Consider the following 94,421-nt stretch of genomic DNA (forward strand, 5'->3'; position numbering starts at 1 on the left):
ATCGACTACGTGAACGAGGATGTGTTCGAGCGGATCAAGGAGATCAGCAAGGGCGAAGGGGCCGATGGCGTCATCGATTGCGTCGGCATGGAGGCGAGTGCCGGCCACGGCATCGCCAGCCTCGTCAACACGATCCAGGAGAAGCTCACCTCCACCGAGCGTCCCTACGCACTCATGGAGGCGATCAAGGCCGTGCGTCCCTGCGGCATCGTCTCCGTGCCCGGCGTCTATGGCGGGCCAATCCCGGTCAACATGGGCATGATCGTGCAGAAGGGCCTGACCATGAAGAGCGGGCAGACCCACGTGAAGCGCTACCTGGAGCCGCTGACGAAGCTCATCCAGGCGGGCAGGATCGACATGACGTCGATGATCACCCATCGCTCCACCAACCTCGCCGACGGCCCCGACCTCTACAAGACGTTCCGGGACAAGAAGGACGGCTGCGTGAAGGTGGTGTTCCACCCGAACTGACGCCCCGATGCGGGCGGGCTCGGAGCGGGGTCGCACCCCGGTCCGAGACGCCCCATCGGGAGGGCGCCCGGGAACGCCCCGCCCTCCCCGTGCTTGTCCCGTTCGGCGGGCACGCGTAAGACATCGGCATGGCGTTCAAGGCGAAATCGGCATCCGAGACGAAAGCCGCGGATCTGGCGGCTGCCCTCGTCCGGATCGCGGATCGCGGGAGCGCACCCCTCCTGATCGGCGTGGACGAATTGCGGAAGGGCAATCCGCGCCTGACGCCGCTGGCCATCGGCCAGATGTTCCGCAAGCACCACGACATCCTGGAGGCGGCGCTCGCAGAGCGCGGCTACGCCCTAGGCGGTTATGTCGACCAGGGGCCGGGCCTTGGAATGGCCTTCGAAATCGACGCCGCGTGATACGGTCTCCGCTTGATCGGACCTGAGCCCGTATCGGGCGGCCCGCGCGGCGCTCGAGCGAAGGCCAACTCCGCCATCCCGAAGGGATCGATCGGAGTTGGTGTGAGGTGGAATGCTTGGAACGCGCTCCGCTACACGCCCTTGAGTCCACCGAGATCCAGCGGCAGGGAGCGCAGGCGCCGGCCGGTGGCCGCGAAGACGGCGTTGGAGATGGCCGGCGCGATCACCGGCACGCCGGGCTCGCCAATGCCCGTGGGCGCGACCGTGGACGCCATGATGTGAACCTCGACCACCGGCATCTCGCTCATCCGGGTCGGCTCGTAGGTGTCGAAGTTCGTCTCCTGCACCACCCCGTCCTTGAGGGTGATCTTGTTGCGCAGGACCGACGAGAGCGCAAAGCCCACGGCACCCTCGACCTGGGCGCGGATGATGTCCGGATTGACGGCGATGCCGACATCGACGGCGGCGACGATGCGGTTGACCTTCACCTTGGCGGCGTCGGCGGTCACGTCGGCCACCATGGCGACGTAGGAGCCGAAGGATTCGTGAGCCGCGACGCCGAAACCGTGGCCCTTGCCCGAGGGCCGGCTCGACCAGCCGGCCTTCTCGGCGGCGAGTGCCAGGACACCGGAGAGGCGCGGGGCGCTCTTGAGCATCCCGAGCCGGTAGGCGACGGGGTCGGCCCCGGCGGCGTGGGCGAGTTCGTCGACGAACACCTCCATGGCCTGGGCCGTGTGGGTGTGGCCGACGGAGCGCCACCACAGCACCGGCACGCCCTCGCGGGCGTTGTGGACCTCGAAGCGATAGGCCGGCAGGGCGTAGGGCGTGTCCGACGCGCCTTCGATGGAGGTGGAATCGACGCCGTTCTTCACCAGCATCGCCTCGAAGGGCGAGCCGATCATGATCGACTTGCCGATCATGCGGTGCTCCCAGCCGACCACGGCGCCGGCGGCGTCGAGGCCGGCCCGGAGCTTGTGCACCACCATCGGACGATAGTAGCCGCCGGCCATGTCGTCCTCGCGGGTCCAGACGAGGTGGACCGGAGCCTTGCCCCCCGTGGCCTTCACGATGGCGGCGGTCTCGGCGAAGTAGTCGGCGCCCGGCGTGGCACGCCGGCCGAACGAGCCGCCGGCCCACTGCGTGTGGAGGCGGACCTTGTCGGTGGTCACCCCGAGGGTGGCGGCGACGACGGCCTGCTCGATGGTCTGGATCTGGCAGCCGGCGAAGACGTCGTAGGTGCCGTCGGGCGCCCGTTCGATGGTGGCGTTGAGGGGCTCCATGGAGGCGTGGGCGAGGTAGGGGAATGTGAATTCCGCCTCCAGCACTTTCGCTGCCTTGGCGATGGCGCCGCCGGCGTCGCCGCGCTCGGAGGCGACGATCCCGGGGCTCTTCAGGCGCTCGCGGTACTCGGCCAGGATCGTGTCGGACGAACGGGTCTCGGCGCCCGAATCGTCCCAGGTCACGTCGAGGACCTCGCGGCCCTTCATGGCCGACCACGTGTCCCGGGCGATCACCGCGACGCCGGTGGGGATCGTCACCACGTCGAGGACGCCCGGCATGGCGCGCGCCGCCTTGCTGTTCACCGTCGCCACCACGCCGCCGAAGCGCGGCGCGTGCAGCACTATGGCCGTGACCTGACCGGGGCGGCGGATATCCAGGGAATAGGTGGCGCTGCCGTCGGTCTTGGCCTTGGAATCGAGGCGCGGGACCTTGGTGCCGATGAGCGTCCACTGCTCCGGACGCTTGAGCGTCGGCTCCTGCGGCACGGGCTGCGCTGCGGCGGCCTCGGCGAGTTCGCCGAAGCGGGCCTGCCGGTTCGAGGCGGCGTGGCGCACCACGCCGTTCGCCACGGTGATCTCGGCGGACGGAACTTTCCAGCGTTCCGCGGCGGCGGCCACCAGCATGGCGCGGGCGGCGGCGCCCGCCCGGCGCAGCTGGAGCCAGGAATTGGCGATGGCGGTGGAGCCGCCCGTGCCCTGCACGGGGCCCATCAGCATGTTGTTGTAGAGGGCGGCATCCGCCGGAGCGAAAGCCGTGCGCACGGTGGCCCAGTCGGCGTCGAGCTCGTCGGCCAGGATGGTGGCGAGCCCCGTGGTGTTGCCCTGGCCCATGTCGAGGTGCTTGATCATCACCGTGACGGTGTCGTCGGCGGCGATGCGCACGAAGGCGTTGGGTTTGGCCGGACCGCCGGTGAGGTCGGGCCCACCCGCCGCGCGGGCCTGACGCGGGCCGCCGAGGGTGAAGCCGAGCAGGATCGCGCCCGTCGCGACGGTGGCCCCGCCGAGGAAGGCGCGGCGGGAGGGGGCGGTCTCCAGGGCCTGACGGACCTTCAGCATGGCGGACTCCAGTTTTGGCGGGTCTTCAGTTCGGGCCGGCGGAAGAACGCAGGGATTCAGGCGAGGCTGCGCGCCGCCTCGTGGATCGCCGCGCGGATGCGCTGGTAGGTACCGCAGCGGCAGACGTTGCCGTCCATGGCCCCGTCGATATCGGCATCCGTCGGCTTCGCGTTGCCCGACAGGAGGCCGATGGCCGACATCATCTGGCCGGACTGGCAGTAGCCGCACTGGACCACGTCGAGGCCGCGCCACGCCGTGCGCACCGCCTCGGCGACGCGTCCCGACACGCCCTCGATGGTGGTGACCTTGGCCTCGCCGAGATCGCCGATCCGGGTCTGGCAGGCGCGCACGGGCTGGCCGTCGAGGTGGACCGTGCAGGCGCCGCACTGCGCGATGCCGCAGCCGTACTTGGTGCCGGTCTTGTCGAGATGGTCGCGCAGCACCCAGAGGAGCGGGGTCTCGGGATCGGCCTCGACGCTGTGGGCGACGCCGTTGACGGTCAGCTTCACCATGGGTCGTGCTCCGGGCTCGCGATCTGGAACGATGCTAGACTGTCGAATACGTTATCCGTGTGCGCCAACACACGTCGATCAACAGCCGAGGCCCGGCGGCGCGCCGTACGGATTCGGGACAATGCGAGCGATCGCGGGAGGCCGATCTTAACATATCCGGGGCATTTTGGACCCCGTCGCGTTCCGACACGCTTAGCGCCCCTCGGTCGCGGCACCCCTTCGCGCAAACCTCAAGACGGTAATGCCCGACCTGACAGCGGAGATGATTCAGCGCGGGCGCGGCCCGTCCGCCCCGGAGGCGGTCCGCCGCCGCGAGGTCGCGCGGGAGATGCGCTCGGCCCGGGAGAAGCTGACCTCGACGAGCGGGCTGGAACGCGCGTTCGATTACGAACTCATCCGCGTCTACGCCCAGTACCGGGCCGGCGCCGTCATCCCCCTGGCGCTCCTCGGTATCGCCATCGCGGGGACCTCCGCCCTGTGGGTGCCGCCCCCCGTCGCGGCCCTGTGGGGCGCGTGCCTGCTGGCGGCCGTCACCCTGTCGATGTTCGCGACCCGGCGCTTCCTGGCCCAGGATCCGGACGCGGCCTCCGTGACCGTGTGGCGACGCTACTTCATGGTGTGCGAGGTCGTGCAGAGCGCGTCCTGGGCCCTGATGATCCTGGTGGGCACCACGCCGGGCGCGCGCACCTTCGTGCTGTTCGGCCTCGTCATCGTCGCGGCGGTGGTGACCATGCTGGCCGCGACCCTGCCGGCGGCGGCTGTCGCCGCCCTCGTCCCCCTCAACGTCGCCGCCCTCGCCCTGCTCGCGTTCTCGCACGACATGGACACGGCGATGCTGGTGGCCATGGTGGTGGGCGCGCAGGTGTTCTTCATGGGGCTGGCCCAGCGTGTCTACGCCTCCACCGTGGGCGCCCTGAAATCCCAGGCGGAGAAGGACGCGATCTTCGGCGAACTCGAACAGGCCAAGGCCAATTCCGACGAGGCCCGCCGCCGGGCGGAGGAGGCCAACCTCGCCAAGAGCCGGTTCCTCGCCACCATGAGCCATGAGCTGCGCACGCCGCTCAACGCCATCCTGGGCTTCTCCGAGGTGATGAAGAACGAGGTGTTCGGCGCCCACGTGGCGCCGTCCTACAAGGAATACGCCGCCGACATCCACGACAGCGGCCTGCACCTCCTCAACCTCATCAACGAGATTCTCGACCTGTCGCGCATCGAGGCCGGGCGCTACGAACTCAACGAGGAGGCGATTCAGCTCGGCCATGCCGTGGACGAGTGCCGCCACATGGTCGGCCTGCGCGCGCGGAGCAAGGGCCAGACCTTCCACGAGTTCATCGACGACAGCCTGCCGCGCCTGTGGGCGGACGAGCGGGCCCTGCGCCAGATCATCCTCAACCTTCTGTCGAACGCGGTGAAGTTCACCCCGCCGGGTGGCGAGATCACCATCAAGGTCGGCTGGACCTCGTCCGGCGGGCAGTATGTCAGCGTGAAGGACAGCGGCCCGGGCATCCCGGAGGACGAACTCGGCACGGTGATGTCGTCGTTCGGGCGCGGATCGCTGGCCATCAAGACCGCCGAGCAGGGCTCCGGCCTCGGCCTGCCGATCGTCAAGGGCCTCGTCGACCTGCACGGCGGCAACTTCCAGCTGAAATCGAAGCCGCGCGAGGGCACCGAGGTGGTGGTCACCTTCCCGGCGACCCGCGTCATGGACACCCTGCCGGCCCTCGACCTTCCGAGCGAGGCCCTTCCCGACAGGGACGCGCCAGGCAACGCCGCCGCGCCGATGCCCGAGGCCAAGCGCGGCCGCTCGGCGGCGCGGGCGGCCTGACACGGGGCGGACGACGCCCGTCCCCAGAAGCCGTGTGCCCGACGGGCGCGGGGGCGACCCCTTCCCCAAGGCGATTCCCTGGCCCAAGGCGATTCCCTTGACCAAGGCGATCCCCTTCCCAAGCGCCGTTCCTGGTCCGTATGTTGCTTATCCGTGGGACGTGGGCGCGGCGATCGTCCCCGTCGATTCGGGTCGGCGGCGGGTCGCGGGACGGGGGACGATGAGCCAGACATTCCCGACCGCTTCGCCCCCACCGGCCGGCATCCCGACGCCCCTCGACGCGACCTATCGCCGGATCACCTGGCGGCTGCTGCCGTTCCTGATGGGCCTGTGGATCCTGTCCTGGATCGACCGGGTCAACATCGGCTTCGCCAAGCTGCAGATGCTCGCCGACCTCAAGTTCAGCGAGACCGTCTACGGCATCGGCGCGGGCATCTTCTTCCTCGGCTACTTCCTCTGCGAGGTGCCGAGCAATCTGCTGCTCGAATACATCGGCGCCCGCCGGACCATCGCACGCATCACCTTCCTGTGGGGCGCCTGCTGCGTGGCGATGATGTTCGTCACGACGCCGGCCGGGTTCTACGTGCTGCGCTTCCTGCTGGGCGTGTTCGAGGCCGGCTTCTATCCCGGCGTGATCCTCTTCCTGACCTACTGGTACCCCACCGAGCGGCGCGCGCGGGTGTTCGGCCTGTTCATGTCGGCCTCGGCGCTCGCCGGCGTCATCGGCGGACCGCTCGCCGGCGCGATCATGACCGGCATGGACGGGGTGAACGGCTGGTCCGGCTGGCAATGGGTCTTCCTGCTGGAAGGCATCCCGTCGATCCTCGCCGGCATCGTCACCCTGTACTACCTCACCGACCGGCCCGCGAAGGCCACCTGGCTCACGGCCGAACAGAGGGCCCTGGTCGAGGCCGACCTCGCCCGCGACGCGGCGGCGCTCGGCCCGCGCGAGCATCGTATCCTCGCCTGCCTCAGGGATGCCCGCGTCTGGCAGTGCATCGCGATCTTCTTCTGCATCGTCACCGCCAACTCGGCGCTCACCTTCTTCGGGCCGAGCGTGGTGCGGGAGGCCGGCTTCACCGATCCGCTCACCATCGGCTGGATCATGTCGGGCGCCTATCTCTGCGGCGGCGCCGGGATGATCCTCAACGGCCTCCATTCCGACCGCTCCGGCGAGTCGCGGCTGCATTGCGGCGTGCCGGCCCTCGTCGGCGCGGTGGCCATCGCGGTTCTCGGCTTCCTCGTGCCCGTGAGCCCCGGGCTCTCCATCGTCGCCCTGACGGTGGCCATCGTCGGCACCATGAGCGCGATTCCCGTGTTCTGGCAGATCCCCGGCCGGTTCCTCGCGGGTTCGGCCGCCGCCGCCGGCATCGCGCTGATCAACTCGGTGGCGAACCTCGCGGGGTTCGGCGCCCCCGCCGCCATGGGATACCTGCGCGAGCACACCGGCTCGGTCGCCACCGGTCTCTGGATCGTGGCCCTCGTCGAGTGCGCCGCCCTCGTCCTCATCCTCGCCTTCGTCCCGCCCGAGACGCCCGCCTCGCGGCACCGCGCCGTGGCGGCCTGAACAGGGCGCCACGTCCCAAGGAGTTCTTCATGGATCGACAAGAATCGGATCGACAAGAATCGGATCGGCGAGAGCTGGATCGGCGAGAGCCGGACCGACAGGCCTTGACGCGCCGCAGCCTCGTCGGCGTCGGGATCGGCGGCGCCGCCCTGGCCGTCGCGCCCGGTGCCCTGGCTCAGGCCGGGCCACCCTCGGCGAGCCCGTCCCAGCCCGGCGCGCTGACCACGGCGCCGGTGGTCCAGGCCGGCCTCGGGCCGCGCCTGACCCTGCATGCCATCGACAATTTCCACGGCACCCCCGGTGCGGGCATGGTCTGCGACCTCTCCATCCGCGAGGGCGATACCTACCGGCCGATCAAGACCGTCACCACGGGCGCCAACGGCCGCCCGGCCGAGCCGCTCCTCCTGGAGGACGCCCTGAAGGTCGGCCACTACGAGTTACTCATGCACTTCGAGGAGTACTTCGCCAGGACCGGCGCCACCCTGCCGAGCCCGAACTTCCTCGGCCTCGTGCCCGTGCGCTTCGTCATCCGCGACGCGAGCCAGCGCTACCACCTGCCGGTGCTGTTCACGCCGTGGGGCTATTCCTACTACCGCGGCAGCTGACGCGCCTCCGATCCCTTCCCCGAAATCTTCCTCGAAGCAGCGAGCCCCCATGGCCGGCATCACCACACACGTTCTCGACGCGGATCGCGGGCGCCCGGCCCCGGGGGTGCGCATCGACTTCTCGATGATGGAGGGCGGCGCGTGGCGCCTCGTCAAATCCGTCGTCACCAACGCGGACGGCCGCACCGACAAGCCGATCCTGCCCGGCGACGAGGCCAAGGCGGGCCAGTACCAGCTCGAATTTCACATCGACGCCTATCTCAAGGCCAAGCCCGGCGTGACGGAGTCCGACATCTTCGTGGACAACCCGGTGGTGCGCTTCTCGGTCTCCGACGTGAAGCAGCACTATCACGTGCCGATGCTGTGCACGCCCGGCAACTGCACGACCTATCGGGGAAGCTGAGACCCAATGACGGATCTCGCCACCCTGAACCGCCTCGACCGCGACGCCTTCGTCGCCCTGCTGGGCGGCGTGTTCGAGCATGCCGCCTGGGTCGCCGAGGGCGCGTTTCCGGCCCGGCCCTTCGCGAGCGTCGCGGACTTGCACGCGGCGATGATGGGTGTGGTGCGGGCGGCCTCGCACGGGGAGCGCCGCGCCTTCCTCAACGGGCACCCGGAACTCGCCGGCCCGGAGGCGCGGGCGCGCAGCATGACGGCAGATTCGGCGAGCGAGCAGGGCAGCGCCGCCCTCGACCGCATGCCCCAGGCCGAGGCGGACGCCTTCGACCGCCTGAACGCGGCCTACCGCGAAAAATTCGGGTTCCCGTTCATCATCGCCGTGCGCGGCCGCGACCGGGCCGAAATCCTTACGATTTTCGAAGCGCGTGTGCTTCGGGATCAGGCGGAGGAGGAGGCGACCGCCGTTGAGGAGATCGCCCTGATCACGCGGATGCGCCTCGACCGCCTGCTCGCCTGAGCTCTACCCCTCCGAGCGCTCCGACACGCCGGCCTGGGCGAAGGTCGCCATGTCGCGGTGGCAGGCGAGCGCGCCCTTGAGGAGACCGACGGCGAGCGCCGCGCCGGACCCCTCTCCGAGGCGCATGCCGAGCGCCAGGAGCGGCACGAGGCCGAGGCGCTCCAGCACGTCGGCATGGGCGCCCTCGGCCGAGACGTGGCCGGCGAGGCAATGGTCGAGGAGCGACGGGTCGAGGGCGTGCAGGATCGCGGCGGCGGCGGTCGCGACGTAGCCGTCGAGGACCACCGGCACCCGCTGCAGGCGCGCGGCGAGGATCGCCCCCGCGATGGCGGCGATCTCACGGCCGCCGAGGCGGGCGAGCACCTCCAGGGGGTCGTCGAGGTGGCCGGCATGGTGGGCGAGCGCCGCCTCCACCGCCGCGACCTTGCGGGCGAGGCCCGCCTCGTCCACCCCCGTGCCGCGCCCGACCCAGTGGGCCGCCGGGCCGCTGTAGAGGGCGGCGTAGATCGCCGCCGCGACGGTGGTGTTGCCGATGCCCATCTCGCCGACGGCGAGGCAATCGGTGCCGGCGGCCACCGCCTCCATGCCGAACGCCATGGTGGCGACGCAGGCCTTCTCGTCGAAGGCTGGGCCGGTCGTGATGTCGCCGGTGGGAAGATCGATGGCGAGATCGAACACCTTGAAGCCGAGGCCGTAGGCGGCGCAGATCTGGTTGATCGCCCCGCCACCGGCGGCGAAGTTCTCGAGCATCTGCCGGTTGACTTCCGCCGGATAGGCCGAGACCCCCCGCGCCGCAACGCCGTGACTGCCGGCGAAGACGCAGACCAGGGGCCGGTCGAGGCTCGGCTGCCCCTTGCCCTGCCAGGCCGCGAGCCAAGCGACGAGGTGTTCGAGACGCCCGAGGGAGCCGGCGGGCTTCGTCAGGGTCGCGTCGCGCTCGGCCACCATGGCGACCGCGTCCCGGTCCGGCCCCGGAAGGGACTCGAGGAGGCGGCGGATGTCGGCGAACGGGGTCTCTTCGGTCATGGCGCGCGAATCCGGTGGCGAACGCCGCGCCGGGATGGCGGGCCGCCTGTCGCCGGAGCTATAACGAGAGCCGGGATGGCGGTGAAGGCGGGGCGGTGTGGCGATGGACTCCGAGCGTCCGGACGAGCCGGCCTTTCCCGGCGCGCTTCTCGCCTACGATGGGGCCGCGTGCCTGCGGTTCTACTCGCGCCTGCCCGTGCCGGCCCTGCCCGGCGAGGGCGACCCGCACGCCCCCCCGGATTTCACCCGCGTGCCCCGGATGCTGCCGCTCGCCGGCCTCGCCCTGGCGCTGCCCGGCGCCCTCGTGCTGCTGGCCGCCTGGGGACTCGGCCTCGGGCCGTTCCTCGCCGCGACCCTGGCGGTGGCGACGGGCGCAGGGATCACTGGCGCCCTGCACGAGGACGGCCTCGCCGACGTCGCCGACGGGTTCGGCGGCGGCACCACCCGCGAGCGGCGCCTGGAGATCATGCGCGACAGCCGCATCGGCGCCTATGGCGGCGTCGCCCTGATGCTGGCCCTGGCGCTCCGCATCGGGGCGCTCGCCACCCTCCTCGACCGGATCGACGCCGGCGCGGCCGTCGCCCTGGTCCTCGCCGCCGCCCTGTCGCGCACCGCCGCCCTCGCCCCGATGGTGCTGCTCGATCCCGCCCGCCGCGACGGCGCCGCTGCCGCCGTGGGCCGCCCGGGACGGCCGGCCCTGATGGTGGCGGGCACCCTCGCCCTCGCCCTCGCTCTCCTGGCCGCGCTCTTTGGCCTGCCCTTCGGCGGAATCGTCCTGATGGTCGTGCTCTCCGGCCTCGGCGCCCTGGCGGTGACGGCGCTCGCCCGGCGCCGGATCGGCGGCCAGACCGGGGACGTCATCGGTGCGTGCCAGCAGGTGGCCGAGATCGCCGCCCTCCTCGGACTCATCGCGGTGGTGCCGGTCTGATCCGGTTCGGGCTTGATCCCCCGGCACCCCGGCTGGCATGAACGCCGGGATGATCCAGGCCGCCCCGAAGCCCTCGAGTCCGAAACCCTCGAGCCCCTGCAACAAGACCTGCATCCTCGATGCGGTCTCGGGCCTGTGCGAGGGCTGCGGGCGCACGCGCAACGAGATCGCCCTGTGGGGCTCGATGACGGAGCCCCAGCGGCAGGCGGTGATGGCGGGTCTGCCCGAGCGCCTGCACCGGGCGTTTCCGCAACGGATTGCTCCGTGAGCGTCCCCGGTCTGGCGCTCGCCGCCCTCGGCCTCGTGCTGGCGCTGCTGATCTTCTCGCACGACAGCCAGACGATCGTCGGCCTGGAGCCGGACCAGCTCGCGAGCCTCGCCATCAGCGGCAGCCTGCTCGCCGTCATCGCCGCCGGGTTCTGGCACCAGTTCCGCGGCAACCTCGGAGCCAACGTGCGGGCGGCGCTGATCTGGGGCGCCCTCGCCCTCGCCCTGGTCGCCGGTTACGCCTACCGCGACGAGGCCCGGACCGTGGGCGCGCGGCTGATGGGCGCCGTGCGGCCGGGCAGCGCCGTGGTGGGGGACGACGGCAGCGTGACCATCACCCGCCGGGCCGGCGGCGACTTCTACGTCCGCGCCGAGGTCAACGGCCAGCCCCACGGCTTCCAGTTCGACACGGGCGCGAGCGCCGTGGTGCTCACGGCCGAGACGGCGGCGGCCCTCGGCATCCGGCCGGCGGAATCGGAGTTCGGGGTGCGGGTCTCCACCGCCAACGGAGCCACCGTGGCGGCCCCGGCCTTCCTCGACTCGATCCGCGTCGGCACCCTCGTCGAGCGCCGCGTCCCGGCCCTGGTGAGTCGGCCCGGCGCCCTGCGCGACAACCTGCTCGGCATGAGCTTCCTCGACCGCCTTTCCGGCTTCGAGGTGCGCGGCGACCGGCTGATCCTGCGCGGACCCTAAGCAGCCTCTTCGTTTGCGAGCGCCCGCTCGGCCTCCGCCCGCACCACCAGGGCGACGGCCTCCCGCAGGGTCTCGACGCCAGCCTCCGGGTCGAGGCCGCGGGTCGAGAGGTGGCGGCGATAGGCCCGGGCCCCCGGGCGCCCGTTGAACAGGCCGAGCATGTGCCGGGTCACCCCGTGCAGGCGCACGCCCTCCTGCAGGAAATCGGCGAGGACCGGCACGAACGCTTCCACGGCCGCAAAGGCGTCGGCCACGGGGGCCGCCTCCCCGAACAGCACCGGATCGACGTCGAGGAGGATCGCAGGGTCGCTGTAGGCGGCGCGCCCGATCATCACGCCGTCGACATGGGTGAGCTGCGCCTTCGCGTCCGCGACCGTCGCGATGCCGCCGTTGATGGCGATGGGCAGCCCTGGATAAGCGCGCTTCAGCCGCGCCACCCGGTCGTAGTCGAGGGGCGGCACGTCGCGGTTCTCCTTCGGCGACAGGCCCTGGAGCCACGCCTTGCGGGCATGGACGACGAGCCCGTCGACCCCGGCCGCGATCACGGCCTGCGTCAGCGCGTCGAGGGCGATCTCGGTGTCCTGGTCATCGACGCCGATGCGGCACTTCACCGTGACGGGCACACCCACGGCGGCCTTCATGGCGGCGACGCAGTCGGCCACCAAGGCGGGCTCGCGCATGAGGCAGGCGCCGAAGCGCCCGTCCTGCACCCGGTCCGACGGGCACCCGACATTGAGGTTGACCTCGTCGTAGCCGAAGTCCTCGGCGATCCGCGCGGCCTGCGCCAGATCGGCCGGGTTCGACCCGCCGAGTTGCACCGACACGGGATGCTCCGCTGGCGCGAAGGCGAGGAGCCGGTCGCGCGGGCCGTGAATCACGGCGCCGGTGGTGACCATCTCGGTATAGAGCCGGGCGCGCCGCGACAGGGTGCGGTGGAACGCCCGGCAGTACCGGTCGGTCCAGTCCATCATGGGGGCAATGGAGAAGCGCAGGTCGTCGGGCGTCATCGCGCCGACATAGCGGTGGAGCGCGAAAGCTTCAACGCGGCGGGCGGTCAGTGATCGTGCTTACAGTCCGGCCCGTGCACGTGGACGGGGGCGTGATCATGAGCGTGGCCGTGGGAATGCCCATGATCATGCGTGTGTTCGTGGGCGTGGTCATGCGAATGGGCGGGGCCATGATCCGCGTGCGCATGGTCGTGATCCGCATGGCCATGATCCGCATGGGAAGGCCCGTGATCGTGCGAATGATCGTGCCCACACTGGCTGTGATCGTGGGCCTCGCGCTCCGGCTTGAACGCCCGGGTGACAGGGGTGCCGGTGCAGCCCTGGCCGCGCACGAGTTCGGCGGCCGAGGCCGGGACGTAGAGCACCTCGGCGGCGATCTCGGCCGGGACGTGACTGCCGCCGAGCTGCCAGGCGAGGCGCAGGAGGCGGGCCGGGTTGGTGGCACGCACCTCCAGCAGGGATTCGCCCGCCGCCTCCACGAGGACGAGGCGTCCGTCCTCCAGCCGCAGGGCGTCGCCGTCCTCGAGGGACGCCGCCTTGACCAGCGCCGGGGTGAAGCCGAGGCCGCCCTGTCCCGTCAGGGTCGCGGGCAGCGCCTGGCGAGCGGCATGGTCGAGGGTGACGCGATCGACCACGGCGTCGGCGCGGACGGCGGCTTTGCGGATCAGGGTGGTGGCGCGCAGCATGGAATCCTCGGTGTCGGACGGCCCGTCTCGGATCGCACTCCTAGCGGGTTTCGGCCGCGAACGGAAAGCCGGCGAAAACTCGGCCGTGATGCCCCTATGGCGGGAACCTTAGCCGTACTGCGTGCATTCCTTGTGCGGAATAGCTAAGCTCGAACCTCGCTTCGGACCGGCTCAAGACCGGACACCACCCACGCCTACGGGAGTCTCGCATCATGAAGAAGCTCATCGCCGCCACCCTCGCCGGAGCCCTCGCCCTGTCGCTCGGCGCCTGCAACACCCCCGAGGATCGCGCGCTCGGCGGCGCCGGTCTCGGTGCCCTGGCCGGTGCGGCCATCGGCGGCGCGGCGACCGGCCGGGCCGGCGGCGCGCTGGCGGGTGCGGCCATCGGCGGCGCCGGCGGCGCCATCGTGGGCGCCTCCACCGCCCCGCGCTGCCCCTACGGCACCTACCGCGACGCCTACGGCGACGTGTACTGCCGCTGAGCCTTTCTTACAGGATGCCGCGCCTTCGCGCGCGGCGGACCACGCGGTTCGGGAAGGGCCGGGGCACACGCCTCGGCCCTTTCTTCTGTTTGGGCGTGCCCCCTCGCATCGCGAAACCCCTCCGGTATAAGGGCGCCTCGCGACACCTCACTGCCGGCCGCCCGATGCCCCCGCTCCCCGTCCCTGCCCTGCCGCGCCCGGCCGCGAGATTCGCCCCGAGGTCCACCCCGAGATCTGCCCCGAGATTCGCTCGATGAGCATCGGGATCTGGGGCAAACTCGGGGGTGCGGGCCTCGGCCTCGCCGTCGGCGGGCCCATCGGCGGCCTCGTCGGCGGGGTCGCGGGCCATTTCCTCGTCGATCGCGAGGGCGCCCTGTTCGGGACCACGCCCCGCGACGTGGTGTTCACCACCGGCCTCGTGGCGCTCGCCGCCAAGATGGCGAAATCCGACGGCGTGGTGACGCCCTCCGAGATCGAGGCGTTCGCCCAAGTCGTGCAGGTGGGCGAGCGCGAGCGCGCCGGGGTTCAGCGCCTGTTCGATCTCGCCAAGGGCACGTCCAACGGCTTCGAGGCCTATGCCCGGCAGCTCGCCACCACCTTCCACGACGAGCCCGGCCTGTTGGAGGACGTCCTCGACGGCCTGTTCCATATCGCCAAGGCCGACGGGGCGATCCACGAGGCCGAGGAGCGCTACCTGCGTGCCGTGGCCGAGACCTTCGGCTTCGACGAGCCGGCCTTCCGGCGCATCGCCGCCCGCCACGTCAGCCTCTCGGACGATCCCTACGCCGTGCTCGGCCTCGACCACGATGTCGACGACGCCGCCCTCAAGGCGGCCCACCGCGCCCTGGTGATCGAGAACCATCCCGACCGGGCCATGGCGCGCGGCCTGCCGCCAGAGGCCGTGACCATCGCCACCCGGCGGCTGGCCGCCATCAACGCGGCCTACGACCGGATCGCCGCCGAGCGAGGTTTGCGATGAAGCCGAATCCCGAGAGCCCGCTCGCCACCTCCGTCCACCCCTCGCCCAACCATGGCGAGCGCCGGAGCGGCCCCGTCGACCTTCTGATCCTGCACTACACCGGCATGGAGAGCGCGGCGGCCGCCCTCCAGCGCCTCGCCAACCCCGTGGCGGAGGTCTCGGCCCATTACGTGGTGCTGGAGGACGGGCGCGTGGTGCAGATGGTGCCCGAGGGCCGCCGGGCCTGGCACGCGGGCCGGGGCTCCTGGGCCGGAATCACCGACATCAATTCCCGGTCGCTCGGCATCGAGATCGTCAACGGCGGCCATGCCGGCGGCCTGCCGGCCTATCCGGAGGCGCAGATCGCCTCGGTGATCGCCCTCTGCGGTGATCTCACCGGACGCTGGAGCATCCCCGCCCATCGGGTGCTCGCCCATTCCGACATCGCGCCCGAGCGCAAGGAGGACCCCGGCGAGCATTTTTCGTGGGACGCTCTGGCGCGGGCCGGGATCGGCCATTGGGTGGTGCCGACGCCGATCCGCGACGGGCGCTTCTTTTCGCAGGGGGATTCGGGCCAGCCCATCGAGGCGCTTCAGGCGATGTTCGCCCTCTACGGCTACGACCTGCCCGTGACCGGCGCCTTCGACCCCCGGACGAAGGCCGTGGTCACGGCGTTCCAGCGCCACTTCCGCCCCGCCCGGGTGGACGGGGTGGCGGATGCGTCCACCATCACGACCCTGCGCGACCTCATCGCCGCCCTGCCGGGCCGGGGCTGAGCCGCGAAACCACCCGAGAGAAGGCCTCATGCTGTCCCGCTCCCCGACCGCCGGCCTGCTCGGCCTCGTTCTGCTCGCCCAGGCGGCCCAGGCGGAGCCGGCAGGCACGTGCCAGGACGGCCCGGATTTCGGCCAGCCCGCCAGCCTCGCCACGGTGATCGGCCCTGAGCGCGTCCCCTTCGTGAAATCCACGTGGCAGGACAAGGCCTGCCCGTCGGCGCGGGCGGCCTGCCGCGAGGCGGCCTATCTGGTGGCTGGCAACCGGGTGCTGGTGAACGGCACCCTGCGGGATTTCGCCTGCGCCACCTATCGCGGTGCCAAGGGCGCGACGCGCAGCGGCTGGATCGCGCGAAGCGCCCTGAACATCGAACCACCCGCGAATCCGGCCCTCGCCGACTGGGTCGGCACCTGGGTGAGCGGACCGGAACAGACCATCACCATCGTGGCCAAGGGCGACAGTCTCGTCCTCGTCGGCGAGGCCACCTACGGGACGCAGGACCCGGAACGCGTGCGGCGCGGCGCCGTCAACACCGGTCAGTTCCAGGCGACGGCGCGGCCGACGGGATCGAGCCTCGGCTTCACCGAAGCGGAAGCGGGCGGCCAGACCCGTCCCTTCGGATCATCCGACGACTTCGCCTGTCAGGTCCGCCTTCGCCTCGTGCCACCGTTCCTGCAGGCGGAGAGCAATCAATCCTGCGGCGGCATGAACGTGACCTTCACGGGACTCTACGGCCGGAAGGGTTGAGGGCGACGCCCCCTCCCCCTCAGGCGTGGTGCGCCTCGGCTTTCTCCGCCTCCGAAGGCGCGCCCCGCGTGCGCCACAGGCTGTAGCTGACGCCGGCCACCAGCAGCACCACGGTGACGGCCAGCGACACCCAGGCCGGAACGTGGACGAGGTCGAACGTGTCGGCGACCACGATCTTGGTGCCGATGAAGATCAGGATGAAGGCGAGCGCCGTCTTGAGGTAGGCGAAGCGGTCCACCATGGCGGCGAGGGCGAAGTAGAGCGCGCGCAGGCCCAGGATGGCGAAGATGTTCGAGGTGTAGACCACGAAGGTGTCGGTGGTGATGGCGAAGATCGCCGGCACGCTGTCGACGGCGAAGATCACGTCGGCGCCGTTGACGAGGATGAGCGCCAGGGCCATCGGCGTCAGCCACAGGGCGAGCTTGCCGGTCTTCGGATCGGGTTTGCGCACCACGAAGCGCTGGCCGTGCAGCTCGGGCGTGATGCGCAAGGCCTTCTGGAGGTAGCGCACCGCCCGGTTCTCGTTGATGTCGCCGGGCTCCTCCTCCTTCGAGAACAGCATCTTGAGGCCGGCGAAGATGAGGAACGCGGCGAAGATCGACAGCACCCAGGCGGCCTGATGCACCAGGGCGGCACCGAGCCCGATCATCAGCCCGCGCAGGAGCACGGCGGCGAGGATGCCCCAGACCAGCACCCGGTGCTGGGCGGCGCGGGGAATGCCGAGGGCCGTGAGGATGACGGCGATGACGAAGACGTTGTCCATGGACAGCGACTTCTCGACCACGAGGCCGGCCACGTATTCCTGACCCGCCTGGGCCCCAAGATACCACCACACCCAACCGCCGAAGACGAGGCCGAGGCTGAAGTAGAACGCCGTGAGGAGCAGGCTCTCCTTCACGCCGATCTCGTGGTTCTTGTCCTTGTGCAGGAGCCCGAGGTCGAAGGCGAGGAGGCCCGCGATCAGGGCGTGGAAACCGAGCCACATCCAGACCGGCTTGCCGAGCCATTCATAGGTGAGAAGTTCCATGCGCGGACCGTCGATGCTTCTTGAGGAGAGAAAGCACCGGCTCCGACATCACGGAACGCATCACAGAGCATCCCGCCAGAGGGGCCCGCAGCCGATGGGCCCGAGTTGGGGCCAGGGGGGTCGCGAATCAAGGGTGGCGCTTGACAGGGGCACCCGCGCGACGGCCATGCCGGGGGTACGAAGCTCGGAGGATCGCGCGGAGTTCGGATGACGGGACATCACGACAACGGCCCGGCGGTGATCGGCGGTGGGCCGGCCGGGCTGATGGCGGCGGAGGTGCTGGCGCGGGCCGGCCACGCCGTGACCGTCTACGACCGGATGCCGTCGCCATCGCGAAAACTCCTCATCGCCGGGCGCGGCGGGCTCAACCTCACGCATTCCGAGGCGCTGCCCGAATTCCTCGGCCGCTATCATCCGCAGGATGGAACGCTCGCCCGGGCCATCGAGAGCTTTCCGCCCGAGGCCCTGCGGGCGTGGTGCGCCGATCTCGGCCAGCCGACCTTCGTCGGGTCGAGCGGCCGGGTGTTCCCCGAGAGCTTCAAGGCCTCGCCCCTGCTGCGGGCCTGGCTCGCGCGCCTCGATGGCCTCGGTGTAAAAATCCGCACCCGGCACCGCTTCGTCGGTTGGTCGGAGGCGGGCGCGGTCCTGTTCGAGACGCCGGAGGGCCGGGTCGAGGCCCGTCCCGCCGCCCTGCTCCTGGCGCTCGGGGGCGCGAGCTGGCCGCGCCTCGGCTCGGACGGCGCCTGGGTGCCGGTGCTGGAGGGCGAGGGCATCCCGGTGACGCCGCTCGAGGCCTCCAATGTCGGCTTCTCCGTCGATTGGTCGCCGGTGTTCTCCGAGCGCTTCGCCGGCCAGCCCCTCAAGCGCATTGCCCTCGCGGTGGGCGATCGGCGCGTTCGCGGCGAGGCAATGATCACCGCCGAGGGGATCGAGGGCGGCGCGCTCTACGCCGCGTCCCACGCGATCCGGGCGGCCCTCGCCGGTGGGCCGGGGATCGCCATCACGGTCGACCTGCGCCCCGACCTCCCGGAGGCCGCCCTGACCCAGGCCCTGAACCGGTCGAGATCCGGCGAGTCCCTCGCCAACCGCCTGCGCAAGGCCGCCGGGCTCTCGCCCGTGGCGGCGGGGTTCCTGCGCGAGGCGGCGGGACGCGCGCTTCCCGGCGAGGGAACGGCCCTCGCCGCCCTCATCAAGGCCGCGCCCCTGCGCCTCCTGGCCCCGCGCCCCATTGCGCGGGCGATCTCGTCCGCCGGCGGGGTGCCGTTCGGGCAGATCGACGACCGCTTCATGCTGAGCGCCCGCCCCGGCACGTTCGTCGCCGGCGAGATGCTCGACTGGGACGCCCCCACGGGCGGCTACCTGCTCCAGGGCGCCTTCGCCAGCGGCCGGGCGGCGGCGGAGGGGATGCGCGCCTGGATGGCGCGCCGCTGATGTGAGGTCCGGCGGACGACCGCCGCGCCGCGGTCGTGGCGGCGCGCCGCGATGCGTCGGACTCCTCGCGGCGCGAAGTGGGCTCAGAGGCGGCCGCAGACGGCCACCAGCCCCTGGCTCTCGGACGGGCACGATGCACCCGTGCCTCGGCTCATGGTGGCGCTGCCCGTGGGCAGGCAATAGGCCGAGACCAGGGTCTCGCCGGTCTCGCAGGTCACGGCGCAGCCGCCGGTCGGGCAGGATTCGGGGCGCAGCACCCGGAACGGCGACGGCGCGGCCGTGGCCGCCAGACCCGTCACGCCGGCCGGTCCCTGGGGACCCGCCGCGCCTCGGGCGCCCACTTCCCCCTTCACGCCCGCCTCGCCCTTGGGACCAGCGTCACCCTTGGGACCAGCGTCACCCTTGGGCCCCGTATCGCCCTTAAGACCCGTGTCACCCTTGGGACCCGTTTCCCCCTTGGCGCCGGCCTCTCCCTTGGGACCAGCGACGCCTTGCGGACCGGGCGGGCCCTGCAGGCCGGCGACGCCCTGCGGCCCGGTGGCGCCCTCTTCGCCCTTGGCACCGGCCTCGCCCTTCGGGCCGGGCTGGCCGACGGGGCCGCAATTGGACACCACGGCCTCGCGCTCATCCTCGCCCGCCTTCAGGGTCGCGACGCAATTGTGCGGCATGTGGGGCAGGCGGAAGACGAAGCGGCCGCGGCTGTCGGCGATGACGGAGATGTCGTCGTCGAGGATCACGGTGAGGCCGGGTTTGCGCACGCTGCCGGAGATGCGCAGATCCCCGTTCTCGAAGCGCGCGTCGTAGACCTGGATCGGCTGGACCGGTGCCTGCGCCCGGCGGGGCCTGGCCTGCTGCGCCTCGGCCGAAACGGTCCCGGCACACACGAACAGGCCCGACAGGACCACGAGGAAGCGATCGAGGCGCATGCATTCTCTCCCGGCTGATCCCGCGTCTCGTGCGCGGCGGTCACGAGTGCTGCCCTGCCCGCCCCCCAGGGTCAAGCTACGTAGTCGACCGCAGTTGGGATCCAGGCTTCGCCGCATCGGGCCGCCCGCCCGCATGCATCCACAGGCCAAGCCTCTGGCGATAGGGACGGAACGCCGGGAGGTCGCAGGCCGATCGCGCAGCCGCCGGAAATCGGTTGAATATGTTCCTGTTTTGTTCTTATCATCCGGTCATGGAGCCGCCCGGATGACGCCAAGCCCCCCCGCCCGCCGACCGGACGCAGCCCCCCGCGAGTGCGGCGATGCCAGTTCGCGGCTCGCAGCCCTGCGCACGCGCATCGCGATCCACGACTCGCAGACCACCTCGCGAAAGACCCTGTCGTTCGGGGTCCACGCCGTCGATGGGGGCCTGCCCGGCGGCGGCCTCGGCCTCGGCCACCTGCACGAGGTCGCCCCCGAGGCCGAGGGCGACGAGCCGGCGGCCCTGGGTTTCGCCCTCGCCCTCGTCGCCCGGCGCCTCGCCGAGGTCGCGGGCGACGCCCTCCTCGTCATCGCGAGGGGGCATCCGATGCCCTACGGCCACGGGCTCGCCGGCCTCGGACTCGACCCCGGGCGGCTGCTCCTGTTCGAGGCGGGCAGCGACAGCGACGCCTATCGCGCCCTGGAGGAAGCCCTGCGCACCGGGGGCTTGGCCGCGGTGGCCGGCCTCGTCGATGCCGGCCTGCCCCTGACCCAGAGCCGGCGCCTGCATCTGGCCAGGGGACGGACGGACGGGCTGCTCCTCGTCCTGCGCCCGGCGGGGGCGGAGAGCCCCAACGTGGCCGCGACCCGCTGGCGGATCGCCGCCGGCAAGGCTCTGCGTGACCGGTTCGGCTGCATCGAGCGGCCGTGCTGGCGGGTGCGGCTCGACCGCTGCCGCAACGGACGGACGGGAGATTGGCTTCTGGAGTGGGATCATGCCGCGCATCGTTTCGGTCTGGCTGGAGCATTGGCCGGTCACCCGCCTCAGGCGGGCGGCGCGGGCTCTCTCGGCGGACGGCCCTGAAGATACGACTCCCCTCGTGGTCGCCGCCGGGGAGGCGACGGGCCTGCGCCTCACCGCCGTCGATGCCCGTGCCCGGGCGCTGGGCCTGCGCCCCGGCGAGCCCCTGGCCCGAGCCCGCGCCCGGCTGAGCACGCCGCTGTCCGTCCATCCGGCCGATCCGGAGGCCGACGCGGCGGCCCTCGACCGCCTCTGCCTTTGGGCCAAGCGCTATACGCCGAACGTGGCGGCCTTCGGCGAGGCCGAGGGACGCGACGGATTGTTCCTCGACGTCGCGGGATCGAGCCACCTGTTCGGCGGCGAGGCCGGGCTGATGGCCGACCTCGCCCGGCGGCTCTCCGCCAACGGCGTGCCGGCGCGCATGGCGCTCGCCGGCACGCCCGGCTGCGCCTTCGCGCTGGCCCGCCACGGCGCCGGCGGCCTCGTGCCGGCCGGCGGCGAGGCGGCCGCCCTGCGCGACCGGCCCGTCCTCGCCCTGCGCATCGAACCGGAGATGGCCGCCACCCTGGGACGCCTCGGCCTGCGCCGGATCGGCGAACTGATCGACGCCCCCCGCGCGCCCCTGGCCCGGCGCTTCGGCGAGGGGCTGATCCGGCGCCTCGACCAGGCGCTCGGGCACCGGCCCGAACCCCTGGTGCCTCTGGACGAACCGGCGGCGCTCGGTGCCGTGCGCGGGTTCCTCGACCCCATCGGCCATCAGGCCATCATCGTCGCGACAGTGGCGCGCCTCATGGAGACCCTGGCCCCGCGCCTGGAGGCGGCCGGCCTCGGCGCACGCGCGCTCCGCCTCACCCTGCACCGGGTCGACGGCGTGATCCGCACCCTCGCCCTCGCGTTGAGCGAGCCGACCCGCTGCCCGGTGCAGGTGGGGCGCCTCCTCGATCTCCGCCTCGACCGCCTCGGCTCCGCCCTCGATGCGGGCTTCGGCTTCGAGACCGTGCGCCTCGACGTGGTGGGAACCGGCCCCGTCGCCGCCCGGCAGGTGGATTTCTCGAGCCGCGGCAGGGGGGCGAGCGCGTCCGGACTCGCCGACGCCCTGCGCCAGCGCCTGGGGCGCGGCATTCTGCACCTCGCACCGCACGCGAGCCACGTGCCCGAGCGGGCCGAGGCCGTCGAACCGTGGCGGGTGACCCGCGTCGCCCTGCGTCGGCCGGAGCGAGCCACGGGTCTGCCCCGCCCCCTCGTCCTCCTCATCCGCAGCGAGGCAGCCGAGGACGTGCTGGCCCCCGACGGCCCGCCCCAGCGCTTCCGTTGGCGCCGGCGCCTGCACCGGGTCGCCCACGCGGACGGCCCCGAGCGCATCGCCGGGGAGTGGTGGTCGGGCAGCGCCCCCACCCGCGACTATTACGTGGTCGAGGATGAGGCCGGACGGCGACTCTGGATCTACCGGCAGGCGCCTTCTCCGGCGCAAACCGTTGCCCCGTCGAACACTCTTGCCCCGTTGCAAACTCCTCCCCAGACCCAGGCGGCGGGCTGGTTCATCCACGGGATGTTCGCGTGAAGCTTCCCCTCCGGGCGGGGGCATGACGCCGCCCTACGCCGAGCTTGCCGTGACCACGAACTTCTCCTTCCTGCGCGGGGCTTCCCACCCGGAGGAGATGGTGGCGACGGCGGCCGCGTTCGGGTTCGCCGCCATCGGCATCGCCGACCGCAACACGGTCTCGGGCGTGGTGCGCGCCTATGCGGAGGGCCTGCGCCGGGCCAAGGCCGGGGAGCCCTCCGTCCGCACCCTGGTCGGCGTGCGCCTCGTGACGGAATGCGGGTTCGAGGCGGTCACCTATCCCATGGACCGGGCGGCCTATGGCCGCCTCTGCCGCCTCCTCACCCTCGGCAACCGTCGCTCGGAGAAGGGCGCCTGCCGGTTCTCCTTCGCCGAAATGCTGGCGGCGAGCGAGGGCCAGATCCTCATCGTGATGCCGCCGGAGGACCTGGACCAGGCCTTCGCCGACCACCTCGCGGCCCTCGCCGAGGCCGCGCCCGGGCGGACGTTCCTCGCCGGGAGCCATCATCATCGCGGCGACGAGCGCCGCCGCCTCGGCCGCCTCGCCGAATGGGGGAACCGCCTCGGCGCGCCCCTGGTGGCGGTGTCGGACGCCCTCTACCACGCCCCTGGCCGGCGCCCCCTGCAGGACATCCTCGCCTGCATCCGCGCCGGCTGCACCCTGCGCGAGGCCGGCTATCGGCTGGAGGCCAACGCCGAACGCCATCTCAAGCCGCCCGACACGATGGCGCGGCTGTTTGCCGACCACCCGGACGCACTGGCCCGGACGGTGGAGATCGCGCAGGCCTGCGGCTTCTCCCTCGACCAGCTGCGCTACGAGTACCCCGACGAGCCGGTGCCACCGGGCCGGACCGCGCAGGGCTATCTCGCCGACAAGGTCCACGAGCGCGCCCGGTGGCGCTACCCGGACGGCATCCCCGAGGCCATCGCGAACACCATCGCGGAGGAACTCCGCCTCATCGCGAAGATGGATTACGCGCGCTACTTCCTCACCCTGTTCGACATCGTCGAGTTCGCCCGCGACAAGGGCATCCTGTGCCAGGGCCGGGGGTCGGCCGCCAATTCCGTGGTGTGCTACTGCCTCGGCATCACGGCGGTGGACCCCACCGAGATCCGCCTGCTGTTCGCGCGGTTCATCTCGGAGAACCGGGCCGAGCCGCCCGACATCGACGTCGATTTCGAGCACGAGCGCCGCGAGGAGGTGATCCAGCACCTCTACGACCGCTACGGCCGCGACCGCGCCGCCATCTGCGCCACGGTGATCCACTACCGGCCGCGAAGCGCCATCCGCGAGGTCGGCAAGGTACTGGGCCTCACCCCCGACATCACCGGCCTCATGGCCGACACCGTCTGGGGCTCCTGGGGCGCCGACCTGCCCGACACCCACGTCGAACAAGCCGGCCTCGACCCGAGGAACCCGGCGATCCGGCAGGCCTTGGACCTCGCCCACGCCCTCATCGGCTTCCCGCGCCACCTGTCCCAGCATGTCGGCGGGTTCGTGCTCACGCGCGGGCGCCTCGACGAGACCGTGCCGGTGGGCAACGCCGCCATGGCGGACCGGACCTTCATCGAGTGGGACAAGGACGACATCGACGTGCTCGGCCTGATGAAGGTCGATGTGCTGGCGCTCGGCATGCTGAGCTGCCTGCGCCGGGGCGTGGAGTTCCTGCGGCACGATTACGGGCATGACTACCCGACGCTCGCCGATCTTCCGGCGAAGGATAACGCCGTCTACGAGATGTTGAGCCGGGCCGATTCCGTCGGCGTGTTCCAGGTCGAGAGCCGGGCGCAGATGTCGATGCTGCCGCGCCTGAAGCCGCAGGAGTTCTACGATCTCGTGGTGCAGGTCGCCATCGTCCGCCCCGGCCCGATTCAGGGCGACATGGTGCATCCGTACCTGCGCCGGCGGCAGGGGTTGGAGCCTGTCGTCTACCCGTCCCCGGCCCCCGAGCATGGAGATGCCGACGAGCTGGAGAGCGTCCTGAAGCGGACCTACGGCGTGCCCCTGTTCCAGGAACACGCCATGCAGATCGCCATCACGGCGGCCGGGTTCCTGCCGTCCGAGGCCGACGGCCTGCGCCGGGCCATGGCGACCTTTCGGCACAACGGCGAGATCGTGAACTTCCGCACCAAGTTCGTCGAGGGCATGGTGGCGCGCGGCTACCCGCGGGACTTCACCGAGCGCTGCTTCAAGCAGATCGAGGGGTTTTCCACCTACGGCTTTCCCGAGAGCCACGCGGCGAGCTTCGCGCTGCTCGTCTACGCCTCGGCCTGGATGAAGTGCCGCCACCCCGACGTCTTCCTCGCCGCGATCCTCAACGCGCAGCCCATGGGGTTCTACCAGCCGGCCCAGCTCGTGCGCGACGCCCGCGCCCACGGCGTCGAGGTGCGCGGCGTCGACGTGAACGCCAGCGACTGGGACTGCACCCTGGAGCCGGCCTCCGAGCCTCCGCCCCCGGGGGTTCCCCGGCGCCTCGCCGTCCGGATCGGCCTGCGCCAGGTGAGCGGCGCGCCGGAGGCGGCCATGCGCCGCCTCGTGGCCCTGCGCGGAAACGGCTACGCCAGCATCGAGGGCCTGCAGGCGGCGCTCGCCCTGCCGCGCAACGCCCTCGAGCGCCTCGCCGAAGCCGACGCCTTCCGCTCCCTCGACCTCGACCGGCGCGCGGCCCTGTGGGCGGTGCGGACGCTGGAGGGCACATCGAGCCGCAAGGCCGCGTCGCGCCAGGGCACCGACCGGCGCGCCCATCTCCTGGAAGCGCCGATGCCGCTCTTCGCCTTCCACGCCGATGACGGGCTGTTCCGCGCCGAGCCCGCCGTGGCCCTTCCCACGATGGAGGCTTCCGAGCATGTGGCGGCGGATTACGTCTCCACGGGGCTCTCGCTGAAGGGCCATCCGGTGGCGTTCTTCCGGGCGCGGCTCGCCCGGATCGGCGCGATTCCCGCCCGCGACCACCACGACGCGACGCGCGTCCCCAACAACGCCCGCGTCACCGTGGCGGGCCTCGTGCTCACCCGCCAGCGCCCCGGCACGGCGCGCGGCACAGTATTCCTGACCCTCGAGGACGAGACCGGCATCGCCAACGTCATCGTGTGGGCCAAGGTGTTCGAGGCTCACCGGGCAATCGCCATGGGCGCCCGCTTCCTCGCCGTGCGCGGACGGGTGCAGCGCCAGGGCCTCGTGGTCCATCTCCTGGCCGAACGGTTCCGCGATCTCACCGCCGAGCTGCGCACCTTGCGCGAGGGCGGCCTGCGCCTGCCCCCCGAGACCACGGATTTTTCGGCCCCAGCCGACCGGCGCGTCTATCGCAGCCGGGACTTTCATTGAAACGCCGGTCGGCTTGTACGACTCTGCCCCGAAACGTATATCCGATGACGATACACACGGAGGGCGACATGCGCGTTCAATTCGCGAAATGGGGCAACAGCCTCGCCCTGCGCATCCCGGCGGTGGCCCTGGCCGATATCGGCGCCCGCGAGGGCATGGCCGCCGACCTCGTCATTGCTGACGGCAAACTCGTGGTGACGCCGATCCCGACCCCACCGCACTACACGTTCGAGGCACTCCTGGCCGGCATCACGCAGGACAACCAGCATGACGGACTCTTCGAGGGCCCACCGGCCGGGGATGAAATCTGGTGACCCGTACTGTCCCGACCTCCACGACATCGTGTTCGTGGATTTCTCGCCCCAGGCCGGCACCGAGCAGGCCTATGCCCGCCCGGCCCTCATCCTGACGCCGCGCGCCTACAATTCCATGACGGGACGCTGTTTCGCCTGTCCCATCACCAGTCGCGTCAAGGGCTACCCCTACGAGGTCGCCCTGCCCCCGGACCTCAAGACCCGGGGCGTGATCATCACCGACCAGGGCAAGGCCCTGTCGTGGTCGGCGCGGGGGGCGCGCTTCGTCGAGACCGCCCCCGAAGCCGTGACCGAGGAGGTGAAGGCGAAGCTGAAGGCATTCCTGCAGATCGTGTAAGAGGGGCTTCGCTCCTTACCTCGAGTCATCGCATGCTGCGCCCCGCCCTCGCCCTCCTGCTTCTCACCACCGTGGCGTCCCACGCCGACGAGTGCGACGGCCTCGCCGCTCGGGTGGCATCCGCCATTGGCGGCAAGGCCGGGCGGCGGCAGGGGCCGGACGTTGAGATCCGGGTGCCGGGCGGCATCCGGATCGACCTCACCTGCCGGGCCGACCCCATCGTCCAGGCGGCCTCCGGCGACCCGACCCCCTCGGCGGCCTATTTCCAGGACCTCGCCGTCGCCGGGCAGATCGTGGTGGGCGTCTCCGCCGATTCCGTGCAGGCGGCCCTCGCCACGGCCCATGCCACGGCATTCCGCGAGGGCAAAAAATCCTTCATCCAGCAGAACGGCTGGTCGGCGAGCTGCTACACCGACCGGACCGGATCGATCCGCACCCTGTGCTCCGTCGGGCGCATCCCGTCGGAATGAAGAAACGGGCCGGAACCCGCTCCCATCTTAAAGATCAATACTCGATCACGTCTTCCAGGGCGTAGTGCTTCACCGTCTTGCGGTTGGCGATGAGCTCGTCGATGGACGGTTCGCCCTTCATGGCGCGGCCGATGGCGAGCTTCGTCGCCTCGTAGTTGGTGCGGTAGAGGTCCTTGCGGTCGAGGTTGTCATCCTCGGCGCAGCGCGGATCGAGCCAGATCATGATGATCATGCACAGGTCGTCGAGGCCGTCCTTGGGGAGCATACCCTCGATGACGCAGTCGATGATGGCGTCGCCCGTGGCGGCCTGGACCACGCCGCCGAGGAGCTCGACGTACTCGGCCGTGTGGATGGTGGCCTTGGTGGTCATCATCGTGGCCGGGCGCACCAGCTGGTTGAGGTCGCGCACCACGAACATGCGGGTGTGGCCCTGGACCTGGCCCATCATGCCGGCGAACGCCTGGCCGGCGGGCCCACGGGTGGAGCCGATGAGCACCTCCGGCATGGCGTCGGTGTACTGCCCCTCGGCGGCGAGCACGGTGGCCTCGCCGGTGCGGAACCAGATCTCGGACATGGGTCTCTTCCCTGACATGATATCCCGGCGACGGGCCGGGCGGGTCGAGGCGCACAAACACCACCGGGCGGCGCGGCGTCAATCGCCGGTGCGCGCTGGCCTCCCCAAGCGGGATCGGTCATGCAGCACGGGCGGAACGTCACCGCGAACAGCAGGGATAACGAGCCGATGAGCGCAGGGTCACACGACCGGGACTGGAGCCTGTCGGTCGCGGCGGCGGAGCACGGCGTCCGGGTCGAGATCGGCCTGCCCGATGTGGCCGGTCAGCCCTTCACCGCGATCCTCACCCTCGACCGGGACGAGGCCCGTACCCTCGCCCGCGCGCTCCTCGCCGCCGCGGGCGACGCCATCGAGCGAACATTCTCGACACCGTCCGAGTTCTAGAGCATTTTCCGCCGAAGTGGTTGCCGGTTCGGCGCTAGAAAATGCGATACACAACAAAGGGATAGAGTGTTTTCTGCGATCCAAGAATCACAGAAAACACTCTAAACGTCCGAGTCCCGTCCCTTAGAGCCCGACGCGGTTGCGGCCCGGCAGGCGCGGAACCTTGGTGCCGCGCGGCTCGATGGGGCCGGCGCAGGAATACGTGAACTCGGTCTGGAGGTCGGTGAACACCGTCTCGCCGGTGATCTTGCAATCCTCCCGCACGGTCTCGTCGAGGTAGGTGCGCGCCGCCTCGCGGAACCGCTTGGCGCGGGTGAGGGCCGGGTCGCCGCCGTCGAGGCGGTCGTCGATCCCGCAGCCGGTGATCTCCCGCAGGGAATTGGAGACGATGAGCATCTTGCGGATACGGCGCTGGTCGTAGACCTCGTAGGGGTCCTTGCAGCCGATGGTCACCACCTGCGGGGTCAGGCTGACATAGGTCTTCGACACGTAGGCGAAGCCTGTGCAGCCCGAGGCCAGGAGGCCGAGGGCGGTGACGGCCAGGATCACCGGCATCTTGGAGACAGGCATCCTGGAGACGGGCATGGGGCTGGTCGGCCGGTACACGATCGAGACGCCCCTACGCTCAAGTCTCTCGGACCAATGTGTCCGCTTGGCATTGAAGCGCAGGCGCCGCCACGGTCAAGCCTCACCGGGCCACACTCCCGCGCGTTTCGGTGGCGCCGGCCTCAGGCCAGGGCGCGCAGGCCCGCACGGATGCGCTCCGGCTCGCCCTCGGGCATCCGGCCCTCGACGGCCGCGTGCGCCCCATCCCACAGGGGCAGGGCCTTCGCGAGGAGCGCCAGGCCGGTGGGGGTGAGGGTGAGGCGGCGGCCACGCCGATCCTTCGGATCGGGGGACACCGCGACGAGGCCGCGCCGCTCCAGGGGCTTCAAGGCCGCCGTCAGGGTGGTGCGATCCATGGCAAGCAGGGCCGCCACGGCGCCGAGCCCCGCCGGCTCGGGCCGATTGAGGGCCATCATCAGGGAGAACTGCCCATGGGTGAGGCCGATGGTCCGCATCACCTCGTCGAAGTGCCGCGCCAGGGCCCGGGCGGCGCGCTGAACGTGGAGACACAGGCAGGTGTCGCGCACCGTCAGGGTCGCGGCGAACGGCACCAGGAGAGCGGCTTCAGGCTTTGACATGCTCGATTTACGTTGATATCAACGTAAATGTCAAGGCGAATCGCGGCGCGTCAGGGCCGCGACCGATCAGGGAGAGACGTCAGCATGCCCGCACGGGACGGACAGTTCATCTGGTACGAACTCATGACCACCGACGTCGCGGCGGCGGAGGCGTTCTACCGCCACGTGGTCGGCTGGGATGCGAGCCCGGCGGGCATCGAAGGCGTGGCCTACACCCGGTTCAGCACCGGCCCGACGCCGGTGGCCGGTCTGATGACCTTGCCCGAGGGAGCCGGTGGCCGGCCGGGATGGATCGGCTCCATCGCGGTCGTGGATGTCGATGCCTCCGCCGCGGCGGTGAAACGGGCCGGTGGCGCCATCCACTGCCCGCCGACGGAGATTCCCGGCATCGGCCGCTTCGCCGGGGTCGCCGACCCGCACGGCGCCGCCTTCCTGCTGTTCGCAGCCGGACCGTCCTCGGACGAGGATTGCGCCCCGCCGCCGGCCGGCTCCACGGCACCCGGCCATGTCGGCTGGCGCGAGCTGCACGCGGGCGACCGCGAGACGGCCTTCGCCTTCTACGCCGGCCTGTTCGGCTGGACGCCGAAGGAGGCCATCGATCTCGGACCGATGGGCGTCTACCAGCTCTTCGCCACGGGCGACGGGCCGGCGGTCGGCGGCCTGATGACCAAGCCGCCGCAGGTGCAAGGACCGCCGGCCTGGCTGTACTACTTCACGGTTCCGGGGATCGACGCGGGAGCCGCGCGCATCACGGAGGCCGGCGGACAGGTGCTCAACGGGCCGCATCAGGTGCCGGGCGGTGCCTGGATCCTGCACGGGCTCGATCCGCAGGGCGCACTGTTCGCCCTGACGGCGGCCGAGCGGTAGGCGACCGCACCCCGCGGGCGGGGCAAAGGCGCCAAGACCGCCGCCCTGCGCCAAGACCGCCGCCCCGCGATATCCGAAAAACTACTCGGCCGCCGCCGCGAGGTAGCGCGCCGGGTCGTAGTTGAGGATCGGACCGAGCCAGCGCTCCACCTCGCGCAGGTCCATGCCCTTGCGGGCGGCGTAATCCTCGACCTGATCGCGCTCGACCTTGGCGACGCCGAAATAGTGCGATTCCGGGTGGGCGATGTAGAGGCCCGACACCGACGAGCCCGGCCACATGGCGTAGGATTCGGTGAGCTTCACGCCGATGCGCGGCTCGGCCTTCAGCAGGTCGAACAGCGTCACCTTCTCGGTGTGGTCGGGCTGGGACGGATAGCCGGGGGCCGGGCGGATGCCGGCGTACTCTTCGCGGACCAGGTCCTCGGGGGCGGTGGTCTCATCGGCGGCGTACCCCCAGAACTCCTTGCGCACGCGCTCGTGCATGCGCTCGGCGAGCGCCTCGGCGATGCGGTCGGCGAGCGCCTTCACCAGGATCGAGCGGTAATCGTCGTTGGCCCGCTCGAAGCGCTCGGCGATGCGGACTTCCTCCAAGCCGGCCGTGACCACGAAGCCGCCGACGTAATCGGCGACGCCAGAGCCTTCCGGTGCCACGAAGTCGGACAGGCAGGTGTTGGCGCGCCCGTCGCGCTTCGACAATTGCTGGCGCAGGCCGTGGAAGGTCGCGAGCTTTTCCGAACGGCTCTCGCCGGTGTAGAGCCTGATGTCGTCGCCGATGGCATTCGCCGGCCAGAAACCGATGATCGCCTTCGGGTTGAACCAGCGCTCGGCGACGATCTGGGCCAGCATCTCCTGCGCGTCTCCGAACAGGGCTTTGGCCGCCGGTCCCTGGTTCGGGTCCTCGAAGATCGCCGGGTAGCGGCCCTTGAACTCGTAGGTCTGCAGGAACGGCGTCCAGTCGATGTAGGGCACGAGGTCGGCGACCTCGTAGGACGCGAAGACGCGCGCGCCCGTGAAGGTCGGCTTTGTCGGCGCGTAGCCCGACCAGTCGATCTTGAACGGGTTGGCGCGGGCCTTGGCCAGCGGCAGGCGCTGCTTGTCGAGCTCCGAGCGGGCGTGGGCGTCGGAGACCTTCTTGTACTCGGCCCGGATGGTCTCGATGGTCGAGTCCCGCGTCTCCTTCGAGAGCAGGCTCGACACCACGCCGACGGCCCGGCTCGCATCGGTGACGTAGACCGTCTGGCCCCGGTTGTAGGACGGGTGGATCTTCACCGCCGTATGGACGCGGCTCGTCGTGGCGCCACCGATGAGGAGCGGCACCGAAAAGCCCTCGCGCTCCATCTCGGCGGCGACGTGCACCATCTCGTCGAGCGACGGCGTGATGAGGCCGGACAGGCCGACGATGTCGACGTTCTCGCGCTTGGCGACGTCGAGGATCTTGGCGGCCGAGACCATCACGCCGAGATCGATGATCTCGTAGTTGTTGCAGGCGAGTACGACGCCGACGATGTTCTTGCCGATGTCGTGGACGTCGCCCTTCACCGTCGCCATCAGGATCTTGCCCGCGGCCTGACGCTTGCCGTCGCCGCCATTGGCGAGCTTCTCCGCCTCCATGAACGGCTCGAGGTGGGCGACCGCCTGCTTCATCACGCGGGCGGACTTCACCACCTGCGGCAGGAACATCTTGCCCGAGCCGAACAGGTCCCCGACCACGTTCATGCCGGCCATGAGCGGGCCTTCGATGACGTGGAGGGGGCGGACGGACTGGAGCCGCGCCTCCTCCGTATCGACGAGGATGTACTCGGTGATGCCGTTGACCAGCGCGTGCTCGATGCGCTTCTCGACGGAGGCCTCGCGCCAGGACAGGTCGGCGGCCTTGGCCTGAACGCCGCCGCCGGACTTGAAGCGCGCGGCCACCTCCAGCAGCCGGTCGGTGGAATCCTCGCGCCGGTTGAGGACGACGTCCTCGCACAGCTCGCGGAGTTCGGCCGGCAGCTCGTCGTAGATGGCGAGCTGGCCGGCGTTGACGATGCCCATGTCCATGCCGACCTGGATGGCGTGGTAGAGGAACACCGCGTGCATCGCCTCGCGCACGGGCTCGTTGCCGCGGAAGGCGAAGGAGAGGTTCGAGATGCCGCCCGAGATGTGGGCGTGGGGCAGGGTCTCGCGGATGATCCGCGTCGCCTCGATGAAGGCGACGCCGTAGCCGTTATGCTCCTCGATGCCGGTGGCGACGGCAAAGACGTTCGGGTCGAAGATGATGTCTTCGGGCGGGAAGCCGATCTCCTCGGTCAGGACCCGGTACGCCTTGGTGCAGATCTCCACCTTGCGCTCCAGGGTGTCGGCCTGGCCCTGCTCGTCGAAGGCCATGACCACCACCGCCGCGCCGTAGGAGCGGCAGACCTTCGCATCGGCGATGAACTTCTCGACGCCCTCCTTCATGGAGATCGAGTTCACGATCGCCTTGCCCTGGACGCATTTCAGGCCGGCCTCGATGACGTGGAATTTCGAGGAATCGATCATCACCGGCACCCGGGCGATGTCGGGTTCGGCGGCCACGAGGTTGAGGAACTCCACCATGGCCTTCTCGGAATCGAGCAGGCCCTCGTCCATGTTGATGTCGATGATGCTCGCACCGGCCGCCACCTGGTCGCGGGCGACGTCCAGCGCCGCCGCGTAGTCGCCGGCGGTGACGAGCTTGCGGAATTTCGCCGAGCCGGTGACGTTGGTGCGCTCGCCCACGTTCACGAAGGGGATCTCCTTCGTCAGCGTGAAGGGCTCCAGGCCCGACAGGCGCATCAGGCGGGGCACCTCGGGAATCGCGCGGGGCTTCACGCCCGCGACGGCCTCCGCAATGGCGCGGATGTGATCCGGCGTGGTGCCGCAGCAGCCGCCCACCATGTTGACGAGGCCGGAGGTGGCGAACTCGCCCACCAGCTTGCCCATGGCCTCCGGGCTCTCGTCGTAGAGGCCGAATTCGTTGGGGAGACCCGCGTTCGGGTAGGCGCAGACCAGGGTGTCGGCGATGCGCGACAGCTCCGAGATGTGGCCGCGCATCTCCTTGGCGCCGAGGGCGCAGTTGAGGCCGATGGTGAGCGGGGCGGAATGGCGCAGCGCGTTCCAGAACGCCTCCGGGGTCTGGCCCGACAGGGTGCGGCCCGACAGGTCGGTGATGGTGCCCGAGATCATGATCGGCAGGGTGACGCCGCGCTCGTCGAACACGGCCCAGGCCGCCGCCACCGCCGCCTTGGCGTTGAGCGTGTCGAAGATCGTCTCGATGAGGATGAGTTCGGCGCCGCCATCCATCAGGCCGCGCACCTGCTCGACATAGGCCTGTTTCACCTCGTCGAAGGTCACCGCCCGGTAGCCCGGATTGTTGACGTCGGGCGAGATCGACAGGGTCCGGTTCGTCGGGCCGATGGCGCCGGCGACGAAGCGGCGGCGGCCATCCTGCACCTCGGCGAGCTGGGCGGCCTCGCGGGCGAGGCGCGCGCCCTGCACGTTCAATTCGTGGATGATCGATTCCATGCCGTAATCGGCCTGGGCGATGGTCGTCCCCGAGAACGTGTTGGTCTCGCACAGGTCGGCGCCGGCCAGGAAGTAGTCGAGGTGGATCTGCCGGATTGCGTCGGGCTGCGTCAGGATCAGGAGGTCGTTGTTGCCCTTCTGATCGTGGGAATGGTCCATGAACCGCGCCCCGCGAAAGTCGGCCTCGCCGTAGCCGAGGCGCTGGATCACGGTGCCCATCGCCCCGTCGAGGACGAGGATTTTTTCCTGGGCACGCGCGCGGAGTGCGGCTTCGATCTCTTTTCCGTCGACGGGGCGCAGGTCGGTCATGTCGTATCCTTGGAGACGCGGGGTCCCATCAAATCACCTCATCCTGAGGTGCCGGAGCGAAGCGGAGGCCGCGAAGGCGGCGTCCCGTTCGCGCAGTGGTGTCTCGCCCCCTCCTTCGAGGCCCGCTGACGCGGGCAACTCAAGATGAGGTCCGAGAAAGTCGGACGCTCGGCCTCAGGCCGCCTTGGCTGCTTCCACCTTGGCCGCTTCCACCTTGGCCGCTTCCACCTTCGGGGCCTGCGCGCGCAGGCCGAGCAGATGGCAGATGGCGTAGACGAGGTCGGAGCGGTTCATCGAGTAGAAGTGGAAGTCGTTGATCCCCTGATCGACGAGATCGAGGACCTGTTCGGCCGCCACCGCCGCCGCCACGAGGCGGCGGGTGTCGGGGTCGTTCTCGAGGCCTTCGAAGCGGGCGGCGAGCCAGTACGGCACCGAGGCGCCGGTGCGGCGGGCGAAGTTGGCCGATTGCTTGAAGTTCTGGACGGGCAGGATGCCGGGGATGATCGGGATGTCGATGCCGGCGGCGCGGACCTTGTCGACGTAGCGCAGGTAGATGTCGTTCTCGAAGAAGAACTGTGTGATCGCCTGATCGGCCCCGGCATCGACCTTGGCCTTCAGGGCGTCGATGTCGGCATCGAGGGAGGCGGCCTCCGGGTGCTTCTCGGGGTAGGCCGAGACCGAGACCTTGAAGTCGCCGATGCGCTTGATGCCAGCGACCAGATCCGAGGTCTGGGCGTAGCCGCCGGGGTGAGGACGGTAGGCATTGCCGACGCCGTCGGCCGGATCGCCGCGCAGGGCCACGATGTGGCGCACGCCGGCATCCCAGTAGGACTGCACGACGGCGTCGATCTCGTCGCGGGTGGCGTCGACGCAGGTGAGGTGGGCGGCGGGCTTGAGGCCGGTCTCGCGGACCATGCGCGCGACGGTGTTGTGCGTGCGCTCACGCGTCGAGCCGCCGGCGCCGTAGGTCACCGAAACGAACTTCGGCTGGAGTGGCGCGAGACGCTCGATGGACTTCCACAGGATCTGCTCCATCTCGTCGGTCTTCGGCGGGAAGAACTCGATGGAGACGCGGATGGGGCGGTAGCCGTCGCGGCTGGCGCGGTGTTGGGAAGCGGTGGGCATCGGGGACGTCCTCAATGTCGGTCGGTTCAGACGATGTCTATGACGGGCCATGTCGACGGGCCACGTCGATGATGGGAGAAAGCGGCGGTCAGGCGACGGCCAGTTCCAGTCCGGCATCGGCGGCATCCGTCCCGAGCCAGAGGGTGACGGTGAGCTGGTGATCGGCCTCCGCCGCCGGGGGGGCGAGGTCGCGGGTGGTGACGGTGGCGAGCCCCGCATCGTTGAGCCAGCCCGTGACCTGCTCGGGCGCGAAGCCGAGGCGGCGATGGGCCTGGGTCTCGCGCAGGAACTCGAGGCTGTGCGGTGCGAAGTCGACCACGAGGAGGCGCCCACCCGGCGCCACCAGGCGGGCGGCCTCGCGCAGCGCCCGCGCCGGATCGTCGAGGTAGTGCAGCACCTGATGCACCAGCACGAGATCGAAGGTGCCCCGGCCGAAGGGTGGCGCGTGGATGTCGCCCTGGCGCAGGTCCACCCGCGACAGGCCGGCCCGCTCCAGATTGGCCCGGGCGACGGACAGCATGGCGTGGCTGGAATCGAGGCCCGTGGCGCGGGTGGCGCGGCCGGCGAGCAGCCCGAGCATCCGGCCGGTGCCCGTGCCGAGGTCAATGAGGTTGCGGATCGGCCGGTTGCCGAGCGCGTCGAGGACGGCCGCCTCGACGGTGGCCTCCGGCACGTGGAGGGAGCGCAGGTGGTCCCATTTCGGGGCGAGCCGGGCGAAGAAGGTCTGAGCGGCCTCGGCGCGCTGGGCGCGCACGGCCTCGCGCCGCGCCCGGTCCTCCGAGAGCGGCGGACTCCGCGCATCGAGACCGACGATGAGCGGATCGACGAGGCCGGCCCGGCCGTCGACGAGGCGGAAGAACGCCCACGCCCCCTCGCGGTGGCGCTCGACGAGGCCGGCCTCCACCAGGAGCTTGAGGTGGCGCGAGATGCGCGGCTGCGACTGGCCGAGGATGTCGGTCAGGTCGGAGACCGAAAGCTCGCCTTCCGCCAGCAGGGCGAGGATGCGTAGGCGCGTCTCCTCGGCCGCGGCGCGCAGCACGCCGAGGGCGTGCGCGAACGGCACCGATAGCTCTGCTGGGGAGGCCGCAATAGACATAAAGATATGTTTATGTGCAATTCGAGCCCCTGACAAGAGGGCTCGTTGCGGGACGCGAATTCAGACTCAGTCCGCACGCCCGTTCCAGAGCCACGCCGCGCCCCTGACGCCGGAGGCGTCGCCGTGCAGGCTCGGACGGATGGGAGTGTCGAAGCGGTCGGAGAATACATGGGGGGCTGTGAGGTCCGCGAGGCCCTCGAACAGTTCGGGCAGGCGCGAGAGGCCGCCGCCGATGACGATAGTGTCGGGATCGAGGATGTTGACCACGTGGGCGAGCGCCCGGCCGAGGCGATCGCGGTAGCGCACGAAGGTTTTCTCTGAGATCGCGTCGCCCATGCGCATCGCCGCCACGACGGCCTCGGCGGTGAGGGCGTTTCCGGTATGGCGAGCGTGGTCGGCGGCCAGCCCCGGCCCCGACAGCCAGGTTTCGATGCAGCCGGTTCGGCCGCAATAGCAGTCCGGACCCGGACGCTCGTCGTCCCGGGCCGCCGGCAGCGGATTGTGTCCCCACTCGCCGGCGATGCGGTCCCGGCCCGACAGGGCACGGCCGTCGAGGGCGATGCCGGAGCCGACGCCCGTGCCGAGGATGATCGCCCAGACCACGGAGGCGCCGGCCCCCGCCCCGTCGACGGCCTCGGACACGGCGAGACAGTTGGCGTCGTTCTCGATCCGCACGGGTCGGCCGAGGGCGTGGGCGAGGTCGTCGGCGAAGGGTCGGCCGTTGAGCCAGGTCGAATTGGCGTTCTTGACGAGGCCCGTGGCCGGCGCGATGGCGCCCGGCATGCCCACGCCGACGCTGCGGGCGGGTCCGGCGCGGGCTTCGAGGTTGGCGACGAGGGCGGCGATGGCCGCGAGGGTGCCGGCGTAATCCTCGCGCGGCGTGGCGACACGGGCATCCGCCCGCGTCGCCCCGGTTTCATCGAGGACGATCCCGGCGATCTTGGTGCCGCCGAGATCGATTCCGAGCCGCAAGGGTTTCGGTCAGCGGGCGGGCGCGGGGACGGGCGCCGAGGCCGCCGACGGCGTGGTGATCGGGTCCATATTGGGCGCGTGATCCGAGATGTCCGTGCCGATGGAGACGGGGTGTTCCATCACTTGGCGCAGCTTCTCCCGGTCGAGTTCGCCCTCCCAGCGGCTGACCACGACGGTGGCGACACCGTTGCCGATGAGGTTGGTGATGGCCCGGCATTCCGACATGAACTTGTCGACGCCGAGGATCAGCGTCATGGCGGCCACCGGCACCGGGTTGTTGGGGATGGCCGAGAGCGTCGCCGCCAGGGTGATGAAGCCGGCGCCGGTGACGCCGGAGGCGCCTTTCGAGGTCAGCATGGCGACGAGGATGATGGTGGCGTACTGGCCGAACGACAGGTCCGCCCCCACGGCCTGGGCGAGGAACAGGCTCGCCAGGGTCATGTAGATGTTGGTGCCGTCGAGGTTGAACGAGTAGCCCGTCGGGATCACGAGGCCGACCACGGAATCCGAGGCGCCGAGCCGGCGCATCTTCGTCATCATGTGCGGCAGCACCGTCTCGGAGGACGAGGTGCCGAGCACGATGAGGAGCTCGTCCTTGATGTAGGCGAGGAAGCGGAAGATCGAGAAGCCGGCGACGCGGGCGATGCCGCCGAGCACGACGACGACGAACAGGAACGCCGTGACGTAGAAGGTGCCCACCAGCCAGGCGAGGTCGACCACCTTGCCGATGCCGTACTGGCCGATGGTGAAGGCCATGGCGCCGAAGGCGCCGATGGGCGCCAGCTTCACCACGAGGCCGATGATGCGGAAGAAGATCTGCCCCATCGTGTCGATGGCGTGGGTGATGACCTCGCCGCGCTTGCCCATGCCGGTGACGACGACGCCGGTCAGGATCGAGATCAGCAGGACCTGGAGCAGATCGCCGGTGGCGAAGGCGTCGAAGAAGCTCTTCGGGATCAGCGCCATGATGTGGCCGGTCACCGAATCGTCGGCGGCCATCTTGGCGTACTTCTCCACCGACTTGCCGTCGAGCTTCGTCACGTCGGCGTTGAAGCCGGCGCCGGGCTTGACCACCTCGCCGACGAGGACGCCGATGAGGAGCGCGATGGTGGAGACCACCTCGAAGTAGACCAGGGCCTTCAGGCCGACGCGGCCGACCTTCTTCAGGTCGCCGATGGAGGCGATGCCGTGCACGATGGTGCAGAAGATGATCGGCGCGATCATCATCTTGATCAGGGCGATGAAGGCGTCACCGAGCCACTTGACCGACTTGCCCCATTCCGGATGCAGGTAGCCGAGGAGGATGCCGAGCGCGATGGCGATCAGCACCTGGATGTAGAGAACCTTGTACCAGGGTTCGGCCACCCGAGGGGCCTCGGCCGCCGTGCCGTGAGTCGTTGCCTGGGCCATGGTTCCCTCGCCCGTGCACCGGTTCCGCGCACGCTTTCGTGTTTCTTGCGTGCGAGGCTAGCGAAGTTGCGCGCACCACTCAATCGCGCAGGCGGGGATGAAAGTGACATTCTCGCACGTGCGACCGCGTCCCGGAGCGGGGCGCGGTCGCCTCTGGGCCGATCAGGTCTGGTTGCGGCGCGGGCGGACGGTCCAGCGCTCGAATTCGGCCCCGGCCTCCTCGGCCCGTGCCGGCTGGGCGGCCTCGCCCTCGGGCGGCAGGGGCTGCGGGTTGCCGAGCGCCTGCGACAGGCTCTCGATCACCTCGTCGATCCGGGCATCGTTCTGGCCGGTCTCCGGGGCCGCGGGCTCGGGTGCGGCCACCGGGGCGGGGGCCACGGCCTGCGGGGCGGGCTGGGCGGCGGTTCCGCCCCCGGCGACCCGGCGCAGGGCCTTCATCATGCCGTCCTCGTCCGCCGGCTTGGCGGCGGCACCCGCCGCGGCGCCGTAGCGGCCGAAGCCGAAGCGCGGCTCGACGAGGTCGAGCACCGCCTCCAGGGCGGAATTGCTCAGGGCGATCTCGCCCGGCTGAGGCGCGCCCTGAAGGGCGACGGCGTGGCGCTCGTAGGCCGCGTCCCCCGAGACCTCGGGGCCGAACCAGACCGGCACCGTGAAGCCGTTGGCGTCGCCGATCTCGTCGAAGGCCACGCTGACGAGGTCGAGGTTGCCCGGGGCGACGTAGCGGTCGATGCGGGCCTCGCGTCCGCCGCCCAGGGCGATGGCGGTGCGGTCGTACTGGGCCTTGCCGCTGCAAACGTCGAGCAGGGCGTCGCCATGGGCGCGCGGCACGTCCGTGCGCTCCTCGCTCGAGGCGCCGTCCTGGCCCGTGCTGACGAGGACGAGGTGGCATTGCTGACCGTCGACCCGGACATAGGAGACGCGTCCGGCCTGGGGCGCGAAGTAGCCTTCGGTGATCCGCGCGCCGCCACGCTCCTTGCGGATGAGGCGGACGAGGGAGGGGGCGACGAGGAACCGGCGAACGATGCTCATGCGGACTCTCCGGGGTCTGTTCGTCCCACGGTCGAGGCTCCGCCGGACTGACGTTCAAGGGCGCCTCGATCTTTCGAACGATGCGATGTGCGCAGCCCCCGTCACCGGATGCCGCGGTATTCGTGATAGAATTATCAGTTCGGGACTAAGCAAAACACCGCAGAAATCAAGACGGCACGCCGGATCGCCCCCGTGATCCACCGTTCCGTCCCCACACTTCGATGCCGCCTCGATCCTCGGCGCCCGGAGGTCTCGTGCCGATCGGCGCTCGACCCGACCTCCGGTCGGCGTCGGCGCATCCGGCGGATTCCATCGGGGATCACGCCTCCGGTTCGAACCGGAGCGAGATGCCGTTCATGCAGTAGCGCAGGCCGGTCGGGGCCGGGCCGTCGTCGAAGACGTGGCCGAGATGGCCCTTGCAGCGGGCGCAGTGCGCCTCCGTGCGGGTCATCCAGTGGCTGCGGTCGACCTGGGTCTCCACGGCGTCGGGGAACGGCGCGAAGAAGCTCGGCCAGCCGGTACCGGACTCGAACTTGGTGCCGTTCTCGAACAGCGGCGCGTCGCAGCCGGCGCAGTGGAACACGCCCGGACGCTTCTCGGCGTTGAGACAGCTCGTGCCGGCGCGCTCGGTGCCGTGCTGGCGCAGGACGCGGTACTGCTCGGGGGAAAGGATCTCGCGCCATTCGGCGTCGGTGCGGGTGTCGGCGGTCGGTGCGGTCATGATCTGCTCCATCGCGCGGGAAACGGTCGGCGTTCCTCCCCTAGATAGGGTCCCGACCCCGCCCCGTGGAGGCCGAACGACCGCACCGGTTCATCCGATGGCCGAATGACCCGGCGCTACGCCACCGCCCCGAGGGTGTCGGCCATCCGGGCCCGGCGCGCGCCCATGGGCAACGGGGCCCCGGTGGTGGTGTCGTGCGCCGTCTGATGCTCCATCTCGGCATTGATCTCGCCGCCGAGCAGCACGATGGTGGTGGAGATCCAGATCCAGGTCATGAAGCCGATGGCGGCGCCGAGCGACCCGTAGGTCTCGTTGTAGTTGCCGAAGCTCGACACGTACCAGGAGAACAGGATCGAGGCGACGAGCCACAGCACCCCCGCCACGGCGCCGCCGACGCCGACCCAGCGCCAGCGCGGCCGCTCGCGGCTCGGGCCGTAACGGTAGAGCAGCGACAGACCGCCGAGCACCACCGCGAGCATGGCCGGCCAGCGCAGCTGGGCCAGCAGCCAGGCGGTGTCGCTGAGGCCCACGAAGGTGAACACGAGGGGCAGCACGACGATGCTCGACAGGGCGAAGATCGTGAACAGCAGGGCGCCGATGGTGAAGGTGAGGGAGCGCAGGTTCAGCATCACGAACGACCGCTTCTCCTCCTCCTCGTAGACCACGTTGAGGGCATCGAACATCGCCTTCATGGCGGCGTTGGCGCTCCACAGGGAGATGACAAGGCTGGTGAAGAAGGTCAGCCCCAGGGATCCCCCACCCTTGGCGGCGATGCGCTTGACCTGATCGCCGATGATCTCGATGGCGCCCGACGGCAGCACGCCCTGCAGGCTCGCGAGATGGTCGTTGATGGACCCGACATCGGCGACGAGGCCGTAGCAGGAGACCAGGGCGGCGATGGCCGGGAACAGGGACAGGAGGGTGTAGAACGTGACCCCGGCGGCGACCGACAGCACCCGGTCCTTGTTGAACTCCAGATAGACGCGAAACAGGATGTCCTTCCAGCCGCTGGCGGTGATCTCCAGGGGCGTGCGGGCGGCGCGGCCACGCTCGGCCTGGGTGGCGGCGACGCGTTCGGCCGCACGGCCGGAATACGAGCGGGCGCCCCCTTCGGACGCACGGTCCGGCGACGGCGGCGACGGATCGGGGGCGTGCTTCCGGCGCGACGAGGCGGCCAGGGTGATCAGCGCGGCGCCGAGGGCGAGGCTCCACAGGACCGAGCCGGAGGTCTCTTGGGCGGGACGGGGTGGGGACGGCATCGACGGACCGAATTCGAGAAGAGCCGGTGGGCCGGATGCTCAACGTGAGCCGAGCTTGGCCGTTCCGCCCGCGGCGCGATTCCCGCGGTATCCAGGCAATCCTTCGCCCGACCCTTCGCGCCGTGCGAATGGCCGGTACAGGACATACGAATTGCAACAGGGACGTCGGGGATCGAGGCTCAATCGCAGACGAAGCCTCCGAACGGGAAGGAACACGTCATGCCGTGGAGTTCCGTCGAGTCCGGCCAGCGGCACGATGTCTGGCCGAAGCCCACTGCCTGGCTGGCCCTCAGCCTGCTCCTCCTCGCCGTCTCCATCGACCGGCACGCCAGCATCCGCTGGGAGACCGGCCCGCGCTGCGGCGAGGCCCGTCCGCTGACGCCCTCGACGGAGGCGGACGTGCGGGAGATGCTGAACCACGATTGATACCGGTCTTCATCCGATCGAAGCGGCAGAATGTACCGATCAATCCGCGCGGCGCCCGAGGGAGGCCCCGATCCGCATCGCGAGGCGATCCGACGGCGTTCGTGTGGAACGTCGCGGGCGCCTCAGGCCTTGCCGACCTGGTACAACCCCGCATGGGTCTCCCGCAGGACGTTCTTCTGGACCTTGCCCATGGCGTTGCGCGGCAGGTCCTCGACGAAGAGTACGCGCTTGGGGCACTTGTAGCGGGCGAGCCGCGCCTCGAGGGTGCGCAGAATCGCGGCCTCGTCGGGAGCGCCCTCGCGGGCGACCACCACGGCGGTGACCCCCTCGCCGAAATCGGCGTGCGGCACCCCGATCACCGCCGATTCGACCACGCCCGGAAGCGCATCGATCTCGTTCTCGACCTCCTTCGGATAGACGTTGTAGCCCCCGGTGATGATGAGGTCCTTGCCGCGCCCGACGATGTGGACGTAGCCGTCGGCGTCGATCTTGCCGAGGTCGCCGGTGATGAAGAACCCGTCGGCCTTGAACTCGGCCGCCGTCTTCTCCGGCATGCGCCAGTAGCCCCGGAACACGTTGGGGCCCTTGACCTCGATCATGCCGACGGCGTCGGTGCCGAGATGCGCACCCGTCTCGGGGTCCACCACCCGGACGGCGACACCCGGGAGCGCCGGCCCGACCGTGCCGGCCACCCGCGCGCCCGCGTAGGGGTTCGAGGTGTTCATGTTGGTCTCGGTCATGCCGTAGCGTTCGAGGATGGCGTGGCCCGTGCGGGCCTGCCAGTCGCGATGGGTCTCGGCGAGGAGCGGCGCCGAGCCGGAGACGAACAGACGGATGGTCTTCGCGATTGCCGCGTCGAGGCCCGGCTCTCTGAGAAGGCGGGTGTAGAAGGTCGGTACGCCCATCATGGCGGTGGCGCGCGGCATCAGGCCGAGCACCTGGCGCGCGTCGAACTTCGCCAGGAACAGCATCGTACCGCCCGTGGCCAGCACGGTGTTGGTCGCCACGAACAGGCCGTGGGTGTGGAACACCGGCAGCGCGTGGATGAGCACGTCGTCGGCCGTGAAGCGCCAGGACACGGCCAGCGTCCGGGCGTTCGAGGCGAGGTTCTCGTGGGTCAGCATGGCGCCCTTGGAGCGCCCGGTGGTGCCGGACGTGTAGAGGATGGCGGCAAGATCGTCGGGGCCGCGCGCCACGTCGGAAAAGTCGCCCGCCGCCGCATCCGCCGCCTCGACGAGGCTGCCGCGCCCGGACGCATCGAGGGTGTGGAAAGCCGCCACGCCGGCCCCCTGGGCCACCGGCTCAAGGGCCTCGCGCTTGCCCGGATCGCAGACGAACACGGCCGGCTCGGAATCGCCGAGGAAGTAGGCGACCTCGTGGGCGGTGTAGGCGGTGTTCAGCGGCAGGAACACCGCCCCGGCCCGGACGGTGCCGAGGTACAGGAACAGGAACTCGGGGCTCTTCTCGGCCTGCACCGCCACCCGGTCGCCGGGCCTCACCCCCAATCCGACCAGGGCCGCCGCGTAGGCGCCCGACCGTGCCATGAGGTCGGCATAGGTGAACCGCGCGCCCTCCCCCGTCTCGACGAAGATTTTCGTGGTCGGATCGGCGGCCAGGTTGGCGCGGACGAGGTCGAACAGGTGATTGGACATGCGGGCTTCAGATGACTTTCGGGCGGGTTGTCCTACCGGATTCGATGAGCCCGGCTCATCGAATCCGGTCCACGCGACGGCGTGGGCGGCGGTCGTCCGCCGACCCCCATGGGGCATGACCCATGGGGCAGACGATCATGCGTCGGCCAGGGCCACCGCGCGGGCGGGCGGCAGGTTGTTGCGCAACTCGCGGCTCACCGCGCCGGAGGCCGCGACGGTGCCGAGGTTGGCGAAGGTCTCGTGGTTCTTCTCGATGGCCGAGAGATCGTAGAGGTAGTTGACCATCAGCCCGCGCGACTGGGCCAGACCTTTCGGCGAAACGTCCCCGAGGAAGTTCAGGCGCTCCAGGCGGGCGCCGTTGCCGAGGTGGAACCGGGCGACGGGATCCAGTGGCTTGCCGCGCTCGTTCTTCGCGCGGAGGAAATAGGCAGCGGCCGCCGGGATCATGGCCTTGCGCACGGCCTCGGCCTTGGCCTTGTCGGCGTGCCAGTCCGGCTCGTCGATGACGCGGAGCGCCTCGATATCCTCGCGGGTGAGCCCCTGGGGGGCGTCGGCGCGGCGCTCGCGGTCGAGCCAGGTCGCGAAGCCCGGCACCGGCGAGAGGGTGACGAAGGTCTTGAGGCTCGGGATCTCGCGGGCCAGATCCTCCACCACCTGCTTGATGAGGAAGTTGCCGAAGGTCACGCCGGCCAAGCCCTTCTGGCAGTTCGAGATGGAGTAGAAGATCGCCGTGGTGGCCGTGCGCGGCGCCAGGAGTTCGCGCTCGTGGGCGAGGATCGGCGCGATGGCCGGCGCGATGGCGGCGGTGAGCGCCACCTCGACGAAGATCAGCGGCTCGTCGACGAGGGCCGGGTGGAAGAAGGCGAAGCAGCGCCGGTCCCTCGGTTCGATGCGGCGGCGCAGGTCGTCCCAGTCGGCGATGGCGTGCACCGCCTCGTAGCGGATGATCTTTTCCAGGATATGGGCCGGCGTGGTCCAGTCGATGTGGCGCAGCACGAGGAAGCCGCGGTTGAACCACGAGGCGAACAGGTGCTCGAAATCCCTGTCGAGGCTGTCGGCGGCATCGACGAGGTCGGGGTCGGCCTCCTCCTCGCGCAAGGCACGGCGCAGGCCGAACAGGTCCTCGCGCATGCGCACCAGCGCGAGGGTCCCGTCCCGGGCGAGGTTGAGGCGCCGGATCAGTTCCTGGCTGCGCGGCTCGGCCGCCTCGTGCAGGACCCCCAAAGCCGCCCGGGTCGGGTCGGCGCGATAGGCCGCGATGGCCTCGTCCACGGCGGCGTGGTCGGCGGCGAACTCGGTGGCGACCATGCGCAGGAAGCTCGCCCGCTCGGGCCGGGCGAGGCTGGCGTAGCGGTCGAGGATGAGGCGGGCGAGGGCGACGCCGGAAGCCTCGCCGCGCCGGGAGATGAGATCCTCGCAGAGCTTGACCAGCTCCCCCGCGTTGGCGCGGGCGGCCAGATCCCCACGTCCGAACCCGATGAGGTCGCGGCCCCGGTCGCTGATGGTCTGCAGCAGATCGCCGAAGAAAGAGATCGCCGCCATGGAAGCCGCCTGTCCCCGTACCGACACCCGAACCGGGCGGGCCCGTCCCGCGTAGCCGCGCACGGCTCGGCGGACAATCTATGACGGCCGGCCGCGAAGGACCAGAGACCTAAGCCAGAGAGCTGGGCAAGACTCTCGGACAAGGCTCCGGGGAGAGGACGTCACCGGGGGAGGATGCGAAGCTCAGTGCGCGCCGCCACAGACGACGACCTCGGCCCGGTCCGCCCGCTCGCGCCAATCCTCGACCCCGTGCTGGCGCGCGAAGCGCAACTCGGCCGCGCGCAGGGCCCGCATGGGATCCCGGGCCCGGACGATGTCCACCGAGCCGACGGTGAACGGCACGCCGAGGATCTGCTTGGCGAAATCGATGCGATAGTTCGACATTCCAGGCTCCGTCGTCAGGACCGGCCGGGCATCCCGGGGCAAGGGACGCGAGACGCCGACCTCCGGTTGTGATCAGACCGCAAATCCCGGCGTTTTCCAAGGGCTTGTCTCGAGTTGTGAAACCCTCGCTCGCCGGATCGTGCACGCCGCCCCTCGCAAAAAGATGGGATTGGACGTCCCATGGCGGAATGCGCCTGCGGCGACGCGTCCGGCCGGCTCGGCCCGCGGGCCTTGCGGGCGCGGCGCGCCAGGCTCTACTCCCCCGTCCCCTCCTGAGATCGGAAAGCACCCGGCCATGACAGCGATGCTCGACTTCCGCCCGGCGGCACGGCGCGCGGCATGAGCGGGGCGGCACCGGCGGCGGATCACGGCTTCACCCTCAAGGCGCGCCTCGGCCTCACCCTCATCGCCGGCGGCGCGGTGGCCAACATCTACTACAACCAGCCCCTGCTGGCCCTGCTGGTGGCGGAGTTCGGCGACCGCGCGGCCGTGCTCGTGCCGACGGCCTCCCTCGTCGGCTACGGCCTCGGCATCCTCTGCCTCGTCCCCCTCGGCGACAGCCTGCCCCGGCGCGGCCTCATCCTGGCGCAGATGCTCGGCCTCGCGGTCGCCCTCCTGGCGGCGGCGCTCAGCCCGAGCCTCGGCCTGCTGGCAGCCGCGAGCCTCGCCATCGGCTTCCTCGCCTCGGCCGCCCAGCAGGCGGTGCCCTTCGCCGCCGAGCTCGCCCCCGACGCCACGCGGGGCCGCATGGTCGGACAGGTGATGACCGGGCTCCTCAGCGGCATCCTGCTCGCCCGGACGGCGAGCGGGTTCGTCGGCGCGCAGTACGGCTGGCGCGCGGTGTTCTTCGCCGCCAGCGCCGTGGCGCTGATCATCGCCGGCGTCGCCGCCGCGACCCTGCCGCGCACGGCCCAGACCCGGCCCCTGCGCTACCGCGCCCTGATGGTGTCGATCCTCCACCTCGTGCGGACCCAGCCGGCGCTTCGCCGCTCAAGCCTGTGCCAGGGACTGCTGTTCGCGAGCTTCAACGCCTTCTGGACGACGCTCGCCCTCCTGGTGGAGGCGCCGCCCTTCGACCTGACGGCGGCGGGCGCCGGCCTGTTCGGCGTCATCGGCGTGGTCGGCGCCCTTATCGCCCCGGTCTCGGGCCGCTACACCGACCGGCGCGGCGCGCGGCCCGTGGTGGTGGCCGGCGCCCTGTTCGTGGTCGCGGCCTTCGTGGTCCTCTGGGCCGGCGGCGCCGTCTCCCTTCTAGCCGTGGGTCTCGGCGTGCTCCTCATCGACATCGGCCTCAACGGCGCGCTCATCGCCAACCAGACCCGGGTCTACGCCCTGGTCCCGGGCGCGCGCGGGCGGGTCAACACGGTGCTGTTCACGGTGATGTTCGTCTTCGGGGCGCTGGGGGCGTTCGCCGGCAGCCAAGCCTTCCTCATGGCCGGCTGGCCCGGCGTCTGCGCCGTCGGCCTCGTCCTCTCGGGCACCGGCCTTCTCGTGGCGATGCTCGAACGCGGGACGCCGAAGGCTATTTGAGGACCCGCGAGAGCCGGCACCATTCGGTCTTGTCCGCCGGCAGGCCGAAGCGCAGGCGCTGCGGTGCTGCGACGAAGCGCCGGACGTAGATCCCGGCTTCGCCCAGGCGCGCGAACAGGCCCGGCCCGTCCGAAAAGTCGGCCGTGCGGAACAGGCAGGTGCCGCCGACCACCCGGCCGCCGGCCCGGGCGATCATCCGGTCGAGGCGCCCCGCATCGGCACCGCGCTCAATGGCGGCGGTCCGGCGCCATTCGGTATCGGCGAGGGCCGCGCGGCCGATGGACAGCGCCGGCCCCGACACCGCCCAGGGGCCGAGCGCCTCGGCGATCCGAACCGCGAGAGCGGGTTCGGTCAGGGCAAAGCCGAGGCGGAGTCCGGCGAGCCCGTAGGTCTTGCCGAAGGAGCGCAGGACCACGAGGCCCGGCCGCAGATGGGGACCGAGGGTCTCGACGGCCTCCAGATCGGCAAAGGCCTCGTCCACCACCAGAAGGCCGCCGCGGGCGGCCAGCCGTTCGGCGCAGGCGAGGAGCGTGGCGGCGGGCCAGCTCCGCCCGTCCGGGTTGTTGGGGTTGACCACCACCACCACGTCTACGTCCGCGTCGAGGTCCGTTACGGCGGCGACGCTGTGCCCGGCCCGGCCCCAGGCGGCCGCGTGCTCGGCATAGGTCGGCCCGACCACGGCGACGCGGGCGAGGGGCCACAGGCGCGGCAGGGTCTCGATGAGGAGCTGCGTGCCGGGCGCCGCCACGATGCCGGCCGGATCGGCGACGCCGTAGGCCCGCGCCGCCGCCGCGTTCAGGGCAGTGAGATCGGAGGCCGACGGCAGACGCCGGAACGCGCTGGCCTCCAGGAGCGGACACGGGTAGGGCACCGGATTGATCCCCGTCGAGAGATCGACCCAAGGGGCGGCCGCATCCGGGAACAGGGCGCGCGCCGCGTCGAGATCGCCGCCATGCGCGATGGGGGCAGGCCCGCTCACCGAAACCACATGCCCTGGATCGCCCTCACCCATCCGCCCGACACGCTCGTGATCCTGCTGCTCGCGCTGACCGTCGAGGCGGCAGCCGGCTATCCGGACCGGATCTACAGGGCCCTCGGCCACCCTGTCACCTGGATCGGCGCCCTCATCGGCCGGCTCGACGGGGGCCTGAACCGGAGCGGCCCGGCCCGCCGCCGGGCCATGGGCGTGCTTGCAACCCTGACGCTTCTCACCGTGGTGGCGGCCGTCGCCCTCGGGCTGACGGCGTGCGCGTCCCTACTCGGCCCATGGGGTAGTCTCGCCATCCTCGGCCTCCTGTGCGCCAGCCTGCCGGCCCAGCGCAGCCTGCACGACCACGTCGCCCGGGTGGCGTCCGACCTGCGGAACGACGGATTAGCGGGCGGGCGCGTCGCCGTGTCGATGATCGTCGGGCGCGATCCAGACTCCCTGGACGAGGCCGGCATCTGCCGGGCGGCCATCGAGAGCCTGGCCGAAAACTTCTCCGACGGGATCGTGGCGCCGGCATTCTGGATCGGCGTCGGCGGCCTGCCGGGCGGCGCCCTCTACAAGGCGATCAATACCGCCGACAGCATGATCGGCCACCGCACCCCGCGCCACGAAGCCTATGGCTGGGCCGCCGCCCGCCTCGACGACCTCGTGAACCTCCCGGCCTCGCGGCTGGCCGGCGGCCTCATCGTCGCGGCGGCCCTGTTCCACCGCGGCGCTTCACCGGGCGCGGCATGGCGGGCCCTCCTGCGCGATGCCGAACGGCACCGCTCGCCCAATGCCGGCTGGCCCGAGGCCGCCATGGCGGGAGCCCTCGGCCTGCGGCTCGCTGGCCCGCGCGTCTACGGCGCGACCCGGGTCGAGGATGCCTGGATGGGCGATGGCCGGCCTGAGGCGGGACCGGCCGACGTGGAACGGGCGCTCGCCCTCTACCGCACCGCCTGCCTCCTGCTGTTCGGCCTTGCCGCCCTGATCCTCGCCCTCCTCACGGTTGCGCTGCTATGAGCGCGACAATGCCGCCCGTCCCCCGGAGCCCCGCCATGATCCGCCGTTCCCTCCTCGCCGCCGCATCGGGACTGGCGCTTTTCTCGCCGGCCCGGGCGCAGGTTCTGCATCCCGTGGACAAACCCTATACCGTCGGCGAGGGGCTGGCGGGCGAGATCACGAAGAAGAAGACCAAGCCGGCCGAGGACATCTCCGGGATCGCCTGCGCGCCGGCCGGGGCCGGGCCGCGCACCTGCCTCGTGGTGGACGACGAAGCCACGGGCGCGCAGTTCGTCACCCTCGACGGGACGACGCTGAATCCGGGCGCCGTCGTCGACATCGCCGGCCGCAAGCCGCCCATTGCCGCCCTCGGCGCGCCCCCGGCCACGGGCGACTGCACCCTCGGCCAGGGCGCCTACAAGGAAATGGACGGCGAGGCCGTGGCCTATGCCGCGCCCGACTTCTACGTGACCGGCTCCCATGGCTGCAGCCGGCGGGGGCGCGAGTTCAAGCTCTCCACCGCGATCCTCGCCCGCCTACGCCCCAATGCCACCGGCATGGGCGCGCGCGTGGAGACCACCTACCGCCTCGGCGATGCCCTCCGGACCGCCGACACGGTCGGTCCCTATTTCCTGAAGGATCTCGAGCCGCGCGAGGGCGGCAAGCCGCTTGCCGGCCTCAACGTCGAGGGCCTCGCGGTGATCGGCGACACCCTCTACGCGGGCCTGCGCGCGCCCGTCATCGACGGCAGGGCCTTCCTCGTCTCCGTGCCCGTCGCCCCCCTGTTCGCCCCCGGCGACGGGCCGCTTGGCGTCAAGCCCGTGACGATTCCCCTCGACCTCGGGCCTGAGGCCGGCATCCGCGATCTCACGGCCCTGCCCGACGGGCGCCTCCTCGTGCTCTCGGGCCCGACCCGCAACGGGTTGTCCGTGCCCTACGGCCTGTTCCTCGCCGAGCTGCCCTCGGGCAAGGTGACGTCGCTCGGCACCCTCGCGCCGCTTGATGGCGACGAGGTCAGGGGCAAACCCGAGGGCCTCGTGCGCCTCGGCCCCGGCCGGGTGCTCGTGGTATTCGACAGCGTGCTCAACGGGGGCCCGCGCGAATACGCGGTGGCGATTCCGTAGGCGGCGGCCTCAGCGCGCCGCCACGGACGGGCCGGGCACCGATTCCGGGCGAGGGCCCGATGGCACGCTCCGCCGCGCGGCGTCGCGGCGCAGTGCCGAGAGCACCACGAACATCAGGCTCGCCCCGAGCGCCAGGCAGGCGGCCAGGAAGTACATCGGTGCGAGGTCGCTGCCGGTGCGGTCGCGGATGAGCGGCACGGTATTCTGCGCGATGAAGCCGCCGAGGTTGCCCACCGAGTTGATGGCTGCGATCCCGGCGGCCGCGCTCGCCCCCTTGAGGAAGGTCGCCGGCAGGGACCAGAACACCGGCTGGGCCGAGAACATCCCGGCGGCCGCGACGCACAGGCAGGCGAATTTCAGCGCCGCCCCCGGCAGCACGACGCTGAGCACGAGGGCCGCCGCCGCCACGAGCCCCGGCACCACCACGTGCCAGACCTGATCGCCGGAGCGGGCCGCGCGGCGGGGCACCCACCATAGGGCGAAGGCGGTGACCACCCACGGGATGATGTTGATGACGCCGTTGAGGGTGTTCGAGACCTGAAAGCTGCGCACCACCGTCGGCAGCCAGTAGCTCAGGCCGTAGGCGGCGAGCGGAAACGCGATGTAGACCGACGCCAGCATCCAGACCCGCCGGTCGAGAAGAGCGGCGAACGGGTTGCCGTGCTCCACCTGCCCCCCGGCCTCGCGCTCGAAGGCGAGGGTGCGGGCGAGCCAGTCGCGGCCCTCGCGGGAGAGCCAGGGCGCCTGCTCCGGCCCGTCCGGCAGGATGCGCAGGACCACGACGGCGAGGGCCAGGGCGGGCAAGCCGGTGGCGACGAACACCCATTGCCAGCCCTTGAGGCCAAGGAGCCCGTCGAGGTCGAGGAGCGCGCCGCCGATGGCCGCGCCCACGGCGTTGGCGACCGCGCTCGCGATCATGAACCAGCCGATCATCCGGGCGCGGTGGGATTGCGGGAACCACAGGGTCAGGGCGAACAGCACGCCCGGAAAGAAGCCGGCCTCGGCCACCCCGAGGAGGAAGCGCAGGGCGTAGAACATCGCCGTGTTCTGGGTGAAGCCCAGCAGAATCGTGATCAGCCCCCAGGTGAGCATGATCCGGGCGAACCAGCGCCGGGCCCCCACCCGCTCCATGATCACGTTGGAGGGCACCTCGAACAGGAAGTAGCCGAGGAAGAACAGCGACGCCCCGAGGCCGTAGGCGCTCTCGCTCAGGCCGAGATCGCCGACCATCTGGAGCTTGGCGTAGGAGATGTTCTGCCGGTCGATATAGGCGATGAGGTACATCAGCCCGAGCAGCGGCATCAGCCGGAGCGTGACCGTGCGGACCGTGTCGTGCGCCAGGCGCGCATCGACCTGCGGGGGCGGCGGCGTCATCGGGCGTATCCTCGCGTGCCCGTTCTGACCGGGCTTCGATCCCGAGCCTACGACGGTCAGGCGCTACAACGCCAGGGTGAACAGGCGGTCGCAATCTACGTGGGTTTCGAGATGATCGGCGAGCGCATCGAGCACCGTCTCGATCCCCGCCTCGTAGGCCTCGCCGCCGGCCACGGCGCCGAGGCGTCCGAGCCACGCGCCCCGCTGGGCATCGTCGGCGAACAGGCCGTGGACGTAGGTGCCGGCAACCCGCCCGTCGGCCGAGAGCGCCCCATCCCGGCGCCCATCGGCGAACCGGATCAAAGGGCGCGCGGCGTCGGGGCCGTGGGTGTCGCCCACATGCATCTCGTAGCCGGCGAACGGGACGCCATCGGGGAGCGTGGTGCCGGTGACGGCCTGCAGGCGCTTGACCGGTGTCATCACCGTCTCGACGTCGAGGAGGCCGAGGCCCGGCACCGTGCGGGGCGTGCCCTCGATCCCGTGCGGGTCGGCGAGGGTCCGCCCGAGCATCTGGTAGCCGCCGCAGAGCCCCAGCACCCGGCCGCCGCGTCGGACATGGGCGTGGAGATCGACGTCCCAGCCCTGATCCCGAAAGACGTCGAGGTCCGCAATGGTGGTCTTTGAGCCCGGCAGGAGCACGAGGTCGCAGACGGGGATCGGCTCGCCCGGCCGCACCAGGACCACGGACACGTTCGGCTCACCCCGCAGGGGATCGAGGTCGTCGAAATTGGCGATGCGCGGCAGGACCGGCACGGCCACCACCTTGCGTCCGATTTCCCCAGCCTCGGAGCCGGCAAGTCCCAAAACATCCTCGGCCGGCAGGCGGGCGGCCTGCGGAAAATGCGGGATCAGGCCGAGGCTCGGCCAGCCCGTGTGCGCCGCGATGAGAGCCATCCCATCGGAGAACAGGCTCGGGTCGCCGCGAAAGCGGTTGACGAGGAAGCCCCGGATCATCGCCGCGTCGTCGGGATCGATCACCGCTTTCGTCCCGACGAGGCTGGCGATGACCCCGCCCCGGTCGATGTCGCCGAGCAGGATCACCGGCGTGTTCGAGGCGCGGGCGAATCCCATGTTGGCGATGTCGCCGGCCCGCAGGTTGACCTCGGATGCCGAGCCCGCACCCTCGACGACGACGAGATCGGCCTGGGCCTTCAGGTGCGAAAAGCTCTCCAGCACGGCGGCGAGGAGGCGCGGCTTCCAGCCCTGGTAGTCGCGGGCCGTGGCCTGGCCGACCATGCGGCCCTGCACCACGATCTGGCTGCCGGTCTCGCTCTGGGGCTTGAGGAGCACCGGGTTCATGTGGACGGAGGGCGCCACCCCGGCCGCCCGCGCCTGGAGCGCCTGCGCCCGGCCGATCTCGCCGCCCTCGGCCGTCACGGCGGCGTTGTTCGACATGTTCTGCGGCTTGAACGGGCGCACCGTCAGCCCGCGCCGGACGAAGGCCCGGCACAGGCCGGCGACGACGAGGGACTTGCCGACATCCGAGCCCGTGCCCTGGATCATGATGGCGCGGGTCATCGGAGGGTCCTGCGACTGGGGGGCGAGGCTCCGTCGGATCGCGGACGTATCCGGATCAACGCCGAAGAGACTGGGTCGCCTTTTGCTGCTGATCGAGGACACTGGCAATCAAGGCGTCGCATTCCGGCTTCGGGCCCCGGCACAGGGCCCGCAACTGGACGACGACCTTGCCATCCTCCTGGACGACCTTGCGGCAGATGTAGGCGGGAAACCGGCCTCCGCTCGGCTTGGCGAAGGTCCACAGGATCATGTTGGCCGGATCGTCCACGGCGACGAAACTTGGGTTGTCCAGGATCACGCGACCGCCGGCCTTCGCCTGGATGTCCCGCACCATCTGCTCGATGGACACGACCTCGTGGCCGCACAGGGCTTCCGCGCTTGCAGGCACCGGCATCGCCAGGGGACCCGCGAGAAGCGGCATGAGAACCGTCCTGAGGCGCATCGCTTCAACTCCGAATTGCACCGGAACGATTACGCAACGTCCCCGGCGCGGGATCAAGCGGAAAGCGTTGACGCCAGCGGCTTGTGCCTAGAACTCGATCCCCTCCTGCGCCTTCACCCCGGCGGCGAAATGGTGCTTCACGGCTGTCATCTCGGTCACGAGGTCGGCGGCCTCGATGAGGGCCGGCTTGGCGTTGCGGCCCGTGACGATGACGTGGAGGTCCGGCCGGCGCGCCCGGAACGCCGCCACCACGTCGGCGAGGGGCAGGTAGTCGTAGCGGAGCGCGATGTTGAGCTCGTCCAGCACCACGAGGCGGATGGTCGGGTCGGCCATGAGGTCGAGGGCTTTCGCCCAGGCGTGCTCGGCCGCCGCGATGTCGCGGGCCTTGTCCTGGGTCTCCCAGGTGAAGCCCTCGCCCAGGGTGTGCCAGTCGATCCGATCGCCGAAGGCTTTCAGCGCGTGCTTCTCGCCCGTGTCCCAGGCGCCCTTGATGAACTGCACCACGCCGACGCGCCAGCCGTGGCCCAGCGCCCGCAGCATCAGCCCGAGGGCCGCCGTGGTCTTGCCCTTGCCGGGGCCGGTGTTGACGATGAGGAGGCCCTTCTCGATGGTCTTCTCCGCCACCTCGGCATCCTGCACGGCTTTCCGCTTCTCCATCTTTTCGCGGTGGCGGTCGGCTTCGGTCATGGGGTCGCTCCGGGTTGGGGTTTCACGATCATCGGCAGGCCCGCCACCATGAACACGACGCGGTCGGCCTGGGCCGCCAAGCGCTGGTGCAGGCGGCCCGCCGCATCGCGGAACCGGCGGGCCAGCGCGTTGTCCGGCACGATGCCGAGGCCGACCTCATTGCCGACCAGCACCACCGGTCCCGGCGCCCCGGCGCAGGCGGCGAGGAGCGCTCCGCTGGCAGCCTCGACATCGGCCTCCGCCAGGATGAGGTTGGTGAGCCAGAGGGTGAGGCAATCGACCAGCACCGGGCCCCGCGAGGCCGCCACGGCCTCGGGCAGAGCCATCGGCACGTCCCGCGTGATCCAGTCGGCCGAGCGCCGGTCGCGATGGAGGGCGATGCGGTCGCGCATCTCGTCGTCCCAGGCCTGGGCGGTGGCGAGGTACAGCCACGGCGCCGGGCAGGCCTCGATCAGGCCCTCGGCATGGACGCTCTTGCCCGAGCGCGCACCGCCGAGAACCAGGGTGGTGTGGGGCGAGGGCTGGCGCATGGCGCATCCTTAGCCCGAAACGCGGTTCTGTGGTCAAAGGGGTTCGAAACGGCGCGACGGCGCGTTGTCAGGCCTCGCGCGACCGCGTAGAAGCTGAAGATCGGACGGTGCCCCGGCGACGGGGTGAAAAGGGAACGCGGTGAGGGGCGAGCGCCTTGAAACCGCGGCTGCCCCCGCAACTGTGAGCGGCGACGGGCCTGCCATCGGCCACTGGAGCGATCCGGGAAGGCGGCAGGACCGGATAACCCGCGAGCCAGGAGACCTGCCGTCCGACACCGGGGACCTTTACGTCCTCACCTTCGACCACGGCCGCCGGCGGGGCGGCCAGGAGATCAACCAATGTCGACCAACACCCTCGCTCTCGCCGGCACCCGCACCAACGAGCGCCTCGGCGCCGTGCTCGTCGCTGCGTTCCTCGGCCTCGGCCTCGTGTTCATGGCGGGCTTCGCCCCGGCGATGGCGCTCCACAATGCGGCGCACGACTTCCGCCACACTCAGAATTTCCCCTGCCACTGAGCGTCTAGCGCCAGGGTAGACACCCCATGATCATCCGGCTCGTGTCGGCGGCTCTCGTCGCCGGCTTCCTCGCGGCTGTGGTCGCGACGGGCCTGCAGCTCGCGCTCACCTCGCCGCTCATCATCGCGGCCGAGCGCTACGAGACGCAGGCTTCCCTCTCCGCGCCCACTTTCGTGTCCCTCGTCGTGCGTGTGCACGGCGGACACGACCACGGCGCGAAGGACCCGGCCGTCTCCGGCGGCGAAACCGCCTCCGAGTGGCAGCCCGGCCCCGGCCTGCCCCGCATGGTGTTCACCGCGCTCGCCACCCTCGTCGGCGGCGTCGGCTACGCCCTGCTGCTCGGCGCGGTCCTCCTCGCCGTCGGCCGCGAACCGACCCCCGAGACCGGCCTGCGCTTCGCCGTTGCCGGCTTCCTCGCGGTCGCCCTCGCACCCGCCCTCGGCCTGCCGCCGGAACTGCCGGGGATGGAGGCGGCGCCGCTGGCCGACCGCCAGTTCTGGTGGGTGATGACCGCCACCGCCACGGCCATGGGGCTCTATCTCATCGCCATCCGGCGCGCGCCGATCTCCATCGCGGGCGGCCTCGTGCTCCTCGTGGCGCCGCATCTGGCCGGCGCGCCGGAGACGAGCCACGCCGCCTCCGCCCTGCCGGCGGGCTACGCGGCGCAGTTCGCCGCGCGCTCGCTCGGGATCGCCTTCGTGTTCTGGGCGGTGATCGGGCTGGCCTATGGCTGGGCCTGGAGCCTGTTCGGGCGCAGGACGGTGGTGCATGCCTGAGGACGTCACCCTCTACGTTTGCACCGCCTGCCGCGCGGCCGGCGATGCGACCGAGCCCCGCGCCGGCGCCCGCCTCCTGAGCGCCCTGCGCGACGCGGTCGCCGAGCACGGCCAGCCCGGCCTGCGCATCGAGGGCGTCGAGTGCCTCTCCGTGTGCAAGCGGCCCTGCACGGTCGCCGTCGCCTCGCAAGGGCGCTGGACCTACGTCTACGGCGACCTCGACGCCACCGAATCGGCCCGCACCATCCTCGAGGGCGTCGGCCTCTACGGTGAGACGCCGGACGGCATCGTGCCGTGGAAGGCGCGGCCCCAGGAATTCCGCAAGGGCGTCGTCGCCCGCATCCCGCCGCTTACGACACCGGACGCCGCCACATGAGCCTCGTGGACAAGATCCCCTGCACCATCGTCACCGGCTTCCTCGGGGCCGGCAAGACCACCCTCGTGCGCCACCTCGTCGAGAACGCGAACGGCCGGCGGCTGGCCATCATCGTCAACGAGTTCGGCGATATCGGCTTCGACGGCTCCTTCCTCGCCGCCTGCGGCATCGAGGGCTGCCAGGACGAGGACATCGTCGAACTCGCCAACGGCTGCATCTGCTGCACCGTCGCCGACGACTTCGTCCCCGCCCTCAACAAGCTTCTCGACCGGGCCGACCCGCCGACCCACATCCTCATCGAGACCTCGGGCCTCGCCCTGCCGAAACCCCTCGTGCAGGCGTTCCAGTGGCCGGCGATCCGCTCGCGGGTGACGGTGGACGGCGTCATCGCGGTCATCGACGGCCCGGCCGTGGCGGCGGGCTTCTTCGCCGACGATCCGGCGGCTTCCGCCGCCCAGCGCGCCGAGGACGCAAACGTCGATCACGACAATCCCCTCGAAGAGGTGTTCGAGGACCAGATCCTCTGCGCCGACCTCGTGGTGATGAACAAGGCCGACCTCCTCGATGCCGCCGGCCGCGAGAAGGTCCGCGCCGAGGTGCAGGCCCACCTGCCCCGCGCCGTGAAGATGGTGGAGGCCGAGCACGGCCGCCTCGACCCGCGCGTCGTCCTCGGCCTCGGCGCCGCCGCCGAGGACGACCTCGACGCCCGCCCTTCCCACCACGGCGAGGGTGAGGACCACGATCACGACGATTTCGACTCCGTTGCGCTCCCCGTTGCCACCGCCGCCACGGCCGAGGACCTGGCGATCCGCGTGGCCCGGGCCGCCGAGACCCCCGGCGTCCTGCGCATCAAGGGCTTCGCCGAAGTCACCGGCAAGCCCATGCGCCTCGTGGTCCAGGGTGTCGGCGCCCGTATCGCGCACCATTACGACCGGCCCTGGAAGGGCACGGAAGCCCGCGACGGCCGCCTCGTGGTGATCGGCCTCAAGGGCTTCGACCAGGGCGCGGTCGCCGCCGCCCTGGCGGGATGAGCGGCATGGCGGGACGGCGCAGCTTCGTCGCGGCGACCCTGGGGCTCGCCGCGCTACTCGGGATCGGGGGCTGCTCCGACGCGCGCCCGCCCGCGCCCGAGGCTGCCAGCCCGCTGCCGTTGGTCCAGGCCCAGCGAAGCGTCACCGCCAAGCTCGCCTTCACGCACGATCTGACCATCGGCCTGCCGCCCGACCGGGTGGCGGCGCATTTCACGGCGGCGCGCGACCGTTGCGCGAGCGACACGGGCCTCGGCTGCGTCCTCGTGTCGTCGTCCATCGATGACGGCCCGCGCCCCCTCGGCCGCCCGCAGGCGCACCTCCAGGTCCGCCTGCCGCACGTCTCCGTTTCCGCCTACGTGGCGTTCCTCACCGCCCCCCTGCCGGGCGAGACGGCGGGCGATGTCGTCCTGCGCCGCCAGGCGACGCGGGCCGACGACCTGACCACGCCCATCGAGGACGGCGAACGCCGGCTCGCGCAGCTCGCCGCCTATCGCGGCCGCCTCGACGAGTTGGCGGCCAAGCCCGACACGCGGGTGGAGGACCTCATCCGCATCGCCGGGGAGCTGTCCCAGGTCCAGTCCCAGATCGAGGCGACCGAGGCCAGGCAGCGCGGCCTTCAGCAGCGCGTGGACACCGAGATCGTGTCCGTCTCCTTCCGCTCCGACGGCGCCCGCGCGGGCGCCTTCGCCCCGGTGGAAGAAGCCTGGAGCCAGGCCGGCCGGACCTTCGGCGCCAGCGCGGGCGACGCCCTGCGCTTCGCCGTCGCCAGCCTGCCCTGGCTTCCCGTGGCGGCGATCGGGCTTCTCCTCGTCCGCGTGCTCTGGCGCCTTCGCCGGCGCCGGCGGGCCCGGATCGGCCGGCCCCTCACGGAGGCGCAGCCGTGAGGTTGCGCATCCCGCCATGCACCTGATCCGCATCGACACGGTCTCCCTCGACGAGGGCGAAGCCGCCATCGATCTCGGTCAGGCGCCGGGCGACATCGTGTTTCTGTCGTTCACGGATTCCGACCTGTTCGGGGTGGCCGGCGCCTACGCGCAGGCCTTTCCGCAGGCCAGCGAAGGCCAGACGCCAACTCTGCGGCTCGCGAAACTCGCAAAACTCCGCCATCCCATGTCGGTGGATCTCTACGTCGACGGCGTGATCGCCCGCTCGAAGATCGTCGTGATCCGCTGCCTCGGCGGCCTCGATTACTGGCGCTACGGCATCGAGCGCGCCGCCGCCGCCGCGCGGACCAACGGGGTGCGCCTCGTGGTCCTGCCGGGCGACGACCGGCCCGACACCCGCCTCGACGCCTTCTCGACGGCGCCCGAGCTGGCGCCCGTCCTCGACGCCTATTTCCGGGCCGGGGGCGCGGACAACCTGCGCCGGATGCTCGGACGGCTCGCCGCCGAGATCGGGTTTCCCGCCACCGTGGAGGAACCGCAGGCCCTGCCGCGCGGCTTCGTCTGCTGCCCCGGCTGCGGCCCCATCGACCGCGACCGGGCGCTCGCCGCCGGGCGGCCCCTCCGGCCCGGCGCGGCGCCGCTCGCCCTCCTCGTCGTCTACCGCTCGGCGATTCTGTCGGGCGACACCGCCCCCCTCGCGGCCCTGGGCGACGCCCTCCAGGCACGCGGCCTGCAGGTGGTGGCCGTCGCCGTATCGAGCCTCAAGGACCCGGCGGCCCTGGACGCGTTGCGCCGGACCATCGCGGCGCAAAAGCCCGACCTCGTCGTCGCCGCGACCGCCTTCTCGGCCCGCGAGGATGCGGGATTCGTCCTCGACGGCGCCGATTGCCCGGTGATCCAGGCCTACACCATCGGCGCCGCCCGGGCCGCCTGGGCAGCCTCGGCCCGGGGGATGTCGGCGGCCGACCTCGCCATGCAGGTGGCGCTGCCGGAATTCGACGGACGGCTCGCGGGCTTCCCGATCTCGTTCAAGGAGGACGGCCCGGAGATCGACGGTTTCTCCGAGCGCCGGGCGCGGCCCTACGCCGAGGGCATTGCGGCACTGGCCGACCGGGCGGCGGCCTGGGTGCGGCTCGCGCGCCTGCCCCGGACGGAACGGCGGCTCGCCGTGGTGCTCTCGGACTACCCGGCCCGCGGCGGCCGGGCCGGCTTCGCCGTCGGCCTCGACACGCCCGAAAGCGCGTGCGCCATCGTGTCGGACCTGGCGGCGGTCGGCTACGCCGCCGGTCCCCTGCCGGAAGCCGACGCGGTGATGCGCGCCCTGACTCACGGGCCGCGCGATTTCGTGGTGTCCCTCGACGCCTACCGGGGCTGGTTCGCGGGCTTGCCCGAGGCCGATCGGGCCGAATTGATCACCTGCTGGGGTGAGCCCGAGGCCGACCCGCTCTGCCGGAATGGCGCGTTTCGCTTTCCCATCGTTTTCGCGACCGGCCCGGGGAACGACGTCGCAAGTGGATCCTCCGAGCCGAATGACGCGCGCAACAGGCCCCCTCTCCTGGAAGGAGAGGGACCCGCGAGCGATCCGGCCGCCCAGGCGAACCTGTTTCAAAACGACGGGGAGCAAAGGATTAGACCGACAGGCCGCGTCGCCCTCTTCCTCCAGCCCGATCGCGGCCGGGCCGCCGACCGCAAGGCCGGCTATCACGACCCCGACGCGGTCCCGAGCCACGCCTACCTCGCCTTCCACCTCGGCCTGCGAGAGACCTTCGACGCCCTGATCCACCTCGGCACCCACGGCACCACCGAGTGGCTGCCGGGGAAGGCCGTCGCCCTGTCACCCGGGTGCTGGCCGGCCCGGGCCGTGGGCGCCCTGCCGGTGGTGTACCCGTTCATCGTCGACGATCCCGGCGAGGCCGCTCCCCTCAAGCGACGCCTCGGCGGGGTGGCGCTCGGCCACCTCACGCCGCAGACGGAGTGCGCGGGCCTCGACCCCGCAGCCGCGCACCTGCGCGACCTCGTGGAAGAGTACTCGGCGGCGAGCGTCCTCGATCCGCGCCGCGCCGCGATCATCGCCCGTACCATCCTGGACGAGGCGGAATCCGCCGGGCTCCTCGCCTCGGCCGGCATCGATGCCGGCACCGCCATGCCCGACGCCCTGGCGGCCCTCGACGCGCATCTCTGCGATCTCGGCGAGGTCACCACCCGCGACGGACTTCACGTCTTCGGCCGCGCCGCGCCCGAGGCCTCCGAAGCGGTGGCCGCGTGCGCCACGGCCGAGCGCGACGGCCTGCTCACCGCCCTCGACGGGCGCTTCGTGGCGCCCGGCCCCGCCGGCTCGCCGTCGCGCGGGCGCACGGACGTGATGCCGACGGGGCGCAACCTCACCACCCTCGATCCGCGCAGCCTGCCGACCCGCGCCGCGACGACCCTGGGGGCCAAGGCCGCCGACGCCGTGGTGCGGCGCTACCTGCAGGACGAGGGCGAATACCCCGCCCGCATCGTCATGGACCTGTGGGCCTCCCCGACCCTTCGCACCGGCGGCGAGGACGTCGCCCACGCCCTGGCGCTCATGGGCGTGCGCCCGGTCTGGGACCACGCCTCGACCCGCGTCACCGGTTTCGAGGTGCTGCCCCTGGCGCTGCTCGACCGGCCGCGCATCGACGTGACCGTGCGGGTCTCGGGCGCCTTTCGCGATACCTTTCCCGACACCCTGGCGCTCCTCGCCCGCGCGGCGGACTCCGTCGCGATGCGCGACGAGGAAGACAGCGAGAATCCCCTGGCCGCCGCCCGCCGCCGGGGCGAGGCCGCACCCCGCGTCTACGGCGCGGCCCCCGGCCATTACGGCGCCGGGGCCGGCGGGCTCGCCCTCGACGGCGCCTGGGACGGCCGCGACGACCTCGGCCGCGCCTATCTGGAGGCCACCTCGTACGCCTATGGCGGCGCCGAGGACGTCGCCGATGCCGGGTTCGCCGCCCGCGTCGCGCAGGCCGACGCCTACGTCCACGCCTTCGACGTCGCCGAGCGCGACCTGCTCGATGGCGACGCCGCCGCCGAGGCCATGGGCGGGTTTTCCGCCGCCGCAGCGCTGACCGGGGCGAGCCCCACCCTCTACAGCCTCGACGTGGGCACGCCCGAATCGCCAAAAGCCCGCACGGCCCGAGAGGACGCCGCCCGGTTGATCCGCGGCAAGCTCGCCCATCCGCGCTGGATCGCGACGCAGCTGCGCCACGGTTATCGCGGCGCCCAGGAACTGGCGCAGGGGGTCGATGCGGTCTTCGTGCTGGCCGCCACCACGGACGCCGTGTCGAATGCCGACCTCGACCGGCTCTACGGCGCGATGATCGCCGACCCGGACACTTTCGAGGCCCTGCGCGCCGCCAACCCGGAGGCGGCCCGCGCCATCCTCGAGCGGTTCGACGAAGCCCGCCGGCGCGGCCTGTGGACGACCCGCCGCAACGCCATGGCGGCCGACGAGCTCATGCCAGGTAAACTTTTGCCGGAGGCGGCCGAGTGAGCGTCGCGCGCCGCGTCCTCCCCGAGGCGCCGAGCCGGCGCGGCTGGTGCCCGAGCCTCGCCCGGCCGATGCAGACGGGCGACGGGCTCCTGGCCCGGGTTCACCCGCCGCTCGGGCGCCTCACCGCCGCCCAGGCGCGAGCCGTGGCCGCGGGCGCGCGCCGGTTCGGCAACGGCCATGTCGACGTCACCGCGCGGGCCAATCTCCAGATCCGCGGCGTCACGCCGGAAACGCAAGGGCCGCTCGCCCGCCATCTCATGGCCGTCGGTCTCGGCGATGTCCGCGCCGATGGCGGTCCGCAGCGCCTGACCCTGACCGCGCCGCTGTTCGACCTCGATACCCTGGCCGAGGCCGTGGAGGCCCTCGGCCGCGCGGTGCCCGGCCTGCCGCCCAAGACCCTCGTGGCCATCGAGGACGGGGGCCGCTTCGGGCTCGGCGAGGCCGACGCCGACATCCACCTCCGGGTCGTCGCCCCCCACGGCGTCGCCTGGGCGCTTGCCGGACCGGACGGACCGGTCTGGTCCGCGCCGGTGCCGCCGGCGCAGGTCCTCGCCCGCGTCTCGCACTGCCTCCACGCCCTGGCCGAAAGCGGCGTCCGGCGCATGCGCGACCTCGACGCCGCACACCGCGACAGGCTCGTGGGCGCGCCGATGCCGGCCCCCACCCCCATCCAGCCCATGGCGCCGGGTCTGCACGATTTCGGCGACGGCCGTACGGCGCTCGCCGTCGAGGCCGCCTTCGGGCGCTGTACGGCGGACGGCCTCGACCGCCTGGCGGATTGGACCGAGCGGCTCGCATCGCCCCACCTCGCCCTCGGCCAGACCCGAGGCTTCGTCCTCGTGACCCGGGAGCGCGAGGGTGCCCGGATGGTCCTCGACGCGCTCGGCGGACAGGGGTTCATCCACGCCGCCGACGATCCGCGCGGGCACGTCGCCGCCTGCCCCGGCGCACCGGCCTGCGCCTCGGGCTCGACGCCGACGCTCGATGACGCCGCCCGCCTGGCCGAGGCCCTCAGGGGCACGGGGATCGACGCCCATGTCTCGGGCTGTGCCAAGGGCTGCGCCCATCCGGGCCCCGCCGCCCTCACCCTCGTCGGCCGCGCCGGGCGCTACGGCATCGTCCTCCACGGCCGCCCCGATGGCGAGCCGGCGATGCAACTCACTTTCGAGGCCGCGCTGGACCGCGTAAGGAGGGCCGATTCAGCCGGTACCCTCGACCGGGCCTTTGCCCTCGACCAAGCATTCAGGACCCCCATCCCATGAGTTCGCGCCTCGACTATCTGCGCGACGGGCAGGCGATCTACGCCCGTTCCTTCGCGATGATCCGCGCCGAGGCGGACCTCGCCCGCTTCCACGGCACCGCCGAGCGAGTGGTGGTGCGGATGATCCACGCCTGCGGCATGACCGACCTCCCCCGCGACGTGGAGGCCTCGGACGACTTCGCGCCGGCCGGCGAAGCGGCCCTGAAGGCCGGCGCGCCGATCCTGTGCGATGTCCGCATGGTGGCCGACGGCGTCACCCGGTCGCGCCTGCCGGCGAACAACCGGGTGATCTGCACGCTGAGCGACCCGCGCGTGGCCGACATGGCCGCCGCCATGGGCACCACGCGCTCGGCCGCCGCCATGGAATTGTGGCGCGAGCACCTGCCCGGCAGCGTCGTGGCGGTGGGCAACGCCCCGACCTCGCTGTTCCGGCTCCTCGAACTCCTGGACGAGGGGATCGCCCCGCCGGCGGCCGTCATCGGCATCCCCGTGGGATTCGTGGGTGCCGCCGAATCGAAGGAGGCCCTGGCCCGCGACGGCCGGGTGCCCTTCATCGTGGTGCATGGGCGGCGCGGCGGCAGCGCCATGACGGCCGCCGCCATCAACGCCCTGGCGCAGGAGATCGAGTGATGGAGGCGGGCGCCCCCCTCCCCCCGGTCGATCCCCGCGAAGCGACCGCGATGCCCGTGGCGAAGATCACCGGCACCCTGTTCGGCGTCGGCATGGGCCCCGGCGAGCCGGACTACCTCACCGTGCGGGCCATGAAGGTTCTGCAGGCGGCGCCCGTCCTCGTGCATTTCTGCAAGAAGGGCCGGCGCGGCAACGCCCGCACCATCGCGGACGCGGTGCTGAAGTCCGAACCGGCGCGCGAATTCCCCCTCGCCTACCCCTACACCACCGAACTGCACCCCGATCATCCCGACTACGTCGCGGCGCTGGCGAGTTTCTACGACGACGCGGCAGGGCAGCTCGCCGACCATCTCGGCGCGGGGCGCGACGTCGCGATCCTCAGCGAGGGCGATCCGTTCTTCTACGGCTCGTTCATGCACCTGTGGCGCCGCCTCAAGGACCGCTTCCCCGTGGAGGTGGTGCCGGGCGTCACCGGCATGTCGGGCTGCTGGACCCGGGCCGGCACGCCCATCACCTGGGGCGACGACGTACTCACAATCCTGCCCGCGACCCTGCCGCACGCCGCCCTCGTCGCGCGGCTGGCCCACACCGACGCCGCCGTGATCATGAAGCTCGGCCGCCACCTGCCGAAGGTCCGCGCGGCGCTCAGTGAGGCCGGGGTGCTGGGGCGCGCGGTCTACGTCGAGCGCGGCACCATGGCGGGCGAGCGCGTGGTGGCCCTCAAGGACAAGACCGACGACGCGGCGCCCTACTTCTCCATGGTGCTCCTGCCCGGCGAAGGCCGCCGGCCGTGACCGGATCCGTCACGGTCATCGGCCTCGGACCGGGCGACCCGAACCTGCTGACCCGGGCCGCCGAGGCGGCGCTCGCCCGGGCCCAGGACCTCATCGGCTACATCCCCTACGTCGCCCGGGTGCCCGAGCGGCCGGGCCTGACCCGGCACGCCAGCGACAACCGCGTCGAGGTGGACCGCGCCCGCCACGCCCTCGAACTCGCCGCCGCCGGCCGCCACGTCGCGGTGGTCTCGGGCGGCGATCCCGGCGTCTTCGCCATGGCGGCGGCGGTCTTCGAGGCGGTGGAGGCCGGCGATCCGGCCTGGGCGCAGCTCACCATCACCGTCGAGCCCGGCATCACCGCCATGCTGGCCGCCGCCGCCCGCCTCGGTGCGCCGCTGGGCGGCGACTTCTGCGCCCTATCGCTGTCGGACAACCTGAAGCCCTGGGAGGTCATCACCGCCCGGCTCGAGGCGGTGCTGCGGGCCGATTTCGTAGTCAGCCTCTACAACCCGATCTCGAAGGCGCGGCCGTGGCAGCTCGGCCGGACGCTCGCGCTGGCGGCCGAGATCCGCGCGCCCGACACCCCGGTGATCTTCGCCCGCGCCGTCTCGCGCCCCGACGAGAGGCTCCACGTCCTCACCCTGGCGGAGGCGCGCGAAACCGCGGCCGACATGGCCACCCTGGTGATCATCGGCGCCTCGGCGACCCGCCTGATCCCGCGCGGGGACGGTGTTCGACCCTACGTCTACACCCCGCGCAGCGTGCCGGCGTGACGCCGCCGGCCTATCGGACCCGTGCCGGTGCCGGGGCGGTTGCGATCCTTCCCAAGCACACTCGGATCAGGCGCGGGTCCCCTCTCCTGGAAGGCGGGGGTCAGCGCGTGGATCGAGCGATCGCATCTCCACGGTCGGAGAACCGTGTTTCCGTTCGGATAGGCCGCTTATCGGGTCGCCAGCCACGCCAGGGCACCCGCCGCGTCGGCCACGCTCGGCACGTCGGGTTTTGGCTGCCGGGCCACCATCACCACCGGCAGGCCCAACCCCCGCGCAGCAGAGATCTTGCCGTAGGTGGCCGCCCCGCCGGAATTCTTGCTCACCAGAACGTCGATGCCCTGATCGCGCAGGAAGGCCACCTCGTCGGCCTCCGCGAAGGGACCGCGCGCGGAGATCGCCGTAAGGCGCGGTACGGCCAGGTCCACGGGCTCGATGGACCGGACGAAGTAATCGTGCTGCGGCGCCGCCGCGAAGACCCCGACCTCCTGGCGCCCCACCGTCAGGAAGACCCGGCACGGCACGGCGCCGAGGGCGTTTACGGCGGCCGCCATATCGGCGGCCTCCCGCCAGCGATCCCCCGGCACCGGCCCCCAGGCCGGGCGGCGGATGGCGAGCAGCGCCGTGCCGGTGCGGGCGCAGGCCCCGGCCGCGTTGGCGGCGATGCGGGCGGCGAACGGGTGGGTCGCGTCGATGACGTGGGTGATGCGGTTCCGCTCGATCCAGTCCGTGAGCCCGTCGACCCCGCCGAACCCGCCGATGCGGGTCGGCACGGGCTCGGCCTTCGGCGCCATGGTGCGGCCGGCGAGCGACAGGGTGGGCTCAAAGCCGGGCGGCAGGCCCCGCACCAGGGCGCTCGCCTCGCCGGTGCCGCCGAGGATGAGGAGACGCTTGACCATGGGATGCGTTGTCCATGAGCCCTGAGCCCGTGTCGAGCCGGCCGTGGCTCACCCTCGTGGGCATCGGCGAGGATGGTCGCGCCGGCTTGAGCTCGGCGGCCGGCGCCGCCCTCGACGCGGCCGAATGCGTCTATGGCGGACGTCGGCATTTCGCCCTCGCCGGGGACCTCGCCGCCGAGACTCGCCTCTGGCCGAGCCCGATCGCGGACGCTTATCCGGGCATCCTGGCCCGGCGCGGCCGGCCGACCTGCATCCTCGCCACGGGTGATCCGTTCCATTACGGCATCGGCGCCGAGATCGCCCGCCTCGTGCCGGCGGACGAGTTGCGGGTGTTTGCCCAACCCTCCGCCTTCAGCCTCGCCTGCGCCCGCCTCGGCTGGGCGATCGCCGAGACCGGCTGCCTCACCCTGCACGGGCGGGCGCTGCCGAATCTCGTGCCGCACCTCCAGCCCGGCGCCCGCCTCCTCGTCCTGAGCTGGGACGGCACGACGCCGGCCGCCGTGGCCGCCCTGCTCACCGAGCGGGGTTTCGGCGGTTCGACCCTCACGGTGCTGGAGGCCATGGGCGGTTCGCGCGAGCGCAGCCGCAGCGCACAAGCCGAAGGCTTCGATCTCGAAGACATCGATCCCCTCAACACCTTAGGCATCGTCGTCGTGGCCGCTCCGGACGCGCGGGTGGTGCCCCTGGCGCCGGGACTCGACGATGCCTGGTTCGAGAATGACGGCCAACTCACCAAGTCCGACATCCGCGCCGTGACCCTGGCGGCCCTGCGCCCGTGCACGGGCCAGCTCCTGTGGGACATCGGCGCGGGGGCCGGCTCCATCTCCGTCGAGTGGATGCTGCGCCGCCCCGGCCTGCATGCGCTCGCCATTGAGGCCAACCCGGCCCGTGCCGCCCGCATCCGCCGCAACGCCGCGCAGCTCGGGGTGCCGGGACTCGTCGTCGTGGAGGGCGCCGCCCCCGACGCGCTCACGGGGCTTGCGCAGCCCGACGCGGTCTTCATCGGCGGCGGCGTCACGGCGGCGGGCGTTCTGGAGCGCGCCATGGACGCGCTGCCCGCCAGGGGCCGCCTCGTCTCCAACGTCGTCACCCTGGAAGGCGAGGCCATGCTGCTCGCCGCCTTCGCCCGGCACGGCGGCAACCTCAAGCGCCTCTCGGTGGCCAGGGCCGATCCCGTGGGCCATCTCCACGGCTGGCGTCCCGCGATGCCGGTGACGCAATGGGTGTGGGTCAAGGGTTGAGGGCCGGACCGTCGCATGGCTCCATGGGTACAACCCTCCCCCCCCCTCCCGCGGGCCAGCGGATTCACACATCGTCGCGTCTGGTATGCCTTCGAAGGCGGCGCAACACGCGTAGGGGCGGATCGTCGGGCTCGACGACGAGCCCCAACCCGTCCCGGTGTCAGACCTGATCTCTCCGGTCCCCCGGCGCCGGCACGAATGGAATCAAACCGTCGCCCGAACGACGATCGCCACGATGGGTGACTTCGCGAGCCTGAAAGGAGAGCGGACCCGCGCCGCACCTCATCGTTCAGCGATCGGCCGGTTCAATCAAACTGATCGACCAGAACCGTATGGCTGCGTGATCCCCAACCCATCGCCACACGAGCAGGAACCGATTCCCGATCCGGCCCGTTGGAGAGCAAATGTCTCCACGGGAGTTGCGTCATGTTTAAGGGTGGTTTGCTTTGGCTCATCGGCATTCCCTTGCCGATCATCCTGATTATTTACTTCTTCACGGGCTGGTTGCATTAGGCACTTCGCACGCAACATCAGTCTTGGATAGGAAATAGAAAAGGCCCCGTCGAGCGGGGCCTGTTCCTTACTCCGCCGCGTCGAGGCGGGGACGCTCGATCTCGGCGCGTTCGCGTTTCACCAGTTCGGCGGTGAGGAACGCGACTTCCAGAGCCTGCTCCGCGTTGAGGCGCGGATCGCAGTAGGTGTGGTAGCGGTCCTGCAGGTCGTCGGCCGTCAGCGCCCGGGCGCCGCCCGTGCACTCGGTCACGTCCTTGCCGGTCATCTCCAGGTGGATGCCGCCCGCGATGGTGCCTTCGGCCCGATGGATGCCGAAGAAGCTCTCGATCTCCTGCATCACCCGCTCGAACGGACGGGTCTTGTAGCCGCCGGCCGAGATGGTGTTGCCGTGCATGGGATCGCACACCCACACGACCTTGCGGCCCTCGCGCTCCACCGCCCGGATCAGGCCCGGCAGGTGGTCGCCGACCTTGTCGGCGCCGAAGCGGCAGATCAGGGTCAGGCGCCCGGCCTCGTTGGCCGGGTTCAACTGGTCGATGAGCCCGATCAGGCCCTCGGCCGTCATCGACGGCCCGCACTTCAGGCCGATGGGGTTCTTGATGCCGCGCGCGTACTCGATATGCGCGTGGTCGGCCTGCCGGGTGCGGTCGCCGATCCACAGCATGTGGCCCGACGTGGCGTACCAGTCGCCGCTCGTGGAATCGACGCGGGTCAGCGCCTCCTCGTAGCCGAGCAGAAGGGCCTCGTGGCTGGTGTAGAAGTCCGTGGTTCGGACCTCCTGGTGCGTCTCGGGGTTGATCCCGATGGCGCGCATGAAGTCGAGGGTCTCGGTCATGCGCTCGGCGCAATCGGCGTAGCGGGCCGATTGCGGTGAATCCTTCACGAAGCCCAGCATCCAGCGATGCGAGTTCTCGAGGTTGGCGTAGCCGCCCGTCGCGAAGGCGCGCAGCAGGTTGAGGGTCGCGGCCGACTGGCGGTAGGCCTCGAGCTGCCGGCGCGGATCGGGGATGCGCGCCTCCTCCGTGAAGGTGAGGCCGTTGACGATGTCGCCGCGGTAGCTCGGCAGGCTCACCCCGCCCAGGGTCTCGGTGGGCGACGAGCGCGGCTTCGCGAACTGCCCGGCGATGCGGCCGACCTTCACCACGGGCGAACCGCCCGCGAAGGTGAGCACCAGGGCCATCTGCAGGAACACGCGGAAGAAATCGCGGATGTTGTCGGCCGAATGCTCGTCGAAGCTCTCGGCGCAGTCGCCGCCCTGGAGCAGGAAGGCCTCGCCCGTCGACACGCGCGCGAGCGCCGACTTCAGCTTGCGGGCCTCACCTGCAAAAACGAGGGGCGGAAAGCTCGCGAGCTGGGTCTCGACCGCTTCGAGGGCGGCGGCATCCGGATAGGCCGGCACCTGCTGGATCGGCAGATTCCGCCACGTCTTCGGCGACCAACCCGTCTTCGGTGTCCAACGCTCGCCCATGATTGTCTCCCGCCACCCCTCGGCCGGCTTTTCGCGCAACACGATGCTGCATGGAAAGCGCGGCTTATAGAGCGGTTTTTCCGCGGAGGCGAGGTAGCCGGAGCGGCGGGCTGACCTGCTTCGCGATCAGGCCACGTCGCCGTCCTCGATGGCGATGCCGTGCTCGGACAGGATCCAGAAGATCGCCTCCAGATCCTCCGAGGTGACGTCCCGGGGCGGCAGGGCCTCTTCCAGATCCTCGTAGGTCAGGCGGCGGACGCGCTGGGCCTCCGCCTTGGCCAGGAGTGCGTCCACCGCCTTGCGCATGTCCGGCGGCAGGGCGTCGTGGCTCGGCAGGCGATAGTCGTCGACGGGATGCAGCGCTTCCGCCAGCATCCGGTCGATGATCACCTGACGGCGATCGTGCGCGTCGTCGTGCTGTTCCATGGGGCCGTTATGGGTCGGAGAAGCCGCGCGTTGAGGGAGCGAAGTTAGGCCAGGTGCGCGCGGGCCTCAATGCGCGGCCGTGGCCACGACCCGGACGGGGATCGCCTTGGCCGCCGGGGTCTTCGATTGCTCGTCGTGGTGCCACAGGGGGATCAGCGGGTTCAGCTCCGGGTAGTAGCCACCGCAATTGCCCGGCGGGATGTCGTACTGGATCACCCGCAAGCCCTTCACCGAACGATCGATTCCGTCATCGGACGGTGTGGAGACATCCACGGTCTCGCCGTCGCGCACGCCGATCCGGGCCATGTCTGCGGCGTTCATGAACAGGATCGTGCGCGTCCCTTTCACACCGCGAAAGCGGTCGTCGTAGCCGTAGATGGTGGTGTTGAACTGATCGTTGGAGCGGAGCGTGATGAGATCGAGGATGTCGGGGCCGCGCGCGGGCATGTCCGGGTCCTCGTCGAGGCCTTCCGGCACGATGAAATTGGCCCGGCCGGTCTCGGTCTCCCACTTGCGCTCACGCGCCGGGATCGGCTTGTGCAGGCCACCCGGATCGAACATCCGGCCATTGAGATCGTGGAACACGCTCGGATAAGTCGCCTCGATGGCGTCGCGGACCTTGGCATAGTCGCCGACCCAGGCGTCCCAGGTCACCTTCGGGTTAGGCGGCAGCGTCGCCTTGGCGAGTTCGGCGACGATCCACGGCTCGGAGCGGACATGGGCGCTCACGGGCCGCGTCACGCCGCGCGAGCCATGAAAGCACGAGGTCGAGTCTTCCATCGACACGGCTTGTGGGCCGCTCGCCTGTGCGTCGATCTCGATGCGGCCGAGACAGGGCAGGATGTAGGCGACCGCACCGTTGACGAGGTGGGAGCGGTTGAGCTTCGTCGAGATCTGCACGGTAAGGCGCATGCGCCGCCACGCCTCTTCCATCCGCACGGTGTCGGGAATCGCGCGGACGAAGTTGCCGCCAAGGCTGATGAAGGCCTTCACCGAGCCGCCGAGGATGCCCTCGCAGGCCTCGACGGTGTTGAGCCCCTTCTCGCGCGGCGGCGCGAAGCCGTACTGCTCGGCGAGCTTATCGAGGGGTGCGAGTTCGGGCTTCTCGGTGATGCCCACCGTGCGCTGCCCCTGGACGTTGGAATGGCCGCGCACGGGGCAGAGGCCGGCGCCGGGACGTCCGACATTGCCGCGCAGGAGCATGAGGTTGACCAGCATCTGCACCGCCTCGGTGCCCTTGCGGTGCTGGGTCAGGCCCATGCCGTAGACGCCCATGACCGCGCGCGCACGACCATAGACGGTAGCGGCGGACTCGATGGCCTCCCGCGTCAGGCCGGACCGCGCCTCCAGGGCGGCCCAGTCCTGCGCCTCGCAATAGGCCTTGAAGGCGTCGATCCCGTGGGTGTGTTCCTCGATGAAAGCCACGTCGAGGAGACGCGGCCGACCCACGATCCTGGCCTCGTCGTCGGCGGCGAACAGCGCCTTGCACATGCCGGTCATGGCGGCAATGTCCCCGCCGGCCTTGACCTGATGGTACTGCGTCGAGATCCGGGTCTCGCTGCGGGTCACCATCTCGATGGGCGATTGCGGGTTGGTGAAGCGCTCGAGGCCGCGCTCGCGCAGGGGGTTGAAGGTGATGATCGGAACCCGGCGCTTGCGCGCGTCCTGCAGGGGATGGAGCATGCGCGGCGCATTGGAGCCGACGTTCTGGCCGAAGAACAGGATCAGGTCGGTGGCCTCGAAATCCTCCAGGACCGTGGTGCCGACGGCCGAGCCGATGGAAGCCTTGAGGCCGACCGACGTCGGCTCGTGGCACATGTTGGACGAGTCGGGCAGGTTGTTGTTGCCGTAGAGCCGCGCGAACAGGGCGTACATGTAAGAGGTTTCGAGGGACGCCCGGCCGGAGGCGTAGCAGACCACCGATTTCGGATCCAAGGCGCGCAATTCGCGCCCGATCTCCGCGAAGGCGTCGGCCCATTGCACCGGAACGTAGCGGTCGGTTCCCGGATCGTAGCGCAGGGGATGGGTGAGGCGGCCCTTCTCCTCGAGGGCATAATCGGTCCAGCCCAGGAGCTCCGTCACCGTGTGCGCGGCGAAGAAGTCCGGTCCGACGCGCTTGGTGGTCTGCTCCCAGGCCGTGGCCTTGGCGCCGTTCTCGCAATACTCGAACGCGGCGGGTTTCTTCGGCTTCGACCACGCGCAGGACGTGCACATGAAGCCGTCGGGCTTGTTCTGCTTCAGCAGGAGGGCCGCGCCCGAGACCGGGATCTCCTCGCGCAGCAGGATCTCGGCCAAGGACGACGCGGAGCCCCAGCCGCCCGCCGGACCGGTATAGGGTTCGATCTTCGGGTCGGCCATCTTGTCGGTCATGGGGTGTCCGGTCACGCGATTGCTCACTCGGCAACCGGCGCCGGACCGACCCTGTTCCCGGCTGCGACGGTGCGCGCTAGCCGACCCCCTCCGGGCGCTTGGTGATCACGGGCGTGCGCATGGTGACGAGTTCCTCGCCCGCCGTCGGGTGGACCGCGATGGTGCGGTCGAAATCCGCCTTGGTGGCCCCCATGGTCACGGCGATGCCCACCGCCTGGATGATCTCGCCGGCGTCGTGGCCGAGGATGTGGACCCCCACGACCCGGTCGCTGGCGCAATCGACGATCACCTTCATCAGGACCTTCTCGTCGCGGCCCGACAGGGTCGCCTTCATCGGACGGAAGCTCGACCGGTAGACGTCGATCCTCCCGTAGAGGTCGCGCGCCGTGTTCTCGTTGTGGCCGACGACGCCGATCTCGGGCGTCGAGAACACGGCCGTGGGGATGAGGTCGTGATCGACGGCCCAGGATTTGTCCCCGAACACCGTGTCGGCGAAGGCGTGGCCCTCGCGGATGGCGATAGGGGTCAGCGCCGCCCGGTTGGTGACGTCGCCCACTGCGTAGATCGACGGCACGCAGGTCTGCGAGAACGCATCGACGGGGATCGCGCCGGCCGCGTCGAGGGGGATCCCCACGGCGTCGAGCCCGAGGCCTTCGACCTTCGGGCGCCGGCCCGTGGCGTAGAGAACCTGGTCGACCTCCAGATTCGTCCCGTCGCTCAGGGTCACGGCGAGGCCGCCCGCGACGCGCTCCAGGCGCTCGACGCTGGTGCCGAGGCGCAGGTCCATGCGCTTGGCGTAGGCCTCGTCGAGGGCGTCGCGGATCTCGTCGTCGAAGCCGCGCAGGAGCCGGTCGCCGCGATGCGCGAGGGTGGTGCGGGAACCCAACGCCGCGAACACGCCGGCGAACTCCACGGCGATGTAGCCGCCGCCGACGACGAGGATGCGCTCGGGCATGGTCTCCAGCTCGAAGACGTCATCGGAGGTGATGGCGAGTTCGCAGCCGGGCACCTCCGGCACCTTCACCGGATGGGCGCCGACGGCCACGAGGATTACTTTCGCCCGCACCCGCCGGCCCGAGGCGACGAGGCGCACCGTGTGGGCATCCTCGATCACCGCGCGCTCGGGCACGACCGCGACGCCGGCCTTGCCGAGGTTGGTGCCGTAGATGCCCTCCAGCCGGGTCACCTCGGCGTCCCGCCGCCGCTTCATCACGCTCCAGTCGAAGCGCGGCTGGGGCACGGTCCAGCCGAAGCCGGCGGCATCCTCGAACTCGTCGCGGAACCGGCCGGCATAGACCATGAGCTTCTTCGGGACGCAGCCGCGGATCACGCAGGTCCCGCCGACCCGGTACTCCTCGGCGAGCTGGACCCGGGCGCCGTAGCCCGCCGCGATCCGCGCGGCCCGCACGCCGCCGGAGCCGCCGCCGATGACGAACAGATCGACGTCGAAGTCCTGAGTCATGAGGTTCGTCCCGGCAACGGCTGCGATGGATGCCCTCCATCGCCCGAACCTCGCCCGGCTTCAACCGTGACGGTCCGGCGTCGGCGCAACAAAAAGGCCGCTTCCCCGCGCGGGGAAGCGGCCCGATGGCCGGCGCGATGCGGCTGCGGCTTACTTGATCTTGGTTTCCTTGAAGTCGACATGCTTGCGCACGACGGGGTCGTACTTCTTCATGGAGAGCTTCTCGGTCTGCGTGCGGGAGTTCTTCTTCGTGACGTAGAAGTAACCCGTGTCGGCGGTCGAGATCAGCTTGACTTTAACGGTGACGGCCTTGGCCATGGCGCGGCGCTCCTGTGATGGCGGCATTCCGCATCAGCGAAACGCAAAAGGGCCGGCCTGGGCCGGCGGAGTGATCCTCACGAAACTCCCGATCACCGGGAGCGCTCCCCTCGGCCACGACAGCGCGACGGGAGTTTCGCGAGAGGCACGAATACCGGCGGGTGATTGCCCCATCGCTCGGGTTTCGTCAAGGCCGGGGATAGCCCTGCAGGCGCCAGGCCACGACGCCCGCATAGGCGAGGAACAGGGCGCACAGGGTGTAGGCGAAGCCCTGGGGCGGCACCAGATCCATGCCGCCGCCGATGAGCGGGGGGCCGACCATGAGGCCGACATTGTAGAGCAGCACGAAGGCGGCGTTGGCCCCGGCGAGCTCCGGTCCGCGCACGCTGGCGCCGAGTTGAGCCAGCCCCACGGTGTAGAGGGTGCCGGCGAGACCGCCCCAGACGAAGAGCAGAACCACCAGCGCCGGGAACGAGGCCGAGGCCACGGGAATCAGGATCGAGCCGAGCGCGCCGCACAGGGCCGAGGCCAGGAGCACGATGCGCCGGTCGATGCGGTCGGCGAGCCAGCCGAAGGGGATCTGGAACAGGACGTTGCCGAGCGCCAGGGCGGAGACGAGGCCGGCCGCCGTCTGCGCGTCGTAGCCGAGCCGCAGACCGTAGAGGGGGAGGATCGCGAACCCGCCCGTCTCGACGGCGCCGTAGACCAGGGCGGCGCCCGTCGCAGCGGGCGCGAGGCGCAGATACGCCAGGATCGAGCGGCTGCCGCCCTGCCCGATCTCGGGCGAGAGACCGCGCGCCAGGAGCAACGGCACCATGGCGGCGAGGAACAGGCCCGAGCCGGCGAGGTAGGGCGCGTAGCCCTCCGTGCCGAGGAAGGCGAGCAGGGTCGGGCCGACGGCGAACCCGAGCGCCAGCACGGTCGCGTAGATGCCCATCACCAGCCCGCGCCGGGCCGGCGGGGCGGCCTCGCTGATCCAGAACTCGGAGAGGACGAACAGGGCGCCGAGGGTCGCCGAGAAGACGAACCGCAGCGGAAACCACCAGGCGATGTCCTGGAACAGCTTGAAGCCCGTGAGCATCAGGGCGCCGAGGCCGAGCGCCAGGATCAGCAGGCGGACCACGCCGATGCGCGCGGCGACCCGCGGCACGTACGGCACCGTGAGGATGCTGGCGAGGCCGGCGACGGCGGTGTTGACGCCGATGAGGGTACTGGACGCGCCCATCCTGGCCATCTCGATGGACAGGAGCGGGATGGTGAGGCTGAGGCCGATGCCGACGACGGCGACGCAGACGATGGCGGCGGTGATCGAGGCGACGCGGGCGCGATCCTCCGGCGCCGGCGGGGTCTGAACGAGCATGAAGGGTAAGGGCGGGTCCTGGGCAAGCCGCGCGGCGGCTCTGGGCCGGCTTTCTCGCCCCCGGCGCCCGCGAACGCAACCTCCGGCGCGCGCCGCCCGGGCTACGGTTCAGGCCCGTAGCGGGACACGATGAAGCGCATGAATGCGAGCACGTGATCGGCCGCGTCGAGGTTCGCACGCGCGATCAGCCCCCGTCGCTCGGCCAGGGCCAGTTCGAGGGGTGCACGCCAATCGGGGAAACGCGCGATGGCCCAGCGACCGGCCGCGCTCTTCGAGACGATCGTGCCGGTCTCCAGGGTGGCGGCCATCCGCGCCACGCCGAGCGCCCCCCATGAGAGGGCCGCGACGGCGGCATCGCCATCGGGCCGGCGACCGGCCAGGGTCTCGGCCGCCTCATCGATCCACGATTGCCAGTACGACCGCAGATTGGACCGGACATGACGCGCCGTCGCGCACCGATCCACCGGCACGCCCAGGGTGGCCACCGGCGGGCCGAACACGACGCGGCCGTGCTCGACGAGGCACTGCCTGAGGACGGCATGGAGTTCGGGACATGCCCGGTCGGCGTGGAAGACGCCCTTGACGACGAACGGCGTCGGGAGCGCATCCTGGTCCGGGGCGCGAAGGCGCTCGACGGTGAGATAGACGGCGTCGAGGGTCGGCTCGCCCCGCTCCGCCATCGCGCGATGAAGGACGGCGAGGGCCGCCGTCGCCGTCGCATCGGGCGGCTCCGGCAGCACGGCGACAACGTCCACGTCACTGCGTCCGTGCTGAAAATCGCCGAGCACCACGGAGCCGACGAGATAGAGGCCGACCGGTGTCGGGGCACCGGGTCGCCGGAAAAGAGCGCGATACGCATCGACGGTCCGCTGCATCGCGCCCTCCCGTTCACGCCCGCCGGCCCGGAGATCGGCGATTCGCGGGCGGGCCGTGACACTGACGGACGAATTCGGCGCGGATGCGCCGCGAGCCCTATCGCGCAGCCGCCGTCACCGGCTTGTCGTCGGTCTTAGGGGTTTGCCGCTCGAACTTCTGGCCGTCGCGGAGGTCGGCGGGCGGGCTGAGCACGATCTGTTCGCCGCCCTCCAGGCCCCGGTCGATCTCCAGGGCGGTGCCGAGGTCGCGCTGGACGTGGACATTGCGCCAGCGCGCCTGCCCGTCATCACCCGCGATGGCGACCTGGGTGCCGCGCTGGTTGAACACCAGGGCCTCGGCCGGGATCACCGCGATGGATTGGGTGCGCGGCACCTTGAAGGTGACGGAGACGTAGAGGCCGGCGCGCAGGGCCAAGTCGGCGTTCGGCACGTCGACCTGCGTGGTGAGGGTGCGCGACGACAGGCGCAGGGCCACGGAACTGCGCTCGACCTTGCCGGAGAACACCCGGTTGGGCATCTGCGGCACGCGCACCGACGCGTCGAGCCCCTCGCGGATGCCGGACGCCGCGCTCTGCGGCACGTTGACGGAGACACGCAGGACGTCGTCGCGGTCCATGCTGAGGAGCGCCGTCCCGGTGCCGTCGGCGTGGACGAGGTCGCCGACATCGACGCCGCGGGTGGTGATCACCCCGTCGAACGGCGCGACGATGTCCTTGAAACCCGTGAGGGCCTTCAGCCGGTCGACGGTGGCGGTCTGCGCCTTGATGTTGGCTTCCGCCACCTTCACGCCCGCCTGGGCCGAGGCGAGGGTCGCGGTCTGGCTCAGCACGCTCGCCTGCGAATTGTCGGCGTTCTGCTTCGAGGCCCAGCCCTGGCCGGCGAGCGTCGAGGTGCGGGAATTGGTGACGTTGGCGAGATTCACGTTGGCCTTGGCCTGATCGACCATGGAGCGGGCCTGGAGGAGTTGCGCCTCGAGTTGGCCGACCTGGGCCTCGGCCTGGGCCAGTTGCTGGTCGAGGTCGGGTGCTGCGATGCGCAGGAGGATGTCGCCTTTGCGCACGCGCGAACCGATATCGACCCGGCGCTCGGCGATGTAGCCCGTGGCGCGGGCATAGAGCGCGGCCCGGGCGAAGGCGTCGGTCTGACCCGGCAGGGTGATCTCCAGGGGCTTGTCGGCCCGCTCCACGGTGGCCGTGCGCAGATGCGGCACGTGGGTCTCGATTTTGCGCTGGGTCTCGGCGGCGGCGGCGCGCTGCTGCCATTGGCCGTAGCCACCCCAGGCCAGGAGCCCGGCGACCCCGAGGCCGACGAGGACGAACGGCCCGGCACGCGGCGGCGGCGGGATATCGGACGGGTCGCGGGGGCCGTGGGTCACGCGTAGTCCTCCAGGGGCCGCACCTCGCCCCGGCGCAGGAGGGCGTAGAGGAACGGCACGAACAGCAGGGTCGAGGGCGTGCCGACGGCGATGCCCCCCATCACGGCGCGAGCCAGGGCGGCGTTCTGCTCGCCGCCCTCCCCCGTGCCGAGAGCCATGGGGATGAGGCCGAGGAACATCGCGCCCGCCGTCATCAGCACCGGCCGCAGGCGGGTCTCGCCGGCGAGCAGCGCGGCCTCGGCCGCCCCGCACCCCGTGGCCTCCCGGTGTTCCTTGGCGAAGGTGACCAGCAGGATCGAGTTGGCCGACGCGATGCCCACCGACATGATCGCCCCGAACAGCGACGGAATCGAGATCGTCGTGCCGGTGATGAACAGGCTGGCGACGATGCCGCAGAAGGCGAGCGGCAGGGCCGCCAGCACCACGAACGGGTCGCCCCAGCTCTGGAAGTTCACCGCCATCAGCAGGTAGACGGCCACCAGCGCGATGGCGAGCCCGACCTGCAGGCGGGTGAAGGCCGATTGCATGTTCTCGATCTGGCCCCGGACGGTGATCTTGTCGGGGGCCGGCAGGTTCTTCTGTTCGTCTGCCACGATGGTGCGGATCTCACGCGCCACCGAGCCGAGATCAGAATCCTGCACCGCCGCGTAGATGTTGAAGGTCGGCTGGGTGTTGACGTGGTTGATCACCGTCTGGCTGCCCTCGCGCCGCATGGTGGAGACGCTGGAGAGCAGGGTCAGGACGCCCGGCGCCTCCGGGCCGCCCTGGACGAGGAGCGGCGTGTTCTCGAGGGCGTTGAGCGAGTCGTTGCGGAATTCCGGGGTCTGGACCCAGAGCTGATAGGGGATGCCGGTCTTCGGATCGGTCCAGAAGTTCGGCGTCACCTGGAAGGAGCCGGACAGGGACACGTTGAGCCCCTGGGCGATCTGCTGCTGGGTCAGGCCGAGTTCGGACGCGAGCTTGCGGTCGACGTCGACGAAGAATTGCGGCGTCCCGACGATCTGGTGGAGGTGGACGTCGACGGCCCCGCGCGTCGCCTTGAGGCGGCGGACGATGGTCTGGGCGACCTCCAGATCCTTGGCGGTGTTGCGGCCCGAGACCTGGATGTCGATCTGCGCCAGGGTGCCGAAGTTGAGGATCTGGGTGATGATGTCCGAGGGCTGGAAGTAGAACACCACATCGGGGAAGCGCTCGCGCAGGGTCTCGCGCAGGCGCTTGGTGTAGGCGGCCACAGAGCCGTGACCCTCCTTCAGATTGATGAGCATCTGGCCGTCGTTGTAGGCGACGAACGAGCCGTCCGAGAAGGCGAAGTTGTAGTTGTTCGACGGCAGGCCGATGTTGTCGAGGATCTGGTCGATCTCACCCTCGGGGATCACCTCGCGGACCACGCGCTCGACATCGGCGAAGACCTGCTCCGCCGTCTCGATGCGCATGCCGGGGCGAGTGCGCAGGTGCAGGGTCATCTGGCTCGACGCCACCTGCGGGAAGTAATCCTGGCCGACGAAGGTGAAGAGGCCGGCCGAGCCCGCCAGCACGGCGCCGACCACGGCCAGCGTCACGATCCGGCGGCGCAGCACCACGTGGAGGAGGCCGACATAGCCGCGATGGAAGCGGGCAAACCGCGCCTCGAAGCCGTGGCGGACCCAACCGGCGAGGCGCAGGACGGGACGGCCGAGCCAGCCGAGGGCGCGGCCGATGCGGCCCCGGCGCGGGCGTTCGACCCCGTCGCCGTGGCGCTCGGCGTATTCCCGCGCCACCAGCACGTCGATGAGCACGGGCACGAGGGTGCGGGACAGGACGTAGGAGGTCAGCATCGCGAACACGACGGCCAGCGCCTGGGGCGTGAACAGGTATTTCGGCGTGTCGGTCAGCGCGAACACCGACACGAAGGCGGCGCAGATGGACAGCGTCGAGATCAGCGCCGGCTTGGCGATGCCGGCCGCGCCCTCGACCACGGACTTGCGGAACGGCTCACCCTCTTCGAACAGGCGGTAGGTGTTCTCGATGGCCACCGTCGCGTCGTCGACGAGGATGCCCACCGCCAGGGCGAGGCCGCCGAGCGTCATCACGTTGATGGTCTCGCCGAGGGCCGCGAGGATCGCCAGGGAGGTGAGGATCGAGAGCGGGATCGAGACCAGCACCACGATGGTGGAACGCCACGAGCCGAGGAACAGCAGGATGGTGAGCCCGGTGAGGGCTGCCGCGATCACCGCCTCGTGGATCACGCCCTCGATGGCCGCCGAGACGAAGACCGACTGGTCGAACAGCGGCTTGAGGGTCATGCCCTCCGGCGCGGCGGCGCGGATGTCGGGGAGCGCCTTCTTGACGTTGTTGACGACATCGAGGGTCGAGGCGGTGCCGTTCTTGAAGATCCGCATCAGCACCGAATGCAGGCCGTCGGCGCGCACGATGTTGACCTGCGGCGGGCCGCCGTCGCGGACATGGGCCACGTCGCGCACGAGGATCGGCTGGCCGCCCACGACCTTGATGGGGATCTGGTTCAAGGCGTCGATGGCGTCCGGCGAGGCGTTGAGCTGCACCGGGTATTGCTGCTCGCCGATCTTGGCCAACCCTGAGGGCACCGTGAGGTTCTGGGCGGTGACCGCGTTGGTGACGTCGAGGGCCGTGAGCCCGAGGGCCTGGAGGGCCTGGAGGTCGAGGTCGACCATGATCTGGCGCGGGGTGCCGCCGAAGGGCGACGGCAGGGTCGAGCCCGGCACCTGGGTCAGGCGCTGGCGGATGCGGTACTGGGCGTAGTCGTAGACCTTGGTCAGGCTCTCGCGGTCGGAGGCGAGCGAGAGCTGGATCACCGGCACGGAGGAGGCCGAGAACCGCAGGACGATGGGCGGCTGCACGCCCGGCGGCATGGTCGAGCGGATGGAGTTCATCGCCGAGACGGTCTGCGCGATGGCGAGATCGATGCTCACGGCTCCATCGAAGTAGATCTTCTGGATCGCCGTCCCCTGGAGGGTGGTCGATTCCATCCGGGCGATGTTGTTGACGTTGTTGGAGAGCGAGAACTCGGCGTAGGTGGTGATCCGGCGTTCCATCTCGGAGGTGGAGAGGCCGTTATAGGTCCACACCACCACGACCACCGGGATATCGACGGTGGGCAGCACGTCCTTCGGCGCCACTACCACGGCCGCCGCCCCGCCGAGCATCATCAGCACGGCGAGCACGTAGATCGTGATCCGGAACTTCAGCGCGTATTGAACGAGACCCATGCCGTCTCCGAAACCCTGCGCTCACGTGGTCGCACGGTTGCGTGCACGACGCAGCCGTGGCGCCGCGCCGCACAGGGTCTCGCAAGACTTTGTTTCTGAATGACGTACGGGATGCTTTCTCACCGCATGGTCGGGCTCCTTGGACGTCGGCGGCTCGCGGTTACCTACGCGACATCCCGTATCCGACCTCGCAGATGCTTTTCAGGGCTTTCCACTCCTCGTCGCTCAGGAGCCCGGCGGACGGTGCCTGTCCCGCGAGGGAGCGGATGGCGCGGGCGCGCTCGTTGGCAAAGGGATGGCTGCGGAGAATGCTCAGGGCCGAGGAATCCGCTTCTCCGTCGAGGCGCTCGAGGATCGTGGCCAGGGCCGAGGCATCGCCGCCCGCGCGTTGCAGCAAACTCACCGCGTAGGCATCGGCGTCGCTCTCGGCATCGCGGCTGTAACCGGCCGCAAGTGTGGCCTGCCCCAATCCGATCAGGATCGTGGACCCGGTCAGGTCGCCGATGGCCAGACTGAGGAGGATCGACGTGCCGCTGGCGGCGATCAGCGCGCGCATGGGGTCTTGAACGGCCACGTGTCCGAATTCGTGGGCCAGCACCGCCGCGAGCTCATCCGGCGTCCTCGCGGCGTCGATCAGGGCGGACAGGAGGATGACCCGTCGGCCGGGAAGCGCGAAGGCGTTGGCGCTGGAATGCTCCCGGACGGAGATCTGGACCCCGTCCGGCAGGCCGCCGTCCTGGGCGAGCCGCGCGACGAGACGATCGAGGCTCGCACGTCCGCTGCGATCGTCGCAGAGCGGAGGGTAGTCCAGGAGGTAGCGGACGTGCCGGTCGACCGCCTCACCCAACTGTGCCTCGATGAAGAACGGCACCAGCGGTGCCAGGCGGGAGGCGAGTGCCGGGATCCCGTAGAGCGCCATCGCAAATGCGATGATCCCGGCGGCGATCGACCAGACGACGAGCCGCAAACGGGCTCCCTTCGCCGTCGTGGCGCTGCGATGGAGGCCAGGACACCGGGCCGTCAGCGCGGCGCCGAACGCCGCGTCCTGGATTTCCACCCGGTCTTGTTTGAAGCGCGGGCCGACGCGCAACAGGGGCGCCATTGCATCGTCCGCGACGAGATCGACCGGATTCCAACGGAGGTACAGATCCGGTCCGACGATTTCGAGATGGTCGGACAAATGCAGGGTGACGGGATGCGCCCTGGCCTCGTAGCCATCGAAATAGGCGCCACCCGCCGTCGGAGGGGCCGTCACGGCGCGCGGCCCGCATGATCGGGCTCGCGCATCAGAGCCCTGCCTCCAAGGCACTCCCGACACCCATTGCATCGCTCAGCCCCTCGTCCAGGGCGCCGGCCGCGCGATGTCTCGATGCCGTGATTCCCTCCAGAACGTCCCCGTTCTCGATCGCGGTCGTTTCGGCGACCGCGCGCCAGAGTCGGACCTGAAGAACCCTCACGTAGAGCAGGTTCAGGAGAAAGGCCCCTGCCAGGTAGGCGAGGACGAGAAGCGCCAGGGTGATCGATTGCGTCGGCGTATAGCCGCCCACCTGAGTCAACGCGGGTCGGACCACCGATGTGATCACCAGGAGAAGACCGACAAAGCCCGCGAAGGCGAGCGCGTACCAGCCGTAGGCTGCATAAATCGTGCGCGCCCTGAGCCTCGACTCCAAACGACATTCATCGAGCCGCACCGCGTTCAGGAACGCCTTGAGTTCCTTCGCCCGGTAGAATGGACCGAGCAAGATCGCCAGCAACAAGCAGATCAACACGGTCGCCAGCAGAATCGCGGCCGAGAAAGCGACGTTGGTTTCGAGGTAATCTTCGTTGATCGTCAACTTGCCGGGAGGGCCGGCGAGATCGGGCACGAAGAGATCGCCCGGGATGGTGAAATCCGCCGCGATCAGAAATGCGATCGCCGCCACGATGACGGGGGTTATGGAGAACAGGTGAAAGATCAGCCACGGCTTGACCAGGACTCGTCCCTCGATCGTTGACCTCATCCGGCTCGTGCCGACCAACGTATGAGTGATGCGATAACGCTCGAGGCTCGCGCGCATGAATGGGTAGGCCAAGCCGAATGTCGCCAGGGACAGCATCGTCCACCCGACCGACTTGCTCATATAGACGAGCGCCGAGCCGTCCTGGCTCAGACGTATGCCGCGCCACGAGGTGCGCGATGTCCGGTAACGACGCCCGCGGTACTTCGCGTATTGAACAAGGGGATACAGGACGACGACGAGCAGGAGCGTGCTGAAGTCCGCGATTTCCGGAAACGAGAGCGCGGCGATCCAGATTGCAAGGTAGATCGGGAGGACGAACCCCGTCGCGATCAGAAATCCAAGGAATAATTCCCTGCCGCGCCCGGTATATTGCGCGGGACTTCCAGCAATCAGGGTGCGAGACCAGAAGAATCGCCGCAGTTCAGTCATGTACCAGAATCGGTACACGCCGAGCGTAACCATCGACACGAGCGCACCACGAACAACGATCCGGTCGAGACCTACAAGGTCGCGATCGAACCGAACGGGTGTTCTGTGCACCGCGAGAGCGTCTTCAGTATCAGTATACTTAGCCATATCAACGTCGTCCGTAGAGCCGTCGCGATATGCTTAAGCTCCGTAGGGCGATCTGGCTATAGTCCCGCGTGCACCGAGCGCGTATTATCACGGTCCGGTTGTAATTCGGCTGATTTTTCGGAGGGTCGAAACGCGAGGCGCCGACCTGACAGGATCAGGCCGGCGCCATTGAAACGGTGCTCGAAACCATGTCTCGGGCCGGGCCGCCGAGCGGTCACGCCGGCGGTCTCCCTAGCAACACCGGAATCCGTTCCGATTCCCCACCCCGAAGCGGGCGTTCTCGCGGTTGCGGAAGAACTCGCGCTCGCTCATGGGCTCCTGGTCCGCGTGGGTGCGGCGGATGTGGCTGGCATAGGCCTCGTAGTCGCCCTGCCCCACCATCAGGCGGGCGCCGTCGCAGACGCATTTCGAGAAGGTCTTGAGACGGTCCCGCAATTCCGTCGACGACAGCGCCATGGGGTCTACTCCGCGGCGACCGCGGCGGGGCCGCCGCTTTCCAGGGCGGTCCAGCGGTCGGCGCGATAGGCCTTCACGCAGGCCTTGATGCCGAACACGCCGATCGCCACCACGAGCCCGACGAACATCACCGCGAGGGCCGCGTCGATCCGGTCGTTGAAGACGATCTTGTGCATGTCGGCCATGTTCTTGGCCGGCGCCAGCACCTTGCCCTCGGCGATCGCCGCCGAGAACCGATCGGCATGCGAGAGGAAGCCGATCTTTGGGTCGGCCGAGAAGATCTTCTGCCAGCCGGCGGTGAGGGTGCAGATGCACAGCCACACGGTGGGGATGATCGTGACGAACGCATACCGCTCGCGCTTCATCTTGAAGATCACCACGGTGGCGAGCGTCAGGGCGACGGCGGCCAGCATCTGGTTCGAGATGCCGAACAGCGGCCACAGGGTGTAGATGCCGCCGAGGGGATCGGTGACGCCCTGGTAGAGGAAGTAGCCCCAGGCGCCGACGCAGAGGGCGGTGGCCAGGATGCTGGGCGCCCAGGCCGTGGTGTCCTTAAACGTCGGCGAGACCAGCCCGAGCAGGTCCTGCAGCATGAAGCGGCCCGCCCGCGTGCCCGCATCGACGGCCGTCAGGATGAACAGCGCCTCGAACAGGATGGCGAAGTGGTACCAGAACGCCATCATCGTCTTGCCGCCGATGGCCGAGGAGATGATGTGGGCCATGCCGACCGCGAGGGTCGGGGCGCCGCCGGCGCGGGAGATGATCGAGTGCTCGCCGACGTCGACGGCGGTCTGGGCGATCTCGGCGGCCGTGATCGTGAAGGCGGGGTCGAGCTTCGTCACCGCGGCCGCCGCGCTCTCAGGCGTGGTGCCGACGAGGCCGGCCGGCGAGTTCATGGTGAAGTAGATCCCCGGCTCGATGACGCTGGCCGAGACCAGGGCCATCACGGCCACGAAGCTCTCCATGAGCATGCCGCCGTAGCCGATGAAGCGGGCATCCGACTCACGGTCGATGAGCTTGGGGCTGGTGCCGGACGAGATCAGGGCGTGGAAGCCCGACACCGCGCCGCACGCGATGGTGATGAACAGGAACGGAAACAGCGTTCCGGCCCAGACCGGCCCGCTGCCGTCGACGAACTTCGTCACCGCCGGCATCTTCATGTGCGGGGCGACGTAGACGATGCCCAGCGCCAGGCCGACGATGGTGCCGATCTTGAGGAAGGTCGAGAGGTAGTCGCGCGGCGCGAGCAGGAGCCAGACCGGAAGGATCGAGGCGACGAAGCCGTAGCCGATCAGCATCCAGCACAGCTGCGTGCCGGTGAAGGTGAAGAACGGACCCCAGTACGGATCGGCCGCGACGTTGCCGCCGTAGACGATGGCGAGCATCAGCAGCACGAAGCCGATGATGGAGACCTCGCCGACCTTGCCGGGGCGGATGTAGCGGGCATAGAGCCCCATCAGCATGGCGATCGGGATCGTCGCCGCGACGGTGAAGGTGCCCCAGGGGCTCTCGGCCAGGGCTTTGACGACGATCATCGCCAGGACGGCGAGCAGGATCACCATGATCATGAAGGTGCCGAACAGCGCGATCACGCCCGGGATGGTCCCGAGCTCGGCGCGGATCAGCTCACCGAGCGAGCGGCCGTCCCGGCGCATCGAGATGAACAGGATCATGAAGTCTTGCACGGCACCCGCGAGCACGACGCCGGCCAGAATCCAGAGCAGGCCCGGCAGGTAGCCCATCTGCGCGGCGAGGACGGGGCCGACCAGGGGCCCGGCGCCCGCGATGGCGGCGAAGTGGTGCCCGAACAGCACGTTGCGGTTGGTGGGCACGTAATCGAGCCCGTCGTTGTGAACGTGGGCCGGGGTCTGGCGCCTGTCGTCCAGGCGCATGACCTTCGTGGAGATGAAGAGCGAGTAGTAGCGGTAGGCGATCAGGTAGGTGCAGACCGCCGCCACGACGATCCAGAGGGCGTTGACCGTCTCGCCCCGGGTGGTGGCTACGATGGCGAGGGCGGCGGCGCCCAACGCTCCAACGAGGGCCCAGGGCCCGTGCTTGGTGATCGCACTCATCGACGTCTCGCTCCCGCGACCTGTCCTTGCTGGCAGATCGTCAAGCCCCCTTGTTACGCAATTTCGCAGCGAGGGCCAGACATCTCGCGCAATCCGCGAACATCATTTGCCAAGTGTCACCGTTTGTGAAGTGTCACCGTTTGTGAAGGGTCACCATTTGTGAAGGGTCACCGCCCCGGCCGCCGCCGCGGCGTCAGTCGACGACGATCACCCGGTTCGGAAGAAGATCGAGGCCGCCGTCACGGTCGGGCAGTTCGGCGGCGAGGATGGCCCCGACCCGTTCGACGGCGGCGACGAGGCCGGCCTCCATCTCGCCCCGGCGCAGGGCCGCCAGGAGCGTCGCGATGGCCGCTTCCCAGGCGGCGGCCGGCACCCGCGCGGCGACGCCGGCATCGGCCACGATCTCGGCATGGCCCTCGGCGCAGGCGAGATAGATCAGGACGCCCGTGCGCTCCGGCGTGCGGGACAGACCGCGCGAGCAGAACTCGCGCCGGGCCGCCTCGTGCGCCCGGGCCCGCCGGATCGCGCGCGGCACCAGCCCCATCCGCATTCGCGGATGCAGGCCGGCCGCCAGGGCGGCCAGGACGATGCAGGCCTGGGCGAGGGCGATGGAGACGGCACTCCACGGCGTCAGCAGGATCAGCGGCCAGGGTGCGAGGAGGCCGCAGGCCAGGGCGAAGGCCAGGGGCGCCGAGCGGTACGATCCCGCGCGGGCCGCGACCAGGACGACGATCTCGCCCGAGGTCGCCCCCTCGGCGCGCCGGACCGCCTCGGCGATCCGCGCACGCGCGGCCGGGCTCAGGATCGGCTCACCAGTCACCCGAGGCTCCTCCGCCACCCGACGAGCCGCCGCCACCGGAGAACCCGCCGCCATCGCCGAACCCACCCGAGACCCCGCCGCTCCATCCGCCGGAGGACGGGCCGGGCAGGATCACAAATCCGCCGCCGCCGCGCCGCCCGCGATTCATCCGGTAGGCGAGGAACAGGATCACCAGGAAGATGACGATGAACACGATCACCTGGCCCGGATCGGCCTCGTCGCGGCGGATCTCGGCCTTGCGGTGCCAGGTCTCGGCGTCGCCCGACAGGATCGCCAGCACGGCATCGACGCCGGCGTTCAGGCCACCGGCATAGTCCCCGGCCTTGAAGCGCGGGGTGATCGCCGTGGTGATGATCACCTTCGACAGGGCGTCCGTCAGGGCGCCCTCGAGGCCGTAGCCGACCTCGATGCGGACCTTGCGGTCGCTCGGCGCCACGAGCAGCAGGGCGCCGTTGTCGTCCTTCTTCCGGCCGAGCGCCCAGTGCCGGAACAGCCGGTTGGCATAATCCTCCACCGTGAGACCCTGGAGGTCCGGCACCGTGGCGACGACGACCTGATCGGAGGTCCTGTCCTCGTAGGCCTTGAGCTTCGATTCGAGGCCGGCCCGGTCCTCCGGCTTGAGGATGCCGGCCGCGTCGACGACGCGTCCGGTCAGTGCGGGAAAGGACGGATCGGCGGCGAGTGCCAGCCCCGCCTGCACCACGAGCGCGAGCCCGAGCAGGAGGGCACGCAATCCCCGGCCCGGGATCACCGGCATGGACGTCTAAAACTTCACGTTCGGCGGGCGCTCGGAATTCGGCATCGCCGTGAAGGTCTCCATCGGCTTGGCCTCGGGGTAGAACCATGCGGCGATCCAGCGGCCCGGAAGGGTGCGGACCTCGGTGTTGTAGGCCTGGACCGCGCCGATGTAGTCGCGGCGCGCCACGGCGATCCGGTTCTCGGTGCCTTCGAGCTGCGATTGCAGGGCGAGGAAGTTCTGGTTCGACTTGAGGTCGGGGTAGCGCTCCACGGTCACCAGCAGGCGCCCGAGGGCGCCCGAGAGCTGGTTCTGCGCGTCCTGGAACTCCTTGAACTTCTGCGGGTCGCTCACCGTCGAGGCATCGACCTTGACGCTGGAGGCCTTGGCCCGCGCCTCGGTGACGCCGATCAGGACGTCCTTCTCCTGCTGGGCGTAGCCCTTCACCGTCTCGACGAGGTTCGGGATCAGGTCGGCCCGGCGCTGGTACTGGTTCTGCACCTCGCTCCAGGAGGATTTGGCGCTCTCCTCCAGGGTCGGCACGCGGTTGATGGCACCGCATCCCGTCAGGGTGGTGGCGAGCGCCAGGGCGACGAACGCCGCGCGGACCCGGCCGAAAACGGACGGCCCGGCGTGGATGGCGGCGCCTGGATGCATGGACGGAACTCCTGAGGGCAACGATGGCTCGGGACGGTCCTGAGCTCGACCCGGGTGGAGATCGAGGCGGGCTTGACCGTACCCTGCGACAGATAGGTACGGCCGCAGGCACGGGAAGGGTTCCGCGCCGAGGAAAGGCCCGGACGGATATCCCTATTGCGGGATTCGGCGGCGCCATCGCGGCGCCTGAACGACCGGGCCTCGAATGACCGTCAGTTGAATGGCCGCGCGGTTGACAAGGCGGGGAGGTTCGGTGCGCTGTGCCGGGCATGGACGGAACACCACACGCCCCGGCCGCGAAACCGAGGGTTTCCATCACCTACTGCACGCAGTGCCAGTGGCTCCTGCGTGCGGCCTGGATGGCCCAGGAACTGCTCTCCACGTTTCGGGACGACCTCGGCGAAGTCGCGCTGGTTCCCGGCACGGGCGGCGTGTTCGTCATCGCCTGTGAGGGCGACATCCTGTGGGACCGGTCCCGCGACGGCGGGTTTCCCGACGTGAAGGCCCTCAAGCAGCGGGTGCGCGACCGGATCAGCCCGGCGCGCGACCTCGGCCATCTCGACCGCCCATGAGCGCGTCCGGACCGCAGGACGGCGGCACGGAGGCGGCCGGGAAGACGCCGCTCGGGCAATTCCGGCGGCGGTCGCGGCGACTCGGCCGTTTCCTCCCGGCCCTCTGGCGCGGGGATGTCTCGACGCAGGTCTACCTCGTCGCCCTGGTCGTCGCCCTGATCGGGCCGGGCCTCCTGTTCACCGCGATCCTGCTCGTGCGCTACGCCGGCACCGAGCGGGCGCGGTTCGAGCAGGACGCGCGGGAGAACGTGCGCGGCATCGCCCTCTCGGTGGACCGGGATACGGCGGGTCTCGTCTCCGTGCTCCAGACCCTGGCGACCTCGCCGCGCCTGAAGGATGCCGAGTTCGCGAATTTCGACACCCAGGCCCGCCTCGTGCGTGATGCCGTCGGGCTCGACCTCCTCCTGCGGCGTCCCGACGGGCAGCAGCTCGTCAATACGGCGGTCCCGCCCGGCGCGCCGCTGCCGAAGGGCGGCCTGCCGTTCGACCGTGAGATCGCGGCCGGCACCCAGCGCGCCATGGTGTCGGGTCTCCTGCACGGGGCGAGCCCGAACGCGGCGACCTACGCCATCGCGGTGCCGGTGTCCGTCGAGGGCGACATCGCCTACATCCTCAGCTTCAGCGCGCCGGTGGCCCGCCTGCAGGCCCTCGTCGCCCGGGAGAGCGTCGCCGGGTGGATGACGGGCATCTCGGACCGGGACGGCGTCGTGATGGCCCGCATCCCCGATCCGGCCGCCATCGTGGGACGTCCGCGCCTGGGGACCCTGCGTCAGAAGCAGACGGATACCGCGGGGGTCTGGGAGGGCAAGGATCGCCAGATGCGGCCCGTCACCGTCGTCGAGGCGCGGGCCCGGCTGACCGGATGGACGGTGGGCGCCGTGATCCCGCAATCCCTCGTGGACGCGCGGCTGCACGGCTGGATCTGGGCGTTCTGCGGCTTCGGGCTTCTGGTCCTGGCCACCTCGTCGATCCTGGCCCTGAGCCTGTGGTCGCGGGTGGCGCGGCCCCTCCGGCGCCTCGCCGCGACGGGCCCCGCCCTGGCGCGCGGCGAGGCGATCCCGCGCATCACCTCGCCGATCAACGAGATCCGCCGCCTCGGCGAGGTCCTGGCCGACGCCTCCATCCGCCTGCGGACCCGCAGCGCCGAGCGCGACCGGGCCCTCGCCGAGACCGAGCGCGGCCTCAGCGCCCTGCGCGAGAGCGAGGCGCGGTTCCGCCACATGGCCGATTCGGCCCCGGCCCTGATCTGGATGACCGACGAGACGGCCGAGATCAGTTTCGCCAACATGCATTTCGAACATCTGTTCGGCGAGGCGGCCCACACCCTGGCCGGGGACGGCTGGCACAGGATCATCCATCCCGACGATCTTCCCGCCTTCTCGAGCCTGTTCCGCGAGGCGTTCGACGCCCGTGAGCCGTTCCGTGGCGAGGTCCGGGTCGTCGACCGGACCGGCCGGGTCCGCTGGCTCCGCTGCGAGGGCGTGCCGCGCCAGGACGATACCGGGGCGTTCCTCGGCTACACCGGCTGCAACGTCGACATCACCGACGCCAAGCGCGCCGAGGAGCACCTGCTTCTCCTCATCCACGAACTCAACCACCGGGTGAAGAACACCCTCGCCACCGTGCAATCCATCGCCGGCCAGTCCCTGCGCCGCCTGGAGGGCGACGAGGCCGCGTCCGCCCGGGCCGCCTTCGAGGCCCGCCTCCTCGCCCTGGCGCGGGTCCACGACGTCCTCACCCGCGAGAGCTGGGAGGGGGCCGAACTCGGGACCGTGGTGGCCGACGCCATCGCACCCCTCGACGCGGATGACGGCCAGGGCTCACGCTTCGGCGTCACCGGGCCCCCCTTGCGCCTGCCGCCGCGCTTCGCCCTCTCCATCGCCATGGCGCTGCACGAGCTCGGCACCAACGCGGTGAAGTACGGCGCCCTGTCCCGCGAAGGCGGCCGCGTCGCCATCACCTGGTCGGTGGCACGGGACCCGGACGTCCACCTCCGCCTGCGCTGGAGCGAGAGCGGGGGGCCGCCCGTGGTCCCGCCGACCCGGACCGGGTTCGGCTCGCGCCTGATCGAGCGCAGCCTCGCCCGCGATCTGGCCGGCGACGTGCAACTTCTGTTCGAGGAAAGCGGCGTGGTCTGCGTCATTTCGGCACCGGTTCCGCCCCCCACCCTCCTGGAGCGAAGGGCCGGTCTGACGGATCTTCCGTTGCCGGGCCGGCACGAAGCCGGAGCGTAGCACCGCCAAAGCTGTGCCTCGACCATCATCACGCGCTCTACCGCAGCGCATCATTCTGTTTTCGTAAGAATATTGCACAGCACCCGACACAACTTCTAGGCACAAACCGTGATGCCTGCGAACGAGAAAAGTCGGTACAAAGGTATTACGCCCATTAAGTGAGTCTTAATCGGGCGAATCTATCACTGACGCCTTGCCAACAGGACGTCCCTCGATGCTCGGTCTTCCCCTGACACGGTTCTCGAAGAACCGCCCCGTCGCCGAATCGACGCCAGAAGCCACACCTCTCGCTGAAGACATCCGTCTGACCCGTGCCGTCGAACGCTTGATGGCGACCCAGGACCTCGGCGCCGTCGATCTGCCCGACGGCCCCTTGAAGACCGCCCTCGGCCGTCTCCAGGCGGATGCCGACCGCACGACGCTCCGGGCGCTCGGCAGCACCGCCCGCGTGGCGCGGGAAGCCTCGGAGGCCGCGACCAACACCGGATGGATGACCTACGACGTCGGTGAGGTCGCCCGCGCGACCCAGACCATCGCGGGCGCCACGGAAGAGATGGCCGCCTCCATCGCCGAGGTCGCTCAGACGTCCGATACGGTGGTGAAGGTCGCCGAGGACGCCCTGTCCGCCATGCAGAGCTGCATCGCCGATGGCGGCCAGGCCCGCGGCGCCATGCAGGAGATCGAGGGACGCACGATCCAGATCGCTGACCGCGTGGTGGTGCTCGAGCGCGCCATCGCGCAGATCGAGGTGATGGCCACCGCCATCGCGGCAATCTCGAGCCAGACCAATCTCCTGGCGCTGAACGCGACCATCGAGGCCGCGCGGGCGGGCGAAGCCGGGCGCGGCTTCTCCGTCGTCGCCGCGGAGGTGAAATCCCTGTCCGCCCAGACCGCCAAATCGACGGGGGAAATCCGCTCGCTCCTTACCACCCTGACCGTCGAGATGGGGTCCATCGCCCAGGCGGTGAGCGAGAGCCGCAGCGCCGTGGCCGCCGGCCGGACCATCGTCGACGGCCTCGAGACCCGGGTCTCGCAGGCCAACGATCGCATCGGCGAGGCGAGCGAACTCAACCGGGCCATCGCGCACATGCTCGGCCAGCAGCGCCAGGCGACGGCGGAGATCTCCACCAGCGTCCAGAACATCGCCGGCAAGGCTTCGAAGACCCACGAGGAGATCGAGCAGATCACCAAGCGCCTGGTCAAGGCCGAAGCCCTCGGCCAGAAGGCCCTCGACACGGGCGCGCGCACCCTTCCGGCCTACGCCCTCGTGCGCCTGCCGGCCGATATCGGCGCCTGGAAGCGCAAGCTCGCCCGCGTCCTCGTCGGTTTGGCCGAGCCGGACCGCGGCCTCGCCAGATTGCCGTGGAACGACGGACTCAGCCTCGCCGGGCTCCTGCGCGCCGGCCCCCTCGCCACCCATCCCGCCCTGCCGGATCTCCTCAAGGCCGAAGCCAAGGCCTTTGAGGAGGCCGAGCGCATGATCACGGCCCTCGCGGCGCAGAACTGGGACGTGGGGACCCCGGCCTATCGCAGCGCCACGGACGCCATGAAGACGATGCTCGACACCGCCCGGATCATGCTCGGCGAGTCCGCCGCCGCCTGATCTCGAAGGCGCGGCGGCGGCGGCGCCGACCGGACAGGCGATCAGCGCAGGGTGTCGCGCTGCGCCATCGCCGTCGCGGACCGCGACTTCTGCATCACGCCATCGATCTGCTCGCGCTGCCGGGTGAATTCCGCCAGCATCCGCCCGTCGAGTTCACGGCCGCGCGGAACCCGGATCTTCATCGGATCGACGAAGTGGCCGTTGATGACCACCTCGTAATGGAGGTGGGCGCCCGTCGACAGGCCGGTGGAGCCGACGTAGCCGATCACCTGGCCCTGCCGCACCTTCGCCCCGGCCGTCATCCCGCGGGCGAAACGCGACATGTGATTGTAGGTGGTCACGTAGCCGTTGATGTGCTGGATCTCGATCCGGCGGCCGTATCCGGAATCCCAATCCGCCTTGATCAGGGTGCCGTTGCCCGCCGCGACGATGGGCGTCCCGATGGGATTGGCCCAGTCGACGCCCGTATGGAGCTTGGCATAGCCGAGGACGGGATGGCGCCGGTAGCCGAAGCCGGACCGCATGATGCCGTCGGCGATGGGCTTGCGGATGAGAAACTTCTTGAGGGAGCGGCCCTGCTCGTCGAGGTAATCGATGGTGCCGTCGTCGGGGGACTGAAAGCGGTAGACCTTGCGCGATTCACCGCCGAGGTTGAGCGCGGCGTAGAGCAGTTCCGGCCGCTCGGAGGCCGTCTGCCCCGCATCCTCGTCGAAGGTATAGAACACGTCGAGGGCGTCGCCGGGTGAGATCCGACGCTGGAAATCGACGTCGTAGCCGAAGATCCGCACGAGATCCTCGACGGTGGTGCGCGGCAGCTCGTGCCGGGCCGCGGTTTCCTGGAGGCTCTGGTAGAGCCGGGGACCCGAGCCGCCGTCCTCCTCCTCGTCCTCTCCCGACGATTCGACCTTGGCCGCAACCTTGGGCGAGGGCGCGCCCTCCGTCGGGGGCGCCACGGAGACGAAACCGCCGCGATCGTTGATGGCCGCGATGGCCTCGATGCCGCCCTCGCCGTAGAGGATGAGCCGCGTCACCTGCCTCGGGTCGCCGGGCTTGGGGCCGGGCGCGATCTGGAGCCGGAATTGCTGGCCCTCGGTGAGTTCGCCGATCCGCCCGCGTCCGCCGAGGGCCGCGACGATCCCGCGGATCTGGTCCTCGCTGGCCTGCCCGGTGCCCCGCAGCACGGCCTCGAGGCCCTCGCCGCGCTTGAGCGCGAGGTCGCGCTCGTCGACGAGGGGGGCGTCGCCGGCCCGCAGGCCGACTTTGGCGAGCCGCGTCACGTTCTCGGGCACCACGAGGACGTCGATGGACTGGAACGGGCTGGGACCGCCGACGGGCTGGGCCGGTTCGAAATCCGAAGCCCCCCCGCCGTGCTGAAGGGTGCGCGACAGCATGATCTGCGGTGCCACCGGCACGGCGCTGCGCCGGCCGGCCTCCGCCGTGAGCCTGCGTTCCTCCTCGACCTGCGCGGCGACATCATCGTCCGTCAGGGCGGGCGCACCGGCCTCGACGGCGAGGCCGGCGAGGTCCTGCTTCACGACGGAGACCTCGCCGCCCGGGCCCTCGGCGATACCGGGGTCCGGTGCGCGCTCCAACGGCTCGTCGGAGGTGAACTTCATCGGATCGAAGCGCGGCATCTCGGCGGCGAACACCCCCGTGGTCATGGACAGGGCGGTGGAGACGCGGACGAAGGGCCGGACCTTGATGATCTCCCGGTCGGCCAGGCGTACGGTGACGGGCGCGCGAAAACTCTGCTTGGCCGAGGCGATCATCAGGTTTCGCACGAGGCGGTCGCCCTTGCGGGCCAGGGCGATCTCGTCGTCGCTCGGCGCCGGGCGGACGACCACCGCGGCTCGCTCGGGGATTGCGGCGAACGAGATGTCGCTCTGGAACGACACGTGGATCGCGGCACCGATGAGGCCGGCCCCGGTCAGGCCCGTCAGGGTACTGGCGCAGAGCCAGCGCAGGTTGACCTCGCGGCGATCGATGCGCGGCGCGTCGGGTCCGAGGAGGTCGAGGGGCGGTTCGATCCCATTGTGGAACCGCGGCACGGGGCGCCCGTCCTGAGTCTGGGCCGGATGGCCGATCTTGAGACGACCGCGCTTCACGAAAGAACCCTTGCGAGAGAACCTTTGGCATCACCGGCGAGCGGGATCGAAAAGGCCCCTCCCCCACCGGATCTAGGATGTCGAAGGTCAGCATGTCGAGAGTGAGGCGACGGCAGCGTGCCGACCAGACGCGCCATGGGATGGAGCAGACAGCAGAAAGCCCCCGACCGTTTCGGGTCGGGGGCTTTCTGGTGTTGGTTTTTTGGTTGCGGGGACAGGATTTGAACCTGTGACCTTCAGGTTATGAGCCTGACGAGCTACCGGGCTGCTCCACCCCGCGCCAGGGTGTTTTGCCGT

The 94,421-nt window shown here is 70.6% G+C and carries 86 protein-coding genes, 1 tRNA gene and 1 riboswitch (1 of these 88 running past the window's edge); of the genes, 41 read left to right on the plus strand and 46 right to left on the minus strand.

Going from position 1 to position 94,421, the window contains the following annotated elements; translation table 11 throughout:
* Together MKK49_RS03830 and MKK49_RS03835 are read left to right on the plus strand one after the other, a co-directional pair.
* Nucleotides 1-471, plus strand: partial view of a zinc-dependent alcohol dehydrogenase gene (locus tag MKK49_RS03830; protein ID WP_244026733.1) — the 3' end only. 702 nt of this gene lie to the left of the window's left edge; the window shows 471 of its 1,173 coding nt (coding positions 703-1,173); its start codon lies beyond the left edge, outside the window; it ends in the stop codon at nucleotides 469-471.
* Between the two features lie 128 nt (nucleotides 472-599).
* Nucleotides 600-875, plus strand: coding sequence for an adenylosuccinate synthase (locus tag MKK49_RS03835; protein ID WP_244026734.1), 276 nt, complete (start codon nucleotides 600-602; stop codon nucleotides 873-875).
* 131 nt (nucleotides 876-1,006) lie between these two features.
* Here the strand turns inward: MKK49_RS03835 and MKK49_RS03840 are convergent, their stop codons facing one another.
* Nucleotides 1,007-3,211 (minus strand): xanthine dehydrogenase family protein molybdopterin-binding subunit, encoded by a 2,205-nt coding sequence (locus tag MKK49_RS03840; RefSeq protein ID WP_244026735.1) that lies wholly within the window; start codon nucleotides 3,209-3,211, stop codon nucleotides 1,007-1,009.
* A 56-nt stretch (nucleotides 3,212-3,267) separates the two neighbouring features.
* On the minus strand, nucleotides 3,268-3,723 hold the full coding sequence (locus MKK49_RS03845; RefSeq protein WP_056088849.1) for a (2Fe-2S)-binding protein: 456 nt from the start codon (nucleotides 3,721-3,723) through the stop codon (nucleotides 3,268-3,270).
* A gap of 241 nt (nucleotides 3,724-3,964) precedes the next feature.
* On the opposite strand from MKK49_RS03845, the gene MKK49_RS03850 reads away from it, so the two are divergent.
* The 5 genes from MKK49_RS03850 to uraD all read left to right on the plus strand — a co-directional run bounded on the left by MKK49_RS03850 (nucleotide 3,965) and on the right by uraD (nucleotide 8,636).
* On the plus strand, nucleotides 3,965-5,548 hold the full coding sequence (locus MKK49_RS03850; protein ID WP_244026736.1) for a sensor histidine kinase: 1,584 nt from the start codon (nucleotides 3,965-3,967) through the stop codon (nucleotides 5,546-5,548).
* A 220-nt stretch (nucleotides 5,549-5,768) separates the two neighbouring features.
* The gene (locus MKK49_RS03855) at nucleotides 5,769-7,115 is read left to right on the plus strand and encodes an MFS transporter (protein ID WP_244026737.1); all 1,347 of its coding nucleotides are present in this window, start codon (nucleotides 5,769-5,771) and stop codon (nucleotides 7,113-7,115) included.
* Nucleotides 7,116-7,219: 104 nt separating this feature from the next.
* Nucleotides 7,220-7,720 carry a hydroxyisourate hydrolase gene (uraH, locus tag MKK49_RS03860; protein WP_244026738.1) on the plus strand — a complete coding sequence of 167 codons (501 nt, stop codon included), beginning with the start codon at nucleotides 7,220-7,222 and terminating at the stop codon, nucleotides 7,718-7,720.
* A gap of 49 nt (nucleotides 7,721-7,769) precedes the next feature.
* A complete protein-coding gene (gene uraH, locus MKK49_RS03865; protein WP_244026739.1) occupies nucleotides 7,770-8,123 on the plus strand; it encodes a hydroxyisourate hydrolase in 354 nt (117 codons plus the stop codon).
* Nucleotides 8,124-8,129: 6 nt separating this feature from the next.
* On the plus strand, nucleotides 8,130-8,636 hold the full coding sequence (gene uraD, locus MKK49_RS03870) for a 2-oxo-4-hydroxy-4-carboxy-5-ureidoimidazoline decarboxylase (protein ID WP_244026740.1): 507 nt from the start codon (nucleotides 8,130-8,132) through the stop codon (nucleotides 8,634-8,636).
* 3 nt (nucleotides 8,637-8,639) lie between these two features.
* On the opposite strand, the gene cobT is transcribed toward uraD, so the two are convergent.
* A complete protein-coding gene (cobT, locus tag MKK49_RS03875; protein ID WP_244026741.1) occupies nucleotides 8,640-9,662 on the minus strand; it encodes a nicotinate-nucleotide--dimethylbenzimidazole phosphoribosyltransferase in 1,023 nt (340 codons plus the stop codon).
* 103 nt (nucleotides 9,663-9,765) lie between these two features.
* Between cobT and cobS the strand changes: the two genes are divergently transcribed.
* From cobS to MKK49_RS03890, 3 genes are read left to right on the plus strand one after another with little or no spacing between them, the layout of a single operon-like run.
* Complete coding sequence (gene cobS / locus MKK49_RS03880) at nucleotides 9,766-10,590, plus strand: adenosylcobinamide-GDP ribazoletransferase (protein WP_244026742.1); 825 nt, start codon at nucleotides 9,766-9,768, stop codon at nucleotides 10,588-10,590.
* A gap of 49 nt (nucleotides 10,591-10,639) precedes the next feature.
* Nucleotides 10,640-10,858, plus strand: coding sequence for a DUF1289 domain-containing protein (locus MKK49_RS03885; RefSeq protein WP_244026743.1), 219 nt, complete (start codon nucleotides 10,640-10,642; stop codon nucleotides 10,856-10,858).
* On the plus strand, nucleotides 10,855-11,550 hold the full coding sequence (locus tag MKK49_RS03890) for a TIGR02281 family clan AA aspartic protease (protein ID WP_244026744.1): 696 nt from the start codon (nucleotides 10,855-10,857) through the stop codon (nucleotides 11,548-11,550). The genes MKK49_RS03885 and MKK49_RS03890 overlap by 4 nt, the downstream gene beginning before the upstream one ends.
* On the opposite strand, the gene dusA is transcribed toward MKK49_RS03890, so the two are convergent.
* Complete coding sequence (gene dusA / locus MKK49_RS03895) at nucleotides 11,547-12,557, minus strand: tRNA dihydrouridine(20/20a) synthase DusA (protein WP_279595313.1); 1,011 nt, start codon at nucleotides 12,555-12,557, stop codon at nucleotides 11,547-11,549. The genes MKK49_RS03890 and dusA overlap by 4 nt on opposite strands.
* A 47-nt stretch (nucleotides 12,558-12,604) precedes the next feature.
* Nucleotides 12,605-13,243 carry an urease accessory protein UreE gene (locus MKK49_RS03900; protein WP_244026745.1) on the minus strand — a complete coding sequence of 213 codons (639 nt, stop codon included), beginning with the start codon at nucleotides 13,241-13,243 and terminating at the stop codon, nucleotides 12,605-12,607.
* A 212-nt stretch (nucleotides 13,244-13,455) separates the two neighbouring features.
* On the opposite strand from MKK49_RS03900, the gene MKK49_RS03905 reads away from it, so the two are divergent.
* The 4 genes from MKK49_RS03905 to MKK49_RS03920 all read left to right on the plus strand — a co-directional run bounded on the left by MKK49_RS03905 (nucleotide 13,456) and on the right by MKK49_RS03920 (nucleotide 16,204).
* Nucleotides 13,456-13,725 carry a hypothetical protein gene (locus tag MKK49_RS03905; protein WP_056088870.1) on the plus strand — a complete coding sequence of 90 codons (270 nt, stop codon included), beginning with the start codon at nucleotides 13,456-13,458 and terminating at the stop codon, nucleotides 13,723-13,725.
* Nucleotides 13,726-13,978: 253 nt separating this feature from the next.
* Nucleotides 13,979-14,704 carry a TerB family tellurite resistance protein gene (locus MKK49_RS03910; RefSeq protein WP_244026746.1) on the plus strand — a complete coding sequence of 242 codons (726 nt, stop codon included), beginning with the start codon at nucleotides 13,979-13,981 and terminating at the stop codon, nucleotides 14,702-14,704.
* Nucleotides 14,701-15,459 carry an N-acetylmuramoyl-L-alanine amidase gene (locus tag MKK49_RS03915; protein ID WP_244026747.1) on the plus strand — a complete coding sequence of 253 codons (759 nt, stop codon included), beginning with the start codon at nucleotides 14,701-14,703 and terminating at the stop codon, nucleotides 15,457-15,459. Before MKK49_RS03910 ends, MKK49_RS03915 begins: the two co-directional genes overlap by 4 nt.
* Before the next feature lie 28 nt (nucleotides 15,460-15,487).
* On the plus strand, nucleotides 15,488-16,204 hold the full coding sequence (locus MKK49_RS03920) for a hypothetical protein (protein WP_244026748.1): 717 nt from the start codon (nucleotides 15,488-15,490) through the stop codon (nucleotides 16,202-16,204).
* Nucleotides 16,205-16,223: 19 nt separating this feature from the next.
* Here the strand turns inward: MKK49_RS03920 and MKK49_RS03925 are convergent, their stop codons facing one another.
* Nucleotides 16,224-17,231 (minus strand): TerC family protein, encoded by a 1,008-nt coding sequence (locus MKK49_RS03925; protein ID WP_244026749.1) that lies wholly within the window; start codon nucleotides 17,229-17,231, stop codon nucleotides 16,224-16,226.
* Nucleotides 17,232-17,438: 207 nt separating this feature from the next.
* On the opposite strand from MKK49_RS03925, the gene MKK49_RS03930 reads away from it, so the two are divergent.
* Nucleotides 17,439-18,662, plus strand: a complete 1,224-nt coding sequence (locus MKK49_RS03930) for a TIGR03862 family flavoprotein (protein ID WP_244026750.1) — start codon at nucleotides 17,439-17,441, stop codon at nucleotides 18,660-18,662.
* Nucleotides 18,663-18,745: 83 nt separating this feature from the next.
* On the opposite strand, the gene MKK49_RS03935 is transcribed toward MKK49_RS03930, so the two are convergent.
* On the minus strand, nucleotides 18,746-19,588 hold the full coding sequence (locus MKK49_RS03935; RefSeq protein ID WP_244026751.1) for a collagen-like protein: 843 nt from the start codon (nucleotides 19,586-19,588) through the stop codon (nucleotides 18,746-18,748).
* A 265-nt stretch (nucleotides 19,589-19,853) separates the two neighbouring features.
* On the opposite strand from MKK49_RS03935, the gene MKK49_RS03940 reads away from it, so the two are divergent.
* The 6 genes from MKK49_RS03940 (at nucleotide 19,854) to MKK49_RS03965 (ending at nucleotide 26,595) form a co-directional block, all read left to right on the plus strand.
* Nucleotides 19,854-20,651, plus strand: a complete 798-nt coding sequence (locus tag MKK49_RS03940) for an ImuA family protein (RefSeq protein WP_244026752.1) — start codon at nucleotides 19,854-19,856, stop codon at nucleotides 20,649-20,651.
* The gene (locus MKK49_RS03945; RefSeq protein WP_244026753.1) at nucleotides 20,563-22,149 is read left to right on the plus strand and encodes a Y-family DNA polymerase; all 1,587 of its coding nucleotides are present in this window, start codon (nucleotides 20,563-20,565) and stop codon (nucleotides 22,147-22,149) included. The genes MKK49_RS03940 and MKK49_RS03945 overlap by 89 nt, the downstream gene beginning before the upstream one ends.
* Before the next feature lie 22 nt (nucleotides 22,150-22,171).
* Complete coding sequence (locus tag MKK49_RS03950) at nucleotides 22,172-25,474, plus strand: error-prone DNA polymerase (RefSeq protein ID WP_244026754.1); 3,303 nt, start codon at nucleotides 22,172-22,174, stop codon at nucleotides 25,472-25,474.
* 68 nt (nucleotides 25,475-25,542) lie between these two features.
* Nucleotides 25,543-25,788 carry a hypothetical protein gene (locus MKK49_RS03955; protein WP_244026755.1) on the plus strand — a complete coding sequence of 82 codons (246 nt, stop codon included), beginning with the start codon at nucleotides 25,543-25,545 and terminating at the stop codon, nucleotides 25,786-25,788.
* Nucleotides 25,775-26,125, plus strand: a complete 351-nt coding sequence (locus MKK49_RS03960; RefSeq protein WP_244026756.1) for a type II toxin-antitoxin system PemK/MazF family toxin — start codon at nucleotides 25,775-25,777, stop codon at nucleotides 26,123-26,125. Before MKK49_RS03955 ends, MKK49_RS03960 begins: the two co-directional genes overlap by 14 nt.
* 32 nt (nucleotides 26,126-26,157) lie before the next feature.
* Nucleotides 26,158-26,595 carry a hypothetical protein gene (locus tag MKK49_RS03965; protein WP_244026757.1) on the plus strand — a complete coding sequence of 146 codons (438 nt, stop codon included), beginning with the start codon at nucleotides 26,158-26,160 and terminating at the stop codon, nucleotides 26,593-26,595.
* A gap of 34 nt (nucleotides 26,596-26,629) precedes the next feature.
* Here MKK49_RS03965 and fae read toward each other — a convergent pair whose 3' ends face one another.
* On the minus strand, nucleotides 26,630-27,169 hold the full coding sequence (gene fae / locus MKK49_RS03970; RefSeq protein WP_244026758.1) for a formaldehyde-activating enzyme: 540 nt from the start codon (nucleotides 27,167-27,169) through the stop codon (nucleotides 26,630-26,632).
* A gap of 168 nt (nucleotides 27,170-27,337) precedes the next feature.
* Between fae and MKK49_RS03975 the strand changes: the two genes are divergently transcribed.
* Nucleotides 27,338-27,553: a hypothetical protein gene (locus MKK49_RS03975; protein WP_244026759.1), complete on the plus strand. Its 216-nt coding sequence runs from the start codon at nucleotides 27,338-27,340 to the stop codon at nucleotides 27,551-27,553.
* A 123-nt stretch (nucleotides 27,554-27,676) separates the two neighbouring features.
* Here the strand turns inward: MKK49_RS03975 and MKK49_RS03980 are convergent, their stop codons facing one another.
* Nucleotides 27,677-28,123: a hypothetical protein gene (locus MKK49_RS03980; protein ID WP_409565018.1), complete on the minus strand. Its 447-nt coding sequence runs from the start codon at nucleotides 28,121-28,123 to the stop codon at nucleotides 27,677-27,679.
* A gap of 158 nt (nucleotides 28,124-28,281) precedes the next feature.
* A complete protein-coding gene (locus MKK49_RS03985; protein ID WP_244026761.1) occupies nucleotides 28,282-28,737 on the minus strand; it encodes a MarR family winged helix-turn-helix transcriptional regulator in 456 nt (151 codons plus the stop codon).
* 84 nt (nucleotides 28,738-28,821) lie between these two features.
* Between MKK49_RS03985 and MKK49_RS03990 the strand changes: the two genes are divergently transcribed.
* Nucleotides 28,822-29,604: a VOC family protein gene (locus MKK49_RS03990; protein WP_244026762.1), complete on the plus strand. Its 783-nt coding sequence runs from the start codon at nucleotides 28,822-28,824 to the stop codon at nucleotides 29,602-29,604.
* Between the two features lie 81 nt (nucleotides 29,605-29,685).
* Here the strand turns inward: MKK49_RS03990 and metH are convergent, their stop codons facing one another.
* From metH to MKK49_RS04030, 8 genes are all read right to left on the minus strand, one after another.
* Entirely contained in the window at nucleotides 29,686-33,438 is a 3,753-nt protein-coding gene (metH, locus tag MKK49_RS03995) for a methionine synthase (RefSeq protein ID WP_244026763.1), read from the minus strand.
* 174 nt (nucleotides 33,439-33,612) lie between these two features.
* A complete protein-coding gene (metF, locus tag MKK49_RS04000) occupies nucleotides 33,613-34,563 on the minus strand; it encodes a methylenetetrahydrofolate reductase [NAD(P)H] (RefSeq protein ID WP_244026764.1) in 951 nt (316 codons plus the stop codon).
* An 88-nt stretch (nucleotides 34,564-34,651) separates the two neighbouring features.
* The gene (locus MKK49_RS04005; RefSeq protein ID WP_244026765.1) at nucleotides 34,652-35,659 is read right to left on the minus strand and encodes an ArsR/SmtB family transcription factor; all 1,008 of its coding nucleotides are present in this window, start codon (nucleotides 35,657-35,659) and stop codon (nucleotides 34,652-34,654) included.
* Nucleotides 35,660-35,725: 66 nt separating this feature from the next.
* Nucleotides 35,726-36,631, minus strand: a complete 906-nt coding sequence (locus tag MKK49_RS04010; protein WP_244026766.1) for an ROK family protein — start codon at nucleotides 36,629-36,631, stop codon at nucleotides 35,726-35,728.
* Between the two features lie 9 nt (nucleotides 36,632-36,640).
* The gene (locus MKK49_RS04015; protein ID WP_244026767.1) at nucleotides 36,641-38,041 is read right to left on the minus strand and encodes a dicarboxylate/amino acid:cation symporter; all 1,401 of its coding nucleotides are present in this window, start codon (nucleotides 38,039-38,041) and stop codon (nucleotides 36,641-36,643) included.
* A gap of 162 nt (nucleotides 38,042-38,203) precedes the next feature.
* Nucleotides 38,204-39,070, minus strand: a complete 867-nt coding sequence (locus MKK49_RS04020) for a hypothetical protein (RefSeq protein WP_244026768.1) — start codon at nucleotides 39,068-39,070, stop codon at nucleotides 38,204-38,206.
* A 319-nt stretch (nucleotides 39,071-39,389) separates the two neighbouring features.
* Nucleotides 39,390-39,803, minus strand: coding sequence for a peptide-methionine (R)-S-oxide reductase MsrB (gene msrB, locus MKK49_RS04025; protein WP_244026769.1), 414 nt, complete (start codon nucleotides 39,801-39,803; stop codon nucleotides 39,390-39,392).
* Nucleotides 39,804-39,907: 104 nt separating this feature from the next.
* On the minus strand, nucleotides 39,908-41,050 hold the full coding sequence (locus MKK49_RS04030; RefSeq protein ID WP_244026770.1) for a YihY/virulence factor BrkB family protein: 1,143 nt from the start codon (nucleotides 41,048-41,050) through the stop codon (nucleotides 39,908-39,910).
* Nucleotides 41,051-41,269: 219 nt separating this feature from the next.
* On the opposite strand from MKK49_RS04030, the gene MKK49_RS04035 reads away from it, so the two are divergent.
* Nucleotides 41,270-41,476: a hypothetical protein gene (locus MKK49_RS04035; RefSeq protein ID WP_244026771.1), complete on the plus strand. Its 207-nt coding sequence runs from the start codon at nucleotides 41,270-41,272 to the stop codon at nucleotides 41,474-41,476.
* 122 nt (nucleotides 41,477-41,598) lie between these two features.
* Here the strand turns inward: MKK49_RS04035 and MKK49_RS04040 are convergent, their stop codons facing one another.
* The 3 genes from MKK49_RS04040 to MKK49_RS04050 all read right to left on the minus strand — a co-directional run bounded on the left by MKK49_RS04040 (nucleotide 41,599) and on the right by MKK49_RS04050 (nucleotide 45,054).
* Entirely contained in the window at nucleotides 41,599-43,128 is a 1,530-nt protein-coding gene (locus tag MKK49_RS04040) for a malonate--CoA ligase (RefSeq protein WP_244026772.1), read from the minus strand.
* A 135-nt stretch (nucleotides 43,129-43,263) separates the two neighbouring features.
* Entirely contained in the window at nucleotides 43,264-44,670 is a 1,407-nt protein-coding gene (locus MKK49_RS04045; RefSeq protein WP_244026773.1) for a malonyl-CoA decarboxylase, read from the minus strand.
* 183 nt (nucleotides 44,671-44,853) lie between these two features.
* Nucleotides 44,854-45,054 carry a hypothetical protein gene (locus MKK49_RS04050; protein ID WP_244026774.1) on the minus strand — a complete coding sequence of 67 codons (201 nt, stop codon included), beginning with the start codon at nucleotides 45,052-45,054 and terminating at the stop codon, nucleotides 44,854-44,856.
* A gap of 339 nt (nucleotides 45,055-45,393) precedes the next feature.
* Between MKK49_RS04050 and MKK49_RS04055 the strand changes: the two genes are divergently transcribed.
* Nucleotides 45,394-46,584, plus strand: coding sequence for an MFS transporter (locus MKK49_RS04055; RefSeq protein WP_244026775.1), 1,191 nt, complete (start codon nucleotides 45,394-45,396; stop codon nucleotides 46,582-46,584).
* Here MKK49_RS04055 and cobD read toward each other — a convergent pair.
* On the minus strand, nucleotides 46,577-47,596 hold the full coding sequence (gene cobD / locus MKK49_RS04060) for a threonine-phosphate decarboxylase CobD (RefSeq protein WP_409565015.1): 1,020 nt from the start codon (nucleotides 47,594-47,596) through the stop codon (nucleotides 46,577-46,579). The two genes, MKK49_RS04055 and cobD, sit on opposite strands and share 8 nt — an antisense overlap.
* On the opposite strand from cobD, the gene cbiB reads away from it, so the two are divergent.
* Together cbiB and MKK49_RS04070 are read left to right on the plus strand one after the other, a co-directional pair.
* A complete protein-coding gene (gene cbiB / locus MKK49_RS04065) occupies nucleotides 47,573-48,574 on the plus strand; it encodes an adenosylcobinamide-phosphate synthase CbiB (protein ID WP_244026777.1) in 1,002 nt (333 codons plus the stop codon). The genes cobD and cbiB overlap by 24 nt on opposite strands.
* 35 nt (nucleotides 48,575-48,609) lie before the next feature.
* Nucleotides 48,610-49,677, plus strand: coding sequence for a DUF3616 domain-containing protein (locus tag MKK49_RS04070; RefSeq protein WP_244026778.1), 1,068 nt, complete (start codon nucleotides 48,610-48,612; stop codon nucleotides 49,675-49,677).
* A gap of 9 nt (nucleotides 49,678-49,686) precedes the next feature.
* On the opposite strand, the gene MKK49_RS04075 is transcribed toward MKK49_RS04070, so the two are convergent.
* The 5 genes from MKK49_RS04075 to cobU form a co-directional block, all read right to left on the minus strand.
* On the minus strand, nucleotides 49,687-51,051 hold the full coding sequence (locus MKK49_RS04075) for an MFS transporter (RefSeq protein WP_244026779.1): 1,365 nt from the start codon (nucleotides 51,049-51,051) through the stop codon (nucleotides 49,687-49,689).
* 63 nt (nucleotides 51,052-51,114) lie between these two features.
* On the minus strand, nucleotides 51,115-52,569 hold the full coding sequence (locus tag MKK49_RS04080; RefSeq protein ID WP_244026780.1) for a cobyric acid synthase: 1,455 nt from the start codon (nucleotides 52,567-52,569) through the stop codon (nucleotides 51,115-51,117).
* 55 nt (nucleotides 52,570-52,624) lie between these two features.
* Complete coding sequence (locus tag MKK49_RS04085) at nucleotides 52,625-52,990, minus strand: hypothetical protein (protein WP_244026781.1); 366 nt, start codon at nucleotides 52,988-52,990, stop codon at nucleotides 52,625-52,627.
* Nucleotides 52,991-53,098: 108 nt separating this feature from the next.
* Nucleotides 53,099-53,698, minus strand: coding sequence for a cob(I)yrinic acid a,c-diamide adenosyltransferase (gene cobO, locus MKK49_RS04090; protein WP_244026782.1), 600 nt, complete (start codon nucleotides 53,696-53,698; stop codon nucleotides 53,099-53,101).
* The gene (cobU, locus tag MKK49_RS04095; protein WP_244026783.1) at nucleotides 53,695-54,228 is read right to left on the minus strand and encodes a bifunctional adenosylcobinamide kinase/adenosylcobinamide-phosphate guanylyltransferase; all 534 of its coding nucleotides are present in this window, start codon (nucleotides 54,226-54,228) and stop codon (nucleotides 53,695-53,697) included. Before cobU ends, cobO begins: the two co-directional genes overlap by 4 nt.
* Before the next feature lie 88 nt (nucleotides 54,229-54,316).
* A riboswitch (cobalamin riboswitch) is annotated at nucleotides 54,317-54,513 on the plus strand.
* Nucleotides 54,514-54,567: 54 nt separating this feature from the next.
* Here cobU and MKK49_RS04100 point away from each other — a divergent pair.
* From MKK49_RS04100 to cobJ, 10 genes are read left to right on the plus strand one after another with little or no spacing between them, the layout of a single operon-like run.
* Nucleotides 54,568-54,744 (plus strand): CbtB-domain containing protein, encoded by a 177-nt coding sequence (locus tag MKK49_RS04100; protein ID WP_244026784.1) that lies wholly within the window; start codon nucleotides 54,568-54,570, stop codon nucleotides 54,742-54,744.
* A gap of 26 nt (nucleotides 54,745-54,770) precedes the next feature.
* A complete protein-coding gene (locus tag MKK49_RS04105; protein WP_244026785.1) occupies nucleotides 54,771-55,520 on the plus strand; it encodes a CbtA family protein in 750 nt (249 codons plus the stop codon).
* The gene (locus MKK49_RS04110) at nucleotides 55,513-55,896 is read left to right on the plus strand and encodes a DUF1636 family protein (RefSeq protein ID WP_244026786.1); all 384 of its coding nucleotides are present in this window, start codon (nucleotides 55,513-55,515) and stop codon (nucleotides 55,894-55,896) included. The genes MKK49_RS04105 and MKK49_RS04110 overlap by 8 nt, the downstream gene beginning before the upstream one ends.
* The gene (gene cobW / locus MKK49_RS04115) at nucleotides 55,893-56,927 is read left to right on the plus strand and encodes a cobalamin biosynthesis protein CobW (RefSeq protein ID WP_244026787.1); all 1,035 of its coding nucleotides are present in this window, start codon (nucleotides 55,893-55,895) and stop codon (nucleotides 56,925-56,927) included. Before MKK49_RS04110 ends, cobW begins: the two co-directional genes overlap by 4 nt.
* 5 nt (nucleotides 56,928-56,932) lie before the next feature.
* Entirely contained in the window at nucleotides 56,933-57,811 is an 879-nt protein-coding gene (locus tag MKK49_RS04120) for a DUF4349 domain-containing protein (RefSeq protein ID WP_244026788.1), read from the plus strand.
* A gap of 16 nt (nucleotides 57,812-57,827) precedes the next feature.
* On the plus strand, nucleotides 57,828-61,325 hold the full coding sequence (gene cobN / locus MKK49_RS04125) for a cobaltochelatase subunit CobN (protein WP_244026789.1): 3,498 nt from the start codon (nucleotides 57,828-57,830) through the stop codon (nucleotides 61,323-61,325).
* Nucleotides 61,322-62,587: a precorrin-3B synthase gene (locus MKK49_RS04130; protein ID WP_244026790.1), complete on the plus strand. Its 1,266-nt coding sequence runs from the start codon at nucleotides 61,322-61,324 to the stop codon at nucleotides 62,585-62,587. The genes cobN and MKK49_RS04130 overlap by 4 nt, the downstream gene beginning before the upstream one ends.
* Nucleotides 62,584-63,216, plus strand: coding sequence for a precorrin-8X methylmutase (locus MKK49_RS04135; protein WP_244026791.1), 633 nt, complete (start codon nucleotides 62,584-62,586; stop codon nucleotides 63,214-63,216). The genes MKK49_RS04130 and MKK49_RS04135 overlap by 4 nt, the downstream gene beginning before the upstream one ends.
* A 50-nt stretch (nucleotides 63,217-63,266) precedes the next feature.
* Nucleotides 63,267-64,010, plus strand: a complete 744-nt coding sequence (locus MKK49_RS04140; RefSeq protein ID WP_244026816.1) for a precorrin-2 C(20)-methyltransferase — start codon at nucleotides 63,267-63,269, stop codon at nucleotides 64,008-64,010.
* Complete coding sequence (cobJ, locus tag MKK49_RS04145; protein ID WP_244026792.1) at nucleotides 64,007-64,765, plus strand: precorrin-3B C(17)-methyltransferase; 759 nt, start codon at nucleotides 64,007-64,009, stop codon at nucleotides 64,763-64,765. The genes MKK49_RS04140 and cobJ overlap by 4 nt, the downstream gene beginning before the upstream one ends.
* A 167-nt stretch (nucleotides 64,766-64,932) precedes the next feature.
* Here cobJ and MKK49_RS04150 read toward each other — a convergent pair whose 3' ends face one another.
* Nucleotides 64,933-65,661, minus strand: coding sequence for a cobalt-precorrin-6A reductase (locus MKK49_RS04150; protein WP_244026793.1), 729 nt, complete (start codon nucleotides 65,659-65,661; stop codon nucleotides 64,933-64,935).
* A 14-nt stretch (nucleotides 65,662-65,675) separates the two neighbouring features.
* Between MKK49_RS04150 and cbiE the strand changes: the two genes are divergently transcribed.
* Nucleotides 65,676-66,902 carry a precorrin-6y C5,15-methyltransferase (decarboxylating) subunit CbiE gene (gene cbiE, locus MKK49_RS04155; RefSeq protein WP_244026794.1) on the plus strand — a complete coding sequence of 409 codons (1,227 nt, stop codon included), beginning with the start codon at nucleotides 65,676-65,678 and terminating at the stop codon, nucleotides 66,900-66,902.
* A 580-nt stretch (nucleotides 66,903-67,482) separates the two neighbouring features.
* Here cbiE and MKK49_RS04160 read toward each other — a convergent pair.
* From MKK49_RS04160 to MKK49_RS04235, 16 genes are all read right to left on the minus strand, one after another.
* Nucleotides 67,483-68,883: a class II 3-deoxy-7-phosphoheptulonate synthase gene (locus tag MKK49_RS04160; RefSeq protein ID WP_244026795.1), complete on the minus strand. Its 1,401-nt coding sequence runs from the start codon at nucleotides 68,881-68,883 to the stop codon at nucleotides 67,483-67,485.
* A gap of 126 nt (nucleotides 68,884-69,009) precedes the next feature.
* Nucleotides 69,010-69,309, minus strand: a complete 300-nt coding sequence (locus MKK49_RS04165) for an RNA polymerase sigma factor region1.1 domain-containing protein (protein WP_056097244.1) — start codon at nucleotides 69,307-69,309, stop codon at nucleotides 69,010-69,012.
* Nucleotides 69,310-69,375: 66 nt separating this feature from the next.
* Entirely contained in the window at nucleotides 69,376-71,667 is a 2,292-nt protein-coding gene (locus tag MKK49_RS04170) for an FdhF/YdeP family oxidoreductase (protein ID WP_244026817.1), read from the minus strand.
* 88 nt (nucleotides 71,668-71,755) lie between these two features.
* The gene (gene gor / locus MKK49_RS04175) at nucleotides 71,756-73,141 is read right to left on the minus strand and encodes a glutathione-disulfide reductase (protein ID WP_244026796.1); all 1,386 of its coding nucleotides are present in this window, start codon (nucleotides 73,139-73,141) and stop codon (nucleotides 71,756-71,758) included.
* Nucleotides 73,142-73,291: 150 nt separating this feature from the next.
* A complete protein-coding gene (rpmG, locus tag MKK49_RS04180) occupies nucleotides 73,292-73,459 on the minus strand; it encodes a 50S ribosomal protein L33 (protein ID WP_018044575.1) in 168 nt (55 codons plus the stop codon).
* Between the two features lie 187 nt (nucleotides 73,460-73,646).
* Nucleotides 73,647-74,819, minus strand: a complete 1,173-nt coding sequence (locus MKK49_RS04185; protein WP_244026797.1) for an MFS transporter — start codon at nucleotides 74,817-74,819, stop codon at nucleotides 73,647-73,649.
* A 101-nt stretch (nucleotides 74,820-74,920) separates the two neighbouring features.
* Nucleotides 74,921-75,694 (minus strand): aminoglycoside adenylyltransferase domain-containing protein, encoded by a 774-nt coding sequence (locus MKK49_RS04190; RefSeq protein ID WP_244026798.1) that lies wholly within the window; start codon nucleotides 75,692-75,694, stop codon nucleotides 74,921-74,923.
* Between the two features lie 97 nt (nucleotides 75,695-75,791).
* Nucleotides 75,792-77,069 (minus strand): efflux RND transporter periplasmic adaptor subunit, encoded by a 1,278-nt coding sequence (locus tag MKK49_RS04195; RefSeq protein ID WP_244026799.1) that lies wholly within the window; start codon nucleotides 77,067-77,069, stop codon nucleotides 75,792-75,794.
* The gene (locus tag MKK49_RS04200) at nucleotides 77,066-80,293 is read right to left on the minus strand and encodes an efflux RND transporter permease subunit (protein ID WP_244026800.1); all 3,228 of its coding nucleotides are present in this window, start codon (nucleotides 80,291-80,293) and stop codon (nucleotides 77,066-77,068) included. The genes MKK49_RS04195 and MKK49_RS04200 overlap by 4 nt, the downstream gene beginning before the upstream one ends.
* 160 nt (nucleotides 80,294-80,453) lie before the next feature.
* Nucleotides 80,454-81,395 carry a M48 family metallopeptidase gene (locus MKK49_RS04205; RefSeq protein ID WP_244026801.1) on the minus strand — a complete coding sequence of 314 codons (942 nt, stop codon included), beginning with the start codon at nucleotides 81,393-81,395 and terminating at the stop codon, nucleotides 80,454-80,456.
* A 184-nt stretch (nucleotides 81,396-81,579) separates the two neighbouring features.
* Nucleotides 81,580-82,869 (minus strand): DUF898 family protein, encoded by a 1,290-nt coding sequence (locus MKK49_RS04210; protein WP_244026802.1) that lies wholly within the window; start codon nucleotides 82,867-82,869, stop codon nucleotides 81,580-81,582.
* Nucleotides 82,870-83,100: 231 nt separating this feature from the next.
* Nucleotides 83,101-83,325 (minus strand): YbdD/YjiX family protein, encoded by a 225-nt coding sequence (locus MKK49_RS04215; protein ID WP_244026803.1) that lies wholly within the window; start codon nucleotides 83,323-83,325, stop codon nucleotides 83,101-83,103.
* A gap of 5 nt (nucleotides 83,326-83,330) precedes the next feature.
* Complete coding sequence (locus MKK49_RS04220; RefSeq protein ID WP_244026804.1) at nucleotides 83,331-85,397, minus strand: carbon starvation CstA family protein; 2,067 nt, start codon at nucleotides 85,395-85,397, stop codon at nucleotides 83,331-83,333.
* A gap of 193 nt (nucleotides 85,398-85,590) precedes the next feature.
* Complete coding sequence (locus MKK49_RS04225; RefSeq protein ID WP_244026805.1) at nucleotides 85,591-86,217, minus strand: TPM domain-containing protein; 627 nt, start codon at nucleotides 86,215-86,217, stop codon at nucleotides 85,591-85,593.
* Entirely contained in the window at nucleotides 86,207-86,974 is a 768-nt protein-coding gene (locus MKK49_RS04230; RefSeq protein ID WP_244026806.1) for a TPM domain-containing protein, read from the minus strand. Before MKK49_RS04230 ends, MKK49_RS04225 begins: the two co-directional genes overlap by 11 nt.
* A 6-nt stretch (nucleotides 86,975-86,980) precedes the next feature.
* On the minus strand, nucleotides 86,981-87,610 hold the full coding sequence (locus MKK49_RS04235; protein WP_244026807.1) for a LemA family protein: 630 nt from the start codon (nucleotides 87,608-87,610) through the stop codon (nucleotides 86,981-86,983).
* Nucleotides 87,611-87,879: 269 nt separating this feature from the next.
* On the opposite strand from MKK49_RS04235, the gene MKK49_RS04240 reads away from it, so the two are divergent.
* From MKK49_RS04240 to MKK49_RS04250, 3 genes are all read left to right on the plus strand, one after another.
* Nucleotides 87,880-88,182 (plus strand): SelT/SelW/SelH family protein, encoded by a 303-nt coding sequence (locus tag MKK49_RS04240; RefSeq protein ID WP_244026808.1) that lies wholly within the window; start codon nucleotides 87,880-87,882, stop codon nucleotides 88,180-88,182.
* Entirely contained in the window at nucleotides 88,179-90,416 is a 2,238-nt protein-coding gene (locus tag MKK49_RS04245; RefSeq protein WP_244026809.1) for a sensor histidine kinase, read from the plus strand. The genes MKK49_RS04240 and MKK49_RS04245 overlap by 4 nt, the downstream gene beginning before the upstream one ends.
* 214 nt (nucleotides 90,417-90,630) lie before the next feature.
* Nucleotides 90,631-92,019 (plus strand): methyl-accepting chemotaxis protein, encoded by a 1,389-nt coding sequence (locus MKK49_RS04250; protein ID WP_244026810.1) that lies wholly within the window; start codon nucleotides 90,631-90,633, stop codon nucleotides 92,017-92,019.
* Nucleotides 92,020-92,060: 41 nt separating this feature from the next.
* On the opposite strand, the gene MKK49_RS04255 is transcribed toward MKK49_RS04250, so the two are convergent.
* Both MKK49_RS04255 and MKK49_RS04260 read right to left on the minus strand, forming a co-directional pair.
* Nucleotides 92,061-94,124 carry a M23 family metallopeptidase gene (locus tag MKK49_RS04255; RefSeq protein WP_409565016.1) on the minus strand — a complete coding sequence of 688 codons (2,064 nt, stop codon included), beginning with the start codon at nucleotides 94,122-94,124 and terminating at the stop codon, nucleotides 92,061-92,063.
* Between the two features lie 203 nt (nucleotides 94,125-94,327).
* Nucleotides 94,328-94,404 (minus strand) — tRNA-Met (locus tag MKK49_RS04260).
* Between the last annotated feature and the right edge of the window lie 17 nt (nucleotides 94,405-94,421).

Source organism: Methylobacterium sp. J-090, from assembly GCF_022829345.1.
GTDB lineage: Bacteria > Pseudomonadota > Alphaproteobacteria > Rhizobiales > Beijerinckiaceae > Methylobacterium.

Excerpts from the sequence above, each read along its gene's own strand:
- cbiE (WP_244026794.1), top strand. The coding sequence starts at position 65,676 with ATGAGCCCTGAGCCCGTGTCGAGCCGGCCGTGGCTCACCCTCGTGGGC.
- MKK49_RS04045 (WP_244026773.1), bottom strand. The coding sequence starts at position 44,670 with ATGGCGGCGATCTCTTTCTTCGGCGATCTGCTGCAGACCATCAGCGAC.
- cobT (WP_244026741.1), bottom strand. The coding sequence starts at position 9,662 with ATGACCGAAGAGACCCCGTTCGCCGACATCCGCCGCCTCCTCGAGTCC.
- MKK49_RS04150 (WP_244026793.1), bottom strand. The coding sequence starts at position 65,661 with ATGGTCAAGCGTCTCCTCATCCTCGGCGGCACCGGCGAGGCGAGCGCC.
- MKK49_RS03845 (WP_056088849.1), bottom strand. The coding sequence starts at position 3,723 with ATGGTGAAGCTGACCGTCAACGGCGTCGCCCACAGCGTCGAGGCCGAT.
- cobU (WP_244026783.1), bottom strand. The coding sequence starts at position 54,228 with ATGCGCCAGCCCTCGCCCCACACCACCCTGGTTCTCGGCGGTGCGCGC.
- rpmG (WP_018044575.1), bottom strand. The coding sequence starts at position 73,459 with ATGGCCAAGGCCGTCACCGTTAAAGTCAAGCTGATCTCGACCGCCGAC.
- cobN (WP_244026789.1), top strand. The coding sequence starts at position 57,828 with ATGCACCTGATCCGCATCGACACGGTCTCCCTCGACGAGGGCGAAGCC.
- MKK49_RS04135 (WP_244026791.1), top strand. The coding sequence starts at position 62,584 with ATGAGTTCGCGCCTCGACTATCTGCGCGACGGGCAGGCGATCTACGCC.
- MKK49_RS04240 (WP_244026808.1), top strand. The coding sequence starts at position 87,880 with ATGGACGGAACACCACACGCCCCGGCCGCGAAACCGAGGGTTTCCATC.
- MKK49_RS04085 (WP_244026781.1), bottom strand. The coding sequence starts at position 52,990 with ATGCCGCTTCTCGCGGGTCCCCTGGCGATGCCGGTGCCTGCAAGCGCG.
- MKK49_RS03990 (WP_244026762.1), top strand. The coding sequence starts at position 28,822 with ATGCCCGCACGGGACGGACAGTTCATCTGGTACGAACTCATGACCACC.
- MKK49_RS03940 (WP_244026752.1), top strand. The coding sequence starts at position 19,854 with ATGACGCCAAGCCCCCCCGCCCGCCGACCGGACGCAGCCCCCCGCGAG.
- MKK49_RS04165 (WP_056097244.1), bottom strand. The coding sequence starts at position 69,309 with ATGGAACAGCACGACGACGCGCACGATCGCCGTCAGGTGATCATCGAC.
- MKK49_RS04190 (WP_244026798.1), bottom strand. The coding sequence starts at position 75,694 with ATGCAGCGGACCGTCGATGCGTATCGCGCTCTTTTCCGGCGACCCGGT.
- MKK49_RS04015 (WP_244026767.1), bottom strand. The coding sequence starts at position 38,041 with ATGGCCCAGGCAACGACTCACGGCACGGCGGCCGAGGCCCCTCGGGTG.
- MKK49_RS03965 (WP_244026757.1), top strand. The coding sequence starts at position 26,158 with ATGCTGCGCCCCGCCCTCGCCCTCCTGCTTCTCACCACCGTGGCGTCC.
- MKK49_RS04200 (WP_244026800.1), bottom strand. The coding sequence starts at position 80,293 with ATGGGTCTCGTTCAATACGCGCTGAAGTTCCGGATCACGATCTACGTG.
- MKK49_RS04040 (WP_244026772.1), bottom strand. The coding sequence starts at position 43,128 with ATGTCCAATCACCTGTTCGACCTCGTCCGCGCCAACCTGGCCGCCGAT.
- fae (WP_244026758.1), bottom strand. The coding sequence starts at position 27,169 with ATGTCCGAGATCTGGTTCCGCACCGGCGAGGCCACCGTGCTCGCCGCC.
- MKK49_RS03960 (WP_244026756.1), top strand. The coding sequence starts at position 25,775 with ATGAAATCTGGTGACCCGTACTGTCCCGACCTCCACGACATCGTGTTC.
- MKK49_RS03925 (WP_244026749.1), bottom strand. The coding sequence starts at position 17,231 with ATGGAACTTCTCACCTATGAATGGCTCGGCAAGCCGGTCTGGATGTGG.
- MKK49_RS04050 (WP_244026774.1), bottom strand. The coding sequence starts at position 45,054 with ATGTCGAACTATCGCATCGATTTCGCCAAGCAGATCCTCGGCGTGCCG.
- MKK49_RS03980 (WP_409565018.1), bottom strand. The coding sequence starts at position 28,123 with ATGCCTGTCTCCAAGATGCCGGTGATCCTGGCCGTCACCGCCCTCGGC.
- MKK49_RS04230 (WP_244026806.1), bottom strand. The coding sequence starts at position 86,974 with ATGCCGGTGATCCCGGGCCGGGGATTGCGTGCCCTCCTGCTCGGGCTC.
- MKK49_RS04005 (WP_244026765.1), bottom strand. The coding sequence starts at position 35,659 with ATGTCTATTGCGGCCTCCCCAGCAGAGCTATCGGTGCCGTTCGCGCAC.
- metH (WP_244026763.1), bottom strand. The coding sequence starts at position 33,438 with ATGACCGACCTGCGCCCCGTCGACGGAAAAGAGATCGAAGCCGCACTC.
- MKK49_RS04030 (WP_244026770.1), bottom strand. The coding sequence starts at position 41,050 with ATGCCGTCCCCACCCCGTCCCGCCCAAGAGACCTCCGGCTCGGTCCTG.
- MKK49_RS03850 (WP_244026736.1), top strand. The coding sequence starts at position 3,965 with ATGCCCGACCTGACAGCGGAGATGATTCAGCGCGGGCGCGGCCCGTCC.
- MKK49_RS03910 (WP_244026746.1), top strand. The coding sequence starts at position 13,979 with ATGAGCATCGGGATCTGGGGCAAACTCGGGGGTGCGGGCCTCGGCCTC.
- cbiB (WP_244026777.1), top strand. The coding sequence starts at position 47,573 with ATGCCCTGGATCGCCCTCACCCATCCGCCCGACACGCTCGTGATCCTG.
- MKK49_RS04215 (WP_244026803.1), bottom strand. The coding sequence starts at position 83,325 with ATGGCGCTGTCGTCGACGGAATTGCGGGACCGTCTCAAGACCTTCTCG.
- msrB (WP_244026769.1), bottom strand. The coding sequence starts at position 39,803 with ATGGAGCAGATCATGACCGCACCGACCGCCGACACCCGCACCGACGCC.
- MKK49_RS04205 (WP_244026801.1), bottom strand. The coding sequence starts at position 81,395 with ATGGCGCCCCTGTTGCGCGTCGGCCCGCGCTTCAAACAAGACCGGGTG.
- MKK49_RS04220 (WP_244026804.1), bottom strand. The coding sequence starts at position 85,397 with ATGAGTGCGATCACCAAGCACGGGCCCTGGGCCCTCGTTGGAGCGTTG.
- MKK49_RS03905 (WP_056088870.1), top strand. The coding sequence starts at position 13,456 with ATGAAGAAGCTCATCGCCGCCACCCTCGCCGGAGCCCTCGCCCTGTCG.
- cobO (WP_244026782.1), bottom strand. The coding sequence starts at position 53,698 with ATGACCGAAGCCGACCGCCACCGCGAAAAGATGGAGAAGCGGAAAGCC.
- MKK49_RS03900 (WP_244026745.1), bottom strand. The coding sequence starts at position 13,243 with ATGCTGCGCGCCACCACCCTGATCCGCAAAGCCGCCGTCCGCGCCGAC.
- MKK49_RS03915 (WP_244026747.1), top strand. The coding sequence starts at position 14,701 with ATGAAGCCGAATCCCGAGAGCCCGCTCGCCACCTCCGTCCACCCCTCG.
- MKK49_RS04140 (WP_244026816.1), top strand. The coding sequence starts at position 63,267 with ATGCCCGTGGCGAAGATCACCGGCACCCTGTTCGGCGTCGGCATGGGC.
- MKK49_RS04100 (WP_244026784.1), top strand. The coding sequence starts at position 54,568 with ATGTCGACCAACACCCTCGCTCTCGCCGGCACCCGCACCAACGAGCGC.
- metF (WP_244026764.1), bottom strand. The coding sequence starts at position 34,563 with ATGCCCACCGCTTCCCAACACCGCGCCAGCCGCGACGGCTACCGCCCC.
- MKK49_RS03935 (WP_244026751.1), bottom strand. The coding sequence starts at position 19,588 with ATGCGCCTCGATCGCTTCCTCGTGGTCCTGTCGGGCCTGTTCGTGTGT.
- MKK49_RS04020 (WP_244026768.1), bottom strand. The coding sequence starts at position 39,070 with ATGAGCATCGTTCGCCGGTTCCTCGTCGCCCCCTCCCTCGTCCGCCTC.
- MKK49_RS04035 (WP_244026771.1), top strand. The coding sequence starts at position 41,270 with ATGCCGTGGAGTTCCGTCGAGTCCGGCCAGCGGCACGATGTCTGGCCG.
- uraD (WP_244026740.1), top strand. The coding sequence starts at position 8,130 with ATGACGGATCTCGCCACCCTGAACCGCCTCGACCGCGACGCCTTCGTC.
- dusA (WP_279595313.1), bottom strand. The coding sequence starts at position 12,557 with ATGACGCCCGACGACCTGCGCTTCTCCATTGCCCCCATGATGGACTGG.
- MKK49_RS04170 (WP_244026817.1), bottom strand. The coding sequence starts at position 71,667 with ATGGCCGACCCGAAGATCGAACCCTATACCGGTCCGGCGGGCGGCTGG.
- cobW (WP_244026787.1), top strand. The coding sequence starts at position 55,893 with ATGAGCCTCGTGGACAAGATCCCCTGCACCATCGTCACCGGCTTCCTC.
- MKK49_RS04055 (WP_244026775.1), top strand. The coding sequence starts at position 45,394 with ATGAGCGGGGCGGCACCGGCGGCGGATCACGGCTTCACCCTCAAGGCG.
- MKK49_RS03920 (WP_244026748.1), top strand. The coding sequence starts at position 15,488 with ATGCTGTCCCGCTCCCCGACCGCCGGCCTGCTCGGCCTCGTTCTGCTC.
- MKK49_RS04075 (WP_244026779.1), bottom strand. The coding sequence starts at position 51,051 with ATGACGCCGCCGCCCCCGCAGGTCGATGCGCGCCTGGCGCACGACACG.
- MKK49_RS03945 (WP_244026753.1), top strand. The coding sequence starts at position 20,563 with ATGCCGCGCATCGTTTCGGTCTGGCTGGAGCATTGGCCGGTCACCCGC.
- gor (WP_244026796.1), bottom strand. The coding sequence starts at position 73,141 with ATGACTCAGGACTTCGACGTCGATCTGTTCGTCATCGGCGGCGGCTCC.
- MKK49_RS04080 (WP_244026780.1), bottom strand. The coding sequence starts at position 52,569 with ATGACCCGCGCCATCATGATCCAGGGCACGGGCTCGGATGTCGGCAAG.
- MKK49_RS03930 (WP_244026750.1), top strand. The coding sequence starts at position 17,439 with ATGACGGGACATCACGACAACGGCCCGGCGGTGATCGGCGGTGGGCCG.
- MKK49_RS03950 (WP_244026754.1), top strand. The coding sequence starts at position 22,172 with ATGACGCCGCCCTACGCCGAGCTTGCCGTGACCACGAACTTCTCCTTC.
- MKK49_RS04210 (WP_244026802.1), bottom strand. The coding sequence starts at position 82,869 with ATGGCTAAGTATACTGATACTGAAGACGCTCTCGCGGTGCACAGAACA.
- MKK49_RS04160 (WP_244026795.1), bottom strand. The coding sequence starts at position 68,883 with ATGGGCGAGCGTTGGACACCGAAGACGGGTTGGTCGCCGAAGACGTGG.
- uraH (WP_244026739.1), top strand. The coding sequence starts at position 7,770 with ATGGCCGGCATCACCACACACGTTCTCGACGCGGATCGCGGGCGCCCG.
- MKK49_RS04235 (WP_244026807.1), bottom strand. The coding sequence starts at position 87,610 with ATGCATCCAGGCGCCGCCATCCACGCCGGGCCGTCCGTTTTCGGCCGG.
- MKK49_RS03975 (WP_244026759.1), top strand. The coding sequence starts at position 27,338 with ATGAGCGCAGGGTCACACGACCGGGACTGGAGCCTGTCGGTCGCGGCG.
- MKK49_RS04245 (WP_244026809.1), top strand. The coding sequence starts at position 88,179 with ATGAGCGCGTCCGGACCGCAGGACGGCGGCACGGAGGCGGCCGGGAAG.
- MKK49_RS04105 (WP_244026785.1), top strand. The coding sequence starts at position 54,771 with ATGATCATCCGGCTCGTGTCGGCGGCTCTCGTCGCCGGCTTCCTCGCG.
- MKK49_RS03840 (WP_244026735.1), bottom strand. The coding sequence starts at position 3,211 with ATGCTGAAGGTCCGTCAGGCCCTGGAGACCGCCCCCTCCCGCCGCGCC.
- MKK49_RS03885 (WP_244026743.1), top strand. The coding sequence starts at position 10,640 with ATGATCCAGGCCGCCCCGAAGCCCTCGAGTCCGAAACCCTCGAGCCCC.
- cobD (WP_409565015.1), bottom strand. The coding sequence starts at position 47,596 with ATGGGTGAGGGCGATCCAGGGCATGTGGTTTCGGTGAGCGGGCCTGCC.
- MKK49_RS04110 (WP_244026786.1), top strand. The coding sequence starts at position 55,513 with ATGCCTGAGGACGTCACCCTCTACGTTTGCACCGCCTGCCGCGCGGCC.
- MKK49_RS04070 (WP_244026778.1), top strand. The coding sequence starts at position 48,610 with ATGATCCGCCGTTCCCTCCTCGCCGCCGCATCGGGACTGGCGCTTTTC.
- MKK49_RS03855 (WP_244026737.1), top strand. The coding sequence starts at position 5,769 with ATGAGCCAGACATTCCCGACCGCTTCGCCCCCACCGGCCGGCATCCCG.
- MKK49_RS04185 (WP_244026797.1), bottom strand. The coding sequence starts at position 74,819 with ATGCTCGTTCAGACCCCGCCGGCGCCGGAGGATCGCGCCCGCGTCGCC.
- cobS (WP_244026742.1), top strand. The coding sequence starts at position 9,766 with ATGGACTCCGAGCGTCCGGACGAGCCGGCCTTTCCCGGCGCGCTTCTC.
- MKK49_RS03955 (WP_244026755.1), top strand. The coding sequence starts at position 25,543 with ATGCGCGTTCAATTCGCGAAATGGGGCAACAGCCTCGCCCTGCGCATC.
- MKK49_RS04120 (WP_244026788.1), top strand. The coding sequence starts at position 56,933 with ATGGCGGGACGGCGCAGCTTCGTCGCGGCGACCCTGGGGCTCGCCGCG.
- MKK49_RS03985 (WP_244026761.1), bottom strand. The coding sequence starts at position 28,737 with ATGTCAAAGCCTGAAGCCGCTCTCCTGGTGCCGTTCGCCGCGACCCTG.
- MKK49_RS04250 (WP_244026810.1), top strand. The coding sequence starts at position 90,631 with ATGCTCGGTCTTCCCCTGACACGGTTCTCGAAGAACCGCCCCGTCGCC.
- MKK49_RS03835 (WP_244026734.1), top strand. The coding sequence starts at position 600 with ATGGCGTTCAAGGCGAAATCGGCATCCGAGACGAAAGCCGCGGATCTG.